Origin of the sequence: Paracoccus isoporae (genome assembly GCF_900101865.1) — a bacterium.
GTDB classification, from domain to species: Bacteria; Pseudomonadota; Alphaproteobacteria; order Rhodobacterales; family Rhodobacteraceae; genus Paracoccus; species Paracoccus isoporae.
This window is the reverse complement of record NZ_FNAH01000001.1, coordinates 336797-450058: the sequence shown is the minus strand read 5'-3', so window position 1 is coordinate 450058 and position 113262 is coordinate 336797. Positions and strand designations below refer to the sequence as shown.

Here is a 113262-nt window from a genome sequence, read left to right as displayed (position 1 = left end):
CGGGCTTCGCGCCGGTTGGCCATGACGCCTACGAGACCATCATCGAGGTCCGCAAGGCGCAGGAAGCCGCCGGAAGCTGATCCAGACCGACTGGCGCGGTGCTGGCTTGGGCCATGCACCGCGCCTTTTCATTTTCGCGGTGCCCTTGATGACCGATATTGCCCAGATCTCTGCCGACTACCGGGGTATTGCCGGGCGAAAGCGGCTGTATTCCTTTCTGCTCTGGGGCATCTTCGCGGCCCTGATGATCTCCGGTTTGCGGCTGGCGAATGACCGCAACGCGGGCGGATTCTGGGACGGGCTGCCGCAGATCTTCGCCTTTCCGTCCGAACTGATCGGCGAAGCAATCGAAAAGGCCGGGGCGCTGCCCGGCCATATGCTCAGCTACCTGCCCGCGCTGATCGAGACGCTGAACATTGCCGCGGTGGCGACGCTGATCGGGGTGATCGGCGGCGGGTTCATGGCGCTGCTGGCGACGCCGGGCCTGGCGCCCTGGCCGCGTCTGGTGCCGCTGTTTCGGCGGATGCTCGACATTGCCCGCGCGATCCCGGAGCTGGTGATTGCGCTCGTTTTCATCTTCGTGCTGGGCGGCGGACCGGTGCCGGCAACGCTTGCGATTGCGTTTCACGCCATCGGCGCCTTGGGAAAGCTGTTCTCGGAAGTCGCGGAGAACGCCAGCCCGAAACCGGTCGAGGGGCTTGAATCCGTCGGTGCGAACTGGATCCAGCGGATGTGGTTCGGCGTGCTGCAGCAGGTCGGTCCGAACTGGATCAGCTATGCCATGCTGCGCTTCGAGATCAATATCCGCGCCAGTGCCATCCTGGGCTTCGTCGGCGCAGGTGGCATCGGCTATGCGCTGCGCAACGCGATTAGCTGGGGGCAGGGCCGCTACGACGCGGCCGCCGCCATCTTCATCCTGCTGTTCCTGACCATCGTCACCTTTGACCAGCTGTCCAGCATGGCGCGGGAACGGCTGGTGCGGGGCAATGCCGGAGGCCGGATCTGATGGCGATGGCAGAGATCAACCAGGCGGTCCATGCCGGGTTCAGCCGCAAACGGGCCTTCTCGCTGGCGGTGCCGGCGGCGGTTCTGGCCTATCTCATCTACGTGGCGATCGCGTTCGACCTGGCCGGGCTGGCCGCCCGCGCAAGATGGGATAACGGCGCGCTGCTGCTTCAGGATTTCTGGTCCTACAAGACCCATGTCACCCGCTAAAACCGGCGCGGCGACGGCGAGATCGTGACCGCGATCGAGGGAATGCGAAATGCCACCTATCCCGCCGGCGAAGAGCCCGGCTGGGTGCGGAGCCTGCCCGATGGCGGGGCCGAGATCGCGCTGCCAGGAGAGGCGTCCGTGACCATCGCCGCGGATGGGCGTGTCACGCTCTCCGCCAAAGGCGAGCTGATCGAGGTCATGCCCGAGGCTGATGGCATCCGCACAGACATCACCGATCCGCCGGGCTGGATCAGCCTGTCCGACAAGCGCTTCATGGCCAATCTGCCGGAGGGCGGGCGGCTGACCGTCACCCGGTCGCGCACCGAGGTCTTCCGCCGTTCGGCAGGGTGGGAGCTGTTCTTCTTCGACCTGGACAGCCCGTTCCACGGCAAGACGGCCGGTCAGCTTCTGGCGCTTGCGGTCAGCGGCGAGCGGCTGGACCCGGCGCGCAGCAACCTGGCCGCGATGGGGCGCGATTTCTGGTTTAACAGCGTCTGGCACCACGGCGATGTGGCCTGGGCGATTTTCGAGACGCTGCTGATGGCGTTTCTGGGCACGTTCGGCGCCGGGCTGATCTCCCTGCCGATCGCCTTCATGGCCGCTTCGAACTTCACGCCCGCCCGCATTGTGCGCCAGGTTTTCCGTCGCGGCTTCGATTTCCTGCGCGGCGTGGATGCGCTGATCTGGACCATCGTGCTGTCGCGCGCCTACGGGCCCGGCCCGCTGACCGGAACGCTCGCCATTCTGCTGACCGAGACAGGGACATTCGGCAAGCTGTTCTCGGAGGCGCTGGAAAATATCGACGAGAAACCGGTGGAGGGGCTGCGCTCGACCGGCGCGGGCGCGGCGCCGCGCATTCGCTGGGGGGTGATCCCGCAGGTTGCGCCGGTGATCCTGTCGCAACTCCTCTATTACTTCGAGTCCAACACCCGAAGCGCCACGATCATTGGTGCGATCACCGGCGGCGGGATCGGCCTGTTGCTGGTGCAGGCGATTCAGACCCAGAAGGACTGGGAGCATGTGACCTATTACATCGTGCTGATCGTGCTGCTGATCATTGCGATGGACTGGCTGTCCGGCCGCATCAGGGCGCGGCTGATCCGCGGCGCGGCGGCCTGACCGCCGCCGCGGCCGGTCCATGGCCGCGGGTGGTTCAGTCCCCGTGATCCAGGGCAAGGGTGACGCGCTCGCTCGCCCACCACACAATGCCACGCTCGATTGGCCGTCCGTCGCTGACATCGATCGACTCGCTGCGGATCAGTGGACCGCCCGGCTCGATCTGCAGACGGACAGCCTGCGATTCATCCGCGACCGCCGCCTTGATGAGGGTGCGCGCGCGGATGAAATCGGCGATCCCGCACGCGGCGAGGGCGCGGGTGATCGAGCCTTGCCCGGCCAGGGCGCCTGGCAGGTCAGGCAGCAACCGCGCATTGAAGACCGAGCGGAACAGCGCCACCGGACGATGGTCCACCGTGGCCACCCCGTCCACCGCATGCACCGGATCCCCCGGCGCGATGTTGAGCGCCTTGGCCTCCGCCGCATCGCAGGCGCGGGTGGCAACGCTGTCGATGCTGCGACCCGGAACCCGACCGGCGAGTTCGATATTGCGATGAAACCGCACCCGCTCGCCCAGCCGATACTCGACCGGCTGGGCCGCAACGAAAACGCCCGCGCCGCGACGGGAATAGAGCAGCCCCTCATCCGCAAGGGCGCGGGTGGCGTGGCGCAGCGTATGCCGGTTGACGCCGAACCGCGCCGCAAGCGCGGCCTCGGGCGGAAGGCGATGCCCCGGCCGCCAGAGACCGCGGGCGATTTCGGCGCGCAGCGTGTCTGCGATGTTCTGCCATAGACTCATTTGTCACCAAATATTCACGGTTCCGCCGATTGCCAAACCAGCCCTGCGGCGCTAGAAGATGTCTAGTTGTATAGGACAGGCTAAGTCCCATGTCATCTGAAAACGCACAGGAATTTCGCCGGGCGGCGCTGGGTCTTCTGGCCCGCGCGCCCGCGGCGCGGTTGGCCGAATTGCTGGACGCGCTTCCGGCGCATGAGCTGCTGCGCGCGCCGGAAATCGGGACGGTGATGCTGCGCGGGCGTGCCGGCGGCACCGGTGCCGCATTCAACCTGGGCGAGATGACGGTGACCCGCGCATCGATCCGACTGGACAGCGGCGCGGTCGGACATGGCTATGTCCAGGGCCGGGACCGGACCCATGCGCTGCGCGCGGCGCTGATCGATGCCATGGGGCAGGACGACCCTGCCGGCGTCGAACAGCGCATCCTCGCCCCGCTTCGCGCCGAAGAGGCCGCCCGCCGCGCCGAGACGGCCCGCGACGCGGCAAAGACGCGGGTCGAGTTCTTCACACTGGTCCGGGGAGAGGATGAATGAACGATCTGTCCGGCGGTTTCACCGATCCCCCCGCGCAATCGGCCAATGCGTTTCGCGCTATCCTTGATGCCATGGCCCGGCCGGGCCGGATCGTGACGCTGGACGGGTTGGGGCGCGGCCCCGCGCCGATCTCGGCGGCGGCCGCCACCGTTCTGCTCACGCTGGCCGACCGCACCACGAAGCTGCATCTGGCATCCTCGCATGACCATGTTCCGCTGCGCGACTGGATTGCCTTTCATCTCGGCGCGCCGCTGGTTGCGGCCGAGGAGGCCAGTTTCGCCCTGGGAAGTTGGGCCGCGCTCGCCCCGCTCGACCGCTTTGCCATCGGCACGCCGGAATATCCTGACCGCGCGGCTACGTTGCTGGTGGACGGCCATGATTTCGATGCCGAGCCGGTGAAACTGTGCGGGCCCGGCATCCGCGACACGGCCGAGCTGGCCCTGCCCGAGCGCGAGGCATTCCACCGGAACCACGCGCGGTTCCCGCTTGGCTGGGACGCCATCTTCTGCGGTGGCGACCGTCTGGCGGCGCTTCCCCGATCAACGGAGATTGCCTGATGTATGTCGCCGTGAAGGGGGGCGAACGCGCCATCGACGCCGCGCATGACTGGCTGGACCGCGCCCGGCGCGGGCCGGCAGCGCAGGCGGTGCTGGACACGGATCAGATCCGCGACCAGCTTGCCATCGGCGTGGCACGCGTCATGGCCGAGGGCTCGCTCTATGACCCCGATCTCGCCGCGCTGGCGATCAAGCAGGCGCGCGGCGATCTGATCGAGGCGATCTTCCTGATCCGCGCCTACCGCACGACCCTGCCGCGCTTTGGTGCCGCGTTGCCCGTCGAGACCGAGGCGATGCGGGTCAAGCGTCGTGTCAGCGCCACCTTCAAGGACGCGCCGGGCGGACAGATCCTCGGGCCGACTTTCGACTACACCCACAGGCTGTTGGACTTCCGCCTGATGGCGGATGGCGAGCTGGACCGTGATGACACGGATGGCACACCGCCCGACCCCGGCGCGATGCCCTGCGTGGACGCCCCGGCGAAGCCCGCGCTGCCGCATATCCTCGACTTTCTGAACCGGGACGATCTGATCGAGGCCGCGGCGCCGGATGAGGCCGTGCCGGGCGACCTGACGCGCGAGCCGATGGAACTGCCCGCCGAGCGCCCGCTGCGCCTGCAGGCGCTCGCCCGAGGTGACGAAGGATTCCTGCTGGGTCTCGCCTATTCCACGCAGCGCGGCTATGCCCGCAACCACGCCTTTGTGGGCGAATTGCGCATCGGCACGGTCGCGGTCGAGATGGACATTCCCGAGCTGGGCTTCGCCATCGAGATCGGCGAGGTCGAGCTGACCGAATGCGAGACGGTGAACCAGTTCAAGGGCAGCCGGACCGAGCCCGCGCAATTCACTCGCGGCTACGGGCTGACCTTCGGTCAGACCGAGCGCAAGGCGATCTCCATGGCGCTTGTCGATCGGGCCCTTCGCTGGGCGGAGCTGGGCGAGGACGATCAGGGCGCGCCGGCGCAGGACCAGGAATTCGTCCTGTCCCATTGCGACAACATCCAGGCCACGGGATTTCTGGAGCATATCAAGCTGCCCCATTATGTCGATTTTCAGGCCGAGTTGGAGCTGGTCCGCCGCCTGCGCGCCAGCGTGGAAGACCCCGCGCAGGAGGGTGCGGAATGAAGGCGGTGGTGTTCGATATCGGCAATGTGCTGGTTAGATGGGATCCGGTGGCGGCCTTTGAGGATGATCTGGGCGGTCGGCAGCAGGCCGAGGCATTCCTGCGCCGAATCGACTTCGATGCACGCAATCTGCGCGCCGATGCCGGCAGCTCCTTCGCCGATCTCGCGCAGGAACTCGATGACGCGGGCGACCACGCCCTGCTCGCGGCCTATCCCGCGCGGTTCGGCCGGACGATAGCCGAGACCATCGACGGAAGCTGGGCGCTGCTCGACCGGCTTGCGGGCGCCGGGCTGGAGATCCACGCCATCACCAACTGGTCGGCGGAAACCTGGCCCGAAGGCGCAGCCGTCCACCCACGGCTTGGCACGGCCTTCGGCACGGTGATCGTCTCGGGTGAGCTGGGCATGGTCAAACCCGACCCGGCGATCTTCGAGTTCTTCTGCCAGCATACGGGGCTGGCGCCGCAGGACTGCCTGTTCATCGACGACAAGGAAGAGAATTGCGCCGCCGCCATGCGCGTCGGAATGCAGGCCGAGATCTTTACCGCACCGGACGCGCTGGAAGCGGCGTTGCAACGCAGGGGGCTTCTGTGACCGATCAGGCCTATAATTTCGCCTATCTGGACGAGGACACCAAGCGGATGATCCGCCGCGCCATCCTCAAGGCGATCGCGGTGCCGGGCTACCAGGTGCCGTTCGCCAGCCGCGAGATGCCCATGCCCTACGGGTGGGGGACGGGCGGTGTCCAGGTGACAGCCGCGACGCTGCTGCCCACGGATCGGCTCAAGGTGATCGACCAGGGCGCGGATGACACCACCAACGCGGTCAGCATCCGCAAGTTTTTCCAGCGCACGGCCGGCGTCGCCACTACCGAGCGCACGGCCGAGGCGACGCTGATCCAGACCCGTCACCGCATCCCCGAAACCCCTCTGACCGAGGAGCAGATCCTCGTCTACCAGGTGCCGATCCCCGAGCCGATGCGCTTTCTGGAACCGCGTGAGACGGAGACGCGCCGCATCCATGCGCTTGCCGATTACGGGCTGATGCAGGTGCGGCTGTACGAGGATATCGCGCGGCACGGCGAGATCGCCACCAGCTATGCCTATCCGGTGGAGGTCGCTTGTCGCTACGTGATGGATCCGTCGCCCATCCCGAAATTCGACAATCCGAAGATGAATGACTGTCCCGCGATCCAGCTTTTCGGCGCCGGTCGGGAACAACGCATCTATGCCGTGCCGCCCTACACGCGCGTGGTCAGCCTCGATTTCGACGACCATCCGTTCCGCGCCAGCAAGGCCAGCCATGACTGCGCCATCTGCGGCGCCTCGGACAGCTATCTCGACGAGGTCATTACCGATGATGCGGGCGGGCGGATGTTCGTGTGCTCGGACACGGATTACTGCGCCGCGCGCGCGGAGCGAGGTGAATGATGGCGATGCTTGCCGAGGCCGGACCGGGTATTTCCGGTGAAGAAGAAGGGCCGATTTCTTCTTCATCCAAATACCCTGGCCCCGACGCGCCATTGCTGCGCGTGCGCCAGATCACAAAGCGCTACGGCGCGCGGATCGGCTGCGCGGATGTGTCCTTCGATCTCTGGCCCGGCGAGGTGATGGGCATCGTCGGCGAAAGCGGATCGGGCAAATCTACCTTGCTGGGCTGCCTGTCGGGCCAGTTGCGCCCCGATCAGGGCGAGGTCGTGTTCCGCACCCGCACCGGCCCGGTCGACACGGTCCGCATGTCCGAGCCCGATCGCCGCCTTCTGGCGCGCACCGACTGGGCCTTCGTGCATCAGAACCCGCGTGACGGGCTGCGCATGGGGGTCAGCGCCGGCGGCAATGTGGGCGAGCGGCTGATGGCCACCGGCGCGCGGCATTACGGGCGGATCCGGGGCAGCGCGGGCGAGTGGCTGGAGCGGGTCGAGATCGACCGCGGCCGGATCGATGACCGCCCGTCGCAATTCTCCGGCGGGATGCAGCAGCGGCTGCAGATCGCGCGGAACCTGGTGAGCGGCCCGAAGCTGGCCTTCATGGACGAGCCGACGGGCGGGCTCGATGTCAGCGTGCAGGCCCGTCTGCTGGACCTGCTGCGCGGGCTGGTCCGCGACATGGGGCTGTCGGCGGTTCTGGTGACGCATGATCTGGCCGTGGTCCGGCTGCTGGCCGACCGGCTGATGGTGATGAAAGATGGCCACGTCATCGAGACCGGGCTGACCGACCAGGTTCTCGACGATCCCCAGCATGGCTATACGCAGCTTCTGGTCTCCTCGGTGTTGCAGGTGTGACGATGATCGAAGCGAAGGACGTGGCAAAGGACTTCATCCTCCACAACCAAGGCGGCACGGTGCTGCGGGTGATGGAGGGCGCGTCGCTGGCGGTGGCGCCCGGTGAATGCGTGGCGCTGACCGGAGCATCCGGCGCCGGAAAATCGACGCTAATGCGGATGATCTGGGGGAATTACCGCACCGATCACGGGATGATCCGGGTCGGCGACACCGAGGTGTCGGGGGCCGAGCCGCGCCAGATCATCGCGCTGCGGCGCGGGACGCTGGGCTATGTCAGCCAGTTCCTGCGCGTCGTGCCGCGCGTGCCGACGCTGAGCGTGGTGGCGGAGCCGATTCTGGCGCTTGGTGTGGCGCAGCAAGAGGCCGAGGCAAGGGCGGGGGATCTGCTGCGCCGTCTCAACATTCCCGAGCGGCTCTGGACCCTGTCGCCGACGACGTTTTCGGGCGGGGAACAGCAGCGGGTCAATATCGCCCGCGGCTTCGTGCATCCCTATCCCGCCCTTCTGCTCGATGAGCCGACGGCCAGTCTGGATGCCGCCAATCGCGAGACCGTGCTGTCGCTGATCGAGGAGGCGAAGCGGCGCGGTGCGGCCATCCTGGGAATCTTCCACGACCAGGATGCCAGAAAGCGGGTCTGCGACCGGGTGGTGGATGTCACCTTGTTCACGCCCGGACGCGCGGCATGAGCCTGTCCCATATCGCCGTGGTCGGGCCGTCGGGCGCAGGCAAGGACACGCTGATGCGCCAGGCTGCGTCCGCGCTGCCGGATGTCACGCTAGTCCGCCGGGCGATCACCCGCCCGGCCGATCGCGGCAGCGAGGATTTCGAGCCGGTGACGGAGGCCGAGTTTCTGCGGCGGCGGGAGGCCGGCGAGCTGATCCTCGATTGGCAGGCGCATGGGTTGCGCTATGGCATTCCGCGGCCACATGGGGCGCAGGGGCACGCGATCCGGCTGGTCAACCTGTCGCGCGGGGTGCTGAGAGAGGCGGCTTCGGTCTTGCCGGATCTGTCGGTGATCCACGTTACCGCCGATCCGGAGACGCTGGCGGCGCGGCTGGTTGCGCGTGGACGCGAAGCACCTGACGAGATTGCCCTGCGCGTGGCGCGGGACGCCCGGCTTGACGCGGCGGGTCTGCGCGTCATCACCATCGACAATTCCGGCGCGCTCGCGCAGGCCTGTGCTGCCTTCAATGCCGCCGTCAGGGAGCTTTCCGAATGATCCTCGCCAATGCCAATATCGTCTTGCCCGACCGCGTCATCCGTGGCGCGCTCCGGATCGAGGGGGACCGCATCGCGGCAGTCACCGAGGGGGCCGAGATCCCGGATGGCGCCGTTGACTGCGCAGGCGATCTGCTGACGCCTGGTCTGATCGAGCTGCACACCGACAATCTGGAACGCCATATCCGGCCGCGCCCCGGCGTGGACTGGCCGCATGAGACGGCGATCCTGGCCCATGACGGGGAACTGGCCTCGGCCGGGATCACCACGGTGTTCGACGCGCTGCGCGTCGGATCGATCTACGGGGCGAGCGCGGGGTATGCGCCCTATGCGCTGGCGCTGGTGAACGAGATCAACGGGCTGAACGCGCGGCAGGCGACCCGGATCAGCCATTTCATCCACCTGCGGGCGGAGATCTGTTCCGAGACCCTGATCGAGGAGATGGAGGCCTTCGGCCCGGATCACCGGATCCGGCTGGTCAGCCTGATGGACCACACGCCCGGTCAGCGCCAGTTTCGTGACCTGAGCAAGCTGGAGGAATACGAGAAGGGCAAGCACGGGATGAGCGACGCGCAGTTCACCGCCCATGTCGCGAAGTTGCAGGAGCTGCGTGCGAGGCTCGGCGACGGGCATGAGCGCGCGGCGGTGCAGATCGCGCGCGGCCTCGGCGCGACGCTGGCCAGCCATGACGACACGACCTCCGACCAGGTCGGGGTCAGCGCGGCGCATGGTGTCAGGCTGGCGGAGTTTCCGACCACGGTGGAGGCGGCGCGCGCCAGCCACGCGGCGGGGATCAGGGTCATCATGGGCGCGCCGAACCTGATTCGCGGCGGCAGCCATTCCGGAAATGTCGCGGCGCAGGAACTGGCGCAGGACGGGCTGCTGGACATCTTGTCGTCGGACTACATCCCGTCCAGCCTTCTGATGGCGGCCTGCCGGCTGGGGCGGTTGTGGGAGGATCTGCCCCGTGCCTTCGCGACGGTCACCTCGACGCCGGCATCTGCCACCGGGCTGACGGATCGCGGGCGGCTGGTTCCCGGATTGCGCGCCGATGTGATCCGCATCGCCGATTCCGATGCGACGCCACGCCTGCGCGGGGTCTGGTGTCGCGGCCGGCAGGTGGGGTGAGCCGCGCCTGCCGTCGGTGCGGAAGGCCGATCCGGGCGGGCCTGTAGTCAGTCGCGGCCCGTCTTGGCATTCAGCAGATCGACCATGCGCGGCATCATCTCCTGCCCGTGCCCGTCGGCATCCAGCCGGTCGATGAGCGCGGCGACAGATGACGCGATGGCATGCTCGGCCCCCAGGGCCTCGGCCATGCGCTCGTAATACCCCAGATCCTTCTGGGCATTGGCGACGGAGAACCGCATCTGGTCAGTGCGTCCCTCGGTCAGATAGGGCGCGATCCGCTCAAGGGCCGCGCCATGCCCGCCGCCACGGCGCAGGCAGTCGATCAGCACCGCATCATCCATGCCCGACGCGCGGGCGCAGGCCGAGGCCTCGGCAATCAGCGCAGCACTGCCGAGCGAGACGAAGTTGTGCAGCAGCTTCAGGCGGTGCCCGGCCCCTGGCGGCCCGGCATGAAACCGGTTCTCGGAGAAGGTTTCGAGCAGGGGCATGATCCGGTCCACCGCCTCGGCCCTGCCACCGATGAGAAGGTTCAGCCGCCCCGCGGCCGCTTCGGCGGGGGTGCGGGTCATGGCGGCGTCCACCAGGTCGGCCCCGCGCGCCTCGACCTGGCGGGCAAGGTCTTCGGTCGATTCCGGGATTGCCGTGGAGCAATCGATCACGACGCTGCCCGGACGCAGCGCGCTCAGCACCTGTCCCGACCCGGTCAGCACGTCCTCCACCTGCGGCGTGCCGGTGACGCAGAGAATCAGCAGATCGCATTGCTCGGCAAGTGAGCGGGCGGTCTCATGGCCGACGGCCCCTGCGGCATCCAGATCCTCTGTCGGCTGGTTTCCCGGATGGGACAGGTAACGCAATCTCCACCCGCTGCGCAGGATATTGCGCGCGATGCCGTGGCCCATCATGCCAACCCCGATCAGCCCGACCTCGCTCGTGTCCATCATGCCCGTGCCCCCGTCTGCCGATCAGATCACGTTCCATGAAACCCGCCCGGCGCAGCCAGTGCAAGCGGATGGCGTCGGAACCTGTCCGGCGTTAGCATGAGCCGACGGGTGGCAATGGGACAGCGAGGGGTCATGCAGCTACGGGAAACGCTCTGGTTCGATCCGACCATGATGTTCGTGGGCGGACACTGGCAGAAGCCCGGCTGCGACGGGCTGATCCCGGTCGAGGACCCTTCGACCGGCGAGCAGGTCGGCGCAATCGGACGGGCGAGCGGGCAGGATGTCGATCTGGCCGTGCAGGCGGCCGAAACTGCGCGCGCCGGGGATTGGGGCCGGATGGCTGCGGCGGAACGCGGGCGGGTGCTGGCGCGGATGTCGCAGATCGTGCTGGCGCGCGCCGAGGATCTGGCCCTGATCGAATCCGGCGATGTCGGCAAGCCGATGAACCAGGCGCGCAACGATGCGGTGGCTCTGGCGCGATACCTGGAATTCTATGCCGGTGCGGCAGACAAGCTGCATGGCACGACGATTCCCTATCAGCCGGGCTTCACGGTCTACACGCTGCGCGAGCCGCATGGCGTGACCGGACATATCATACCCTGGAACTACCCGATGCAGATCCTGGGCCGTTCGGTCGGTGCGGCACTGGCGATGGGGAATGCCTGTGTGCTGAAACCGGCGGAGGATGCCTCGCTGTCTTCGCTGGCCTTCGCCGCCATCGCGGAAGAGGCCGGGCTGCCCGCCGGCGCGCTGAATGTGGTCACGGGTTACGGGGCCGAGGTGGGCGCGGCACTGTCCGTGCATCCGGGTGTGCACCATCTGTCGTTCACCGGCTCGGTCGCCACAGGCCGCCGTATCCAGGCGGCTGCGGCGGGCAACGTCGTGCCCGTGACGCTGGAACTGGGCGGCAAGTCGCCGCATATCGTCTTCGACGATGTCGATCTGGAGCCGGCCCTGCCGGTCCTGGTCGGTGCCTGCATGCAGGCGGCGGGGCAGACCTGCTCGGCGGCGTCGCGGGTTCTGGTTCAGCGCGGCATCTACAGCGACGTGCGCGACCGCATGGCCGATATCTATGCGCGGCTCGAGGTCGGTCCGGCTGCCGAGAATTGCGACCTGGGACCGCTCGTGTCGGCAAAGCAAAAGCGGATCGTCGCGGAATATATCGAGCTGGGCAGGCGCGAGCTTGCCGTGGCGGCAGAGGGGCGGATCCGCGACGACGCGCCGGCGGGCGGACATTACGTCGCCCCGATCCTGTTTGCCGATGTGCCCCCCGATCACCGGCTGGCGCAGGAGGAGATCTTTGGCCCGGTCCAGGTGCTGATCCCCTTTGACGATGAAGAGGACGCGATCCGCATTGCCAACGGAACCGAATACGGCCTTGTCGCCGGGGTCTGGACGCGGGATGGCGGGCGGCAGATGCGGATGGCCCGCCGGCTGGATGCGGGTCAGGTCTTCATCAATAATTACGGCGCCGGTGGCGGTGTCGAACTGCCATTTGGCGGGGTCGGACGCTCCGGCCACGGGCGCGAGAAGGGGTTCGAGGCTCTTTACGGTTTCTCGCGCCTCAAAACGGTCACCGCGCTGCACGGCTAGACGCTCCTGCACGGGCGCAATCTCTGACCAGGGGACGGAATCGGTCGTCGGGGCATTTCTGACCACAACCGGTTTTCCGAGATTACTGCGAACGGCAGCGTCTATTCGCGGAGCAATTTATCGGGATCTCAGTTCACCAAACCCGGCGCCGTCGCATCGTCGGACCCCTTCTGAACCCGGAGCAGGTCGGCCGCGTTCTGATGGCAACCGGCGCGATCCGCGCCCTTAGTCAGGAACGAAACATGCCCAGCATCCTTGGTCTATCCGGCAGCCTACGCGAAGCCTCCTACAATTCCGGCCTGCTCCGCGCGGCGGCGGATGCCGCCCCCGATGGCACGACGATCCAGATCGGCAGCATCCGCGACGTGCCGCTCTATGATGGCGATCTGGAAAAGGCCGAGGGGCTGCCTGCGGCCGTCAGACGGTTGCAGGACCAGCTCGATTCGGCCGATGCGCTGCTTCTGGTTACGCCGGAATACAACAAGAGCATTCCGGGTGTGTTCAAGAACGCGATCGACTGGATGTCGCGCGGGGACGGGCTGAAGATCTTCACCGGCAAGCAGGTCGCGCTGATGGGCGCGTCGATCAGCGGGTTCGGCACGGTGCTGTCGCAGAATGCCTGGCTGCCGGTGCTGCGCGGGTTGAAGATGCAGGTCTGGGCCGGCGGGCAGTTGACCGTCTCGCGCGCGGCGGAAAAATTCAGCGATGACGGGAGTCTGACCGACGACGACACGCGCGAGCAGCTTCGCAAATTCGTCGCCGACTTTTCCGACAGCCTGTAGGGGGCGAAGCTTACGCAGGCGGAGGATCGACGCGCGTCATCCAGGCTGAGACGGCGTCGATATCGGCCTGCGCCAACTCATGTCCGGCCTCGATCAGCCGCGCATCGAGCGCGGCGCCCGCCGCATTCAGCGCCTCCTCAAGCGGGGGTGCCATGCGGGCGAAGGGATCGCGCGTCCCGGTCAGCATCAGCACCTGCGTGCCGGCCAGATCCGGCTGCGGCGGCGTGTCGAGGGCTTGCACCGCGCGCAGCAGCACGGCCCTGCGGATCACGCCCGGCTGCAACTGCATGATCGCGGCCATCAGATTCGCGCCGTTGGAATAGCCCAGGAAGCTGATCCGGTCAGCCGAAAGACCGTAGGCGCGGGATGCCTCATCGACGAAAGCGGCAAAGGCCTCGGCCTCGGCGGCAATGTCCTCCTGATCGTAGGTCACGGCGTCGTAGCGGCGAAACCAGCGATTGATGCCTTCCTCCGTCGAGCGTCCGCGAACACCCAGCAGTGTTGCGCCCGGCCGAGCCTTCGCAGCCAGCGGCATCAGGTCGGCCTCGTTGCCGCCCGTGCCGTGCAACAGGAAGATCACGCTGCCATCGGGATCATCGGGCGTGTGGATCCGGTGAATGAAGCTCAGCTCGCGCATAGGTATCCTTTCCTCGCCCGGCCGGGCGAATTGCGGCAACATCAGTCTCAGATCCTCGGCCCGGCCCTGATCGCCGGGCGGGATCATCAGCGTGGTGCCAAGACTGTCCAGCGGCTCATCCACCGTCATGCCGGGGCCGTCCGTGGCATATTCGTAAAGCGTGCCCGCCGGTTCGCGGACATAGAGGGACAGGAAATATTTCCGGTCGTGGACCTTCGTGATCCCATCGGCGTCGCGCAGCGAGACGCGCATCCGGCGCAGCGCATCCTCGTCGGCGGCGCGGAAAGCGACGTGATCGATGATCGAGGCGCCGGGAATACCGGGAAAATAGCCGCGTGCATCGCGGATATCGACACTGTCGCGATCCGAGGTCATCCGCTGCGTATTGCCCTCTGACCGGCCCGGCCGATAGCCGAAGCGCGCGGTGAACCCGGCCGTCGCGTCCGGCTGGTCGGTGAGCACCGTCACACCGCGGATCCGCCCCGGCGCGATCGGATCGGACAGCGGCGCCACTGCCGCCATGTCGGCGCCGACCAGCTTGATGATGATGCCGTCCGGATCCTTCAGCCGCAGCAGCGTCTCGCCGAACTCGCGCAGCGGACCTTCAACGGGGATCCGCGCCTCCATCGCGCGCTGCAGCCAGTCCGAGATCGCGACGGGGGGGATGGCGAGTGCGATTTCCGTGACCTGGCCCAGCCCGGTCCGCCCGGCCGCGCCGGCCTCCCACACAAGGAAGGTGACCAGGCTGCCCGGACTTCCGGCGGCGTCGCCATAGATCAGGTGCAATTGCTCGGCATCCTCGTACCCGCCGGTCTGCTTGACGAGGCGGAGACCGAGGAAGCCGGCATAGAAATCCACGTTCCGCTGCACGTTGCGGGTGATCGCGGTGACGTGGTGGATGCCGCTTGTCATCTGGTGAAATCTCTCCCCTGATCCGCGCTGTTCCGGGTGATCGCGTGTGCTGTCCACCGAGGCAACCCGCAGGCACGGCGATGGTTTCAGCATCGCTCGCCAGAGCCGCCCGATCCATGCGACATCAGCGCCGGTTTCGACGTCTCGGGCGCTGTGGTGTCGTGGAGCTGGGAGGCTTCGGGTTGTCGGGTCCGGGCGGCACCGCGTGTCCCCGTGCAGCAGGCCGGGCTTGAGGGCGGCCCCGGTTGTCACGCACGGCCCGTGCCGGATTGGTCATTATTGACAGTAACCGTTATCACACGTCACGATCGGATCGGGGGATTGCGAGATGACCAAGCAGGTGGATCACACGCCGCCGGGCACCGACCCGGACCGCCCGGTCGATCGCATCGTGCATCGGCTGGTCGGCTATAAGCTGAAGATCAGTTACCTTACCGTCCGCCACGCGGCGCAGCAGGCGTTGGAGCCGCTCGGGCTGAGGATCGTGTCAATGACGGCGCTGTCGCTGATCGTGGACAATCCCGGCATCGCCCCGTCGCGGATTGCGGACGACTTGCAGATGGAGCGGTCTAATATCGTCGGGATCATCGATGAGTTGGAGGCGCAGAAGCTGATCAGCCGGAGCAGGTCGCGGCAGGATCTCCGCCGCTTTGCGCTGACCGCGACGGTGCGGGGGCGCAGACTGCGCGACCGGGCCGTTGCAGAAGTGGAAAAGGCGGAGGACATCGCATTGCACGCGCTGAGCAGCGACGAGAAATCCGTTCTGCTGGAGCTTTTGAGCCGGATCCAGAAGACACCAGGCTGAGGCGGTGCGGCCTGGCCTTTTCGACTTGAATGGCGGCGAAACCTGACGCCATCATCGGATCCGCCGGACCCTGTTGCGATTGCCGGCTGGGAACCGCGCCCGACCGCGTCGCGCGCGGCCCGTCCATTCAGCCTGCGGTTTCCGGGAGCGTCGCGGCCATGTCCTGATCCTCGCCTCCCTTGCCGGTGCCGGTCAGCTTTTGCATCAGGCGCATGAACTCCGCCCGTTCCTCGCGCGTGAGCGGCGCTAGCATATCGGTCTGCGCCGCGCGCACCGCCGGCTGAATGGTCTGAAGCACCGACTTACCACGCTCGGTGAGCGTCAGCAGCCGCGCGCGGCGGTCCTCTTCGCTGACATGTCGGGCCAGATAGCCGCGGCTTTCCAACCTGCCGACGACGCCGCCGATGGTGACCCGGTCATAAGCGACAAGGGCGGCCAACGTGGCCTGATCGATGCCCGGCCGCTGTGCGAGCGTGGCCAGCGACCCGTATTGCACCGGCGTCAGGTCGAACCCGGCGGCTTTCGCGCGCGTGACAAAGGCGCTGACCGCCATTTGCTGAAGCCGGCGGATCAGGTAGCCGGGCAGGTCGTGCAGTTTATCCATGACGTCACAATTCCCGTTAATATCAGAAAACACAACAAATCTATTGATACGTATACATGCGATATGCATACATATCAATATTGCGATTCGGGAGGGCGCTGTGAACACGGAAAACGCGATGCAGCCAGAGGATACGCCGGAGCTGCGGCGGCTCTATCAGGGGTTCAGCGAGCACCATCTCAACCCGCTCTGGACACAGATCGGCGATCTGATGCCGGTGCATCCGCGGCCCAAGGCCGTGGCCCATGTCTGGAAATGGTCCGAACTCTATCCGCTGGCGCAAGCCTCCGGTGATCTCGTGCCCGTCGGTCGCGGGGGGGAGCGTCGCGCCATCGGGCTGGCCAATCCCGGTCTCGGCGGGGCGGCCTATATCTCGCCGACGCTCTGGTGTGCGATCCAGTATCTCGGCCCGCGCGAGACCGCGCCGGAGCATCGTCACGCCCAGAACGCGTTTCGTTTCGTCGTCGAGGGCGAGGGTGTTTGGACGGTGGTCAACGGCGATCCGGTGCGGATGAGCCGGGGCGATCTGTTGCTGACGCCCGGCTGGTGTTTCCACGGCCACCACAATGACAGCGACCGGCCGATGGCCTGGATCGACGGTCTGGATATTCCGTTCAGCTACCAGAATGATGTCGGCTTCTTCGAGTTCGGCGCGGACCGGGTCACCGATGACGCGACGCCGCGCTATTCGCGGGGCGAACGGCTGTGGTGCCATCCGGGCCTGCGCCCGCTGTCGCAGCTTCAGGACAGCGTGGCGAGCCCCATCGGCGCCTATCGCTGGGAGTTCACCGATGCCGCCCTGACCCAGCAGCTTCTGCTTGAGGATGAAGGCCAGCCCGCCACGGTCGAGCAGGGTCATGCGGCGGTCAGATATGTCAATCCGACCAATGGCGGCGACGTGATGCCCACGATCCGCGCCGAATTTCACCGGCTGCGTGCGGGAACGGAGACACCGGCGCGACGCGAGGTCGGCTCCTGCGTGTTCCAGGTGTTCGACGGGCAGGGAGCGGTGCGCCTCGACGGTGCGCGCAAGACGCTGGAAAAGGGAGACATCTTCGTCGTCCCGTCCTGGGTGTCCTGGTCGCTGGAGGCCGAAACCCAGTTCGACCTGTTCCGCTTCTCTGACGCGCCGATCATCGAGCGGCTGAATTTCCAGCGCAGCATGGTGGATGGCCGGGAATGAGCGATCTGTCGCTGGCCCGCGCGGAGCTGCGCGCACGGCAGGGAAAAGGCGCGCGCTACGACGCGCCCCACGCACCGGCCGAGGCGCTGCATTTGGCGCGGCGCGGCGTGGCGTATCTGGCGCGCATCGTGAACGGGCTGGATGACCTTGGGCTGAACGTGACTTCGCCCCGGACCGGCTGGTCGCGGCGCCGCGTCATTGCCGGCACCGCGTTGCAGGCCCGCCGGATCGCGCAGGCCATCGAGGATGCCACCGGGCGGCAGGGCGATCGGGCGCCGACCGATCTGGCTGCGCTCGATCTGGCCGAAACGCTGCCGCCCCGCGCGCTGCGTCACCTGACATATCACAGCGCCATTCATCTGGACGTGGTGTGGCGGGATCTGTCGGATGCGGAATGGGATCTGCCAGTCGCGCTGCCCGACATGGCAGCCCGCATCAGGGAAACAGCCGAGGCGCGGGCACGGCAGCTCTGGCAGGCGGCGCTCGATCTGGATGCGGGCGGGCGTCTGCGCGACGTTCCCGATGCCATCCGTGCCGATCTCGCGCAGGCGCGACAAAGCGTCTCCGCTTCACCCGCGCGCGGCCTATACTCGCAGCCGTGACAAGACCATCGAAGAAGGACCGACCGACATGACCCACACCGTGTTTCCCGCCCCCGACTGGCCGAGCGTGACGATCAAGGGCGAGGGCGCGACATTCCCGGTGCGCCGCGTGTTCTGCGTCGGTCGCAACTATGCCGACCACGCCAAGGAGATGGGGGTCGAGGTCGATCGCGAGGCGCCGTTCTATTTCACGAAATCCCCGCTGACCATCCTGCCGAGCGGTGAGGAATTTCCCTATCCACCCGGAACGGAAAATTTCCACTATGAGATGGAATTCGTCATCGCCATCGGCGCACCGGCCTTCCGCATCGGCACGAAAGACGCGTTGCGCGCGGTCTATGGCTATGCCAGCGGGCTCGACATGACCCGCCGCGACCTGCAGCTTGCCGCGCGTGCCAAGCAGCGTCCCTGGGATCTCGGCAAGGATGTGGAGGGAAGCTCGGTCATCTCGCCCATCACCAGGGCGGCGGCGTTCGGGCAGGTGGCGGATCAGCGCATCAGCCTGAGCGTCGATGGCGAGATGAAGCAGGACGCCAAGCTCTCCGATCTGGTCTGGTCGGTGGAGGAGCTGGTGTCGGATCTGTCCAAGTTCTACCATCTTGCGCCGGGCGATCTCATCTATACCGGGACGCCTGCCGGGGTGGGTGCGGTGGAACCGGGCGCGAAGATTCGTGGCACGATCGACAGGCTGGAGCCGGTCGAGCTGACCGTGGGGGCGCCGGAATGATGCGGTTCTTCGGTTATTTCCGGTCTTCTTCCGCCTATCGCTGCCGGATCGCGTTCAACCTCAAGGGCGTGGCGACAGAGTTTGTGCCGGTGAACCTGCGCGACGGTGCGCAGAAACAGCACGACTTCCGCGACCTCAATCCGCAAGGGCTGGTGCCGGCGCTGGATACAGGTGAGGCGGTGCTGACCCAGTCGCTTGCCATCATCGAGTGGCTCGAAGAGACTCGACCTGACCCGGCCCTCTTGCCAGGCGATCCGCTGGCGCGCGCCCATGTCCGTGCCTTTGCCCAGGTCATCGCCTGCGAGATCCATCCGCTGCAGAACCTGCGGGTGCTGAACTTCATCAAGTCGCAGCACGGTCAGGATCAGGACGGTGCCGATGCCTGGTGTCGCCACTGGATCGGCGAGGGGCTGGCCGCCTGCGAGGCGATTGCCGCGTCGCAGACACATGGCGGGGCCTTCACCTTTGGCGATACACCGGGGCTGGCCGATATCTGCCTGGTCCCGCAGATTTTCTCGGCCGACCGGTTCGGTCTGGACACCGCGCCCTTCGGGCGGCTGCGCGAGATCCGCGCGGCCTGCGAAGCGCTGCCGGAATTTGCCCAAGCACACCCGGCCAGGCAGCCGGACGCCGTCTGAGACGCATCGACACACATGGAGGATACGCATGTCGATCACCAAACTGACCCGCAGCGCCATCATCGGCGCGGCTCTGTCTGTAACGGCGCTGTTCTCGGCCGGGATCGCGCAGGATGCGGCGGCGCGGGAATTGCGGATGGGGCTGATTACCCCGCCCACCCATGTCTGGACCAAGGTGGCGCAGCGCATGGCCGAGAAGCTGCCGGCCGCCACGGGTGGCGAGCTGAGCATCGCGATCTTTCCCGGCGGGCAGTTGGGCGTGGAGCAGGAGATGTTCCAGCAAATGTCCAGCGGGCTTCTGGATAGCGGGCTGATGACCGCCGCGATCACCAGCCTGCGCGCCCCCGCGATGCAGGGCTGGTTCACGCCATATCTGTTCGCGGACGTGTCCGCCGCGGCGGCGGCCGCCGATACGAACGGCGCACGGCATATGCTGGCGCAACTGGACCAGGCCGGGCTGATCGGGCTGGGCTTCACCTTCGCCGGGCAGCGCCACATCCTGATGAAGGGCGCAGCGGCCGCCGGTCCGGGGGATCTTTCCCGCAAGAAGATGCGGATCGTTCCTTTCCCGGCGATGAAGACGTGGTGGGAGGCCATCGGCGCGGTCCCGACCCCGGTCAATCTGACCGAGGTCTATCAGGGGCTTCAAAGCGGTCTGCTCGACGGGATCGATATTGACCTCGATGCCCTGGTCGGGCTGAAATTCGACGAGGTTGCGGATGGTCTGACGATTACCAACCACATGCCCTTCCCGGCGGTTCTGGTGGTCAACCGGACGACCTGGGAATCGCTGTCGGACGAAAACCAGACCGCTTACCTGGACGTCGCACGCGAGGCGCTCGCCTGGGGCACCGAGCAGCAGATCGCGGCCGAGCGGTTCAATCTGGCGGCGCTGCAGGGCAAGCTGGACATCGTGACCATAGACGACGGCGCGGATCTTTTTGCCGAGGCCAACCAGGCGGTGCGCGACAGCTTCGCGGGCGATCCGATCATCCAGACCTTCCTGGCTGAAGTCGAGGGAGAATGAGCCGGCTCATGGTGATCTCCGACGGGTTGGTCCGCGTGGAACGCTGGGCCAGCCGGCTGCTCGTGACGGCTTTCGTGACGCTGATCGTCGCGAATGTCGCAATGCGCTATGTGTTGACCCGGCCCATCGTTTTCGCCGAGGAACTGGCCGCCATACTGCTGGTCTGGCTGGCCTTCACCGCCACGTCGATCACAATTCACGACCGCAGCCAGATCGGCGTCACGCTGTTGACGGGTCACCTGCCGCGGCCGTTCCGGCACAGCATCGATCTGGCGGTCCGCGTCATCGTGGCGGCAATTCTGGCTGTGCTGCTGTGGACCTCGCTCACCTGGGTGCGCTCGCCCGCCGTTTCGTTCGAACAGATCATCACCACCGGCTGGCCGAAAGCGCCGTTCTTCTGGATCGTGCCGATCTTTGCCGCAACCGCACTGATTCATGTGCTGGCCCAGCTTGCGCAAATGGTCGCGGAGGGTTCCGCAGACGAGGCGGCCGGCCCGCGGAAGGCGGAGATATGACCGGGCTGTCCTTTCTGACCTTCATGCTGGCCGGGATGCCGATTGCCTTCGTGCTGCTGGCGGCGACCTTCGTCTTCGTGCTGACCACCGGCAACCTCCAGATCCTCAACTCGGTGCCGCAGATTCTCTTCGGATCGGTCGAGAGCTTCGATCTTCTGGCGATCCCGCTGTTCATCCTGCTGGGCGAGATCATGAACGAAAGCGGGCTGACCCGCCGGATCATCATCGCCGCGCGTCTCTGGCTCAGGTCGCTACCGCATAACCTGGTCATCGTGAACCTGATCTCGAACCTAGCGCTTGCCGCGATCATGGGGTCTGCCACGGCGCAGATGGCCGTCATGTCGCGGGTCGTCGTGCCGGAGATGGAGAAGGACGGCTATGATCGCGGCTATGCCGCGTCGATCACCGCGAGTGCCGGGTTGCTGGGGCCGATCATTCCGCCTTCCATGGTGTTCATCATCTATGGCGTGCTGGCGCAGGTCTCGATTGCCGACATGTTCATGGCCGGGATCGTGCCGGGTGTGCTGCTTTTCGCGCTGATCCTTTGCATCGCGCTCTGGCAGGCTGCCCGGCACCGCACCGGCAATGCCGCGCCGCAACCCGAGCAGCATACGTCGCGCCTGAAGGCGAGCCTGCCGGGGCTGGCGACCCTGCTGATCCCGCTGACGATCATCGGCGGCATCAGCCTCGGGATTTTCACGCCGACGGAAAGCGCCGCCGTGGCCATCGTCGTGGCGCTGATCTTCGGCGTGGCGGTGTTCCGCGAGATGAGGTTCAGCCAAATTCCGCGCATCATCGACCGCACGGTGACGAATACGGCCATCGTGCTGTTCCTCATCATGGCCGCCAAGGTGTTCGGCTGGGTGCTCACCTTCAACCAGATCCCTCAGGCGGTCGCCGCCTTCATCGTCTCGCTGACGGCTGATCCGACCATCTTCATGCTGCTCATCATGCTCGCGCTGATGGTGGTCGGCATGTTTCTGGACGGAATTGCGGCGCTGATCATCCTGACGCCGATCCTGCTGCCGGTGGCGATGTCGAATTACGGCATCGATCCGGTCCAGTTCGGCGTGATGATGTCGATGACACTGGTGCTCGGGTTGCTGACCCCGCCGGTGGGAACCGGTCTGTATATCTGCGCGGCGCTGAGCGAGATCCCGATCACCCGGCTGTCGCGGCTGCTGGCGCCCTATATCCTGGCGGCGATCCTCGTGATCCTGATGGTGATCCTGCTGCCCTGGACGGTGCGGCCGTTCTGAGCGAACGGCGCCGGGTCAGCCGAGTCCCAGCCGCCGGACCGCGTCCTCTGCCGCGCGGGCGAGGAGACGCATCTCCGCCGTGTCGCGATCCGCGGAGCGCCGCATCAGACCGACCGGCCCCTCGGTGCCTTGCGCGGAAAATGGCAGGGCCACCAGACGGCCATCAGCGATCTCATTGCTGACCACGCCGGATGAGATCACCCAGATGGCATCGCTGCGCGCGGTGTGCACACGGCCGAACGCCCCGGACACGGTCTCGATCCGGCGCAGCGGCAAGGGCACGCCCTGGGCAATCAGCAGACGCTCCACGAAGAGGCGGATGGCGGCCCAGGGCGGGGGGAAGATCACGCTGAACTCTCGGGCCAGCCGGTGGATCGAGGGATCGTGCAGGATCGGATGACCGGGCCGGACGACGAAGGCGACATGCTCGACATAAAGCTGGGTGAAGCTGAGCCCGCGCATCGTCTCCGGCGCGCCGAGCCGTCCCAGCACCAGGTCAACCACACCCGCGCGAAGCTGGCCGGTCAGATGTTCGTGCGAGCCATCGGCGATGGTCAGCAGCAGATCCGGCGCGATCTCCTCCAGAATGGCGACGATCTCGGGCAGCAGCCGCGCCGCGACCGAGGGCAGGGCGGCGATGCGCAGACGGGGGACGTTCTGGCGCAGCCCTGCCGAAGCGCCGTCGATGCCGCGCTCCAACGCGCCCAGACCGGTCTGTGCGAAGTCGAACAGCACCGCGCCCTGTGCCGTCAGTTCGACCCCGCCCCGGCCGCGATTGAGCAGGCGGGTGCCGGTGATCTGTTCCAGTTCAGCCAATGTGCGCGAGATCGCCGGCTGGGTCAGGTTCAGCCGCTCCGCGGCCCGTTTCAGGCTGCGCTGACGGGTGATTTCAACGAAGGCCTCGATATGGCGCAGCTTGATGCGTCGGTCCATTGCTTACCGGAATTGGTAATCAGTGAGGGCATAATCTCATTTTTCATGTCGATTTCCATATGTAATCCTTCTCAACAGGAGGAAATCGGCATGCGCACCCAAGTGGTCATTATCGGCGGCGGCCCGTCCGGCCTGCTTCTGGGTCAGCTTCTGCACCGGCAGGGGATCGAGGCGGTGGTGCTGGAACGCAAGACCCGCGACTATGTGTTGGGCCGGATCCGAGCGGGCGTGCTGGAAACCGGGCTGGTCAAGCTGATGGAGGAGGCGGGCGTGGCCGAACGGCTGCACCGCGAGGGCTTCGTCCATGACGGCACGGAGATCGCCTGCGACGGAGAGATGTTTCATGTCGATTTCAGAAAGCTGACCGGAACGCCGGTCATCGTCTACGGCCAGACCGAGGTGACGCGCGACCTGTATGATGCGCGCGCGGATGCCGGCGCGCAGACCGAGTTCGAGGTGGATCACGTCGTCATCCATGACGCCGATTCCGATCATCCCTATGTGACCTTCGACCAGAACGGGACGGCGCGGCGCATCGATTGCGATTTCATCGCCGGCTGTGACGGGTTCCACGGTGTCAGCCGGCAGAGCATCCCGCTGAGCGTCCGGCGTGAGTACGAGAAGACCTATCCGTTCGGCTGGCTGGGCGTGCTGTCCGAGACGCCGCCGGTCCATGACGAGCTGATCTATGCCAATTCGCCCCGCGGCTTCGCGCTGTCCTCGATGCGCAACGCCCATCTGTCGCGCTACTATATCCAGTGTGCGCTGTCCGATCACCCCGAGGACTGGACCGACAAGGCCTTCTGGCAGGAGTTGAAACGCCGCATCCCCGATGAGATCGCGGAGCGGCTGGAGACCGGACCGACGATCGAGAAATCGATTGCACCGCTGCGCAGCTTCGTGACCGAGCCGATGCGCTGGGGGCGCCTGTTTTTATGCGGTGACGCCGCCCATATCGTCCCGCCAACAGGGGCCAAGGGGCTGAACACGGCGGCCAGCGACGTGCATTATCTCTACCACGCCCTTGTCCAGCACTACCGGGACAAGGATGATGAAGGGATTGATCGCTACTCCGAACGTGCGCTCTTGCGGGTGTGGAAGGCGGAACGGTTCAGCTGGTGGTTCAGCGGCCTTCTGCACCGCTACCCGGATCAGAGCCCGTTCGACCTGAAGATGCAGCAGGCCGATCTGTCGTTCCTGCGCGACAACGAGGCGCAGCAGCGGGCCTTCGCCGAGAACTATGTGGGGTTGCCCTATTGATGAGGATCATCGACGCAAACGGGATCGGGCTGCATGTCGCCGATCAGGGGCCGCAGGACGCGTCGGCCGTCGTCTTCGCCAATTCGCTGGGGACGGATCTCCGACTGTGGGATGCGCTGCTGCCGCATCTGCCCGATGGTCTGCGGCTGGTGCGCTATGATAAGCGGGGACACGGGCTGAGCGAAGCGCCGCCCGGGCCCTACAGCATCGGGCAGTTGGCGGATGACGCCACCGGTCTGATCGAGACGCTGGGTCTGCGCCAACCCGTCTTTGTCGGTCTGTCCATCGGCGGGCTGATCGGGCAGGAGCTGGCGGCGCGGCGGCCGGAATTGTTGCGCGCGCTCGTGATCTCCAACAGCGCGGCCAAGATCGGCACGGCCACGATGTGGAGAGAGCGGATCGCGGGCATCCGAAAGGGCGGTCTGGACGTGATGGCCGCGCCAACGATGGAACGCTGGTTTTCGCCCGCATTCCGCGCCACGGCTGAGCTGGCCATGTGGCAGCGCATGCTGGAACGGCAACCGGCAGCGGGGTATATCGCCTGCTGCGAGGCCATCGCCGCCGCCGATCTGCGCGAGCAGACCGCGGCGCTGAGCCTGCCGGTGCAGGTGATCGCGGGCAGCCTGGACGGCTCCACCCCGCCGGAACTGGTGCGGGCCACCGCCGACATGATCCCCGATGCGCGATATGACGAAATCGCCGGGGCGGGCCATCTGCCCTGCGTGGAGGCTGCCGCCGACTACGCCGCCATCCTGACCCGCTTCCTGAAGGAGATCGGCCATGTCTGATCGCCACGACACCGGCATGAAGACCCGCCGCGAGGTGCTGGGCGACGCGCATGTGGACCGCGCCGAGGCCGCGGCTTCGGAGTTCGATCAGCCCTTCCAGGATCTCATCACCCAATCCGCCTGGGGCACGGTCTGGGCGGGCGACGGGATTTCGCGCCGCGAACGCTCCATGCTGACGCTGGCCTTGCTGGCGGCGACCGGAAATTTCGACGAGATCCCGATGCATATCCGCGCCACCGCCCGCACCGGGGCCTCCAAGCGCGATGTGCTGGAGGCCTTTCTGCACGTGGCGATCTATGCCGGCGTGCCGCGTGCCAATCACGCGCTGAAGCTGGCCAAGCAGACCTATGAGGAGATGGAGGAAAGCCAATGAAGCCCGCTGAATATTATCAGCGCGACCGCAGCCGCCATCCGCCGGCGCTGACGCCCGGCTACAAGACCTCGGTGGCGCGTTCGCCGCGCTACAGCCTGATCGCGCTGCAACAATCGCTCTCCGAAATCACCGGGCCGGTCTTCGGGCATGACGATATCGACCCGATCGACAATGACCTGATCCAGAATTACGCCAAGGAAGCCGACCCGGTGGGCGAGCGCATCATCATCCACGGCCGGGTGCTGGACGAGAACGCGCAGCCGGTGCCGGACACGCTGGTCGAGATCTGGCAGGCGAATGCCTCCGGCCGTTACCGCCACAAGAAGGACACGTATCTTGGCGCGCTCGACCCGAATTTCGGCGGATGCGGACGCACGCTGAGCGATGAGAGCGGATATTATGTCTTCCGCACCATCAAGCCCGGTGCCTATCCCTGGCGGAACACGATCAATAGCTGGCGGCCCGCGCATATCCATCTGTCGGTGTTCGGCCGCAGCTTCAGCCAGCGGCTCATCACCCAGCTTTATTTCGAGGGCGATCCGCTGATCCCGCTTTGTCCGATCGTGAACACGATTCCCGACCCCGATGCCATCGACCGGCTGATCGCGCGACTGGACATGAACGCCACCGTGCCGCTCGACAGCATCGCCTATCGGTTCGACATCGTGCTGCGCGGACGCCGCTCGACCCTGTTCGAGAACCGGCTGGAGGGAAACTGACATGACCGGACCGCTCGACTATCTCAAGGAGACCGCGTCACAAACCGCCGGACCCTATGTCCATATCGGCCTGGCACCCGGCGCGGCAGGGTTCGACATCTACCGCGAGGAGCTGGGCTGGGACATTGCCGGACCCGACCCGAAGGGCCAGAGGATCCGGGTCGAAGGTCTGGTGATCGACGGCATGGGCAGCCCGGTCAAGGATGTGCTGCTGGAGGCGTGGCAGGCCAATGCCGACGGCATCTATGCGCATCCCGAAGGCGGCGGCGCGGTCGAGGACGGGTTTCGCGGCTGGGGCCGGGTCATCACCGATTTCGACACCGGCGAATGGGGCTTCGACACCGTCAAGCCCGGACCGGTGCGGTCGCGCGTCAAGCTGGCCTCTGGCGTGTCCGAGCGGGTCAGCGCGGCTGATCCTGACTGGCAGGGCCGCATGGAAAGCCATGCGCCGATGGCGCCGCATATCAACCTGTGGATCGTCGCGCGCGGGATCAATCTCGGGCTCAATACCCGGATGTATTTCGACGACGAGGCCGAGGCGAATGCAGCCGACCCGGTGCTGAACCTGATCGAATGGAAGCAGCGCCGCGCGACGCTGATCGCGCGACGTGACGGCGACCGCGACGGCGTGCCGGTCTATCGCTTCGATATCCGCCTGCAGGGCGACGCGGAAACGGTGTTCTTCGATGTCTGACAACAAGCCTTGCATCATCTGCGTCGCCATCACCGGTTCGCTGCCGACCAAGCAGAACAATCCCGCCGTGCCGATCACCGTGGCCGAGCAGATCGAATCCACGCAGGAGGCGTTCGAGGCGGGTGCGACCATCGCGCATTGCCATGTGCGCGACGATGCGGGCAAGCCGACCTCGGACCCGGAGCGTTTCGCGGCGCTCAAGGAAGGGCTGGAGACACACTGCCCCGGCATGATCGTCCAGTTGTCTACCGGCGGCCGCTCCGGCGCGGGGCGGGAGCGCGGCGGGATGCTGTCGCTCAGACCGGACATGGCCTCGCTGTCGGTCGGATCGAACAATTTCCCCAGCCGCGTCTATGAGAACCCGCCTGATCTGGTGGACTGGCTGGCGTCCGAGATGTTGAGATATGACGTGAAGCCGGAGATCGAGGCGTTCGACCTGTCCCATATCCTGCAGGCGCGGCGCATGGCCGATGACGGTCGTCTGGCGGGCACGCCCTATGTGCAGTTCGTGATGGGGGTGAAAAATGCCATGCCCGCCGACCGCGACGTGTTCGATTACTACATTCACACGGTAAAGCGTCTGTTTGGCGAGGATGTGCCCTGGTGCGCGGCGGGGATCGGCCCGAACCAGATCGTGCTGAACGAATGGGCGATCTCGTCCGGCGGACATGCGCGCACGGGGCTGGAGGACAATGTCAGGCTGGAACGCGACCGGCTGGCACCGTCGAATGCCGCGCTCGTGCGTCGCGCGGTGGCGCTGTGCGAGAAATACGAACGTCCCGTGGCCGATCTCCGAACGGCGCGGACGATTCTGGGACTTCGGGCGGCCTGATGGTGACGGCGCTGCTCAGCAAGCTTCTCGGAGATGCCGAGATGGCGGAGATCATGGGGGATGCCTCCGCGATCTCGGCCATGCTGCGCGTGGAGGTGACGCTTGCGCGTGGACAGGCCAGGCTGGGGATGATCCCGGAGGAGGCGGCGCAGGGCATCGCCGCCGCGGCTGACACCCTGCGCCCCGACCCGGCGGCGCTTGCCGAGGGCGTGGCGCAGGCGGGAATCGCGGCGCAGCCGGTCATCGCCGCCCTCAAAGCGGCGGCGGGGGATAACGCCGGCTGGGTGCATTTCGGCGCCACCTCGCAGGACATCGTGGATACGGCGCTTGCGCTTCAGCTTCAGCAGGCCACGGCACTGCTCGACGCCAGGCTCGACGCGCTGTGCGACAGCCTCGCCGCGCAGGCGGAGGCCCATGCAGAGCAGGTGATCCCCGCCCATACGCGCTTTCAGATTGCCGCCCCCACCACACTGGGCGCGAAGATCGCTGTCTGGCACGCGCCACTGGCGCGGCAGCGGCAGCGGCTGGCCGAGTTGCGGCCCCGGCTTCTCCGCCTCTCGCTGTTCGGCGCGGCAGGAACCTCGGCAGCGCTTGGGCCGAAAGCGTCCGAGCTGCGCGAGGCGATGGCCGAAGAGCTGGGCCTCGCGGCCACCGAGACCCCCTGGCATGCGACGCGCGACACAATTGCGGAGCTTGGGAGCTGGCTTTCGCTGCTGACGGGCGCGCTCGGCAAGATCGGCGCGGATCTGGTGCTGCTGACCCAATCCGAGGTGGCGTCGGTCGCGGCGGGCACGGGTGGCGGATCGTCCACTATGCCGCAGAAATCGAACCCGGTCGCGGCCGAGACTTTGGTGACGCTGGCGCGGCTGAATGCCGGGTCCGTGTCCGCATTGCATCAATCGCTGATCCACGCCCATGAGCGAGACGGATCGGCGCTGGAAATCGAATGGGCCGTGCTGCCCGACATGCTGGAACGCGCGGCGGCGGCGCTGTGCATCGCCGGCGGCCTTGTCGGGACATTGCGGCCGGACCCTGCGCGCATCGCCGCGGGCCTCGCGGCGGATCGCGGCATGATGATGGCCGAGGCGGCAGGGTTTCTTCTGTCGCGCGACATGCCGCGTCCCGAGGCGCTCACGATCGTGGGCGCCGCGTTGCAGGCCATGCAACGCGAACCGGCGCTGACGCTGGCCGACGCGCTGACCTTATCCGTGCCGGACCGGGATTGGGCCCGTTTGCTGGCGCCGGAGAACCATCTCGGCGATGCTGTGCGCATTGCCCGGAGCATCACCATTCAAGGGAGGAAAGAAAGATGAGAAGAATTCTGCTGACCGCCACCGTATTCGCCGCATCTGCCGCGCCCGGTTTCACGCAGGAGGTGACGCTGCGCGTGCATCATTTCCTGTCGGCTGACGCGCCGATGCATGCCGACGTGCTGGCACCCTGGGAACAGATGGTCGAGGAGGAGTCGGACGGGCGCATCGACGTGCAGCTCTACCCCTCGATGCAGCTTGGCGGCAAGCCGCCGCAGCTCTTCGATCAGGCGCGCGACGGCGTGGTGGATATTGCCTGGACGCTGCTGGGTTACACGCCCGGCCGCTTCCCGATAGCCGAGGTGTTCGAACTGCCTTTCATGTCCACCACGGCCACCGCCACGACGCTGGCATTGCAGGATTACCAGGCCAAATATCTGGGCGAGGAGCTGGGTGACGTGAAGCCGCTGCTGATCCACGCGCCGTCGGCCTATAAATTTCACATGGCCGATGCCCAGGTCGCCTCGCTTGAGGATCTGTCGGGCATGAAGATCCGCGCGCCCTCGCGCGCGATGACGGACGGGCTCAACGCGCTTGGCGCGACGGCGGTCGGGATGCCGGTGCCCGAGGTCGCGCAATCGCTGACCACCGGCGTGATCGACGGGGCGGTGATTCCGTGGGAGGTCGTGGGGTCGCTGCGCATCGAGGATGTGACCGATGGCCATACCGAACTCGGCACCGAGAATGGCGGGATCGCCAACTCCGTCATGGCCCTGGTGATGAACCAGGCGAAATATGACGGGCTGCCCGACGATCTGAAGCAGGTGATCGACGAGAATTCCGGTGCCGCCCTGGCCGAACTGGCCGGCGCGGCCTTCGACGCCGCCGAAGAGGCGGAGCGTCAGAAATATGTCGATGCCGGGGCCGCGATCACCGTGATCCCGGAGGAGGATCTGGGACCGTGGAGGGAGGCGACGCAGCCGGTCGTCGATGCCTGGGTTCAGGCGATGGACGATGCCGGCCATGACGGTCAGGCCATGCTGGACGACGCGCGCGCCATGCTGGAGGCGGCGAATGCCGAAAGCGAAGCGGCCGCGGCGGAGTGATCCGCGTCGGCGGTTCAGGGTGAGGTAAAAGGAGAAGGGGGCGACGATGGCCGATGCCGATCTGCAGACCGAACAGGCCCATGAGGTCGAGGTTCCGGGCTGGCTGGTGGCGATGTGCCGCTGGCTTGCCGGGATCGGCGGGCTGGTGCTGATGGCGATGATGCTGATGACCGTCATCAGCGTCACCCGGCGCAGCCTGTTCGGCGCCCCCATCCCCGGCGATTTTGAATTGGTCGAGCTGGGTTCGGCCATCCTCATCGCCTGCTTCCTGCCCTGGTGCCAGATCAGCGGCGGCAATGTGCTGGTGGATTTCTTCACCATGCGGGCCGGGCCGCGGCTGAACCACATGCTGGAGGCGGTGGGCGATCTTCTTTATCTGCTGATCGGCGTTCTGCTGACCTGGCGCATGTGGCACGGCGTCACCGAATTCTATGGCTATGGCGAGCAATCCATGGTGCTGCGCCTGCCGGTCTGGATCAGCGCGGCGCTGATGCTGCCGGCCTTCGCGCTTCTGATCCTGGCGACGTTCTACACCATGATCGGCCATGTCCGGGCGGCCCGCGCATGACCGGGATCGCCGCCGGGCTGACGGGTTTCGCGGTGCTTCTGGCGCTGATGGCGGTGCGCGTGCCGATTGCGGTCGCGATGCTGAGCACCGGGATCGGGGGGTATTGGCTGGTCAACGGCACGGTGCCGCTTCTGGCCTATTTGAAGACCAACACCTTCTACCAGTTCTCCAGCTATTCGCTGTCGGTCATCCCGCTTTTCGTGCTGATGGGCGAATTCGCCACCCATGCCGGGATGAGCCGGGCGCTGTATCGCGCGGCGGCAGCGTTTCTGGGCCGGCTGCGGGGCGGGCTGGCCATGGCGACGATCGGCGGCAGTGCGGCCTTCGGGGCGATCTGCGGATCGTCGCTGGCGACGGCGGCGACGATGGGGCAGGTGGCCCTGCCGGAGATGCGGCGCTACGGCTATTCCGGGGCGCTGTCCACCGGCTCTGTCGCGGCGGGCGGGACGCTGGGCATCCTGATCCCGCCTTCGGTCATTCTGGTCCTCTACGCGCTGATGACCGAGCAGAGCATCGGCAAGATGTTCGTCGCGGCGATGGTGCCGGGCATTCTGGCCGCGCTCGGTTACATGCTGGCGATCGCCTGGTTCGTGCGCCGCAACCCGGAGGCCGGGCCGGCGGCAGAACCCGCCACGCGGGCCGAGAAATTCCAGGCCATCCGCGAAACCTGGTCCATCGCGCTGATTTTCCTGCTGGTAATCGTCGGCATGTATCGGGGCTGGTTCACGCCCACAGAGGGCGCGGCCATCGGCGCGTTCGGCACCTTCGTTCTGGCGGTGCTGCATGGCGGGCTTCGCCTGCGCGGTCTGCTCGACTGCCTTCAGGGCACGGCCAAGACAACGGCGATGATCTTCCTGATCATGCTGGGGGCGGAGATGTTCAACGCCTTCCTGTCAGCCACCCAGACGCCGATGCTGGCCGCCCAGGCCATCGTGGACAGCGGGCTGTCGCCCATGCTGATCCTGCTGGCGATCCTGCTTCTGTATCTGCTGATGGGCTGCGTGATGGATTCGATGTCCATGCTGCTGCTGACCGTGCCGATCTTTTATCCGATCATCGCCGGGCTCGATTTCGGCATGGGGCGCGAGGATACGCTGATCTGGTTCGGCATCCTTGCCGTGGTGGTGGTCGAGGTCGGGCTGATTACGCCGCCCGTCGGGATGAATGTCTTCGTCATCAACGGCATGGCCCGCGACGTGCCGATGATCGAGAGCTTCCGCGGCGTGTTGCCGTTCCTGATCAGCGACTTCATCCGCATCGCGGCATTGGTGATGGTGCCGGGTATTTCGCTGATGCTGGTGCGGCTGCTCGGATAGCGCTGCGGGTCGGACAAGACGCGGGCAGAGTTTCCCGTGACGGCCCATGACCGGCACCGTTGCGGGGCCGGACGGTCGGTCGTGATCCGATCTTTGCCTCCGCCAAGCCCTGTGCCATGCTGTTGACAGAATTGATCTCGTATCAAGTCGATGGGTTGGATCGTGAAGATTCTGTCGTTCAAGTCCGGGACAGGCGGGGCACTCGCCGCCATCGACGCAGCACGGCGCGAGCTGCTGTTCTCCTACGAGGCAGAGAAGGACAGTTTTCCAAAAAACACCTCGGCCACCGCCGACACCTTCATCGCGGGGGCGGAATGGTTCGGAGATCTGCCCGATGTCCTGGCGCAGAGCGGGACGGCCAAGACCGGGCTCGAATATGCCACGGCGGCGGGGGCGGGGTATTTCGGCGTCTCAAGCGATGCCGTCACGATCCGCAAGAAGGGCTTTTTCGGCCGGACTCTGGACTACTTCTCCTCCTCGCATGAGCGCGCCCATATCTGGACGGCTTATGGGCTGTCGCCCTTCCCGCAGGGTCAGCCCTGCTATGTGCTGGTCTGGGATGACGTGCTGGGCGATTTCTACGAGGTCGATGAGTCGCTCTCCATCCGCCATCTGGGCCGCGTGATGGACCGGCCTTGCAGCAGGCTGACCGCCGCCCATGCGCTGGCGGTGTCCGATGGGCAGGCCGGCAATCCCATGCGCAAGGGCGGTTTCGGCCGCATTCTGGCGGCGGCGTCCTGCGGCAATGCCGGGGCCGTCGATGCCAAGGGGCGGCGGCTGATCGCGCAGCTCATCTCCGCGGATGACGCGTCGGTGCCGATCGAGACGTGCTATCGCGGAATCGGCGCGCAGGACCCGCGGTTCCGAGATATGGCGGCCGGTCTGTCCGACGAAATCTTCGCGGCATTTGCCGGTTTTGCCCGCGCCAATCTGACGGCCGGTCATCCGCTGCTGATCGCGGGAGAGGGCGGGCTGCACGCAGGCTGGACGGCGCGGTGGCAGGACACCGGCCTGTTCCCGGACGTGTTCGTGCCACCCCCGGCGGGCGATGTCGGCTGCGCCATCGGGACGGCCATCGATGCGATGCGGCATTTCACCGGGCAGGCAAAGATCGGCTGGTCGGTCTATGCCGGTCAGCCCTTCCATGATGACGCGGCGGCGAATGCCGGGCTGAAGGGCAGCGAGATCGACCCGGATCAGATCGCGGCCGCGCTGGCTGCGGGCGACGTGATCGGCTGGGCCGCGGGAAATTGCGAGATCGGGCCGCGCGCGCTCGGCAACCGGTCGATCTTCGCGGCGCCCTTCGATGCCGCCATGCGCAGGCGGCTGAACGCCATGAAGGACCGGCCGGCCGACTCTCCGATCTCGCCTGTCTGTCTGGAGGAGGATGCGGCGTTGCATTTCGCGGGGCATCTGCCCTCGCCCCATATGCTGTATCGTCAGCACGTGACCGATGGTCGGTTGGCTGCGGTGAGCCATGCCGACGGCACGGCGCGGGTCCAGACCGTGTCGAAAAATCAGCATCCGATGCTTCACGCCCTGCTGCTGGCCTTCAAGAAGCGCAGCGGCGTCGGCGTGCTTTGCAACACATCGTTGAATTTTGCCGGCGCTGGCTTCATCAACAAGACCTCCGACCTGCACCATTTCGCAACCGCAGCACGGCTGGACGGCTTCGTCGCAGGGATCAGATATTACCGGATCTGATCGGCCGCGCGCGGTTGTTCCGGGGGACGGATCCGCGTCGTGGCGCGGCACAACCGGGCGGTGAATTTACGTCTGTATCGGTCGGCGCGGAGACGGATATTTCCTTTTGTTAGCGTTCTTTGCTACGATTGGACGTGGTTTTTGTAAGCGGTGATTCTTGATGAGTGACCACCGATCCAACGTCGATGTGCAGATGGGCACCGAGCGTAATTTCGGGCTTGTCTTTGCTGTCGTGTTCGCCCTGATCGCATTGCTGCCCCTGTTCGGCGGGCAGGCGCCGCGATCGGTGGTTCTTGCAATTGCAGCGATCTTTGCCGCGCTCGCCTTTATGGCGCCGCAGGTTTTGCGCACCCCGAACAGGCTGTGGTTTAAGCTGGGCATGTTGCTCGGCGCGATCGTGGCGCCCATCGTGATGGGGCTGATCTATCTTCTGGCCTTCGTGCCGATGGGGGTGATCCTGCGACTCATGGGCAAGGATCTGCTGGACCAGAACATGGAGCCGGACCGGGACAGCTACTGGATTGCACGCAACGAGCCACCCAAGCCGATGAAGTTGCAGTACTGACCGGCGCGTTCGCCGGAAGGAGTAAAGAGTGTCGCTTATTGCAGAAATGTTCAGCTTCCTGCGTGATCGCAAGAAGTTCTGGCTGTTCCCGATTGTCATCATCCTGGCGATTTTCGGCGCGCTGATCGTGCTGAGCCAAGGTTCGGCCGTCGCACCGTTCATCTACACGCTGTTCTGATCCGTGACCGCGATACTGGGCATTTCTGCACTGTATCACGACAGCGCGGCGGCGCTGCTCGTGGACGGAGAGATCGTCGCGGCCGCGCAGGAGGAGCGTTTCACCCGGCGCAAACACGACCCGCGCTTTCCGGCCAGGGCCATAGCCTATGTGCTGGAAGAGGCCGGGATCGGATTGGACGCGGTGGACCATGTGGTGTTCTACGACAAGCCGTTCCTGAAATTCGAGCGGCTGCTGGAAACCTATCTGGCCGTCGCGCCGCGCGGCTTCAATTCCTTCCGCATGGCGATGCCGGTCTGGCTGCGCGAGAAGCTGTTTCTGAAGGATCTGCTGAAGAAGGAGTTGCGGAAATTCGACCGTGGCTTTCAGGAGGCGCGGCTGATGTTCGCCGAACATCACATCAGCCATGCTGCAAGCGCGTTCTTTCCGTCCCCGTTCGAGGAGGCGGTGGTGCTGACCATCGACGGGGTCGGGGAATGGGCGACGACCACGGTGGGGATTGGCCGCGGACATGATCTGGAGATCAGGAAGGAACTGCATTTCCCGCACTCGCTGGGCCTGCTCTACTCCGCTTTCACCTATTATACCGGGTTCAAGGTCAATTCCGGCGAATACAAGGTCATGGGGCTGGCCCCCTACGGCACGCCGCGCTTCAAGGCGTTGATCCTCGACAAGGTGGTCGAGGTGAAAGAGGACGGCTCGTTCCGACTGAACCAGAAATATTTCAACTATGCCTCCGGCCTGACCATGACCAGCAAGGCGATGGAGGAGCTGTTCGGCGCGCCCGTCCGACAGCCCGAAAGCGAAGAGCTGACCCAGTTTCACATGGACATCGCGGCGTCGGTCCAGGCGGTGACGGAAGAGATCATGCTGCGGCTGACCCGTGCGTTGGCCCGCGAATACCAGATCGACTCGCTCTGCCTTGCAGGTGGTGTGGCGCTGAACTGTGTCGCGAATGGCAAGATCCTGCGCGACGGCGCGTTCAAGAATATCTGGATCCAGCCCGCGGCTGGCGATGCCGGCGGCGCGCTCGGGGCGGCGCAGGCGGCGTGGCATATGGAGTTGGGCCAGCCGCGCAAGATCAACGGCGCGGATTCGATGCGCGGTGGCTATCTGGGGCCCGGCTACAGCGATGACCAGATCGCCGAAGAACTGACCCGCGCGGGCGCGGTGTTCGAGCGGCTCGACGAGGCGGCGATGATCGACGCGACGGCGCAGGCGCTTGCTGGCGGCAAGGCGATAGGCTGGTTCCAGGGCCGGATGGAGTTCGGGCCGCGCGCGCTTGGAGGACGCTCGATCCTGGGCGATCCGCGCTCCGAGGTGATGCAGAAGCTGCTGAACCTGAAGGTGAAATACCGCGAAAGCTTCCGTCCCTTCGCGCCGTCCGTGCTGCGCGAGCATGTCGGTGACTGGTTCGAGCTGGACGGCGACAGTCCCTACATGCTGATCGTCGCGGATGTGCAGAAAGACATCCGCCGCGACATGACGGCGGCGGAGCAGGCGCTGTTCGGCATCGACAAGCTGAACGTCAAGCGTTCCGAGATCCCGGCGGTGACGCATGTGGATTACTCGGCGCGGGTCCAGACCGTTCATCGCGAGACCAATCCGAAATATCACGCGCTGATCTCGCGCTTCAACGAACTGACGGGCTGCCCGCTGGTGGTCAACACCTCGTTCAATGTGCGGGGCGAGCCGATCGTCTGCACTCCGGAAGATGCATTCCGCTGTTTCATGGGCACGGAGATCGAACTGCTCGTGGCCGGAAACCATGTGCTGCGCAAGGAAGCGCAGGATCCGGCGCTGCGGGAGAATTATGAAGAAAAATATGAGCTCGACTAAGGTCCGCGCCGCGCGGCAGGCCATCCTCAAGGGAGAGGCGACGTGACGAAATCGCGAGGACAGCGCAGGATCGCTGTCATTCTGTGCCTGATACCGGCGGCCTATTTCCTTCTGACGGCGGTTTATGCGCTGTTGAATTACGGCGATTTCGCATCCGATATGCCGCGGCTGATGCGCTATGTGATTGGGCCGCTCGCAATCGTCGCGATCCTTGCGCTCTGCGCTTTCGCGCTCTCGGCCGATACATCGCTGATGATCGGGATCACCGCCACCTCCATCCTGATCGGGCTGTTCGTGTTCGAGGGCTATATGCGGCTGCAATTGCTGCCGCAGCAGATCGGGCTGGCCGGGGTGGTCGATGACGATGTCGATCTAGGGCGGTTCGGCAACGCCATGCCTCCGGCCTATACGATCAAGTCGATGAATTTTCAGCTCAACACCGAGAGGCTCAGCGACGCGGTCCTGTCCGGCGTCCCGGACGAAGAGATCATGCTGTGCAGCCGGATGGGCGAACCGGTCGTCTCCCGCAGCGACGAAAACGGCTTTCGCAACCCGCTGCCCCTGCCGGAGGCGCCTGTCGACCTGATGGTGATCGGGGATTCCTTCGCCGAGGGGATCTGCTTGCCCGACGGCGCCCATTTCGTGGATCAGCTGCGCGAGGGGGATTTCTCTGTCATGAACACCGCTAGCCGCGGCTCCGGCCCGCTGTTCGAGTTGGCGGTTCTGGGGCGTTATGGTCCGATCTACCAGCCGGACACGACGCTGATGGCGTTTTTCGAGGGCAATGACTGGGAGAACCTGGCCAACGAGGCGGTGGTGCCCTGGATGGCCGAGGCGCTCGAACCCGGTGCGGATTTCGGCGCGGCCGAATGGACCGATCTGCGGCGCGGGCAGATTTCGGAGGTGATCAGCGACTGGTGGAGCGGATCGGCCGCCTCGATCAACGAATATCTGCGCCGGCGGTCCTTTCTGCGAAATCTGCTGGCGCTGCAGAACACGGCCAATATCCTCGGCCTGCACTACCCCAAGGCCATGGACGAAAATCCGGATTACGAGCGCGTGCTGCGACGCGGGCGGGAGATCGCGGGCGAATGGGGTGGCAAGCTGGTGGTGGTCTATATTCCGTCGCTGGACCGGTTTGGCGGGCTGTTTCCGCATGAATTCGTGCAGGATCCGCTGCGCGGCATGGTCCTCGGCGCGGCGGATCGCGCCGGGGTCGAGGTGATCGACCTGACCCCGGTCTTCCGCGAGGCGGAGGAGGCCGGATCGCTCTACGCGCCGGATTCGCATTTCAACGCGCGGGGCGCGACACTGGCGGCGGAGACGATCCTGAACCATCCCGCCATCCTGTCCGATTGACCGACCGCACCCCGCCGCGCATGCGCCGAGGTCGGGAGGCGGAAATGCACGGTAGGGAACATCCCGGTCTCCCCCACGTTCCGCTTTTGCCCGGTTGTCGGGCATGACCGGAGCATTGGCCATGGAAGCAAAATCGAAAGCCCAGCAGAAAGCAGCGGGCGCCGCATTATCCGCCAAGCGCGGAGAGACGAAGAAATCCGATCTCGTCGGCGCGTCGCTGGAGATGTATGAATCGATGACCGAGGCGGAGCTGGAAGAGATGGCCAGCACCAGCCACGAGGGCAAGCCCGAGCACAAAGACGACTGACCGGGCTTGACTGACCGGCGGCCTGCACGGCCCGGTTGACCGCGCTTGGAAACTCGGTTTCACGCGCAGCGCCTCATGCGATTGTCATTTTCTCCATCCCGCCGGATGGGTAGAACGCGGTCATGGACATCGTCGTCATCACGACCATCATCGCATCGCTGTTTCTGGTGATTGGTCTGGCAGAGCCCGTTGCCATTAGGCTGCGCCTGCCGTTCAGCGTCGTACTGGCGCTGATCGGCGTCATCATTGCGACGGGGGCCGGGTTCCTGCTGCGCACGGAGCTGACGGATGCGTTCAATCAGCAGGCGGCGGCGATCCTGACCTTCCCGATCCGGTCCAATGTCTTCCTGTATCTCTTCCTGCCGACGCTGATCTTTCAGGCCGTGATCGAGATGAACCTGCGCCGCATGGCGGATGACTGGGTGCCGATCCTGGTGCTGGCCGTGGTGGCGGTGCTGGTGGCGACATTCTTCGTCGGCACGGCGCTGAGCTGGACCGGCGGGGTGCCGGTTGCAGCGGCGTTCCTGATCGGCGCCATCGTCTCGACCACCGATCCCTCGGCCGTTGTCGCGATCTTCCGGTCGCTGGCCGCGCCGCGCCGGCTCGCCCGGATCATCGAGGGCGAGAGCCTGCTGAACGACGCCGCCGCGATTGCCCTGTTTTCGCTGTTCATGGGGCTGGTGATGGACGGCGTGCCCGACCCCACGGTCGGCCGGGCGCTGATGCAGTTGCCGGTGCTGATGCTGGGGGGCGCGATCGTCGGCTGGCTCGCCGCGCGGCTGGCGGTTGCGGTGATCGCGATGGTGGCGGAACATGAGCTGGCGGTGATCTCGATCTCCATCGCCTTGCCCTATCTGGCCTTCATCGCGGCCGAGCAGAGCGGTTTTGCCTCAGGCGTGATTGCCGTGGTCGTGTCGGCCATGACGCTGAATTTCCTCGGGCCGGGGCGCATGTCGCCCGAGATCTGGGCAAATCTGCGTCAGATCTGGTCCACGCTGGCGCATTGGGCCGGGGCGCTGATCTTCATTCTGGCCGCCCTGCTGATCCCGCGCCTGTTGGGGGATGCGGGGCTTTACGATCTGGCACTGATCGTCGTGGTGATCCTGGCCGCCTTTCTGGCCCGCGCCGTGATCCTTTGGGGGGTGCTGCCCGTGCTCAGCCTGCTGCGCCTGTCGCCGCCGGTGCAGCGCCCATACCGCGTGGCGATCCTGTGGGGCGGGTTGCGCGGCGCGGTGACGCTGGCCCTCGCTTTGGCTGTGACCGAGAGTTTCCGGGTGCCGCCCGACATCAAGCGGCAGGTCGGCATCCTCGCGACCGGATTTACGCTGTTCACGCTGTTCGTGCAGGGCACCACGCTGCGCCGGGTGATCTCGCGGCTGGGTCTCAGCAAGCTGTCGCCGCTGGATACGGCGCTGTCCAACCAGGTCATCGCGGTGGCGTTGCAGCAGGTGCGCGAGGATCTGGCGCAAACGGCAGAGACCTATCGCCTGACCCGCGAGACCGTTCGGTCCGAGGCCAAGCGCTTCGGGCGGCGGCTGGATGAGGCAGTCAGCAAGGCCGAGGAGTCCGAGGCGATCCTGGATCGCGACCGGGTCACGCTGGGGCTGATCGCGCTTGCCGGGTATGAGCGCGAACTGGTGCTGAAGGCGTTTCACGAGCGCGAGATCTCTGCGCGGAATTTCGAGACGGTTCTGGCCGAGGCGGACCGGGTCATGGAGGGCGCGCGCAGCGGCGGCCGCGTGGGCTATGCCCGCGCCGCCCGGCGCATTCTTCAGCCCGGGCTGCGTCTGCGCCTTGCGCTGATGCTGCATAACCGGCTGGGCCTGTCGCGCAGGCTGGAACAGTTGACCGCCGATCGGTTCGAGGTGCTGGTGTCGCTGCGCCAGATCATCACCGGTCTGCATGGTTTCATCGACCGGCGCATTCGCCGGATCCACGGCCGGCGGGTGTCCGATTTGCTGCACGACATGCTGGCCCGGCGGCTGGAGGAGGTGGAGCAGGCCCTGGAGGGGATGCGGCTTCAGTTCCCGGATTTCGCCGAGGATATCGAGCGGCGCATGATCCGCCGCACCGCGCTGCGACTGGAGGAGCGCGAATACGACGCCTTCTTCGAGGAAGGGCTGATCGGGGACGAGCTGTATCTGTCGCTAAACCAGGCCATCGATTCCCGTCGCAGCAACTCGGAATCGCGGCCGCATCTGGACATGGCGATACAGAAGCTGGAACTGGTCCGCCGCCTGCCCGCATTTGCCGGGCTGGATGACCGGACGCTGCGGCCGCTGTCGCGCGCGCTCGTGACCCGGTATGTCGCGCAGGGCCAGGTCATCCTGAGCAAGGATGCGCCGGAACGCGCGGTCTATTTCATCTCCTCCGGCGCGGTCGAGGGCGAGACGGCGGGCGTCAGGTTCCGCCTTGGACGCGGCGAGATGTTCGGCCAGATCCAGCTTCTGATGCGCAATCCGCTGCGGACAGAGCTGCGCGCCATCGCGCCGTCGACGCTGCTCAAGCTGGACGAGGCGCGGTTCCGCCGATTGCTGGCCCGCAGCCCGGCGCTGCGGCAGGTGGTGCGCGACAGCGCGATCAAGCGCGGCGTGGACCCGGACCGGCTGGAGACAGGGGGCTGAACTGGCTGTGGCGTCGGCATTGTCAAATTCTGCCAATGATTGCTTCAGCCGCGACATACCGGGAATCCCATTGGCAAGGCGCGGCCCCCCCTGTTTCATGGAACTGACTTGACCAAGGGGCAGACCATGACAGATCGCAGCTATTACGCACCGACCGGCGGGCTTCCGCCCCAGACCCAGCTTCTGACCGACCGCGCGACGTTCACCGAAGCCTACGCGGTGATCCCGAAAGGCACGTTCAGCGATATTGTCACCTCCTTCCTGCCATTCTGGGAGAATGCCCGTTTCTGGGTGATCGCCAGGCCCCTGTCCGGCTTCGCAGAGACGTTCTCGCAATATATCGGAGAGATCGCGCAGGGCGGCGGCAGTGACCGTCCCGAGACGGATCCCGCGGCGGAGGCCGTGCTGTTCGTGGTCGAGGGCTCGCTGACGTTGACGCTGGCCGGGCAGGATCACAGCCTCGCAGAAGGCGGCTACGCCTATATCCCGCCGGGCAGCGAGTGGCGGCTGCGCAACCGGGGCGACGCGACCGCGCGCTTTCACTGGTTCCGAAAGGCCTATCAGCGGGTCGAGGGGCTGGATGCGCCCGATCCGCTGATCCTGAACGAGCGCGACATTGCGCCGACGCCGATGCCGGAAACTAACGGGGCCTGGGCCACGACGCGCTTCGTCGATCCCGCGGATCTGCGCCACGACATGCATGTCACCATCGTCACCTTCCAGCCCGGCGGGGTGATCCCCTTTGCTGAAACCCATGTGATGGAGCACGGGCTCTACGTACTGGAGGGCAAGGCGGTCTATCGGCTGAACCAGGACTGGGTGGAGGTCGAGGCGGGCGATTTCATGTGGCTGCGCGCCTTCTGCCCGCAGGCCTGCTATGCCGGCGGACCGGGGCCGTTCCGCTATCTGCTTTACAAGGACGTGAACCGGCATATGCCGCTTCGGCCGGGAGTGTGATTCCGATTATATTCGGGAAAGACGAAGCAGTTTTGCCTTTGCGTAGATAATGCGGAAATGGCTGAGTTCCGACAATTTACGGATTTAATTAACAAATTACAGATTCCCCCCGGTCAGGGCGCGGTCGTGAATAAGCCGGGATTTCGCCCGCCGGACCGCTAAACTGGTCGGCATGCTCCGCCTCAGCCGCGACACGCGGTCACCTGACAGCGGAGCCCACGTGGAGGAGCGTGACGACCGGCGGGCATAGGGCCCGCCCAAGATCAATAAAACTACCAGATATTCAGCCAGGGAGTTTACATATGGCGACTGACATGACCGCCGATTCTGTCAATGAGGTCATCCCGCCCGCAAAGCTTTTCACGCTCGGCCTGCAGCATGTGCTGGTGATGTATGCCGGCGCGATTGCCGTGCCGCTGATCGTCGGCCGCGCGCTCGGGCTCGAACCCGAACAGGTGGCGTTCCTGATCTCGGCGGACCTGTTCGTCTGCGGGGTGGTCACGATCATCCAGTCCTACGGCATGACGCCCTATTTCGGGGTGAAGCTGCCGGTGATGATGGGCGTGACCTTCGCCTCGGTCGGGCCGATGGTGTCGATCGCACTTGCCAATCCGGGGGTCGAGGGGGCACGGTTGCTCTTCGGTGCGATCATGGCGGCCGGTTTGATCAGCATGATCATCGCACCGGCCGTGTCGCGGCTGGTGCGGTTCTTTCCGCCCGTCGTGACCGGCTCGATCATCCTTGTGATCGGGGTCAGCCTGATGAGGGTGGGCATCAACTGGATCTTCGGCAATCCGGTGGGTCCGACCGCGCCGCGCACCGTCAACCCGGAGTCGCAATCCTGGGTCGAAGCGGTGCAGGCGCTGCCTGGCGCGCCGGCCATGCCGGAGGGCTTCGCGCTGGCGCCGACGCTGGACAATCCCGCCTACGCCCCGGCCCAGAACTTCATCATCGCCGCCATCGTGCTGCTGACCATCATCCTGGTGATGAAATATGCGCGCGGCTTTCTGGCCAATATCGCGGTTCTGGCGGGGATTGTCGTGGGTGCGGTTGTCGTCGCGGTGCTGGGGCTGATGCATTTCGACCGCGTGGCCACCGCCCCGTGGTTCGAGGTGATCCTGCCCTTCCGCTTCGGCATGCCGCTGTTCGATCCGATCATGATCCTGACCATGACGCTGGTGATGATCGTGGTGATGATCGAATCGATGGGCATGTTCCTGGCCCTTGGCGAGATGTGCGGCAGGCGCCCGACGCCGGAGAAACTGGCCGCGGGGCTGCGCACCGATGGGCTGGGCACGTTCATCGGCGGCGCCTTCAACACCTTCCCCTATACGTCCTTCAGCCAGAATGTGGGGCTGGTCGGCGTGACCGGCGTGCGCTCCCGCTTTGTCTGCGTGATGGGCGGCGCGATCATGATCGTGCTCGGTCTGGTCCCGAAGATGGGCGCATTGGTCGAATCCCTGCCGACCGTGGTGCTGGGCGGTGCGGGGCTGGTGATGTTCGGCATGGTCGGCGCGACGGGCATTCGCATCCTCGGCGCGGTGGATTTCAAGGACAACCGGTCGAACGCGCTGATCGTCGCGATTTCGCTGGGGATGGGTATGATCCCGCTGGTCGCCCCGGACTTCAAGATGCACATCCCCCATGCGATCCACCCGCTGATCGATTCCGGGATCCTGCTGGCCTCGATGTCGGCCCTGCTGCTGAACATGCTGTTCAACGGGGCCGAGCCGATGTCCGATGAGGAGATGCGGCAGGCGGCGATGCAGTCTGACGGCGGCCACTGATCCACCCGCAAAGAGAGAAAACCGGCTGGCCCCGCTGCGTCATCACGCGGCGGGGCTTGCCCATTCTGCGCTTTCTTGCCACTTGAACTTCACAATTCCGGCGGGCAATTTTGCCCCCGACGAAAAAAAGCCGAAGAAGCGCAGGTGCGGATGAAGCCATCTGCCCCCGAACAGCGAGGAAAGCCGATATGGGATATGTTGAGAAATCCGGCCTGCAGGTCGCAGAGGAACTGGTGGATTTCACGGAGCAGCGGCTCCTGCCCGGAACCGGCATCGCGGCACAGTCCTTCTGGGCGGGGCTCTCGGATCTGGCGGACCGTTTCGCCGGACGCAACGAGGATGCGCTGAAGAAGCGCGAGGAGTTGCAGGAGGCGATTGACCGTTTCCATGTCGCCCATCGCAGCAATCCGGCCAATGCGGCGGAGTATCGTGCGTTTCTGGACCAGATCGGCTATCTGGTCGAGGAAGGGCCGGATTTCCAGATCGAGACCCAGAATGTCGACCCCGAAATTGCCCTGGTCTCCGGCCCGCAGCTTGTCGTGCCGGTGATGAATGCGCGCTTCGCGCTCAACGCCGCCAATGCCCGCTGGGGCAGCCTGTATGATGCGCTCTACGGCTCGGACGCGCTCGGCAGCCTGCCGGAGGGCAAGGGCTACGATCCGGCGCGGGGACAGCAGGTGATCGACTGGGCCAAGAATTTCCTCGACCAGTCGGTGCCGCTGGATGGGGCGAGCCATGCCGACGTCACCGGATATACCGTGACGGATGGCGCACTGGTTGCACAGACGGACAGGGGGCAGGCGCGCCTGGCCGATCCGGCCGCTTTCACGGGCTATATCGGTAATGCGGATGCGCCGGCTGGGATCGTTCTGGTCAATCACGGGCTGCACATCATCATCGACGTCGATCGCGACCATGCGATCGGCAAGACCGACAAGGCCGGGGTGGCCGATCTGCGCCTCGAATCGGCGCTCTCCGCGATCATGGATTGCGAGGATTCGGTCGCCGCGGTGGATGCGACGGACAAGGTGCTGGCCTATGGCAACTGGCTGGGGCTGATGGACGGCACGCTGGAGGAAAGCTTCGAGAAGGGCGGCAAGCAGATGACTCGCCGCCTGGCCGGTGACATCGATTACACGACCGCTGACGGGCAGGCCGCCACGCTGAAGGGTCGGGCGCTGATGTTCGTGCGCAATGTCGGGCATCTGATGACCAACCCCGCGGTGCTGCTGTCCGACGGCAAGGAGATCCCGGAGGGGTTGCTGGACGCGCTCTATACCGTGACCGCTGGGGTGCATGACCTTAAGGGCAAGCAGCTCAACTCTGAAAGCTCGGTCTATGTCGTGAAGCCGAAGATGCACGGCCCGGAAGAGGTCGCCCTGACCGACGAGATTTTCGGCGCGGTCGAAGACATTCTCGGCCTGCCGCGATACACCGTGAAGCTCGGCATCATGGATGAGGAGCGCCGCACCTCGGCCAATCTGAAGGAATGCATCCGTGCCGGGCGGCATCGCGTGGCCTTCGTCAATACCGGCTTCCTCGACCGGACCGGCGACGAGATCCACACCTCGATGGAAGCGGGTGTGATGAAGCGCAAGGCGCAGATGAAGGACGAGAACTGGCTATCGGCCTATGAGGATCGCAATGTCGATATTGCGCTTGCCTGCGGTTTCCAGGGCAAGGGCCAGATCGGCAAGGGCATGTGGGCCATGCCCGACCGCATGGAGGCGATGCTGGAGGCCAAGATCGGCCATCCGAAATCGGGCGCCAACTGCGCCTGGGTGCCGTCGCCGACCGCCGCGACCCTGCACGCCACCCATTACCATCAGGTCAGCGTCAAGGACCGGCAGGACCAGATCCTGGCACAAGTGCCCCGCCGCAGCCTGAGCGAGTTGCTGGAAATCCCGCTGGCGCCGTCGAATATCTATCCGGATGAGGAGATCGACGCGGAAATCCTGAACAATGCGCAGGGCATCCTGGGCTATGTCGTCCGCTGGGTCGATCAGGGCGTCGGCTGCTCCAAGGTGCCGGACATCAACGATGTCGGCCAGATGGAGGATCGCGCCACCTGCCGCATCAGCTCGCAAATGCTGGCCAACTGGCTGCATCACGGCGTCATCAGCGAGGACCGGGTCATGGAGGCAATGAAGAAGGCGGCCGCCATCGTGGACCGTCAGAACGCCGGCGATCCGAATTACCTGCCCATGGCCGAGGGCGCGGACTCGCTGGCCTTCCAGGCTGCGTGCGATCTGGTCTTCAAGGGGCGCGAGCAACCTTCGGGCTATACCGAGCCGCTGCTGCACAGCTATCGGCTGAAGTTCAAGGACAAGCACGGCGTCGCCTGAGTGGTGCCACGCGCTATCCCGAACGCCGCGCCGCCCTGGCGCGGCGTTTGGCTTTATGCGAAAGGCTTTGCCCGGCTTCAAATAAAGCCGTAGATTGCGGCCATGGCATATCTTGACAATATCCGCACCTTTGCACGGGTTTACGAGCTGGGCTCGATGTCCGCGGCGGCGCGGGATCTGCGGATTTCCGCGGCGGTGGCCTCGTCCCGGATTTCGCAGCTCGAGGAACATCTGGGCGTCAGGCTGTTCCAGCGGACGACGCGGATGCTGAACCCGACCGAGCAGGGGCAGATCTTCTACCCCGGTGCGCTTAAGATCCTTGAAGCGGTGGACGATGCCGAGGCCGAGATCAGCGATGTGACGGAGAACCCGCGCGGCACGCTTTATGTTGCGGCCCCGCTGGGTGTCGGGCAGCGTCTGATCGCGCCCGCCGTGCCGCAATTCCGCAAGTCCTATCCGCAGATCAACATCCGGCTGCGCCTGTCGGACCGGCGGCTGGACATCACCGCCGAGGGTCTGGATGCGGCCTTCTTCCTGGGACAGCCGGAGGATTCATCGCTGCGCATCCGCAAGATCGCGGACTGCCCGCGGATCCTGTGCGCCTCTCCGGATTACATCGCCCGGCGCGGCCAGCCCCGCAGCAGCGCCGATCTCGTGGCCGACCGCCATGACTGCCTGAACCTGCGCTTCCCCGGCGCGCCGGAATTCCAGTGGCCGCTGGAAACCCCTGACGGGATCAAGCGCATCCCCGTCGTCGGGCCGCTGGAATGCGACCATGGCGAGGTGCTCACCGGCTGGGCGCTGGCAGGTCTGGGCATCGTGCTCAAGCCGGTCTTCGAGGTGGTCGAGCATCTCAGGGCCAAGCGTCTGATCCCGGTCCTGCCGAAAGAGCCGCCGATTCCGGTTCAGATGGCGTGTCTTTACACCCACCGCAGGCGTCAGGATCCGAAGACGCGGCTGTTCATCGATTTCATGGTCAGCCACATCCAGCGTGCCGTCGAGGACGCCGCTTAGCTGCCGCGATAGGTGGAGTAGCCGTAGGGCGACAGAAGCAGCGGGACGTGATAATGGCTGTCCTCTGCCATGGTGAAGCGCAGCGGGATCACGTCCAGGAAATCGCGCGTCTTCAGATAGTCGCCCGCATGGAACACCATCTCGTAAGTGCCAAGGGCGAACTCGGCCTCGGGCAGGATCTGCTCATCGGTGCGGCCGTCATCATTGGTGGTCAGCGTCTTGAGCAGGCTGCGCCCGCCATCCTCGATCCGGTAAAGTTCGATCTTCAACCCTTCGGCGGGACGGCCCGACGCCGTATCCAGCACATGCGTTGTCAGATAGCCTGCCATGGTCTTTTCCCTCATCTGGTCCGGCACCAGTCTGGACGTATTTGCGCTTACCGCACAGATGAGAGCGACGATAAGCTTTTTCTGGAATAATGCGAAAGTGCGCGACGGCCTGCCGGGTTAGAAGCGGGTCAGCAGATCGGAGAAGTGAAGATGAATCGTTACCCTCGTGACATGCGCGGCTATGGTGCCAATCCCCCGGATCCGAAATGGCCCGGCGGAGCGAAACTCGCCGTGCAGTTCGTGCTGAATTACGAAGAAGGCGGCGAGAATTCGATCCTGCATGGCGACGCGGCCTCCGAGGCGTTTCTGTCGGATATTGCGGGCGCGGCGATGTGGCCGGGTCAACGCCACTGGAACATGGAATCGATCTATGAATACGGCGCGCGGGCCGGGTTCTGGCGGCTGCATCGCCTGTTTACCGGGGCGGGCATTCCGGTCACGATCTACGGCGTGGCCACAGCACTTGCGCGCAGCCCCGAACAGGTGGCGGCGATGAAGCAGGCGGGCTGGGAAATCGCCAGCCACGGCCTGAAATGGGTCGAACACAAGGATATGCCGGAGGCCGATGAGCGCGCCTCCATCACGGAGGCGATCCGGCTGCATACCGAGGTGGTCGGCACCCCGCCCGAGGGGTGGTATACCGGGCGTTGCAGTTGCAACACCGTGGCGCTGACCGCGCAGACCGGGCAGTTCGCCTATATCTCGGACACGTATGACGACGATCTGCCCTACTGGACCCGGATCGGCGGGCGCGACCAGTTGGTCATTCCCTATACGCTGGAAGCCAATGACATGCGCTTCGCGACCGCGCCCGGCTATATTACCGGGGAACAGTTCTTCCAGTATCTCAAGGACGCGTTCGACACGCTTTATGCAGAAGGCGAGGCCGGCGCGCCGAAGATGATGAGCGTCGGGCTGCATTGCCGGCTGATCGGCCGGCCCGGCAAGCTGGCCGGGCTGAAGCGTTTCATCGATTACATCCAGGGCTTCGACGGGGTCTGGACGCCGCGCCGGATCGACATCGCCCGGCATTGGGCCGAACATCACCCGCCCGAACGGTTCGATCGGCCCAGCGAGATGGAGCGCGAGGAATTCGTCACCCGCTATGGCGGTATCTTCGAGCATTCCTCCTGGATCGCGGAGCGGGCCTGGGGGCTGGAGCTTGGCCCCGCCCATGATAGCGCGGCGGGGCTGCACAACGCGCTGTGCCGCGTCTTCCGGTCAGCATCGGAGGAGGAACGGCTGGGGGTGCTGACCGCGCACCCGGATCTGGCGGGCAAGCTGGCGCTGGCGAAACGGCTGACGGCGGAATCGACGGCCGAGCAGGCCAGTGCCGGGCTGGATGCGCTGACCGACGAGGAGCGGGCCGAGTTCACCCGGCTGAACGATGAATATGTCGAGAAGCACGGCTTCCCCTTCATCATCGCCGTGCGAGATCACGACAAGGCGGGGATCCTCGATGCGTTCAAGCGCCGCGTTGCGCATGACCGCGCCACAGAGTTCGCAGATGCCTGCCGCCAGGTCGAACGCATTGCCGAGTTGCGCCTGAAGGAGATCCTGCCATGACCAGCACGATCACTGCCCAAGACCTGACGCCAGAGGCCTTCGCGCCCTTCGGAGAGGTGCTGGATGCCAGCGGCACGGCCGAGAAGTTCATCAATCAGGGCCGCTGCGCCCGTCATCACGACCGCGCCAAGCTGGATTTCACGGACGGTCAGGCGGGCATCAGCCTGTTCAAGTCCGAACTGGCCGAGATGCCCTATCGCCTTGAACTGCTGGAGCGGCATCCGCTCGGCTCTCAGGCCTTCATCCCGATGTCGCAAAGCCGTTTCCTGGTCACGGTCGCCCCCGATGCGGGCGGGGTGCCCGGAGCGGTGCAGGCCTTCATCGCCCGCGCCGGACAGGGGGTGAACCTGCACCGCAATGTCTGGCACGGCGTGCTGTGCCCGCTGGACGGTGCCGGGCTCTATGCCGTGGTCGATCGGATCGGTGCGGGCAGCAACCTCGAAGAGCACTGGTTCGACGCGCCCATGACTGTGACCGACTGACCATCAGCATCGTTAGACGTCGCAAGCGGTGGGGGCTGCGCAAGCTGAACCGCAAACGTCAGTAGTGATGCAGCACGAGCGGCCGCCCTTCATGCTGCGTCACCGCGACCGGTGTGTCGTATAGCATACTCAGCGTGCCATCCTTCAGCACATCGCGCGGCGCGCCCTCGGCCACGATCCGGCCCTGCTTCATCGCCACGATGTGATCCGCCCATGCGGCGGCGTAATTCACCTCGTGCACGACCACCAGAACGCTCTTGCCAGCCCGGCGCACCAGATCGCTCAGCCGCGCCATCAGGCCGCGGGCATGGGACATGTCCAGATTGTTCAGCGGCTCGTCCAGCAAAAGCCAGTCCGTGTCCTGCGCGAAGGTCATCGCCAGATAGGCGCGCTGCGCCTGCCCGCCCGAGACCTCGTCCAGGAACCGGTCGGCAAGCGGCGACAGGCCGAAGACCTGCAAGGCGGTCTCGACGGCGGCTCGGTCGATGTCGCGCGGCCTGCCGTGATGATGCGGCCAGCGTCCGAATCCCACCAGCTCCGACAGGCGCAGGCGGCTGGAAATCGCGGTCTGCTGGCCCAGTACCGCCATGCGCCGGGCCAGGGTGGCGCTCGGCGTTTGCGCCACATCCAGCCCGTCGATCTCGATCCGGCCGCGCTGCACGGATTCCAGCCGGCCGATCAGGCGCAGCAGCGTGGACTTGCCTGCGCCGTTCGGGCCGATCAGCGCGGTCAGATGCCCGCGCGGGATCTCGGCGCTGATGTCGCTCAGGATCCGCGTGCTGCCGATGTCGTGACACACCCCATCCAGCTCGATCATCGGATACGCCCTTTCAGCAGCAGGAACAGAAAGAAGAGACCGCCCGCAAATTCGATCACGACGCCCATCGCGGTTTGCTGCCCCAGAATCCGCTCGAAGATCATCTGCCCAAGCACCAGGATATTCGCCGCGATCAGCGCCGCCACCGGCAGCAGCACGGCATGACGATAGCTGCGCGCCAGCCCATGCGCGATGCCTGCGACGATCAGCCCGAAAAACGCGGCCGGACCAAACAGCGACATCGGGCCGACAAGCGCGGTAGAGACCGACACCAGCACCGCCACCAGGCCAAGCGTGGCGATGACCAGGCGCCGAAACCGCAGGCCGAGATTGATCGCGCCGTCCCGGCCAAGCGCCAGCACGTCCAGCCGGGGCGCCATCACCATCGCCAGGGCGACGCAGATCGCGCAGAGCGTCGCCGCCAGCGGCAGAAGCGAGGCATCGGTGCGCGCGAAGTTCACCACCGTTGCGGCTTGCACGACGGCAAATTCATTCGGGTCGATGAGCCGGCTCAGCAGATCTCTCGCAGAGCGGAACATCACCCCGAAAATGATCCCGGTGAGGATGGTGCGGCCAATATCGCGGCTGCCCCGGCCCAGGAGCGTGCCGAACAACACGGTGGCCAGCAGGCACATGATGCCGACCTCGGCCAGGAATTTCGGCAGGGAGGCGATGCCGGCGAACCCCGCCGCGCCGAGGCTGGCGACCATCGCGGTCTGCAGCAACGCATAAAGCGAGTCGAACCCCATGATCGACGGCGTCAGCACCCGGTTGCCCGCCACCGTCTGGAACAGGATGGTGGATACGCCCACCGCCGCCGCCACGGTCATCATCCCGCCCAGCTTGATCGCGCGCAGCGCCAGGATGAATCCGCGATTGCCCTCGCCCAACCCCTGAAACAGCCACAGCGCGGAGGAGACCAGCAACAGCGCGGCAAGCGGGGCCACGATCCCCGCCGCGCCGCGGCGGGCCGGGGCAAATGGCGCTGCCATCTCAGCCATGGGCCGGCCGACGATACAGCAGGTACAGGAAGATGCCCGACCCGACAAAGCCCATCACCGTGCCGACCGGGATCTCGAACGGGTGGCGCATCAGCCGTCCCAGCAGATCGCATCCTAGCAGAAGCGCCGCACCGGCCGCAGCCACCATGGGCAGCGCGCGGCGCAGATTGTCGCCCATGATCCGCGACACGATATTGGGCACGATGAGACCCAGGAACGGGATCATGCCGACCGTCGTCACGACCATCGCCGAAACCAGCGCCACGACCGCCAGCCCGAACCGCATCACGGATGTCGCGCTCAGCCCCAGACCCGTCGCGACTCCGTCACCCAGGGCCAGGATCGCGAAACGATCCGCGGCCAGCCAGGCCAGCCCTGCCGCCGCCGCCGCGATCCACAGCATCTCATAGCGCCCGGCGATCACGCCGGAGAACTCGCCGACCATCAGCCAGGTGGTGATGTACTGCATCAGATCCGCCTGCCAGGCGATATAGACCACGACAGAACCGATCACCCCCGACAGCACGATCCCGGTGATCGGAACCAGCATGATCTCTCGCGGGGGCAGGCGTCGGATCAGCGCCACGAACAGCGCCGTGCCCAGCATGGCCGACAGGCTGGAGACGAGGATCTTGCCCCATATCGGCATCGCCGGGGCAAAGAGCGTCACCACAAGCAGGCCGAGCGCCGCGCTCTCCGCCGTGCCGACGGTGTCGGGGCCCACGAAGCGGTTGCGCACGATGGCCTGCAACAGCATCCCCGCAACCGAAAGCGCCGCGCCCGTCAGCAGCACCGCGAGCGTGCGCGGCAGGCGCGATTCCATCAGCACCAGCATGGCGCGCGGATCGCTCAGCGCGGCGAAGATATCGACACTGGCTGCCCCGGTCATCAGGCTGGCCAGCGTCAGCGGCGCAAGCGCCGCCAGCGTCATGCCGAGCGGCCTGTTCACGCGCCGAATGCTTCGGTCAGCGCGTCGATCACGGTCACAAGCGAGCTGTATCCGCCCCCGCCGATATACAGCTCGGCCGCCGGCAGATAGACCACCTGGTCATTCTGCCAGGCCGTGGTCCCCTCGATCAGCGGCGATGCGAGGGTTTGTGCCGCGCTCTGCCCGTCCTCGCCAATGGCCGCGCCGCGGTCCAGCACGAACAGCCAGTCGGGATCGGCCTCCGCAATCGCTTCATGGGTCAGCACATTGCCGTGGTTTTCAGTCGCTGCCAGCTCGGGGATAGCCGGGGGCATCTTCGTCACATCGTGCAGCCAGCCGAATCGCGAGCCTGGACCATAGGCGGCCATCTTGGTGCCATTGGTCATCAGGATCAGCGCAGTGCCGCTGTCGGCGGCGGCATCGCCCAATGCCGCGATCTTGTCATCCAGCGTCGCGGTCAGCGCCTCTGCCTGCTGCTGCCTGTCGAAAATGGTCCCGAACGCCGCGATCCGGGCCTTGGCATCTTCCAGCAGTTCACTGCCGATGGTCATGTCGATCGCCGGTGCGAGCTGCGACACCGCATTCAGCGCGGGCGCGGAGCGCGCGCCCACCACGACCAGATCGGGGCCAATACCGGCCAGCTTCTCCAGATCTGGCTCGAACAGCGTGCCGACGGTCTCCGCCCCATCGGCAGAAAGAGAGGGGATATAGAGATTGTCCGGTACACCGGCCAGTTCGACCCCCAGCGATTGCAGCGTGTCGATGGCCGCCACATCGTAGGCCACGACGATCTCGGGCGAGGCAGGGACGGTCGCCTCGCCCTGCGCGGTGGCGATGGTGACATCCTGAGCCCCGGCGGCGGTCGCAAGGCTGGCTGCGGCAAGAACGAGAGCGGAGATCCGGCGCATGAACTGATCCTTTCGCGAGATGCGTGTGGCTGTTCGCTGGCTGCACGCGACGCGCCGTGTCTAGTCGGCTGCCGAAGCAGGGTCCAGTGCCCGAGTAAAATTCTCTGTTAATCGGCGGCTGACTGACGGGGACCCCGCGCCGATCAGGAAACCCTGCGGGGCGAACTGACATTCCGCAATTCGGCGGCAGACCCGACGGCGATCGCGGCGATCCTGCATGGGAATTTGCGGTGCGCGTCCGGGGAGTTGCGCCGATCCGCGGATTTCCGGGCTTTTTGGGGTTGATCCCGGGACGAAAAGAGAACGCAATGGAGAAAAGCGATCCAACAGGAGCACCGAGTATGAAACGCTTTACCAAACTGGCCGCCGCAGCCGTGTTCGGGCTGATGGGCAGCGCAGTCAGCGCACAGCAGATTGTCGTGTCGTCGAAGATCGACACTGAGGGCGGGCTGTTGGGCAACATGATCTATCAGGCGCTGGAAAATGCCGGGCTGCCGGTCCAGAACAAGCTGCAACTCGGCGGCACGCCGATCCTGCGCGACGCGCTGACCTCCGGCCAGATCGACATCTACCCGGAATACACCGGCAATGCCGCCTTCTTCCATAACGAAGCGGACAGCGAGATCTGGAAGAACGCCGAGGAAGGCTATGCCCGCGCGGCAGAGCTGGATGCGGAGGACGGGATCGTCTGGCTTCAGCCCTCGCCCGCGAACAACACCTGGGCCATCGCGCTGCGTCAGGATCTTGCGGAGGAAAACGATCTGGCCAACATGTCGGATTTCGGCGCTTACGTGGCCGGGGGCGGGGATGTGAAGCTGGCCGCCTCCACCGAATTCGTGACCTCTCCTGCCGCCTTGCCGGCATTTCAGGAGACCTACGGGTTCGAGCTGAGCCCGGATCAGCTCGTGCAGCTTTCCGGCGGCGATACCGCCGCGACCATCGCGGCGGCCGCCCAGCAGACATCGGGCGTGAATGCGGCGATGGTCTATGGCACTGACGGCGGCATTGCGCCGGCCGGGCTGGTGGTGATGGAGGACGACAAGGAAGTCGAGCCGGTCTACCAGCCGACCCCGCTGGTGCGCGAGGAGATCCTCGACGCGCATCCGCAGATCGCCGAAGTGCTGAACCCGATCTTCGAGGGGCTGACGCTGGAAGTCCTGCAGGAGCTGAATGGTCGCATCCAGATTGGCGGCGAGCCGGCCGAGGCGGTCGCGACCGACTACCTGACGCAGCAGGGCGTGCTGCAGTAACGCCCCGGCAGCCGGCGCCCGGCGCGCCGCTGCCTGCTGCGCTCCGACGAGGCCGAGATGACCGAGATCCCGATCACCGCCGACAGCCCGACCGGAGTGGCGATCAGCAGAACGGGCCTGCTTTTCGCGGGGCTGGGGCTGGTGGCACTTGCGCTGCCGCTGGTCCAGTTCAAGCCCAACCGGATCGTTTTGGGCGAGGGGATTTCGCTGACCGCGGCGCTTGGCCCGCCGGGCTGGGTGGTGCTGCTGGGTCTTGCCGTCGCGCTGCTGATCGGGGTCACGGACCGGGCGTCATTGCCCATTCGGCTGGCCATCGGCGTCGCGGGCGTCGCGGCTGCCTTCCTGATCCTCGGCGCGGCGGTGCGCAACCTGACCCCGCCCGACAACAACCTCGCGCGGGTCTCGCCCGCCGCCGGGTTCTGGCTGCTGTTGCTGGCATTCGCGCTGATGATGGCGGACGCGCTGTCGCGGATGCGCCTGTCGCTGCGCCTGCGCTGGCTCATGCTGGCGGCGGTCCTTGCGATGCTGGCGGCGATCCTGTGGTCGGGCTGGCTCGATGGCGTCTCGGTGATGCGGGAATACGCGGCCCGGCAGGATCTGTTTCACCGCGAATCGCTGCGGCACCTGATCCTGGCCTTCGGCTCGCTCGGGGCGGCGATCCTGGTGGGGCTGCCGCTGGGTATCCTGATCTACCAGGTGCCGCGGCTGAAACGCGCGGTGCTGGGGGTGCTGAACATCCTGCAGACCATCCCGTCACTGGCGATGTTCGGCCTGATGATCCCGCTATTCGGCTGGGTCGCCGCAACCGTGCCCGGCGCGGCGTCGATCGGCGTGGCCGGGATTGGTATCTTTCCGGCGCTCGTCGCGCTCTTCCTCTATTCGCTGCTTCCGGTGGTCTCGAACACGGTGGTCGGGCTGAACGGCGTGTCGCCAGCCACGAAAGAGGCCGCCTACGGGCTTGGCATGACGGACGCGCAGGTTCTGGGGCAGGTGCTGATCCCGCTGGCGCTGCCGGTGCTTCTGGCCGCGGTGCGCATCGTCCTGGTGCAGAATATCGGCCTTGCGGTCATTGCCGGGCTGATCGGCGGGGGGGGCTATGGCACTTTCGTGTTTCAGGGATTGAACCAGACCGCGATGGATCTTGTTCTTCTGGGCGCACTGCCGACCATCGCCCTGGCCCTGACCGCCGGGATCGCGCTGGATCTGCTGGTAGAGGCGCTCGACCACCGCAAGCGCAGGAGAGACGCGCCATGATCGAGATCCAGAACCTCACCAAGATTTACGGCGACACCACCGTGGTCGACCAGGTCAGCATGACCGTCGAGACCGGACAGATAGCGGCGCTTGTGGGCACATCCGGGTCGGGCAAGACGACGTTGTTGCGGATGATCAACCGCCTGGTCGAGCCGTCATCCGGCAAGGTGCTGATCGACGGCGAAGACACGTCACGTATTCCTGCCCACGCCCTGCGGCGTCGCATCGGCTATGCGATCCAGGGCCACGGACTTTTTCCGCACCGGAGCGTCGCGCAGAACATCGCAACCGTGCCGGCGCTGCTGAAATGGTCCGAGGCGGATATCCGGGCGCGCGTCGACGAGCTGCTGGAACTGTTCCAGATGAGCCCCGCGCAATTCCGCGACCGGATGCCTTACGAGCTGTCCGGCGGTCAGCAACAGCGCGTGGGCGTGGCCCGCGCCCTTGCCGCGCGGCCGGAACTGCTGCTGATGGACGAACCCTTCGGCGCGCTCGACCCGGTGATCCGCGCAAAGGCGCAGCAGGATCTGCGCGACATCCAGCGTCGGCTTGGCACGACGCTGGTGATCGTGACCCACGACATGGAGGAGGCTGTGGCCCTTGGCGACCGGATCGCGGTGATGGACAAGGGCGAATTGCTGCAATACGGCCCACCCAGCGAGGTGCTGACCCAGCCGGCCGCCCCCTTCGTGCGGGAGCTGATCGGCGAGGGGGAGCGTCCGTTCCGGCTGCTGTCGCTGACCCGCGTGGGCGACATCGCCAAGACCGGCGAGGCCGGGGGCGAGACGATCCCGGCGGGTGCGAGCCTGCGTGACGCGCTGGCGGAATGCCTGTGGTCGGGGCGCTCTGCCCTGCCGGTGGAAGGCGGCGGCGTGGTGACGCTGGACCAGCTCGAGTCCCGCGCCGCGCAAGCGTCTGTCGCGTGATGGCGCGACTGCTCCTCGCGGCGGCGGCGCTGTTTCTCGTGCTGTTCCTGGCCAGCCCCGAAAGCTTCGCCGGGCTGTTCCGGCCGTTCGTGACCAACAACGCCCCGGCGATCTATACCCAGACCGGGCTGCTCAGCCTGACCCTGTCGCATCTGGGTCTGGTGGGCGTGGCGGTGCTGGCCTCGACGGTCGTGGCGGTGGGGCTGGGGATCCTTGTCACCCGACCGGCGGGGCGCGAATTCCTGCCGCTGGCGCGGACGGTCACATCGATCGGGCAGACCTTTCCGCCCGTCGCGGTGCTGGCGCTCGCCGTGCCGATCCTTGGCTTCGGGGCATGGCCGACGCTGGTGGCGCTGTTTCTGTACGGGTTGCTGCCGATTTTCGAGAACACGCTGACCGGGCTGACCAATCTGCCGCCAGAGGTATCGGAAGCCGCGCGGGGCATGGGGCTGACCCGGCGCCAGCGGCTTGTGCAGGTCGAGCTGCCGCTGGCCATGCCGCTGATCCTGGCCGGGATCCGGCTGTCGGCGGTAATCTCGCTCGCCACGGCGACAATCGGGTCGACCGTTGCGGCCAAGACCCTGGGCGAGGTCATCATTGCCGGGCTTCTGTCGTCGAACACGGCCTATGTCGTGCAGGGCGGTCTGGTGGTGGGGTTGCTGGCAATCCTGATCTACGAGGCGTTTCAGGCGCTGGAAACCCGCACCGCGCGACGGATCGGGCTGGCGCGGCGATGACACGGTCCCCTGTCGGATTGCAGGCTGAAGATCCGTTGAGCGAAGGCTGAACCGCTTCAACCGGCAGCAAGCACCCTGTCGGCGATCATGTCGCCGATCGGCAGGGCAGAGGTCGCGGCGGGCGAGGGAGCGTTGCAGACATGCAGCATGCGCGGCGTGTCGAGAAACAGGAAATCATGCTGCATCGTGCCGTCGGCCATCACTGCCTGCGCCCTTATTCCGCATTCCATCGGCTCCAGATCATCCAGCACCATCTCAGGGCAATAGCGCTGACACTCGGCCAGATAGCGCCGCTTGAAGAGGGAGTTGCGCAGCTCGTTCAGGCCGGGGCGGATGAAGGAGAAGATGGATTTCCAGAATCCGGGGAAGGCCGCCATCTCCGCCATGTCGCGCAGATTGACCGACAGTTTCGGATAGCCCTCGCGCGAGAAGCCGAGCATGGCATTGGGTCCGACCGTCACCGATCCGTCAATCATCGGGGTCAGATGGGTTCCGAGAAATGGCAGACCCGGCTCCGGCACCGGATAGATCATCGCGTTGACGATCCCGTTCCGCGCCGGCCGCAGCCGGTAATACTCGCCCCGAAACGGCACGATGCGGTGATGGATCGACAGCCCGGCCATGCGGGCCAGCCGGTCCGACTGCAACCCGGCGCAGACAACCAGCCGGCGGGCTGCGATCTGGCCGGTGTCACAATCCAGATCGACCTGCCCGGCGGATTCCCGGATGGCGCGCGGCCGGGTCGCAAACCGGATCTCTGAACCGTTGTCTCGCAACTCCTCCGCCATGGCCTGCAGGATGGCGGTGTAATCCACGATGGCCGCCGCGGGCACCCAGATCGCCTTCAGCCCGGCAATGGCAGGTTCGCGCCGCCGGATCTCGGCGGCGTCGATCAGCTCCGTGGTGATGCCGTTTTCCAGGGCGCGGGCGTTCAGCGCATCGAGCCGCGGGATTTCTTCCCTCCGGGTTGCCACGATCAGCTTGCCGCGATCTTCAAAAGGGATGTCGTGCTGGGCGCAGAACTCCTTTGTGCGCGACGCGCCCTCCCGGCACAGCCGGGCTTTCAGCGACCCAGGCGCGTAATAGATGCCGGAATGAATGACGCCCGAATTATGCCCGGTCTGGTGCCGGCCGAGACGATCCTCCTTTTCGATCAGGATCAGCGACGCGCCCGGCTGGCGCTGCAGCAGGGCGCGGGCCGCCGCCAGACCGACGATTCCCCCGCCGATGACCGCGAAATCATGGATCATGCCTGCGCCTCCTTCGGGCCGAGACCGATTCAGCCCGCACCGAACCTGCATCGCGGCGTGACGGCCTGGCAAGGGAGGATGCCCAAATCGCAATCCGACCATATCCGGTGCGGCCTGCCACGCAACCACGCGCTCTCTGCCGGCGCGAGCTATGCGTCCGCCGTCGGCTGTCCAAGGTCGGTCACGATGCCGGCGATCTGCTCAAACCGGTCGGCGAGCGGGTTCGACCGGCGCCAGACCATGCCGATGGTGCGCGTCGGGCGCGGCGCGCTGAGCCGGGCGACGGAGACATTGGCGCTGCGCGTCTCCAGATCGATTGCCATTTCGGGGATCAGGGTCACGCCGATTCCGGCCCCGACCATCTGAACCAGCGTGGACAGCGAACTGCCCTCCATCAGCCCGCGCGGCGCTTGCGCCATTTTGCAGAACGACAACGCCTGGTCGCGGAAGCAATGCCCCTCTTCCAGAAGAAGCAAACGCTCCTCCTGAAGATGTTCGGGCAGCGGGACCGGCCTGTCCCGTTCGCTGGCCGGCCGGACCAACACGAATTCCTCGTCGAAAAGCGGGGTTTCCTGAAGCGTCGGCTCGGACACGGGCAGGGCCACGATGGCGATGTCGATCCGGGCCTCGGCCAGATCGCGAATCAGGCGCGGTGTGACGGTTTCGCGCGGCTGGGGATCGAGGGCGGGAAACTGGCGGTGAAGCGCAGCGATCAGGCGCGGCAAAAGATAAGGCGCGACCGTCGGAATGACACCGATGCGCAGCGGGCCGGACAGGCTGTCGCCATCGGCCCGCACCAGATCGCCAAGCTCATCGACCGAGCGCAGGATCTCGCGCGCCCGCGCGGCGAATTGCTGGCCGAGCGCCGTCAGCCTGACCCGCCGCGTGCCCCGCTCGACCAGAGGTGCACCGACGAGCAGTTCCAGATCCTTGATCTGCATCGACAGGGCAGGCTGGGTGATCGCGCAATCATCTGCGGCCAGCCCGAACTGCCCTGTCCGTGCCAGGGCCTCAAAATATCGGAGCTGCTTGAGCGTCAAGGATTGCATCAGAATAACTTATCTCAACCGTAAGAATTTGCAATTACTAATTATCTCAATGGCTTGATATTCTCCGGGCGAACACCCGGTGCCGCGGCGCCAGACTTGCCGGATTGCATGGGCGGGCCAGCCAGCTAGGAGAATGGACATGGACGGAAACGATCTTTCGCCGGGCAAATGCCCGGTCATGCATGGCGGCAACACCGCCAGCGGCGCGTCGGTGACGGGCTGGTGGCCGGCAGCGCTGAACCTGAACATCCTGCATCAGCATGACAGCAAGACGAACCCGCTCGGCCCGGACTTCGACTATCGCGAAGAGCTGAAGAAGCTGGATGTCGAGGCGCTGAAGGCCGATCTGCGGGCGCTGATGACCGACAGCCAGGACTGGTGGCCGGCCGATTGGGGCAGCTATGTCGGCATGTTCGCCCGCGTGGCGTGGCACGCGGCGGGCTCCTATCGTCTGGCCGACGGCCGTGGCGGCGGTGGCACCGGGAACCAGCGCTTCGCGCCGCTGAACTCCTGGCCGGACAACACCAACACCGACAAGGGCCGCCGCCTGCTTTGGCCGATCAAGAAGAAATACGGCAACCGCATCTCCTGGGCGGACCTGATCATCCTGTCCGGCACCATCGCCTATGAGGTCGCCGGGCTGAAGACCTTCGGCTTCGCCTTCGGGCGCGAGGATATCTGGCATCCCGAGCAGGACATCTACTGGGGCGCGGAGAAGGAATGGCTGGCGCCGAGCGACGGGCGTTACGACAGCGTTGATTCGCCCGAGACGATGGAAAACCCGCTGGCCGCCGTGCAGATGGGGCTGATCTACGTGAACCCGGAAGGGGTGAACGGCAATCCCGACCCGCTCAGGACCGCGGCCCATATGCGCGAGACCTTCGCCCGCATGGCGATGAATGACGAGGAGACCGTGGCGCTGACCATCGGCGGCCACACCATCGGCAAGAGCCACGGCAACGGGAACGCCGCCGACCTGAGCGCGGCGCCCGAGGGCGGCGAGGTCGAGGCGCAGGGGCTGGGCTGGATGAACACCAAGGGGCGCGGCATCGGCCGTGACCAGGTGGTCAGCGGCATCGAGGGCGCCTGGACAACCAACCCGACGAAATGGGATGACGGCTATCTGAAGATGCTGCTGGAGCATGAGTGGGAGCTGCGCAAGAGCCCCGCCGGTGCGCATCAGTGGGAGCCGGTCGAGATCGCCGACGAAGACCGCCCGGTCGATGTCGAGGACCCGTCCATCCGGCTGAACCCGATCATGACCGACGCCGACATGGCCATCAAGATGGACCCGGTCTATCGCGAGATCGCCGAGCGTTTCTATCGCGATCCCTCGGCGCTCGACGACGCCTTCGCGCGGGCCTGGTTCAAGCTGACCCATCGCGACATGGGGCCGAAAGACCGCTATTTCGGACCGGACGTGCCGCAGGAGGATCTGATCTGGCAGGATCCGGTGCCCGCCGGGAACCGCGACTACGACGTGGCGGCGGTCAAGGCGCGGATCGCGCAGAGTGGCCTGTCGGTCTCGGACATGGTTGCGACGGCCTGGGACAGCGCCCGGACCTATCGCGGCTCGGACATGCGCGGCGGCGCGAACGGGGCACGCATCCGGCTGGCCCCGCAGAAGGACTGGCAGGCGAACGAGCCGGAGCGGCTGGCGCGTGTCCTGTCGGTGCTGGAGCCGATCGCGGCCGAGACCGGGGCGAGCATCGCCGATGTCATCGTGCTGGCCGGCAATCTGGGGATCGAGCAGGCGGCACAGGCCGCGGGTCACGACATCTCGGTGCCCTTCGCGCCCGGCCGGGGCGACGCGACCGATGCGCAGACCGATGCGGCATCCTTCGACGCGATGGAACCGCTGGCCGATGGCTACCGGAACTTCGCGAAGCAGGACTATGCCGTCGCGCCGGAGGAGCTGTTGCTGGACCGCACCCAGCTTCTGGGCCTGACCGCGCCGGAGATGACGGCGCTGATCGGCGGAATGCGGGTGATCGGCACCAATTACGGCGACAGCGCGCATGGCGTGTTCACCGAGCGCAAGGGCCAGTTGACGACCGACTTCTTCGTCACGCTGACGGATATGCGCTATAGCTGGGTTCCCGCCGGCGGCGGGATCTACGAGATCCGCGACCGCAACACCGGCGAGACCCGCTTCACCGCGACCCGCGCCGATCTGGTGTTCGGCTCGAACTCGATCCTGCGCGCCTATGCCGAGCTCTACGCCCAGGACGACAATGAGCGGAAATTCGTCGAGGATTTCGTCGCGGCATGGACGAAGGTGATGAACGCAGGCCGGTTCGACCTCGACGCCGACTGACGGCTGCGCCCCGGCCGGGGTGTCAGCGCAACACGCGGAGGGGCTGGAAGACCGGCCCCTCCGCCGTCATTTCCAGATGCGCCTCGATCCCGAAGATCCGGGCGAGTCGTTCGGGCGACAAGGCGTCCTGGGGCGGACCGTCGAACGCGATGCGCCCCCGATCCATCAGCACCAGCCTGGTGCAGTGCCGCGCCGCCAGTCCCAGATCATGCAGCGATGCCATGACGGCGCGCCCGTCTTGAGCAAGCCCGCGAAACAGCGCCATCGTCGCAATCTGGTATGCCGGGTCCAGCCCGGCGATCGGCTCATCCGCCAGCAGAACCGGCGTGTCCTGCGCAAGGGCGCGCGCGATCAGCACGCGGGCGCGTTCACCGCCGGACAGCGTATTGACCGGCCGTTGGCGGAGATCGGTCAGCCCCATCCGGGACAGGGCGCGCTCGACCTGCGCGTGATCCGCGTCCGGCCGGCGATGCGGGATGCGACCGAGACGGACCAATGCCTCGACCGAGATCGGCCAGGCCGCCTCGCGCTCCTGCGGGAGCCACGCGGCGATATGCGCGCGGCGCGCGGCGGGAAGCTGCGCCAAGGAGGAATGTCCGCTGGCCGCAACCAGCCCAAGCATGGCGCGCATGAGCGTTGTCTTTCCTGCGCCGTTCGGGCCGATCAGCCCGACAAGCTCTCCCGGCGCAAGGCTGAGCGATGCGCCATCCAGCGTGACCCTCCCGCCGCGGCGCACAGTCAAACTCTCGGCGGAGATGCGCATCAGCCGCCCCGCCTCTGCTGCCAGATGAGATGCAGAAAGACAGGGGCACCGATCAGCGCCATCACCACACCCAGCTTCAGATCCCGGCCCGGCAGGACCAGCCTGACCGCGATATCGGCGGCCAGCACCATCGCCGCCCCGCCAAGCGCCGCCGCCGGCAGCAGTGCGCCGGGGCGCCCGCCGACCCGGCCGCGCAGCAGATGCGGCACGACCAGCCCGACAAAGCCGATCGCCCCGGCCACCGATGTCGCCGCCCCGACCATGGCCGCCACCCCCAGCACGATCCGCAGGCGCAGACCCGGCAGCCCGATCCCAATGGAGGCCGCGGCATCCTCGCCCAGTGTCAACGCATCGAGACCGCGGCCGATGCCCCACATCATCGCCGCCCCGACAGCCATGACCGGCGCGGCGATGACCACATGCAGCCAGGACCGGTCGGCCAGTGAACCCATCATCCAGAACACGAACTCGCTTGCCGCGAACGGGTTTGGAGAGAGGTTGAGCACCAGCGACGTCAGCGCGCCCGCGAAGGCTGACACCGCCACCCCGGCGAGGATCAGCGCCAGCGATCCGCCGCCCGGCCCCGCCATGAAAAGGATCAGGAGCACAGCCAGCAGCGCCGCCGCCAGGGCAGACAGGGGCAGGGCAAGCGCGAACGCGGCCGCGAAGCCGGTCTGGATTGCGATGACGGCGCCAAGCGCGGCGGCGGCGGACACGCCGATCAGACCCGGCTCGGCCAGCGGGTTGCGCAGATAGCCTTGCATCGCCGCACCCGACAGCCCCAGGCAGCCGCCGATCAGGGCGGCCAGCACTGCCCGCGGCAGGCGGATCTCGCGCATCACCAGCCCGGCCGCGCCGTCACCCGCCAGCAAGCCGCGAAACGACTCCGCGATACCGATCTGCGCCGGCCCGATCATCAGCGCCGCGACGAACAGACCCGCGCAAAGCGCGCCGAGGGCGGCGAGCAGCCTCACCGGACCAGGCTGCGGATTGTCCCGGTCAGGGCCGGCAAGCCGCAGATCCAGCCACGATCCGCCACGCTCAGCCGCTCGGCTTGCAGGGCGGACAGGGCAGGGTGATCGAGCACCGCCTCGGCGCGGGACGGCGTCGCATAGCGCGACCCTGTCACCACCAGTTCCGGGCCGGCCATCACCAATTCTTCCAGCGCCATCTTCCCGCCGGAATGCCCGATCCGGTCTGCCAGCAGGAACAGCCCGGCCCGGCGCATGGCCTCGGCCGAAAGCGTATCTCGTCCATTCGCCAACCCGTTCGCCGCATAGGTCGTGGCGAGCAAGGGCCGGCCCTCGGGCAGCGCAGCCAGATCCGCATCGAAGGCCGACAGGATCTCTTCCGCGCGCGCCTCCCGGCCCAACGCGTCGCCCATCAGCGTGATGTTGCGGCGAATATCCGCGATGGTATTGGCCGCCGGGATCGTCCGAACCTGCACACCCAACCGGGTCAGCATCTCGACCGTCGCGTGCGCCGCATAGGGCCCGGCCAGCACCAGATCCGGCCGCATCAGATAGATCTCCTCCGCGCCGCCATGATTGACGCCGATCTGCCCCGCCTCCTCGGCCATCAGCGAAAGCGCCGGATCAGCCGCCAGCCAGGAGACGGAGACAAGCTGGCCGGGCCCTGCCACCAGCATCGCCAACTGGTCGGTGCACAGATTGATCGACACCACCCGTGACGGGCCAGCCGATGCCGCGCCGGCAAGGCAGAGCGCCAACGCGGCGATCAGCCTTACCACCGGGCTTCCAGCCCCAGATAGGCCGTGCGGCCCTGCGTGGCGTATCCGAAGACCTCGGTATAGTCGGCATCAAACAGGTTCTTCACCCGCCCGGTCAGCCGCACCCGCTCGGTCAGATCATATCCGCCTGCGACATTCACCAGCGTGTAGTCGTCCAGCTCCTCGGTGGCGAAGCTTCCGAAGAACTGCGTGTCGTAATTCCCGGCGACATGCAGCAACTCTCCCGAAACGCTGCCGCGTCCTTCGGCGAACAGGTAGGCGGCGGTCAGCCCCAGCGTGTGACGCGGGCGGCGGGTCTCCACCTGCCCGTCAGGCGCCTTTGCATCCAGATAGGTATAGCTCGCCCCGAAGGAGAGCCGGTCACTCGCCTGAAGTTGCGCCGCCATCTCGACCCCGCGCCGCGTGCTGGTGCCGGAGAGGTTGAGGTAATTGGTGCCGTCAGGCAGCGGCAGACCGTTGAAGCTGATCTCGTTCTCCAGTTTCTCGTGGAAATAGGTCACGTCGATCAGACCCCTGCCGCCGAGAAACTCCGTTTCGACGCCGATGTCGAACCCGCGATTCTCCTCGGGTTTCAGGTCGGGATTGCCGATATAGCCGAACCCGCCGAACTGTTCGGAATAGGTCGGGTTGACCACGCCCGTCCCTGCCGATGCGTGGATGCGGACCGGCGCATTGGGCAGCGCATAGGACAGGCCGAGCGACCAGGTGGTGGCGTCCTTGAAGATCTCGTTATCATCGTGGCGCAGCCCGAGCTGGAGGTCGAGCGCATCGGCGAAACTGCCGCGATATTCGATGATGGCGGAGTTTGACCGGCGGTTCTGCGAAGTGGTGATGCTGTTCTCGTCCCGGCGCCGCTCTGCGCCGATGGACAGGGTCTGGCGCGCCGTGTCGTAGGCGCCATCCAGCCCGAAAATGCCGCGATATTTCCAGATATCGGTCCGGGCCTCGGTCCGGGTGCCGTTCGACTGGCTCAGCGCGAAATCGGTGCGATCATAGGACAGCCGATGCGACAGCCGTCCGCCGGGCTGGCCGATCTCCAGCCAGACCTGCCCGGCCGTTTCATCGCGATCCGCCTGTCCGGCCGCGTCAACGACATATTCCCCGGCGGTGCTCGCCGTCCAGGATTCGTCGTCATAGTCGTATTCCTCATCGGCCCTGCGCAGCATGACTCCGGCCGTCAGCGCCTCGGTCAGCCGGTGATCGAAGCTCAGCGACACGGCTTTGCGCCGGATCCCGTCCGCCTCGCCGCCCGGCGTGCCGGAATGGTCATAGCCCTTGTCGTCGCGCGCCGAGAGATTCAGCGCAACCCCGCCCCGGTCACCCCGCGTCGAGGCGTAGGCGGAGGCGGCCCAGCCATTCCCGATCTCGACCGCGCCACCGGCCTCGCTGCCCGTGGCGGGCTGGCGGGTGATGATATTGACCACACCGGCCGAGGCATCGGCACCGAAGAACACCGATTGCGGCCCGCGCAGCACCTCGATCCGGTCGATATTCGCGATGTCGAGACCGGACAGGAAATATTCGCTGTCTCCGGCCGCGGCCCGGACGCCGTCGATCAGTATCAGCGTGTGATTGCCTTCCGCGCCCCGGATCCGAAGCTGCGTGTTCGACGCGCCGGAGCTGCTGACGGCCAGCCCCGGCACGGCGCGCAGCGCGTCCTGCACATTGCGCACGCCCTTGCTGCTGATCTCTTCGGCGGTCAGCACGGTGTTGGCGCGCCCGTAGGCCTGCACCTCGATCGGCGAGAGGCCGGCATCGAGCGTGATGGTTTCGAGAATGATCGGGACATCCTGCGCCGTCGCGGCGGCAGGCAGAAGGGTCGAGAGAAGAAGGGCGTGAATCCGCATTGGCAAGTCTTTCCTGGCGGGGGCTGGCCCCGCGGGTGATCATGTTGGCTGCCGGGGGATGCCGGAAGCCGTGGCGTCACCGCTGCGGAAAGGCCGCTTCCCCGATGCGCCCCGCATCGCGAAAAGGGTGATCGCCCGGGCAGGTCTCCTGGCTCGCGGATCGTCGCTTCGCCGACCTTCCCGGGGACGGTCCCAGTGGCATACCGGCGTCGCTCTCCGCTCACAGTTGCGGGGGCAGCCACGGCTGCGGCGACCTGCCGTTCCGTGTTCCCTTTTCACCGGCGCGGTCGGCACCGGAACCTGAGCGCGGCCTGAATGACGCCATCTCTGCCGCAGGTCAAGTGCCGTCGCGCGGGTCAAGTCCTTGCCTGTGGGCGAAAATCAGAGCCACGGCGCGCCCGCGAACGCCTCTGGTCCTGCGCGGCGGCCGGTCTCAGCCGTCATCACCCCACGGCCCGTGCGGCGCGTCCTTGCCGTCGAGCCGGTCGAATCCGTGCGCGCCGAAGAAATCGCGCTGCGCCTGGATCATGTTGGCGGGGGTGCGCGGCGTGCGCATCGTGTCGAACCATGACAGCCCGGATGCGAGCGCAGGCACCGCAATGCCCGCGGAGATCGCGGTCGTGACCGTCTTGCGCAGGGCGTCGCTGTTCCGCGTCAGAAGGTCAGAGAAGGGCGGGGCGAAGATCAGGTTGTCGCCGGGCATCGCCTCAAGCGCCGAGGCCATGTCGTTGAGCATCTCCGAGCGGATGATGCAGCCCGCCCGCCAGATCCGGGCAATCCCGGCCATGGGCAGATCCCAGCCGAATTCCGACGCGGCCTTCGCCAGCATGTCGAAGCCCTGCGCATAACACAGGATCTTTCCCGCGATCAGCGCCTGTTCCAGCAGCTCGGTCCCGATGGCTGCGCCTTGCATCTCGCGCGGCATTGCGCCGAACGCATCCGCCCCCCTCTGGCGCGCCTCGATCCGGGCGGAGAGGTTGCGCGCGGCGACGGCCGCCTCGATCACCGGGACCGGCACGGCGAGATGCTGGGCTTCGACGGCGGTCCAGCGACCGGTGCCCTTCTGGCCGGCCGTGTCGCGGATCGCGTCCAGCATGGGGCCGCCCGCGATGGGGTCGGTGGCGCGGGCGACCTTGCCGGAAATCTCGATCAGATACGACGCAAGGGGGCCGTCATTCCACGCCTCGAACACATCAGCAATCGCGCCCGCCTCCATGCCGAGCCCGTCGCGCATGATGGCGTAGCATTCGGCGATCATCTGCATGTCGGCATATTCGATGCCGTTATGGACCATCTTGACGAAATGCCCGGCCCCGCCCGGCCCCATTAGCGCCGCGCAGGGTGCGCCGTCATATCTGGCCGAGATCGCTTCCAGCATCCCGCCGACCCGCTCCCATTGCGCCTGCGTGCCGCCCGCCATGCTCGACGGCCCATGCCGCGCGCCCTCTTCGCCGCCCGAGACGCCGATCCCCATGTAATCGTATGGTTTGCCATCGCTGTCGCGCACCCGGCGTTCGGTATCGGCGTAGTTCGCATTGCCGGCATCGATGATCAGGTCACCCTCCTCCAACATCGGCGCCAGCGCCTCGATCTGCTGATCGACGACCTGACCGGCCGGCACCATGAGGATGATGGTCCGCGGCGCCGAGATCGCGGCCAGAAGCTCTTCCAGCGATTTCGTCGGGGTGAGCCGCGGCCGAAGCGCGCCGGCATTTTCGATGAAGTCGTCGGTGACCGCTGCGGTGCGGTTGAACACCGCGATCGGATAACCGCTTTCGGCGATGTTCAGCGCCAGTGCCGCGCCCATCGTTCCCAGCCCGATGAGGCCGAAATTTACCGTCTCGTCCATGCGTCCGCCCCTGTCCCAATCTGCGCAGGCGGATCCCGGCCCTATGCCGCAGGCCGGGTCCGCCTCTGCTTGCTGCTTATGCTTACAGCATCGCATGTGGGAGGATACAAGGCGCATCGGCGCGAGAGCCGTGGCCCGCCCGCGCCGTCACGCAAGCCGCGGAAGGTCAGGCGGCGGCGCGCGGCTCCGCCGATCTGGACGATTCGATCAACGCGCCGTGCAGCACCGCGATGGCACGGTCCAGATCGTCCCGGCTGAGCAGATATTGCACATCCACCGCGCGGGTCGGCTTCTGCGCGGCCTGAACCTCGATCCCGGCCTCATCGAGCGCCTGCAGGCCGCGCAGCATCACCCGCTGTCCCTTCAAATCGCGACCGATGGCAGACGCGATGGCCGCGGAACGCGCGGTCACATTGGCGGAGGGGAAATGCTCGGACAGTTCCGATTCGATCCGCCGGGCGCGTTTCAGCGTGGTGGCAAGGAAATGGGTAATGGTGTTTGCATTCGAGTTCTTCGAGACGATGAAAGCATTGTGCCGCGCCAGCACCTCCAGGATCTTGGCGTCGTAGCCTTTCACACCCACCATGTCCTGCTCGAACAGCTCCAGCACTACGACCGGCAGGCCGGTGACGATTTCTGCGCCCGTTGCCTCGGCCGGCGCGTCGTCGATCAGCGTGCCGGGATCGTTCGGCTCGAACGCATTGGTGACGCGCAGCGGGATCTGGCGCTGCCGCAGGGTCTTGGCGGCTTTCGGATGGATGGCCTCCATGCCGAGATTGGCCAGTTGGTCGGCCACGTCGTAATTCGTGTGTCCCAGTTTCCGCACCGCATCCGCGCCCACCAGACCCGGATCGGCCGAGGACAGGTGGAATTCCTTGTGGATGATCGCCTCGTCCGCGCCGGTCAGCGCGGCCAGACGCGAGAAGGTCACCTCGGAATAGCCGCGGTCGAACTCGGCCATCAGCCCTTCGGTGCACTGCGCATAGCCGGTGACGATGGGCAGCTCATTGGCAAGATCGACCCCTTCCAGACCGGCATGAAGCCGTTCGTCCAGGCTGAATTCGCGCTCATCACGCCAGCCGGTCAGATCGACATAGCGGGCCGAGACTCCGGCGCGATTCATCAGCAGCGTGGCGACAAAGGCGGAATGCGCCTCGCCCAGGCCGGACAGCAATTCCCGGAACACCATCATATGGGTGGACAGGCGGAAATGGCCGTAGCTGCACAGCCGTTGCAGGTCGATCAGGCAGGAACGCGCGCCCTCGATCCGGTCGCGGACAAATTCATCGGCCATGTTGCGGTCCGCGGCGTGGTCGAGAATGTCCTCATTCGCCTCGCGCATCGCGTCGGAGACACGGTTCAGCGCGCTTTGCCAGCTTCCCTGGTCGTCGGCGGCATTGGCGAAGCTGGCATAGACGCCCGGCTCGCCGGTCTTCTTGTGTTCCAGCAGCAGGTTCGTGATGCCCCCGAAAGCAGAGACAACGAAGATCCGGTGATACAGATCGGCACCCTTGCGATCGCCGATCAGCAGCGTGTCCCGCAACTCCTTCAGGCGGCTCATCGACGTGCCACCGATCTTTTCTACGGTATGCTTGGGAAAAATGAGTTCGGTCAATCCGCTTCCCCGGCCCTGTTGTCGGGCCGGGCCTCTGATTGCGTGTCGGGGTTGCGTGCGAAGGCGGCGCTTATGCGTCCTGCGTTGCCGGCGCGGCGTAGGAGCCGTCGGCCTGATGCACCTCAGTCCCGGTGACGGGAGGGTTGAAGCAGCAGGCCATGACCAGTTCTTCCTCGGCGCGCAGCGTGTGCTTGTCGTGCAGATTTAGTGCATACATGACGCCGGGCGTGATCTCATGGGTCTCGCCGGTGCCCAGATCGGTGATCGAGCCCTTGCCGGACATGCAATAGACGCTCTCGAAATGGTTCTTGTAATGGAAGGTGTGCTCCGAGCCCGCTTCCAGCGTGGTGATGTGGAACGAGAACCCCATCTTGTCGTCGGCCAGCAACATGCGGACCGAGGACCACTGCGCGTCCTTCACATCGCGGTCGGTATTCTTCAGCTTGTTGAAATCACGTACGATCATGTCAATTACTCCGCTGCGATCTGGTTGTTGCCGATGGCGTCGCGCAGGGCAGCCTCCAGGATGTCCAGACCCTTGGTGAAGATCTCGTCCGGCGTGGTCAGCGCGGCCAGAACCTTGACCACCTCGTCATGCGCACCCGAGGTCTCGATGATCAGCCCGTTCTCGAAGCATTTGGCGCAGATCTCACCCGCCAGCTCGCCGCTGCCGACATCGATGCCGCGCATCATGCCACGGCCTTTCAGCGTGGCATCCGGGATCAGATCGGCCATCGCCTGCAGCCGCTCGCGCAGATACTCGCCCTTGCGCTGCACTTCTTTCGAGAAGGCGTCGTCGGCCCAGAACTTCTCCAACGCGACCCGCGCGGTCACGAAGGCATGGGTGTTGCCGCGGAAGGTGCCGTTATGTTCGGCCGGCTTCCAGATGTCATGTTCCGGCTTGATGAGCAGCGCCGCGAAGGGCAGGCCCATCCCGCTGAAGGATTTGGCCTGGGTGATCATGTCAGGGTCCAGCCCGTATTCCTCGGTCGAAAAATAGGTGCCGGTCCGGCCGATCCCGGCCTGGATGTCGTCGATGATGAACAGCGCGCCATGCTTGCGGGCAATGCGCTGAATGCCTTGCAGCCATTCCTTGCTGGCCGCGTTCAGCCCGCCTTCGCCCTGCACCGGCTCGACGATGAAGGCCGCCGGGGCATCAATGCCGCTGGACGGGTTGTCGAGCGCCCATTCGATATATTCCAGCGTGTCATTCTCGCCCATCGCGTTCTCGAACGGCATATGGGTCACATCGGCCAGACTGCCGCCGCCCGCGCCTTCTCGCTTGCCCGAATTGCCGGTCAGCGCGAGGCTGCCCATGGTCATGCCGTGGAAGGCGTTGGTGAATGCGATCACGTTGCGGCGTTCGGTGACCTTGCGGGCCAGCTTGATCGCAGCCTCGACCGCATTGGTGCCGGTCGGGCCGGTCATCATCACCTTGTAGTCCATGCCGCGCGGCTTCAGGATCAGACGCTCGAACGTCTCCAGGAAGGCGGCCTTCTGGGTGGTGAACATGTCCAGCCCATGGGCGATGCCGTCATTGCTGACATGCTCGATCAGCGCGGCCTTCATGTCGGGATCGTTATGGCCATAGTTCAGCGACGAACAGCCGGCAAGGAAGTCGATATACTCGCGGCCATCCTCGGCGGTCATGATCGAGCCGTTCGCCTTGGTGAACACCGTCGGGAAGCTGCGGCAATAGGAGCGCGCCTCGGATTCGCGGCGATTGAAAACAGTGGTATCGGCCGGTTTCTCGGTCGGCATGGGAGTACCTCGGATGTAATGAAAAGATGTGGGCGGTGGCGGTCGGCCGTCAGGCGACCATCGCCACCGGCGCCGGAAAGCGGATCGTGACCATGTATTCGGTGGCGTGTTCGCCGTCGAAATGGTCGTCCTTCTTGAAATGCGGCTCGTCGGTCAGCACGCCGTCATGCCGCTCGGCAAGGCTGCGGAACAGGCCCCAGCTCGCCTCGTTGTCACGGGTGATGGTGGTCTTTAGCTTCAGCACGTCCTTCATGTCGTCGCGCGACAGGAGCTTGTCGAGCATCCGCCCGCCAAGCCCGAGCCCGCGCGCCTCTTCGGAGACGGCGACCTGCCACACAAACAGCGTGTCGGTGGCGTCGGGCAGGATATAGCCGGAGATCCAGCCGACCGGCACACCGTCGCGCTCTGCCAGGATGCAGGTATCGGCAAAATGATCGCACTGGATGAGGTTGCAATACATGCTGTTCTCGTCCAGCGGCTTGCAGGACTTGATGAGTTCCCAGACATCGCTACCATCCTCCGGCTCCGGCTTGCGGAAGGTCAGTTCGGTCTGGGGCTTGTTCTCGATCATGTCTTTCATGCCGCAATCCTCAATTTATTTCGAGACACTAAATAACACATCCTGAGCATTTTGCAAGTGCAGCATGGCGTTTCACGCGCTCATAGCGCCATTTCAGCCTCGATGTTGCCGTTCTGGTCAAGCTATATTGGGTCTTTCGGGCATCGAAAAATTCGTGAAACAAATTGTCCTTTGTTAAGGAATTGACCGTTACCCGCGAATCCCGAATATAGACTGATCGGAAATTCGCTTTGGGGGCGCATTTGGATCGGATCGATGTCTGCCTGATCGCGCTCAGGCGAATCCTTCGCGCGGCAGAGCTTCACGGCAAGGAGCTGGCGCAGTCGGCCGGCATGACCCCCGTGCAGCTCCGCGTGATCCAGATCATCGCCGAAACCGGCAGCAGCACCGGAACCACCATCGCAAAGCGGATGCATGTCGCACCTGCGACCGTGACGGCGATGATCGACAAGCTGGAACGGGCGGGACATGTCCGCCGCCAGTCAAATCCGGTCGATCGCCGTCAAACGCTCATTACCTTGACCGATCAGGGCGTCTCCGCGCTCAGCCGCGCGCCCGATGCGCTTCAGCAGCGCTTCGCCACCGATTTCGAGCGCCTGCCGGATTGGGAGCAGGCGATGATGGTCTCGGTGCTGGAACGCGTGGCCTCGATGCTCGACGCCGCGGAGGCCGAGACGGATCGCGGCGCGGTGCTGTTTCCGGGCGAACTCTAGGCCGATCCGCGTCGCGTCGGCCGACTGGCCACGCGGCCCGGCAAGGCTCGCCCGGATGTCCTCTGCCACATAGCGGTTGACCGAGGGGCCATTCCCGGCTGGACTGACGCCATGTCATTCATTGGGGAGGTTACTATGCGGACGCTGATTTCATTTTCATGGCAGCCCTTGGCGCTTGCGCTGGCGGGCGTGGCTGCGGTTCCGGCGCATGCGCAGGAGGCGGCGATCTACTCCGGCATGGACCGGACCCATCCGGTCTGGGCCGAGAACGGCATGGTCTCCGCGCAGGAGCGTGTGGCCGCAGAAATCGGCCGCGACATTCTGGAACAGGGCGGCAACGCTGTCGATGCCGGGGTTGCGGTGGCATTTGCCCTGGCCGTGACCCTGCCTCGCGCCGGCAATCTGGGCGGCGGCGGCTTCATGCTGGTCCATGATGCCGAGACCGGAGAGACCCATGCCTTCGACTATCGCGAAATGGCTCCCGCCGCGGCGACGCGCGACATGTTTCTCGACGCGGAGGGCAATGCCGACAGCGACGTGTCGCGGTTTAGCGGCGCAGCCTCCGGCGTGCCGGGCACGGTCGCCGGGATGAAGCTGGTGCTGGACGAATATGGCAGCATGGAATGGGCGGATGTGATCGCGCCGGCGATCCGGCTGGCGGAGGAAGGGATCACCGTCACCCCCGACCTGGCCGACAGTCTGGAATCGCTCAAGGACCGGCTGACCCGCTATCCATCGGCGGCGGCGATCTTCTACAAGGAGGATGGCGCGCTTTACCGGCCGGGAGACACGCTGGTGCAGGCCGATCTGGCCGAGACGCTGAAGAAGATCGCCGAGCAGGGACCGGAGGGCTTCTATTCCGGCGAGGTGGCGCAGGCCATCGCGGATTCGGTGACCGCCGCAGGCGGCTTCATCACCGTCGAGGACATGGCGAATTACCAGGCCGTGCAGCGAGAGCCGATCCGGGGGGATTATCGCGGCTATGAAATCGTGTCCATGCCGCCGCCCTCTTCTGGCGGGATCCACCTGATCCAGATCCTGAACGCGCTGGAAGCCTATCCGATCGGCGCGCTTGGCGCGAATTCGGCCGAAACCATCCATCTCATGGCCGAGGCGATGAAGCTCGCCTATGCAGATCGCTCTGAATATCTCGGCGACACGGATTTCGTCGACGTGCCGATGGAGACGCTGACCAGCAAGGACTACGCCGAAGACATGCGCGACAAGATCAGCGCCACCTATGCCGCCTCGGCCGAGCAGATCGGACCGGCGGATCTGACGCCTTACGAATCGAACGAGACAACGCATTTCTCGATCATCGACAAGGACGGGAACGCGGTTTCCAACACCTACACGATCAACTTCTCCTACGGCTCGGGGCTGGTGGCGGATGGCACCGGCGTGCTGATGAACAACGAGATGGACGATTTCTCGGCCAAGCCGGGCGTGCCGAATGCCTACGGGTTGATCGGCGGCGATGCGAACGCGGTGGAGCCGGGCAAGCGGCCGCTCTCCTCCATGACGCCGACCATCGTGAACAAGGATGGCGAGGTCTGGCTCGTGACCGGATCGCCCGGCGGGGCGCGGATCATCACAACGGTTCTGCAGGTCATCATGAACATGATCGACCACGGCATGAATGTGGCCGAAGCCAGCGCCGCGCCGCGTATCCATCACCAGTGGCTGCCGGACGAGCTGAGGATCGAGGACGGGATCAGCATCGACACCCAGCGTGCGCTGCAGGCGAAAGGCCATACCGTTTCGCTGCAGGAGGTGATGGGCTCCACCCAGTCGGTGATGCGCGACCCGGAATCGAGCTTCCTTCTGGGGGCCTCCGACCCGCGCCGCGCAGGGGCGGCGACGGTCGGCTACTGATCGCGGGCCAGGCGCGGGGGCGGCAGGCAAGCTGCTCCCGCGTCCGGTGCTGCCCGTGCCGGATCGGCGTGGCAGGCGGAAGCAGGACAAATCCAGTATATCGAAGGCATGGCAGGTGGCATGGGCCGAAAATCGAGTAAATCCGAAAAGCAGAACGCCAAGGGCAAGACGGCAAAGCCCGAACAGTCGGAAAAGGAGGCCGCGCCGCCCGCCCTCGCACCGGTGGCCGAGGGCCATGTGGTCTGCGACGAGGCGGATCAGGCCGTCATGCAGGCTGCAAAGCAGGTCTATGACCACCTCATCGCGCGGGTGAAGGCGTTCCAGGAATCGCTGCCGGAGAAATACGAGCTTGGCATACAACTGGCGAATTTCGGCGGTGAACGCGCGGTGCATGTGCGCGGCATGGGCTATCGCAACCCGAATATCATCGAGTTCTATGGCCTGCTGGAGGGACAGACCCAGGTCGCCGTGGTCCAGCACGTCTCGCAGCTTAATTTCATGCTGGTGGCCGTGCCGCCCGTCGCAGAGCAGGAGCCTTATCGTATCGGTTTCGGAGCCGATATCTGACGCCGACACCCTTGGGCGCGTGACCGACCCGAGGCCCGCGCGAGGATGACAAGCCGCCTCGTGCTGACTATTCTCCAACCCGCCGGAGATGCCGCCATATGTCAGTCAGAGGGTTCAGATGACCAACACCACCACGCTCACCGCCTATGCGACGGCATTTCTTGCTTCGATGAGCCTGTTCGGGTTGGTCGATGCCGTGCATGCACAGGACGGAACGGCCAGCACCACGGTCTCGCAAGCTTTCCTGTTGCCGGTGCTTGGCATCGCGGCGGCTACGTTTCTGGCCGTGACGCTGATGGCGCTGTCGCGCGGGCATCTGCGCCGACCGCATCGCTGGAATGACGAGCAGACCGAGCGACGGGTACTGGAATTCGGCCTGGCCGTGTCCTGCTATTTCGGGCTGCTGGCACTGGTCGGCTATCTGCTGGCGCTGCTGTCGCCGGGTTGGATGGACGGCGCGGCCCCGGTGATGGCGCGCAACTGGGCGTGGTTCCTGGCCATCCCATGCCTGGTGCTGGGCGGGCTGGCCAGGCGCAACAAGCCGGCATGGCTGGGCGCCGGTGCGGTCTTCGCCACGCTGGCGCTGTTCACTGGCTGAGTCTGGACCGGTCCTGAAATCACCGCCGCACGGGTCCATGTTTCGAGGCCCGGCGAACCGGCCTTCGGCGTGACCTGCGCCGGGAAATCCGCCCCGCGCTGCTGATGCGGGCGGGCTCATCTTTGCGTCACCCTCGACAAAGCCGTCCTCCCGCGCTTATCAATTGCGCAAAGAAGGAGGGAAAGTGTTGGAAACTATAAATAATTTCGTGTCCGGGCTGAACGGGATCGTCTGGGGCGTACCGATGATCGTGCTGATCCTGGGCACCGGGCTGTTCCTGCAGCTTCGGCTGGGATTCATGCCAATCCGAAAGATCGGTTACGGCTTCCGCATGATCGGGAAAAGCCGCAGGCCGGACGATGCGGCGGACGGGGAAATCACCCCGTTCGCGGCGCTGATGACGGCGCTGTCGGCCACGATCGGGACCGGGAACATCGCCGGCGTCGCCACGGCCATCGCGCTTGGCGGGCCGGGCGCGGTGTTCTGGATGTGGATGACCGCGTTCGTCGGCATGGCCACGAAATATGCCGAGGTGGTCGTCGCGGTGAAATACCGCGAGGTTGATGACCAGGGCGAACATGCCGGTGGCCCGATGTATGCGATCAAGAACGGGCTCGGCAAGGGCTGGGGCTGGCTGGCGGTGGCCTTCGCCGTGTTCGGCGGGCTGGCCGGGTTCGGGATCGGCAACATGGTGCAGTCGAACTCGATCTCCGAGGCGATGGGCACCGCGTTCGGCCTGCCGACCTGGGTGAGCGGCGTGGTGCTGGCGGTGCTGACCGGCGCGGTGATCCTGGGCGGGATCAGGCGGATCGGCGCGGTCGCCGAAAAGCTGATCCCGGCCATGGCGGTCATCTATGTGATCGCGGTGGGCATCATCCTGCTGCTGAACCTGACGGCGCTTCCGGGGGCGCTGATGACGATCATCACCTCGGCCTTCTCGCCGACATCGGCGGTTGGCGGCTTCGCGGGCGCGGCGGTGATGCACGGCATCCGCTTCGGCGTGGCGCGCGGCATCTTCTCGAACGAGGCGGGTCTCGGCACCGCCGGTATCGCGCAGGCGGCCGGTGCGACCCGCGATCCGGTCTATTCGGGCATGATCGGCATGATGGGCACCTTCATCGACACGATCATCATCTGCACGATGACCGCGCTCGCCATCATGGTCACCGGTGTCTGGACGACCGGCGAATCCGGCGCGGCGCTGTCGGCCGCGGCGTTCGAGGCGGCGCTGCCGGGCTTCGGCTCGGAGCTTCTGGCGCTGTTGCTTTCGGTATTCGCGTTCACCACCATCCTCGGCTGGGCCTTCTATGGCGAGAAATGCTGGGAGTTCCTGTTCGGCGCCAAGGCCGAGTTGCCGTTCCGGGTGCTCTGGACCGTCTCGGTCTTCGTCGGCACGGTGGTGACGCTGGACTTCGCCTGGCTGGTGGCGGACACGCTGAACGCGCTGATGGCGATTCCGAACCTGATTTCGCTGATCGCGCTGTCGCCGGTCGTGGTCATGCTGACCCGCGAATATCTGGACCGGAACGACCGCTGAGCCGCATTTGCCGCAAGCGCGGGGTTGACGCCCCGGCCTGCGGATTGTTGAAGGCATGAAACCGACGCTCGCCCCGACGGGGCGAGCGCCTCTCATTCAAGGTGCGCCATGAAATTCACCCTGTCCTGGCTGAAAGACCATCTGGAGACCGATGCCTCGGTGGAGGAGATCGGGCGGGTTCTGACCGATCTGGGGCTGGAGATCGAGGAGATCGTCGATCCCGCCGCGCGGCTGTCGGGCTTTACGATTGCCAAGGTCATCGCGGCCGAACAGCATCCCGATGCAGACCGGCTGCGGGTGCTGCTGGTCGAGACGGATGAGGGCGAGAAACAGATCGTCTGCGGCGCGCCGAACGCCAAGACCGGCTTGATCGGGGTTCTGGCCAAGCCGGGCGATTACGTGCCAGGCATCGACACCACGCTGAGCGTCGGCAAGATCCGCGGCGTCGAGAGCCATGGCATGATGGCGTCCGAACGCGAGCTGGAACTCTCGGACGAACATGACGGCATCATCGAACTCCCCTCGGGCGAGGTCGGGCAGCGTTTCACCGATTGGCTGGCGGAACATGCCCCCGACAAGATCGATCCAATTTTCGACATCGCCATCACGCCCAACCGCCCCGACGCGCTCGGCGTGCGCGGCATTGCCCGCGACCTGGCGGCGCGCGGGCTGGGCACACTGAAACCGCTTGCCGAGGCGAATATCGAGGGCAGCTTTGCCAGCCCGGTCAATGTCAGCATCGACCCGGCGATCGCGGCCAAGGCGCCCTATTTCACCGGCCGCGTGGTGCGGGGCGTCACGAACGGCCCCTCGCCGGACTGGATGCAGAAGCGCCTGCGTGCCATCGGCTTGCGGCCGATCAACTCGCTGGTCGATATCACCAATTATTTCACCCACGACCTGAACCGGCCGCTGCATGTGTTCGACATTGCCAAGATGCCGGGCGATCTGCATCTGCGCGCCGCACGGCACGGGGAGAAACTGCTGGCGCTGGATGACAGGGAATACCGACTGCCCGAGGGGGCGGTGGTGATCTGCGACGAAACTGGACTGGAATCCATCGCAGGCGTGATGGGTGGTGCAGCCACCGGCGCGGATGAGACGACGACCGACGTGTTCATCGAGGCGGCGTATTTCGACCCGATCAGCACCGCCGCCACCGGACGCGCGCTGAAGATCAACTCCGACGCGCGGTATCGGTTCGAGCGCGGCGTGGACCCGGACTTCACCCTTCCCGGCCTCAACCTGGCCACGCAGATGGTGATGGATCTCTGCGGCGGCGAAGCCTCCGGGCCGGTCATTGCCGGAGAGGCGCCCGATCATGCCCGCGCCTATCGGCTGGATACCGGGCGCGTCGTCAGCCTGGTCGGCATGGAGATCGACGAGACCGTGCAGCGCCAGACGCTGGAGGCGTTGGGCTTTCGCATGGACGGTGACATGGCCCATGTCCCGAGCTGGCGCCCCGATGTGCAGGGCGAGGCCGACCTGATCGAAGAGGTCGCGCGCGTGGCCAGCCTGACCCGGCTGGTCGGCAGGCCGATGCCGCGCCCGCAAGCGGGTGTGCCCCAGCCGGTGCTGACCCCGCTGCAGCGGCGCGAGCGTGCGGCGCGGCGCATGGCGGCCGGGCTTGGATACAACGAATGCGTCACCTACAGCTTCATCGACGCGAAGGCGGCGGCGCTGTTCGGCGGCGGCGATGACGCTGTGCGGCTGGAAAACCCGATCAGCTCCGAAATGACGCATCTGCGGCCGGATCTGCTGCCCGGTCTTCTGGCGGCGGCGGCGCGCAATCAGGCGCGCGGCTTTGGTGATCTGGCGCTGTTTGAATGCGGCCCGGTTTTCTCGGGCGGTGAACCGGGGGAGCAGGCGTTGCAGCTCAGCGGTTTGCTTGTTGGCTCGACCGCGCCGCGCGACGCCTATGGCTCGCGCCGATCCGTGGACATCTATTACGCCAAGGCAGATGCCGAAGCCATCCTGTCGGAGATAGGTGCCCCGGCGAAGTTCCAGATCGACCGCAAGCTTGATGGCTGGTGGCATCCTGGCCGGTCGGGCAATATCCAGCTTGGGCCGAACCGGTTGGCAAGCTTTGGCGAGGTTCATCCGAAGATCCTGCGCGAAATGGATGTGAAGGGCCCGGCGGTCGCCTTCACCATCCATATCCCGAATATCCCGCTGCCGAAATCCCGCACCACCACGCGCCCCGCGCTCGACGCCTCGGCATTGCAGTCGGTCGAACGCGATTTCGCCTTTGTCGTCGATCACGATGTCGAGGCGCTGAAGCTGGTCAATGCAGCGGCCGGTGCCGATAAGGCGCTGATCGACAGCGTGCGGGTGTTCGACCAGTTCGCGGGCGAGAAGGCCGAGGCGCAGATGGGTCCGGGCAAGAAATCCGTGGCGATCACGGCCAGGCTGCAACCGCGCGACAAGACCCTGACCGATGCCGAGATCGAAGCGGTTTCTGCAAAGATCGTGGAGAAGGTTGCGAAGGCGACGGGCGGCGTGTTGCGAAGCTGACGGCTGGCGAGACGACACCGCCGGAGCGGTCAGCCGGGCGGGTGCAGCTTGAGCCGCGGATCGCGCTGACGCAGGCGGTTCACCCAGTCGGCCTCTCCGGTGAAATCATGCGGCACCTGCTCGGCCGACCGACTGCCCGACAGCGATTTCGAGGCGAAGAAGTCGAAGCCGTAGAGATCCAGCCGCGCCAGCTCGGAGCGCAGCAGCAGCTCGATCAGCATCGCCCCCGTCGTGGGTTGCGCGCCAAGCGTGTCGCGCAGCGCGTCGTAATCAGCGCGCGGGTGAAGATAGAACCCGTCCGTATGCGCGCTGCGATGATCGAGCCGCTTGCGCTTATGCGACATCCACAGGATGCGCGCGGGGTCGATCCGTGCCCGTTCGGAGCGGGGCAGGCGGGTCGCCAGACCCAGCCAGTCGGTCCGGCGGCCATGGCTCTCCGGGGATGGCATGGGCGCGAGGTTGATCCGCACCACCCGGTCATGGTCGTCGATCTCCGCCCCCTGCGTGCCGCCTGACAGAGCGCGGGCATTGCCTACAAGCGCGACCGACTTGCCGCGAAGTGTCCCGAGAAGCTCGTCCCGCGGGACCGACAGGCTCGAGAGCATGTCGTCATTGCCCATCAGCCTGGCAATATAAAAGCGCAGCGGAGTCACGACAGCAGCCTGCGATAGACGTCGACGATGGCCCGCGCCTCGCCTTCGATGGCATGGTTCTCGGTGACATGCCGCCGGGCCGCCAGCCCCGCCGCCTGCCGCCCTGCTTCGTCCTCCAGCCAGTGCCGCAATGCCGCGGTCAGCGCATCCAGATCGTCCGCCGGAACCAGGCTGCCGGTCACGCCGTCCCGGATCAGCGTCTCGTAAGCCCCGACACGGGCGGCCACGGTGGGCACCCCGCAGGCCATCGCCTCCAGCGGGGTCAGGCCGAACCCTTCCCACCTGGCAGGCGCTGCAAACAGGTCAAGCGCCTGGTAATGCCGGACCACCTCGTCCCAGGGCAATTCGCCCAGAAAGCTGATCCTGTCCCGCAATCCGGCGGCCTCTGCCTCGGCCAGCAGCGCCTCCGCGAATGCTTCGTTCTCCTTGGTGATCCGGCCGGTGAAGATCAGTCGCGCTTTGGGATGATCCGGGAACAGCCGCAGCGCCGCACGGACCAGAAGATCCACGCCCTTCTGCGCCCGGACGCGCCCGAAACAGCCGATCAGTACCGCATCGGGATCGAGGCCGAGTTCGCGGCGCAGCGCCGATCTGTCCTCCGCCGGCCGGAAGATCCCGGTATCGACGCCGTGCAGGATCACCGTCGCCTCGCGCTCCAGATAGGAGGCCGCCTGGGGCGAGGTGGCGATCAGCGCGTCCTGCTGACGGATCAGCCAGCGTGTGAAGCCGGTATGATGACGCTGCGCGGCCGAGGTGAACAGCAGCCGATAGCGCCGCCGCAGCAGGCGCCGGAAGATCAGCCCGAGCGCCATCTCCGTATTGCGCCGTGCATGCCAAACCCGCCAACGTGAGCGGGGCAGGCTTGCAGCTCGGGACAGCGAAATATGCGGCAGATCGCCGGGCAGTCCCGGCCCTGTCGCCACGATGCCGATCATCTTCGATTGAACCGGGAGCAGCCGCACCACCGTCGCCGTCACGCCGGACAGGCGGCGCTTGAGGTTCGGGGCGACGACCTCGATCTGGCTCGGCTCAGTCATGCGGTGCCTCCTGCGTCCGGACATAAAGGAACAGCCCGACCACCAGCGGAATGGTAAAGAACAGGAACAGCGTTGAATAGGCCGCAGCCGGATCGCCGCCCTCCGACGCCCAGCGATAGACCGGGCGGGAGGCGAATTGCAGCGCGCCGGTTCCGCCGATGGAGAACATGTTCAGGAAGGTGACACCGCGCCCCACCAGATGGTTGGGCAGAAAGGCGCGGCCATGCGCGATCAGCAGCACATAGGACGCGCCGGAGAACCCGACCAGCGTCAGCAGTGCGATGGACAGCACGATACTGTTGGCGGTGAACAGCCACAGGGCTGCGATGACGACGATGGTGCCGGTGGTCCCGATCAGGATCGTGCGGCGCACCGACCCCACAATCCGGGTGATCGGCCCGGCGATGGAATTGCCGGCGATCATGGCGAGGCCCATCAGCAGCGTCGCTATGCCGATCATGTCACCGCTGGCGCCGAACACCTCCTCCAGATAAGGGCCGGCCCACAGCCCGCGAATGGCGGCGGAGGCCGCGTAGTTCACCGAAAACAGCGGCAGGATGAACCAAAGCGCGCGCAGCCGCAGGATATCGGCAAGCCGGCCGATGGGGTGGCGGTGATCGAGCTTCGCGGGATCGCGGACGACCATGTATTCCGCCACCGCCACGCCGAGTGTCACGGCCATCATCACCCACATCGCCGCGCGCCACCCGATGGCCTGCGCAAAGGCTTCGAGCGGTGCCGCCGAAAGAATATTGCCGAGCGCACCCACGGCCACGAACATCCCGGCCAGCGTGCCGAACTCGCGCGGCGAATACTCCCGCGCGAAGATGAAATAGGCTGCCATCAGCGCCGGAGAGCAGCCGATGCCGATCAGCGCCATCGACAGATGCAGATGCCACGCGCTCTGCGCCATCGCAAACACCGCCGCCCCCGCCGCAGCAACCAGCATCAGCCCCGCCGCGGTCCGCCGCGGACCGAACCGGTCGAGCCAGCCGCCGACGGGGATCTGCATGGCCGCGAAGGCGAAGAACCAGACACCGGATGAGACCGCCAGATCGCCGGGGCCCGCGCCCAGCTCCTGCCGCAGAACCGGGCTCAGCACCGCCATGAAGGCACGGTAGAACTGGCTGAGCGTATAGCCCAGAACCAGCACCCAGATCCCGGCGGTAAAGCGTTTCATCACACGGGCTGGAATTTTCCGTTGCTGCCATCGAGCTGGAACAGCGTGCCGTCCCCGATGTCATGGATCAGGCCATGCAGGGTCAGCCGCCCCGCCTCGACCGCCTCGCGCACGAAGGGAAAGCCCATCAGGTTCTCCAGCGAGATCATCACCGCCTCGCGCTCCAGTGCGGGCACCTGTTCGGGCGCGGGCAGATCCGCCACCCGGTCATAGCCGGGGCGCAAGATGTCCATCCAGCGACCCACGAAGCTCGAATCCTCCTCCAGATCCGGCGCCTGGCCCGAGCACATGGCGTGACACCCGGCCACGCCGCCGCACTTGGTGTGGCCCATGATGATGAGATGGGACACTTTGAGCGCATTCACGGCATATTCCACCGCCGCCGACGTGCCGTGCTGCTTGCCGTCCGGCGTATAGGGCGGGACGAGATTGGCGATGTTGCGGTGAATGAAGAACTCGCCCGTATCCGCCCCGAAGATCGATGTCACATGCACCCGCGAATCGCAGCAGGAAATCACCATCGCGCGCGGCCGCTGCCCGTCTTCGGCAAGGCGCGTATACCACGCCTGGTTCTCGGCGAAGGTGGTAGCGCGCCAGCCGGTGTAGCGGCTGACGAGATACTGCGGCAATAGCTTGGCGTTTTGCATCGGGCATCCCTCTGGTGTCGGCTCCCTGATAGGACGGGACCGGCCATAATTCGAGCAATTTTTGATCCGCCGTTTAAGGATTTGATAACTCTCGCGTGCCAGATTGCCGCTGCGTGTGGGGACACGAGTGTGGAGTGATGTGATGGGTGAACTGGCAGCCCTCGGCATGGCCGAGCGGGTGCGCGTCGATACCGGACGTGTGCAGAATATCGTGGATGAGCTGGGCGAGATCGCGGCGAAGGGTCTGATCCAGATGGCGCTGGAACAGATGGCGCTGGCGGTGCGGACGTTGCAGCGCGTGGCGCGCGAAGGCGACAGCGCGCGCACGGTGGCAAAGGCGCGGCGCCTGTCGCGTCTGGCCTGCCAGGTGGGTCTGGTTTCGCTGTCGCGGGTGGCTGATGATGTGGCGCATTGTGCCGATCGTCAGGACGCGGTCGCGCTGGACGCGACGCTGGCCCGCACGGTCAGGGTCGCCAACCGCTCCCTGTCGGAGATCTGGGACGGCGTCTGACATCGCCTTGCGGGTCATGCGCCGTGGTGACATTCTGCCGGCCGACACAGCGCCGGGGACGCCATGACCGCAGAATTCGCAGCCTCAGATGCCGATGCCAAGCCACTCTGGCTGGTGCGGGACGAATTGCCGGGTGCGCTTGATGGCGCGGCGCGCGGCTGGGCCGAGGCGTGCGGGTTCGACGGATCTGCAGGCCAGCTTTGCCTGCTGTCGGACGGCTCGGGCGGTCTCGCCGGGGCGCTGTTCGGCATGGGCAAGCCGGATGGCAAGGCCGGGCGAGAGCGCTTCTTCCTCGCCAAGGCCGCCGTGGCCCTGCCCGAAGGCGCATGGCGCATCGAGACATGGCCGGACGGCGTCGACCGCAGCGAGGCGGCGCTCGCCTGGCTGCTCGCGCAATATGCGTTCGGCCGGTACCGCAAGGCCGACGGCGCGAAGGCGCGGCTGGTGCCGCCCGAGGGGGTGGATGCCCCACGGCTGATCGCCATGGCCGAGGCGGAGTTCCTGACCCGCGACCTCATCAACACTCCGGCCAGCGACATGGGGCCGGACGCGCTCGAAGAGGCGGCGCGGGCCCTGGCGGGGCGGCATGGCTTCGCGGTGGAGGTGATCGCGGGCGACGATCTGCTGGACCGGAATTTCCCGATGATCCACGCGGTGGGCCGGGCCTCTGCGCAGGCACCCAGGCTGATCGAGCTGCGCCGGGGCGAGTCGGGGCCGGCGCTCACGCTGGTGGGCAAGGGGGTCTGTTTCGATACGGGCGGGCTGGACATCAAACCTGCCGCTGGCATGAAGCTGATGAAAAAGGATATGGGCGGCGCGGCAACCGTGCTCGGGCTTGCGCAGATGCTGGTCGCGACCGGGGCGGCGGAGGGGATGCGCCTGCGGGTGCTGATCCCCGCCGTCGAGAATGCGATCAGCGGCGCGGCCTTCCGGCCCGGCGATATCCTGACAAGCCGCAAAGGGCTGACGGTCGAGGTCAACAACACCGATGCAGAGGGCCGGTTGGTTCTGGCCGACGCGATGGCCTATGGAGCAGAGGCGGAGCCGGACTGGCTCGTGACCATGGCGACGCTGACCGGCGCGGCGCGCGTGGCGCTCGGTCCCGATCTGCCGCCTTTCTACTGCGATGACGATGCCGCGGCCGCGGCCATCCAGGCGGCCGGGCTGGCGCAATGTGACCCGGTCTGGCGGATGCCGTTCTGGGCGCCCTATGAGGCGATGATCGAGCCCGGCATCGCGGATCTCGACAACGCCCCCGCTGGCGGCATGGCGGGATCGGTGACGGCCGCGCTGTTCCTGCGCCGATTCGCGGCAGGCGCGGCGCATTACGCGCATTTCGACATTTACGGCTGGCAGCCATCGGCCGCGCCGGGGCGGACGCAGGGCGGTGTCCAGCAGGGCGCGCGGGCGCTGCTCGCTGCCTTGCCGGAGCTGCTCGCGCGATGAGCGACCGGCGCATCACCCCGGCCACGGATCGGGTGGCGCTGTCCTCGCTGCGTGGCACGCTCGACCGGCCCGCCTTCACCGATGGCACCCCGGCGCGCATCACTGCGCCGCTGGCCGAGTTGCTTGTGGCGCCGGGCGGCGCGCGGGACCGGCAACTGAATTTCGGTGCCGATGTGACGGTGATCGAGCGGCGCGGGGGCTGGGCCTTCGTGCAGGCCGCACGGGACGGCTATTGCGGCTGGATCGAAGAGACGGCGCTGTCGGCCCAACGCCCCGCCATCACGCATCGCGTCAGCGTGCCGGCCACGCATCTCTATCCCGCGCCCGACATGAAACAGCGCGAGTCCGGGGCATTGTCACTGAATGCCCGGCTGTCGGTGGTCGAGATGCGCGATGGATTTGCGCGGCTGGGGACTGGCGGCTGGGTGCCGCAGCAAGCCATCTCTGACGAATTCGCGACCGATCCGGTCGCGCTGGCGGAATCGCTCATCGGCACGCCCTATCTGTGGGGCGGAAATTCGCGCGGCGGGATCGATTGCTCCGGGCTGATGCAGGCGGCGCTGCATGGCTGCGGGATCGCCTGTCCCGGCGACGCGGATCTGCAGGAGGCGGCGTTCCAGCCGGTGGAGGAGGCGCTGCGCGGCGACCTGCTGTTCTGGCCGGGTCACGTGGCCATGGCCTGCGGTGACGGGCGGATGATCCACGCAACCGCCTGGCAGATGCGGGTGATCCACGAGGAGATCGGCCAGGCCATCGCGCGGATCGACGCGGCGGGTCACGGCCCCTATCGCGGGGCCAGGCGTGCCGGGGATGGATCGGTCGCATTCTGAGATGCTGGCGGTGGGGTGCCAGCTTTCGGCAAATCAGCCGAATGCGGAATGGAAGGCGACCTCTCCCGCCGGCACATCGCCACCAAAGGGCAGCGCCACGAAATAGTCCGGCGGCATGTTCGGCAGGACCAGACCCGGCTGGGGCCGAAAGCCGAAGCGCTGATAATATCGCGGATCGCCGAGCAGGACGCATCCCTTTCGACCGGCGGCGCGCATTCTGTTCAACCCCTCGCGGATCAGGGCAGAGCCGATGCCGGCGCGCTGCCGTTCCGGCGCGACAGAGACGGGGCCGAGGCCGATCCAGCCACGATCCTCGCCGTCGATCGTGACGGGTGAAAACGCGACATGGCCGACGATCCTGCCCTGCGTGACCGCGACGAGCGAAAGCAGCAGCGCATCCGCATCCCGCAGTCGAGCGATGATCGCCGCCTCGGTGCCGCTGCTGTGTTCGGCCTGTGCAAAGGCCGTGGTCGTCAGCGTGGCGATATCCGCCGCATCGCCGGGGCGTTCGGGACGTATCTGCATCGCCGCGCTCACAGGTTGAACACGCGGTCCGGCTGCACCTCGCCGCCCAGATAGCGGCCGATGCAGATGGCGCGGCCCGTGTGGCTGACCCAGACCATTTCGCCATATTGCGCCATTCCCAGCACCTGGCCGGGATTGCCGTTGCGAATGCGTAGCGCACCCTGTTCGGTCGCCTGCATCTCCGGCAGGCCGGTCAGGGCCGAGTGGATCGGCAGCAGGCGGGATTCGAGCGCCGCCTGGCTGCCCCGGTCGATCAGGTCGAAGGGCACGGCGTCGGTGGCATCGAACGGGCCGGACCACACCCGCCGCAGGCGCGCGACATGGCCGAGGCAGCCCAGCTCGCGCCCCAGATCGCGGGCAATGGCGCGGACATAGCCGCCCTTGCCGCAGACCATGTGCAGATCGGCATCATCGGCGCGCGCCTCGATCAGCGACAATTCGTCGACATAGAGCGGCCTCGCCGCCAGTTCCGGCGCGGCGCCGTCACGGGCGAGGTCGTAAGCGCGCTCTCCGCTGACCTTCACGGCCGAGAATGCCGGCGGCACCTGCATGATGTCGCCGGTAAAGCCGGGCAGAGCCTTGCGGATCGCCGCAGGATCGGGTCGGCTGTCGGCGCGGCGCAGCACCTCGCCCGTGGCGTCGTCAGTCGCGGTCTCTGCCCCCCAGGTGACGGTGAAATCATAGGCTTTCAGCGCCTCGGTCAGCAGCGGCACGGTCTTGGTCGCCTCGCCGAGCGCGATGGCCAGCACTCCCGTCGCGTCGGGATCCAGCGTGCCCGCATGGCCCGCCTTCTTCGCATCCAGCGCCCATCTGACCTTGCCCACCACATCGGTGGAGCCAATGCCCGCGGGTTTGTCGACGATCAGCCAGCCGGAAATCGCGCGGCCCTTCTTGCGTGCCATCATGTCCCTCGCTCAGAAGGCTGCGCGGATAGCGCCCGTCTCAGCCGCCGTCAACCAGCCCGATGATCGGGCCCATCGGCCAGCCGAAATCCGAGCGGTTCAGCGATGGCGCGTGGAGGCGTGAGATCGAGCCGTCGAAATAAAGCGCGTTCCGCGCCCCCAGCCCGTCGCGATAGAACCTGCCGAATTCGTGGAATGTCACAGGCCGGTCGGAAATCGCGAACCACGCGGTGTCGCCTTCTGCCGACACGCCCACGCCGTTCCGGATATAGCGGCTGTCGGAATCGACCAGGAAGCGGGGATGCAATTCGCCCTCGATCACCAGCATCGGGCCGGATTGCGTGGCCAGGCGACATTGTGGCTGCGCCGCGGCAAACGCCCCGGTTTCATAGACCCGGAACGGGCTGGCGCCGCCTGCGCAGAACACCCCGTTCGGCAACAACCCGAAATTTCCGCCGCCCCCGCCCGTGACCAGCCGGCCGCGCAGGTCATCGCCGGATTTATACAGCCCCACCGGCTCGTAATCGCGGTGGAACATCCCGGCATTCATCGCGAAGACCAGTGATTGCCCGTCGGGCAATGCGCTGCGCAGGCTGCTGAACCCGCCCAGCTTGCGGCCCCTGGCGTCGTCGATCCACAGACCGAGACGCGGCTCCTCCGCCGCCGAAACCGTGCAGACCGAATAGCCCTGACCGGCATGGGTGATCCGGCTGCACTCGGCGCCGCGCGCGGGCAGGCTCAGGGCCAGGACCGCGCCTGCCAGCATGCCCAGCCGGCTGACCGCCCTAGTCCAGATCGTCGTCATCCAGCCCCGACTCGACATCACGGCGCACACGCTCATCGGCGAAGATGCGGCGCGTGTCGTCCATGCGATCGTAGGTTTCGTCCAACTGGAACCGCAGTTCGGGCGCGTATTTCAGGTTCAGACCCTTGGCGACCAGATGGCGCAGTTCGCGGGAATTGCGGCGCAGCGCGTCAAGGGCGACGTCGGCCTCGTTCCCGCCAAGCGGCATCACGAAGGCGGTCGCAACCTTCAGGTCCGGCGAAGCGCGCACCTCGCCCACGGTGATCGAATGCCGGTTCAGATCGGGATCATGCACCTCCGCCCGCAGCAGCAATTCGGACAGGCGGTGGCGGATCAGCTCGCCCACGCGAAGCTGGCGCTGCGAGGGGCCGGGGCCGGTATGGAAGCGGTTCTGTGCCATGCCCGCAGATGTAGGGGGTTGGGCCGCGCCCCGCAATGGACTAAGCGAAACGGGAGAGCTGTAGGAGGCAGAGATGGAAAAGCCGGGCATCGTCATCACGGGCGTCTCGGGACGCATGGGCCAGATGCTGGTGCGCGTGGTCAGCGCATCGGACGAGGTCCGGCTGGTCGGCGCGATCGAGCGGCCGGGCAGCGACTGGCTGGGCCGGGATCTGGGCGAGGCGATGGGCGGTCAGGCCAGCGGTGTGCTGGTCAGCGACGACGCGGTGACGGCTGTTGCGCGGGCGCAGGCGGTGATCGACTTCACCACGCCGGAGGCCACGGTCGCGTTTGCCGAACTGGCCGCGCAGGCCCGCGCGGTGCATGTGATCGGCACGACCGGGCTGTCGCCGGAAGATCTGGGCGCAATCTCGCGCGCCGCACGCCACGCGCCGATCATCCGGGCAGGGAATATGAGCCTTGGGGTCAACCTGCTGATGGGGCTGACCCGCAAGGTCGCCGCGGCACTTGGCGAGGATTGGGATATCGAGGTGGTCGAGGCGCATCACCGTCACAAGGTCGATGCCCCCTCCGGCACCGCGCTGATGCTGGGCGAGGCCGCGGCCGTGGGGCGCGGCGCCAGCCTCGATGCGCTGCGCAGCCCCGCGCGCGAAGGGATGACGGGCGAGCGGCAGCCGGGCAGCATCGGCTTTTCCGCCATTCGCGGAGGCGATGTGGTGGGCGAGCACGACGTGATTTTCGCGGGGCAGGGAGAGCGGCTGGTGCTGCGCCATCTGGCGACCGACCGGGCGATCTTTGCCCGCGGCGCGCTGCGCGCGGCGATCTGGGGGCAGGATCAGGGGCCGGGCGAGTACGACATGATGGATGTGCTGGGGCTGGGTTGATCCGAAAGTCCGGTGTAGTTCCGGGTCGGACATCGCCGCGCCTTGGAGCGGTCAACCGGCCCGGGACAAGGTGCGCAACACCGCCGGGCCAGCGTCCGACCACCCGCGAGGGCGGACGCTTCGTCACCCATCCGCGCTGAACAGCCTTTCTGAGGGGATGCACCATAAAGCGCATCGTGGAAATGCAGGCAGTGTCAGCCCGCGGTCGGATGCTGGCCCTCTGTTGGGCGAGGCATCCAGTCGGAGGCTCAACGTTTTTTGGGCAGTTGGATCGGCGGTTGGGCAATGAACCCCGCCCCGTCTGACGCGGCGATCATCCGGGTAAGGGTGAAAACATCGCCCTCTATGTCCAGCAAGGCGAATTCGTTCGGCGGATCCTCGGGGCGGTCGCACAGCACCGATCCGGCGTGGATCTGGGTCATGCCCGATACAGACCCTGCGATGTTGAACTGATGCAGATGCCCGGTCAGCACCAGCGATACACCGGCGGCGTCATAGGCGGCGCGCGCAGCCTCGGCGTTCAGCATCAGCTCCTTCGTCTCGCCGGGAAGCAGGCTGATCGGGTGATGCTGCACCACCATGACCGGCCCGCTGCGCGACAGGTGGCGCACCCGGTCGATCTGGCGCTGCGTGATACGCCCGTTGCGCCAGCGATAGGGAAAGGTCGAGTTCACGCCGATGATCTTCAGCCCCGGCAGTTCCAGCAGCGGCTCGCGCGGGCCCTGCACGGCGCGCTGATAGGCGCGGAAAGGCGAGAGCAGCCGTCCTGGCAGATCCAGCAGGGGAATGTCGTGATTGCCCGGCACGCAGAGCCATGGCACGCCGGTCCGGTCGAGCAGCGCCTGCGCCTCCGCGAACAACCCGCGCCGCGCTCTCTGCACCAGATCACCGGCGATGACGAGATTGTCGGGTCTTGCCGTGGCGATGGCATCCAGCAGCGGCTGGACCAGATGCGCGCGATGCATCCCGATATGCAGATCGGCCAAGAGGGCGAGTCGCATCACGCCGGATCTCCCTCGGCGGCCGGGTTGGCCGCGCGGGCGGGCACGAGAACGCGAAGCGCATCCTTGCGGATGCTCAGTTTCAGCGGCGCGGGGACGCGCGAGCGTTCGCCGTCATGGGCGACATGGCGCGTCGGCCGGTCCGTGTCGATGATGAAGTGATCCGATACGATCAGCTCGAAATCCTCGCCGCGCGACATCCGCCCCAATGCCAGCCGCAGCGCCGCGCCGACGAGCGGCAGGGCCCGCTCTGCCTTGGCGATGAAGAGCGGCAGCCGGTCGCGCCGCACCTCGTCGGCCGCTTCCAGCCCGAAGCTTTCCAACTGGGTCTCGCTTTGGGCCACGAAGGCCAGGGCGGTGCGGAAGCGGCGCTCCTCGCCATCCACCGTGGCGGTCAGCAGCAGCGGGTGACGCAGATCCATCAGGCTGCGCAGCGTGGCCCAATAGGCGAGCACGCGTCTGCGGCCCCAGCGCTTGTAGAAGTTTTCCCGCCGTTCAAGGATCTCGGGATAGGCGCCGAGGCTGATATTGTTCAGGAACACCTTGCCGTTCATATCCCCGACCGAGACCCGCTCGACCCGCGCATTCAACAGCGTCTCGATGGCCTCGTCCGGGGTTTCGCCCACATTCAGATCGCGTGCGAAGTAATTGAACGTGCCGCCCGGGATGACGCCCATCACCGCCGGCAGCTCTGCATCGGCCAGGGCCTGGGCCACTGCCGCCTGCGTGCCGTCGCCGCCTGCCGCGATGATCAGGTCGTGATCGGTGTTCAGGTCGGTCGCCAGGCGGATCAGATCCTGCCCCTTTTCGACCCGGACTGCACGAAAGCTGGCGCAGCGCGGCGCGAGGCGGTCCTGGAGCTGCTGCCCCAGCCCGTCGCCGTTGCCGCGGCCGGATTTCAGGTTCAGGATCGCGGCGACGCGGGCGCGGGCGAGGTCGAATGTCTCGGTCATCTGGGTCCGGCTGAATGCTCGCGGGCCAACACGCTCGCCACGGCATCGGTTCCCGGTCTTGGCCTTGCCGCGCGAACGGGCTAGGACAACCGGCAAAGATCAGGGGATCACGATGAGCATGGACAAGACATTCGATGCCGCCAGTGCCGAGGCCCGCATCAGCGCCGAATGGGACAGGATCAACGCCTTCGCCGCCGGTGCCAATGCCAAGCCGGGGGCAGAGACGTTCTCGGTGCTGATGCCGCCCCCCAACGTGACCGGCAGCCTTCATATCGGTCACGCGCTCGACAATACGCTGCCCGACATCCTTGTCCGCTGGCACCGGATGCGCGGCTTCGACGTGCTGTGGCAGCCGGGGCAGGACCATGCCGGGATCGCCACGCAGATGGTCGTCGAACGCCGGATGGCCGAACGGCAGGAGCCGGGCCGGCGTGAAATCGGTCGCGACGCCTTCGTCGAGAAGGTCTGGCAGTGGAAGCAGGAATCCGGCGACACGATCGTCAACCAGCTTCGCCGGCTGGGGACATCCTGTGACTGGTCGCGCAATGCCTTCACCATGTCCGGCGCACCGGGCGCGCCAGAGGGGCAGGGCGGGAATTTCCACGATGCCGTGCTGCGCGTGTTCGTCGATCTCTACAACAAGGCCATCATCTATCGCGGCAAGCGGCTGGTGAACTGGGATCCGCATTTCGAGACCGCGATTTCGGATCTGGAGGTCGAGAACCGCGAGGTTCCCGGCCATATGTGGCATTTCAAGTATCCGCTCGCCGGTGGCGAGACCTATGAATATGTCGAGCGCGACGCAGACGGCAATATCACCCTGCGCGAGACCCGCGACTATATCTCCATCGCCACGACCCGGCCCGAGACGATGCTGGGCGATGGTGCGGTGGCCGTGCACCCTGACGATGCGCGCTATGCCCCCATTGTCGGCAAGCTCTGCGAAATCCCGGTCGGGCCGAAGGAACATCGCCGCCTGATCCCGATCATCACCGACGACTACCCCGACCCGGATTTCGGCTCGGGCGCGGTGAAGATCACCGGGGCGCATGATTTCAACGATTACGGCGTCGCGACCCGCAACAACATCCCGCTTTATGCACTGATGGACACCAAGGGCGCGATGCGTGAAGACGGGTTGTCATATGCGGAGAGCGCCGCAATTGCCAGCCGCGCCGCGCAAGGCGAGGATGTGGGCGATGTATCCAATGTGAACCTCGTTCCCGATCATCTGCGCGGGCTGGATCGGTTCGAGGCCCGCACGCAGGTGATCGCGGACATCACCGGGGAAGGCCTCGCCGTCACCGATGCCGAGGGCGCGCCGGTCGTCGAGAACAAGAAGATCATGCAGCCCTTCGGCGACCGCTCCGGCGTGGTGATCGAGCCGATGCTGACCAATCAGTGGTTCGTCGATACGGCGCGGATCGTCGGCCCGGCGCTCGACGCCGTGCGCGATGGCCGGACCCAGATCCTGCCCGATCAGCATCGCAAGGTCTATGAACACTGGCTGGAGAATATCGAGCCCTGGACGATCTCGCGCCAGCTCTGGTGGGGGCACCAGATCCCGGTCTGGTACGGGCTGGATCTGGAGAGCCGCGGCTTCACCGATGATGAAGGCGACGGTGCGCTCGATGAGGTCGAGCTGTTCGCGCTGCTGTCCGACGGGCTCGTGCAACGGGGTGATTACCATCACGCAGCGGCCAGTTTCGACGAGGTGGCAGAACGCTTCCGCGACGACATCGCCGGGCTGCCGCAGCCGCTGGAGATCGCCCGCGTGATCGAGGTGGCCGATCGCGACGCGGCGATCGAGGCGTTCAGCCGCGGTCTGGCGGATTACAACCTCTCGCAGGATCCCACCAAGCTGGTCTACCCGGTCTGGCGCGACCCTGATGTGCTGGACACATGGTTCTCCTCCGGCCTCTGGCCCATCGGCACGCTCGGCTGGCCGGACGCCACGGCGGAGATGCGGAAATATTTCCCGACCGACGTGCTCGTGACCGGGTTCGACATAATTTTCTTCTGGGTTGCCCGGATGATGATGATGCAGCTTGAGGTGGTGGGCGACGTGCCCTTCCACACCGTCTATGTCCACGGGTTGGTGCGCGACGAAAAAGGCGCGAAGATGTCCAAATCCAAGGGCAATGTCATCGATCCGCTGACGCTGGTGGACGAATACGGTGCGGACGCGCTGCGCTTTACCCTGACCAGCATGGCGGCGATGGGGCGTGACCCGAAGCTGGGGCCCAAGCATGTCGAGGCCAACCGGAATTTCGTCACCAAGATCTGGAACGCCACCCGCTTTGCCGAGATGAACGGGGTGCGCGGCGGCGGCGACCGCCCCAACCCGCGTCACACCGTCAATCGCTGGATCATCGGTGAGGTGGCGCGGGCCACCGCCGCCACCGATGAGGCCTTGCAGGGGTTCCGGTTCAACGAGGCGGCCTCCGGGCTTTACGCCTTCGTCTGGGGCAAGGTCTGCGACTGGTATGTCGAATTCGCCAAGCCGCTTTTCGACAGCGAGCACGCCGAGGAGACGCGCGCCACGATGGGCTGGGTGCTCGATCAGTGCTATACGCTGCTGCATCCGATCATGCCCTTCGTGACCGAGGAGCTGTGGTCGCTGACCGGCGATCGGGACAGCATGCTGATCCATGCCGACTGGCCCGAATTCGGCCGCGACGTGATCGACGAGGATGCCGACCGGCAGATGAACTGGGTCATCCAGCTTATCGAGAATATCCGCTCGGCCCGCGCGCAGATGGGGGTTCCCGCTGGCGCGCGGCTCGACCTCATCGTGACCGAGGCGGATGCGCCGGCCCGCGCGGCCCTTGCCGCCAACGCGCCGCTGATCGAGCGGCTGGCGCGGGTCAACCCGCCGCAGGAGGGCAAAGGCGGCAATGGCATGCTCGCGGTGTCGGCTGGAGGGGCGTCCTTCGCGCTGCCGATTGGTGACGTGATCGACGTGGCGGCCGAGACGGCGCGGCTGGAAAAGAACGCGGCCAAGACCAGCAAGGATGCGGACGGGTTGCGCAAGCGGCTCGACAACCCCAGATTTGTCGAGAACGCCGATTTCGAGGTGATCGAGGAAACCCGCCAGAAGCTTGCCGATCTGGACCAGGACCTGGCCCGGATCCATGCCGCTCTGGCCCAGTTGAAAGCCATGTAGTGCACTGGTTTGAACGCATCGCCCAACGCCGGATCGACGAAGCCGAGGCCAGGGGCGAATTGCGCGGGCTGGCCGGAGAGGGCAGGCCCTTGGACCGGGCGAGGCTGCGCGAAAAGTCCGATGACGTGATGCATCGGATCATGGCGGATACCGGCTTCCTGCCGGAGGAGTTCCGCCTGCGCAAGGAGGTCGAGGCCAAGCGCGCGGTGCTCGAGCAGATCGAGGACGAGGCGGAGCGTGACGCGCTGCGGCGTCATATCGCGCTGCTCGAACTGCGCGCCAATATCGCCACCGACGCCCGCCGCTCGGCCGCGCGAAGCGGCTAGGCGCCGGATCAGTCGGGCAGCAGCATGTATCCCGCCCCGCGCACCGTCTGCAGATAGCGCGGCTCCTTCGGATCGCGTTCGATCTTGCGGCGCAGCCGGGTGATCTGCACGTCTATCGCCCGGTCCGAGCTTTCGCCGTCATCGGACGGGGTGCGGCCCAGATCCAGCGTCAGATCGGTGCGGCTGACCGGCTCTCCCGGCGTTTCGGCCAGCCGGCGCAGCAGCGCGGCTTCGGTCCCGGTCAGGTGGATATGGGCGTCACCATCGAAAAGCTGTCCGCGCTCGGTGTCATAGCGCAGCAGCCCCATCGTCATGTATTTCGGCCCGGCCGGCTGGGCTTGCGGAACCCGGCGCAGAATGGCGGCGATGCGCAGCAGCAACTCGCGCGGCTCGAAGGGTTTTGGCAGGTAGTCATCCGCCCCCGCCTCCAGCCCCGCGATCCGCTCGCTGGTGTCGCCAAGCGCGGTCAGCAGCAGGATCGGCGTGGCAAGACGCTTGCGCAGATCCCGCGTCAGCCCGACACCGTCCTCGCCCGGCATCATCACATCCAGCACGATCAGGTCGAACTCCAGCCCCCGCAGGATCTTGCGCGCATGGCTGGCATCATGCGCGGTGGAGACGAGATAGCCGTTCTTGACCAGGAACCTGCGCAACAGGCTGCGGATCCGTTCGTCATCATCAACGACCAGGATATGCGCCGCCTCGCTCATTCCGCGGCATCCTGGCGGCGCATCTCGCGGAACCGGCGCGCCCCGGCCTCGTCCATCATCGCCTCGAGCACTTGCCGGAACCCGGCCACGGCTTGCGGACCCGCCGCACGATAGGCCGCACGGACGCGGGCGCGCTGCGCCTCGGACAGCCGCTTTTCCAGCGCAGCGCCGGTTTCGGACAGAAACAATTGCCGTTCGCGCCGGTCGCGTTGACCCACGCGGGATTCGACCAGCCCGTCTTTCAGAAGCGTGCGCAGCACCCGGTTCAGCGACTGCTTCGTCACGCCCAGAATATCCAGCAGATCGGACACGGTCAGGCCGGGCTTGCGGGCGATGAAATGCATGGCGCGGTGATGGGCACGACCGTAATCCATCCCCTCCAGGATTTCGTCGGGATCGGAGGTGAAGGCACGATAGGCAAAGAAGAACGCCTCGATCCCGCCCCGGATCTGCTCATCGGTGAGGAACAGCAGGTTTTCCGCCCCCTGGCCGATCACCGGATTTGCCGTTGGGTTCTTCATCCCGTGCCCCCCGCTCGTTCAGCCCATATTTTAAGTCAGCCTTGTTGACTTTCCAAGAATGAATTGCTAGAAAATCGCCATAGTTGCGCAAGAATAAAACTCCATTTTGCATCTTGTCGCAATTTTCCGAAAGGCAAGCAGTGGGGATGCGCATGGAAGGTGCCTATGACGACCGCGACGGCAAGATCTGGATGAATGGCGAGTTGGTGGAGTGGCGTGATGCCACGATCCACGTGCTCACCCATGCGCTGCATTACGCCTCCTCCGTGTTCGAGGGGGAGCGCTGCTATGACGGCAAGATCTTCAAGAGCCACGACCATTCGCTGCGGCTGATCGAATCGGGGCGGCTGCTGGACATGCCGGTGCCCTATTCCGCAGAAGAACTGGACGCGGCGAAAGAGGCCGTGCTGAAGGCGAACGGGCTGACCAACGCCTATCTCCGCGCGGTGGCGTTCAGGGCCTCCGGGCCGGATATGGGCGTCTCGGCGCGGCGCAACCCGATCAGCGTGGCGGTCACGGCCTGGGAATGGGGCAGCTATTACGGCGATGCGAAATGGCAGGGGGCGAAGCTGGACATCAGCAAGTGGAAACGCCCCGACCCAGAGACCATCCCGACCGCCGCCAAGGCCGCCGGGCTCTACATGATCTGCACCATGTCCAAACATGCGGCCGAGGCGAAAGGCTGTTCTGACGCGCTGTTCTATGACTGGGAAGGCTACGTGGCCGAGGCGACGGGGGCGAATATCTTCTTCATCAAGGATGGCGAGGTGCACACGCCGATGGCCGACCGCTTCCTGAACGGCATCACCCGCCAGACGGTGATCGGCATGCTGAAGAAGATGGGCTACACCGTGCATGAACGCCGGATTCGGCCCGAGGAGCTGGACGAGTTCAGCGAATGCTGGCTGACCGGTTCCGCGGCCGAAATCACGCCGGTGGGCCAGATCGGTGATCACCATTACCAGGTCGGGCAGATCACCCGAGAGGTCTCGGACGCCTATGACGCGCTTGTGCGGGCCTGATCCGGGCGGGCGCGGCCGCAGCGCCGTGATCCGCCCTTGCCGCGCTTCCGCGAAAGCGATCGCTTCGCTATAGGATGGGGCATGGACCCGGATTTTCGCCACGCGCTGCCCTTCTGGATGTCGCTCGGCCTCGTGCCGCTGGCGGTGCTGGCCGCCGCGATGGGGGGCTGGTGGTGGGGGTTGATGCCAGCATATGCGTGGTATCTGGTGACCGGGCTGGATCTGGTGCTGGGGCTGGATCAGTCAAACCCCGACACCGAGACCGGGGTGGAGGCGCTGTTCTGGTATCGCGCCGTCACGGTGGTCTGGTTTCCGGTGCAGTTCTGCCTGATCTTCGGCCTGATCTATTACGCCACCCGGTCCGGCCTGTCAGGCTGGGAACAGCTTGGCCTGTTCTTCGGGCTGGGCGTCGCCAGCGGCACGATCGGCATGGTCTATGCCCACGAGCTGCTCCATCAGCGGCCGGGCTGGGAGCGCTGGCTGGGCGATCTGCTCCTCGCCTCTACGCTGTATTCGCATTTCCGCACCGAGCATCTGCTGGTCCATCATTCCTGGGTGGCGACACCGCGCGACGCCGTCTCGGCCCGCTACAATGAAGGCTTTTACCGCTTCTTCTGGCGGGTTCTTTCAGAGGGGCCGGCAAGTGCGTGGCGCGCCGAGCGCAACCGGCTAGCCCGCGCCGGACGGCCGGTCACCGACCGGCGCAACCCGTTCTGGCGCTATGGCGCATTGCAGGCGGGGATGCTGGGCCTCGCCTTGCTGCTTGGCGGCTGGCAGGGGGTGCTGCTGTTCGTCTGGCAGGCCTTCGTCGCGATCTGGCAGCTTGAGCTGACGAATTATGTCGAACATTACGGTCTGACCCGGCGCCATCTGGGCAATGGGAAATACGAGCATGTCCTGCCCCGGCATAGCTGGAACGCGGCGCACAAGGCGACGAACTGGCTGCTCATCAATCTTCAGCGGCATTCGGACCACCACTACAAGCCCGACCGGCGTTTCCCGCTTCTCCAGACCTATTCCGTGGATGAGGCGCCGCAACTGCCGATGGGCTATCCGGCGATGACGTTCCTGGCGATGATCCCGCCCTTGTGGCGGCGGCGCATGAATCCCCGCGTGCGGGCATGGCGGCGGCAATTTTATCCCGATATCGCGGATTGGAAGCCCTATAATCGCGGCGACCTGCCGATGCCGCGCGGCGCGATCTGACCGCGCCGCCGCATCACGCGAATGGATCGGTCGCGTAGCCCACGCCGGTCAGGGACAGACCCTGCGGCGGGCAGACCGGCCCGCAAGCCGCGCGGTCCCGTGCGTCGAGCGCGTCGCGCACCCGCTCGGGCGCCCAGGCCCCCGCACCGACCCGTTCCAGCGTGCCCACGATGCTGCGCACCTGATTGTGCAGAAAGCTGCGCGCGCGAAGCTGGAACCGGATCTCCTGCCCGGCGGGATAGGGCAGTTCGTCGATGACGATCTCGTCCAGCGTCTTTACCGGCGATTTCGCCTGGCACATCGTGCTGCGGAAGGTGGTGAAATCATGCTGGCCGAGAAGATGCCGCGCGGCGTCGCGCATCGCATCGGCATCGAGCGGCCGCAGCACCTGCCACACCTGCCCGCGATCCGCGACCACCGGCGCGCGGCGTGCCACGAGCCGAAAGGCATAGCGCCGTTCGAGCGCGGAGAAGCGGGCATGAAAATCGTCACCGACCTCCGCGACCGCGGTGATGGCGACCGGATCCGGCTTCAGATGCCAGTTCAGCGCCTCTCCCAGGCGGAAGGGCGGCCAGTCTCGCGCCAGATCGGCGTGAAAGACCTGGCCCGTGGCGTGAACGCCCGCATCCGTCCGCCCGGCTGCCGCGATTCGCGCACCCTCGGCGAAGCCCGCATCCAGCCGGCCAAGCGCCGCCTCGATCGCGGCCTGCACGCTCGGCTGACCCGCCTGCGCCTGCCAGCCGGCGAAGGGCGCGCCGTCATATTCGACCCGGAAGGCGTAGCGCGGCATCAGTCCCGCTTGCGCCCCGCCTTGACGGTGTCCCGGATCAGATCGGTCAGATCATGGCCGCGACGGTCCTCCAGGGCCGGGGATGCCGGTTCCCGCGTGCGGACGCCTTCCCGTGCCAGCCGGTCGCGCAAGACCTGCATCTCGATATCGAAATCTGCCCGGCCGCCTTCGATCAGCGAGCGGGTCCGGGCGGCGAAATTCCCTTCCAGATCGCTCAGCAGCTTCTCGTAATCGTCGCGGGCCGAGGCATCCTTGGTATGGGCGTAGAGATCCGCGAACTTCACCGTCGCATCGCGCGCGCCCATCAGATAGACGCCCAGATAGCGCCGCGCGGCGGTCAGATCACCGGGATCCTCCTCGACCCGGCGGAACAGCTCGCGCGCGGTCTCGGCGAAGACCTGCACCCGCGCCTCCAGCCGCCGATCGCCCGTGCGGCGGATCGCGTCGAGCATCCCGGCCAGGTAGTCCTCGCCCTCGGCCACGACGCGCGCTACCCGGTCCTGCTGGAACGGATCGATCCCTTCCATGCCCTTGTCGCGCATCGGGTCGCCGCCGAAGGACAGGTAATGCAGCACTGCCCCCGCGACGCCGATCAGCCCGGCACCGGCAAAGGCAGATGGTTCGGCTGCCCCGACCGCCAGACCAAGCCCGGTCGCGACCCCGCCGAACAGCTTGCGCGGCCAGGCCGGACGGCGCGCGACGCGCCGCGCGTCATAGGACGCCTCGGCCTGCAACCCCTCGCGGGTCAGCAGCCCGCCAATGGCGACGATGCCGAATCCGGCCAGGTTCGTGACCAGCCCGAACGGGTCCTGCCAGAAGGCGGTCATCAGGAACGGAGAGGCGGAGATCGTGATCCATTTCACCCGCGACTCCAGCGGATGGACCGGCTCCCCCTTGGGCTGGGGCATATCCGGCTGACCGGGCGAGAAACGTCCACCGAAACGCTTGGCCATGTCGCCGCCTATGCCGCGCCTGCCAGCGACGCATACAGCGTCAGCAGGACCAACAGGTAGAAGGACAGCCTTTTCGTGGCTTTGCTGGACATCGATCTCTCCGGTTGCGGTCATGGAACAGATGGGCCGAGCGTCGCGCGATTGCAACCGTGATCGGGCCCCGTTCCCCAAGGATGTGCCACCATCCTGCCCGCTTTACCTGCGCCGGGACGGGCGCTAAGCCGATCCGGGCAACTGAATGGCAGAGCGTCGGGGTGGCATTGACAGACATGGAGGAGCCGGAGGGTGCGGATGCACGCGCCACCAAGCGCAATGCCACGCTGCTTTTGTGCCTCACGGTGATCTGCGGCATGTCGCCCTGGTTCGCCACCGGTGCGGCGATCCTCGACATCGCCCGCGAACGCCAGATCGGGCCGGTGATGCAGGCCATGCTGTCCTCGGCGGTGCAGGCGGGGTTCGTTGCCGGTGCGCTTGGCGTGGCCGTCACCGGCATCGCGGACCGCATCGACCCGAGGCGGGTGCTGGCCGTCTCGGCGCTGCTGAACGCGGCGCTTACGCTGACGCTTCTGGTCCTGCCGCCGGGCAGCCCGGCCTCCGTCCTGCTGCGCTTTCTGGCCGGAATGGGGTTCGCGGGCATCTATCCGGTCGGGATGAAGATCATGGTCGGCTGGGGGCTGCGCGACCGGGGCTATCTGGTGGGGCTGCTGGTCGGGGCCCTGACGATGGGTTCGGCCCTGCCGCATCTCGTCAGCTATCTGGGCGGCACGGATTGGCGCGTGGTGATCGCTGCCACCGGCATCGCGTCGCTGCTGGCGGCGCTGATGGCGCTGTTCCTGCGCCTCGGCCCGCATCACGCCCGCGCGCGCGGCTTCGATATCCGCGCCATCCGCCTGATCTGGACCGACCGCAATATCCGCGCCGCGACGGGCGGCTATCTGGGCCATATGTGGGAGCTTTACGCCTTCTGGTCCTGGATCGGGGCCTTCGCTGCCGCCAGCTATGCCAAGCGATTGCCAGACGCGGAGGCGGCGGCGCTTGCCGCGCTGACGGCGTTCTGCGCAATCGCGCTCGGGGCGCTGTGTTGTGTGCCCGCCGGGCGCATGGCCGACCGCTGGGGCAAGTCCCGCATTGCGGCCACGGCGCTGATCCTGTCCGGGACGGCCGGGCTGCTCAGCGCCGCGTCGTTTGGCGGCGAGGTCTGGCTGGTTGCCGGGCTGCTGCTGTTATGGGGCGCTGCGATCATCCCGGACAGCGCCCAGTTCTCGGCGCTGATCGCGGATCACGCGCCGCCGCATCTGGCGGGCAGCCTGATGGCCTTGCAGACGGCGCTCGGATTCGCGCTGACCATCCTTACGGTGCAGATCACCCCGGTTGTCGCCGCGGCAATCGGCTGGCAAGCGACTTTCCTGCTGCTGGTGCTCGGCCCGGGTTTCGGGATCGCCGCGCTGCGCACCGCCCGTTCAGGCGGCGCGGATCAATAGCTGCGGGTGCGGCGGTCGAACACCTTCTGCCCCATCATCGAGCCGACCAGATCGACCATCAGCTTCGCGGTCCGGCCGCGATCATCGAGGAACGGGTTCAGCTCGACCAGGTCGAGCGAGGTCACGCGCCCCGATTCATGCAGCATCTCGCAGACCAGATGCGCCTCGCGAAATGTCGTGCCGCCCGGCACGGTGGTGCCGACGGCCGGCGCGATGGATGGGTCGAGGAAATCCACGTCGAGCGAGACATGCAGCATCCCGTCCGCCGCCTGCACCTGGTCCAGGAACTCCTTCAGCGGGGCTGCAATCCCGCGCTCGTCCAGAACCCGCATGTCGTTCACGGTGATCTCGGTCTCCTCCAGCATCGCGTGTTCGGCCGGATCGACGCTGCGGATGCCGAACATGCAGATATTCTCGCCCGGCACCGGGGCCGGAAAATCGGGGAAGGGCGCGAAACCCGCGCGGCCCGCGGCATAGGCCATCGGCGTGCCATGCAGATTGCCGGAGGTAGTGGTGGCGGGTGTGTGGAAGTCGCTATGCGCGTCCAGCCAGATCACGAAAAGCGGGCGGCCCACGGCCTTCGCATGGGCGGCGACCCCGGACAGGGTGCCAAGCGCCAGCGCATGATCCCCGCCCAGAAAGATCGGCATGCCGCGCGGCATGGCATCGCGCGCGGCGGCCGCCAGCGCATTGGTCCAGCCGATCACCTCGGGCAAGTGATGAATGGCCTCGTTCGCATGGGTCTCTTCGCCTAGGGCGGCAGGTGTCGCGTCGCCCTGATCCTCGACCGTGTGGCCAAGCGCGCGCAGCACTTCGGCCAGCCCGGCCACGCGATAGGCGGCCGGACCCATCAGGCAGCCCGCGCGGCGCTGCCCCTCATCCATCGGGGCGCCGATCAATATGCAGTTCGTCATCCGGGACTCCCTTGTCGTTCTCGGGCAAAAGGATAGGCGGGATGAGGGGGTTAGGCCAGCCTGCCGATGGCGGAGACGATCAGCGACGTCCCCGACAGAAACAGCAGGATGAGGGCGAATTTGCGGATCGTGGCGGTCTCGAACGGCGAGGAAAGCGCCGCGCGACCCAGGTGCCGAACAGCACCGCCGGGGCCGCGCCCGCCGCACTGATGAGCAGCGCAGTGTCGAATCCACCGGTGGAGATGACAAGCAGGCTGCGCAGGATCTGGGTGGCGAAGAACAGCAGCAGCAGCGTCGCACGCAGCGCCGCAAGCGGCATGGGCTGGCGATAGAGATGCCAGATCACCGGCGGGCCGGTGGTCGAGAACAGCCCGCCCATCACCCCGCCCGCCAGGCCGGACAGGAAAAATGTCACCGGCGCGGAGCGGGTCGCGCGCTGCGTCGGGCGCATGGCGAGCTGGACCGCAGCACCCGCGATCACCAGCCCCAGCAGAAGCTGCAACAGCCCGATCGCCGTCCCGGCCAGCCAGCCCAGCAGGAAAAACCCCGCGATCAGGCTGGGACAGGCGCCCAGCAGGACCAGCATCAGCGCCGGGCGATCAGCCTCGCGCAGGCTGCGGCGCAGCACGAAACTGCCATGCAGGATGACCAGCATCGAGGTAATCGCCGCCGCCTGTGGCACCGGCATCAGGCCGAGCGCCCCGGTCACACCCATCAGGATCAGCCCGAGCGCAAATCCGGTGGTGGTCTGGATCCAGGCTCCCATCGCTGCGACCACCCAGAAGATGATCAGGCCCGGATCCGGCACCGCTCAGCCTCGCACGCCGCTGAACCGTTCTGACCATTCGTCGCGCTGATCGTCGGTGATCTTCGCAAACAGATTGTCCGGCACGGTGAATGCATGCCCCGGCGGCAGCGCGGTCAGCGCCGCGTCCACGTCATCGGGCCAGGCGGCGCTGCTGTTCATCGCCTCGCGCAGCCGCGCGGCGGTGAAGGGAAGGAACGGGGCCGACAGCACCGCGTAAAGCCCGATCAGGTTCAGCCCCAGCCGGACCTGCATCGCCGCCCGGTCGGGATCTTCCTTGAAGGTCGCCCAGGGTGCCGCCGCCTGCAGATATTCATTGCCAAGCACCCAGATCGCGCGCAGTTCCGCCGCCGCCTTGCGGATCTCCATGCGGTCCATCTGCGCCTCATAGGCGCGGACGCGCCGCGTGATCGCGCTTGCCAACTCGCGCTCGGCATCGCCCCATGCCGCGCCGTCGGGCACGGCTTCGCCGAATTTCGATCGGCAGAACTTGGTGACCCGGCTGACGAAATTGCCCAGAACATCGGCCAGATCCTTGTTCACCGATTGCTGGAAATTCTCCCAGGTGAACTCGCTGTCGCCGGATTCGGGGGCATGGGACAGGAGCCACCACCGCCAGTAATCGGCCGGCAGCAGGTCGAGCGCGTCATCCATGAACACGCCGCGCCCCTGCGAGGTGCTGAACTGCCCGCCATCATAGGTCAGATAATTGAACGACTTGATGTAATCGACCAGCTTCCACGGCTCGCCCGAGCCCATGATCGTGACCGGGAAACCCAGCGTGTGGAAGGGCACGTTGTCCTTGCCCATGAACTGGGTATAGGTCACGTCCTCCGCGCCCTTGTCGGTGCGCCACCAGCGTTCCCAGTCGCCGCCCTGCGCCTCGGCCCACTCGGCAGTGGCGCCGATATATTCGATGGGCGCGTCGAACCAGACATAGAAGACCTTGCCTTCCATCCCTGGCCAGGCCTGATCGCCCTTCTGCACCGGCACGCCCCAGTCCAGATCGCGGGTGATGCCGCGATCCTGCAACCCGTCCCCGTCGAACAGCCATTTCTTCGCGATGGAGGTGGTCAGCACCGGCCAATCGGTCTTGCTGTCGATCCATTCGGCGATCCGGTCACGCATCGCGGACTGGCGCAGAAAGAGATGCTTGGTCTCGCGCACCTCAAGGTCGGTCGAGCCGGAAATTGCGCTGCGCGGGTCGATCAGGTCGGTCGGGTCGAGCTGCTTGGTGCAGTTCTCGCATTGATCGCCGCGGGCCTTCTCATAACCGCAATTCGGGCAGGTGCCCTCGATATAGCGGTCGGGCAGGAAGCGGCCATCTTCGTTGGAATAGACCTGCTTTTCACTGACCTCGCGGATCAGCCCCGCCGCGTCCAGCCGGCCCGCGAAATGCTGGGTCAGGCGGTGGTTCTGCGGGCTGGAGGAGCGGCCATAGTGATCGAAGCTGAGGCCGAACCCCTCGGCCAGCTTGGACTGCTCTGCATGCATCCGGCGGCAATATTCGGCAACGGGCTCGCCGGTCTTGGCCGCGGCCAGCTCGGCCGGGGTGCCATGCTCGTCGGTGGCGCAGATGAACATGACCTCATGGCCGCGCCCGCGCAGATAGCGGGCATAGAGATCCGCCGGCAATTGCGAGCCGACGAGATTGCCCAGATGCTTGATGCCGTTGATATAGGGCAGGGCCGAGGTGATGAGATGGCGTGCCATGTGCGCTCCCGCAAGGATCGCGCGGTATGTAACGCTTGCCGCAGGGGTTTGGAAGGGCAAGCGGTGATCGGCGGCTGATGCGCGCCGCCTGATCTATCGGACAGATGGACGCATTCCCGCCAAGCTGTTATAATCATATGTTAAAATGTTAACGGGGTTATACATGCAGGCCGCTATTCTGGGCGTGACAAGCCTTTGCCTCGCCGGTACCGCGCAGGCGCAATTTTCTGAAGAGCGCGTGCGCGAGCAGCTCTTTGCCCAGGGTTATGAGCATATCGAGATCTCGGAAGACGGCGGCACGATTCATGTCGGGGCCGAGCGCGGCAAGATTCGGCTGCATTCGACCTATGACAAGGTTACCGGCGAACATCTTGCTGACAGGTTCAGCCAGCGCGGAAAGGACGGGGCGTCGGACGAGCCGCTTCGCTGACGCGGGCCCGCCGCTGGCACTGCGGCCCGCCATCGCGGACCCCGGCTGGACTTGAACGCGCCGCAAGATCATCATGCGGAACATGCGTTTGTCGAACATGCTGACGGCTGCTAGAAGCATGGCCTGATTTCGCAGCAGGTGACCACGTGGCCGAACTTCCTCTCTCCCCCGCATTCCAGCAGATCCGCGAGCTGGCGCGTACGCGCATCCTGATCCTGGATGGCGCGATGGGCACGCAGATCCAGAAGCTCGGCCTGTCGGAGGATGATTTCACCGGCCATGGCGCGGGCTGTGCCTGCCATATCCACAGCGATCACCCGCAAAAGGGCAATAACGACCTGCTCAACCTGACCCGCCCCGACGCGATCGAGGAGATCCATTATCTCTACGCCAAGGCAGGGGCCGATATCGTCGAAACCAACACGTTTTCCTCCACCACCATCGCGCAGGCGGATTACGCGTTGCAGGACAAGGTGCGGGATCTGAATTTCGAGGGCGCAAGGCTGGCCCGCAAGGCGATGGACCGCGCCACGGCCGAGGATGGGCGGCCGCGTTTTGTGGCCGGCGCGCTTGGCCCGACGAACCGGACCGCCTCGATCAGCCCGGATGTGAACAATCCCGGCTACCGCGCCGTGACCTTCGATCAACTGGCCGAGGCGTATGCCGAACAGACCCGCGCCCTGATCGAGGGCGGGGCCGATCTGATCCTGATCGAGACGATTTTCGACACGCTGAACGCCAAGGCCGCGATCTTTGCGTGTGAACAGGTGTTCGCGGAAAACAAGCTGCGCCTGCCGGTGATGATCTCTGGCACGATCACCGATCTGTCGGGCCGGACGCTGTCCGGGCAGACGCCCACCGCGTTCTGGCACTCCATCCGCCATGCGCAGCCGCTGACCGTGGGGTTGAACTGTGCGCTTGGGGCCGAGGCGATGCGCCCGCATCTGGCCGAAATCTCGGACGCGGCGGATACGCTGGTTTGCGCTTATCCCAATGCCGGTCTGCCCAACGAGATGGGCGAATATGACGAGACGCCCGAACAGATGGCCGCGCAGGTGGCCGAATTCGCGCGTGAGGGGCTGGTCAACGTGGTTGGCGGCTGCTGCGGCTCGACCTACGACCATATCCGCGCCATCGCCGAGGCCGTCCGCGATGCGACCCCGCGCGAAATCCCGGAAAAGGAACCGCTGCTGCGCCTGTCTGGTCTGGAGCCCTTCACCAAGACCGATGACATCCCCTTCGTGAATGTGGGCGAGCGCACGAACGTCACCGGCTCTGCCCGGTTCCGCAAGCTGATCACCAATGGCGATTACGCCACCGCGCTCGACGTGGCGCGCGATCAGGTGGAAAACGGCGCGCAGATCATCGATGTGAACATGGATGAGGGGCTGATCGACAGCGAAAAGGCGATGGTCGACTACCTGAACCTGATTGCTTCGGAGCCCGATATCGCCCGCGTCCCGATCATGGTCGACAGCTCCAAATGGGAGGTGATCGAGGCCGGGCTGAAATGCATTCAGGGCAAGCCGGTGGTGAACTCCATCAGCCTGAAGGAGGGGGAGGAGCAGTTCCTGCACCATGCCCGCCTCTGCCGTGCCTACGGGGCGGCGGTGATCGTGATGGCCTTCGATGAAACCGGGCAGGCCGACACCGAAAACCGCAAGGTCGAGATCTGCACCCGCGCCTATGAATTGCTGACGCAGGAAGTCGGCTTCCCGCCCGAGGACATCATCTTCGACCCGAATATCTTCGCCGTCGCGACCGGGATCGAGGAACACGACAATTACGGCGTCGATTTCATCAACGCCACGCGCCGCATCACTCAGACCCTGCCGCATGTGCATATCTCGGGCGGGGTGTCGAACCTGTCCTTCAGCTTCCGCGGCAACGAACCGGTGCGCGAGGCGATGCATGCGGTGTTTCTCTATCATGCCATCCAGGCCGGGATGGATATGGGCATCGTCAATGCCGGGCAGCTGGCGGTCTATGACCAGATCGACCCCGAATTGCGCGAGGCCTGCGAGGATGTGGTCCAGAACCGCCGCCCGGACGCAACCGAGCGGATGCTGGAGATTGCCGAGAAATATCGCGGCGAAGGCGGGGCCAAGACCCGCGAAAAAGACCTGTCATGGCGGGAATGGTCGGTCGAGAAGCGGCTGGAACATGCGCTCGTCAACGGCATCACCGAATATATCGACGACGACACGGAAGAGGCGCGGCTGAATGCCGCCCGGCCCTTGCATGTGATCGAAGGCCCGCTGATGGCCGGAATGAATGTGGTGGGGGACCTGTTCGGGGCGGGCAAGATGTTCCTGCCTCAGGTGGTCAAATCCGCCCGCGTGATGAAACAGGCCGTGGCCCATCTGCTGCCGTATATGGAGGCCGAAAAAGCCGCATCGGGCGAGGAGAGCAGCAACGGCAAGATCCTCATGGCCACCGTGAAGGGCGATGTGCACGATATCGGCAAGAACATCGTCGGCGTCGTGCTGGCCTGCAACAATTACGAGATCATCGATCTCGGCGTCATGGTGCCCGCGACAAAGATCCTTGAGACCGCGAAGGCCGAGAAGGTAGATATCATCGGCCTGTCCGGCCTGATCACGCCCTCGCTCGATGAAATGGTCCATGTCGCCGCCGAGATGGAGCGGGAAGGCTTCGACACCCCCCTGCTGATCGGCGGCGCGACCACGAGCCGCGTGCACACGGCGGTCAAGATCAATCCGCGCTATCACAAGGGACAGGCGATCTATGTCACCGATGCCAGCCGGGCCGTCGGTGTCGTGTCGCAGCTTCTGTCGGATCAGTGGGCGGATTACACGGCGAATATCAACGCCGAATACGAGGAGGCGGCGGCGAAGTATAATCGCGGCGACAAGACCAAGACGCGGCTGGCGCTTGCCGATGCGCGGGCCAATCCCGTGCCGGTGGATTTCAGCGACTGGCAGGCGACGGTGCCGAAATTTTTCGGGCCGCGCGTGATCGAGGATTTCGATCTGGCCGAGATTGCGGAGTTCATCGACTGGACGCCGTTTTTCCAGACCTGGGAGATGAAGGGGGTCTATCCCCGCATTCTCGACGATGAGAAACAAGGCGAGGCGGCGCGGGCGCTGTTTGCCGATGCGCAGGCCATGCTGAAGCAGATCATTGCCGAGAAATGGTTCACCCCGCGCGCTGTGATCGGCTTCTGGCCGGCGAACCGGGTGGGCGACGATATCCGCCTGTTCACCGACGAGACGCGCGCCGAGGAACTCGCAACATTCTACACGCTGCGCCAGCAGGTCTCGAAACGCGAGGGGCGGCCCAACGCGGCGCTTGCCGATTTCGTGGCGCCGGAGGGGCAGGCGGATTATGTCGGCGGTTTCGTGGTGACGTCCGGCCCGCAGGATCACGAGCTGGCGAATGGCTTCAAGGAAAAGGGCGACGATTATTCCGCGATCATGGTGCAGGCCCTGTCGGACCGCTTTGCCGAGGCGATGGCCGAGATGATGCATCAGCGCGTGCGCCGACAGCACTGGGGTTACGCGCCCGATGAGACGCTGAGCAATGCCGAGTTGATTGCCGAAGGCTATGGCGGCATCCGCCCCGCCCCCGGCTATCCCGCCCAGCCCGATCACACGGAAAAGCTGACGCTGTTCCGCCTGCTCGACGCGACGCAGGCCACCGGGGTCGAGCTGACCGAGTCGATGGCGATGTGGCCGGGCTCATCCGTGTCCGGGATCTATATCGGCCATCCCGTCGCCTATTATTTCGGCGTCGCCAAGGTCGAGGCCGATCAGGTGGCCGATTATGCCGCCCGTAAGGGCATGGCGCTGGCAGAGGTCGAACGCTGGCTGGCGCCGATCCTCAACTACGTGCCGTCGGCCGCGACCGCGGCGGAATAACGGCGTTCTTACCGTTCAAAGATGAGCGGGCCGCGCGATCGTCACGCGGCCCGCAGGATCTCACCCGTCTCCCGGTCGCAGCCGGGTCAGGCCGGGTTGCCCGCGGTCGGCGCATAGACCGGCTCGCCACCTTCCAAGATCCGCACACCCTCGTTCCGGCAATAGGTATCGCCGGTCTTGATGCTCATTCCGACGGGCATGTCGATGGCACGGTCCCAGGCGGTCTGGCCGGTGGTGTAGAGCTGGCAGGTCACCGGCCCCATCGGCGTATCGGCGATCACCGGCGCGGATTCGAAGTCTTCGGGGTTGATGCAGGCGGACAGCGCGCCGACAGCGGCGATGGCGAGGGCAGTTCTCAGATACATGACTTCGATCCTATCGGTCAGAGGAATGACGGCACAAAAATTCGCGCGACAGGCGAATGATAGGGCCTTAACTCACTCTTGCAATTGCCAAAAAAGGCAGTTCGTTAATGACGGGTCAACCGGTGAAGCCGTCGGTCCGAAGTCCCGCCTCGCGCATCAGCGCGTCGCTGCGGGTCTCGATCACCTCGCGCAGCCGTGCGATGAAGGCATCGCGGCTCTCGCCCGGCTCGGCCTGCATGGGCGGCAGGAACTCGATGATCGCGCGGCCCCCGGACACCGGCGTGCCGCGCTTGGGCCAGAACATCCCGCAATTCACCGCGACCGGATGCACCGGCAATCCGGTCTCCAGATGGATCGTGCCGATGCCGTGCTTGTAGGGGCGATGCTCGCCCGGCCTCGTGCGGGTGCCCTCGGGATAGACGATCAGGTGACCGACCCCGTCCGGCGTCGCCATGCGCTCGCGGATCCGGCCGACGATCTGGCCCATCGCGTCGCGGCCGCGGGTGCGGTCGATCGGAATGCAGCCCACCTCGCGCGCATACCAGCCCATGATCGGCACGCGCAGCACCTCGCGCTTCATCACGAAGGCGCGCCGCTGCGCCGCGCAGGCAATGGCCAGGATGTCCAGAAAGCTCTGGTGCTTGGATGCGATCAGCGCGTCCTCGCCCCGCAGCGGCGGCGTCCCGCGCAGCTCCACCGCGACGCCCATATGCCAGCGGGCCGCGCGCAGCATGTAGCCGATCCAGATCGTGGCGACCCGGTTGGCGCCCTTGCGACCCTGGCGAAGCTGGGTGATCCCCCAGAGCCCCAGCACCAGCGTCGCCAGCGCGACATGCAGGTAATAGCTCAGCGTGCGCAGATGGCTGAACAGGCCGGTCTGGCGCGGCACCGGCGACAGCCGCGCGCCCTCGGTACCGGTCAGCAGCGCGCCGCTCATGGCACCGCCCGCAGCATGCGCAGCGCCGCCCATCTGGTGGCGAAGAAGCCGACACAGGCGGCCAGCGGCGGGATCAGAAGCGGCCACAGCCAGCCCCAGCCGCGAAACCCCAGCCCGGTCAGGAAGCCGCCCGCCTCGTCCATCCCCGGCAGAAAGGCGATGGCCAGCATCCCCAGCACGGTGCCGCCCGCAGCCCCGAGCGCCGCCCGGCGGGTAAAGCGCCGCACAAAGGCCTGCGCGATGGTCACGTCCCGCGCCCCGATCAGCCGCAGCACCCGGATCACCTGCCCGTTCGCCGCCAGCGAGGATTGCGCGGCAAGCGCCATCATCGCCGCGCCGGCCGCAGCGATCAGCCCCAGCGAGACAACGCCCAGCACGCGCAGCCGCCGCGCCGCCGAGACCAGCGGTTCGCGCCAGCGTGTGTGGTCGTCCAGCACCGCGCCCGGCACCTCCGCCTCCAGCCGCAACCGCAGACCTTCCGCGTCGAACGCGTCCCCGCCCTCGCGGATCTCGATCAGCTTCGGCACCGGCAGCGCCTCGACCGGCACGTCCGGGCCGAACCACGGGGTCAGCAGGTCCGCGACCTCGTCCGAGGGCAGCATCCGCGCCTCTGCGATGCCCGGCGTCTGATCGAGAATGCCCATGACACGGCCCGTCTGCGCCTCGATCTCGTCGGCGGGGGCCGAGACCCGCACCGTGACCGTCTGCGCCAGCGAGGCCGACCAGCGTTCCGCCAGCCGCCCGGTCGCAAAGCTCAGCGCCAGCGCGAACACCGCCAGGAAAGCCATCGCGCCTGCGGTCAACAGCGTCAGCTGCGCGGTGACGCCGGTGGGCGGCACGATGCGACCGGTGCCGGCATTGTCGCGCCCGATCAGCCCGCGCCACAGGCTGCGCCAATCGACATTCCGCAGATCCGCCCTCATAGATCGGCCCCCGCAAGTTGCACCTTCCGCCCCGAGATCCTGAGCGACCGCGCCTGCACATCCATCTGCCGCGCCGCGCGGATCAGGTCCATGTCATGGGTCGCGATCAGCACCGTCTTGCCCGAGCGGTTCAGCTCGACCAGCAATTGCAGCAGCCGCAGCGACATGTCCCAGTCCAGATTGCCGGTCGGCTCATCGGCCAGCACGAAATCCGGCGACATGATGACCGCGCGTGCCAGCGCCGCCCGCTGCCGCTCTCCGCCCGACAGCGACGGCGGCAAGGCGCGGGCATGGCCGCTCATCCCGACCCATCCGAGCAGCTCTTTCAGCGCCTGCATATCGACCGGCTGGCTGGCCACGGTCAGCGGCAGCGCCACGTTCTCCGCCACCGGCAGGTGATCGAGGAATTGCGCGTCCTGATGCAGCACCCCCACCTTCCGGCGCAGCATGGCGATCCCGTCGCGCGACAGGCCGGACACGTCATGGCCAAAGGCGGTCAAGCTGCCGCTGCTCGGCAAAAGATCGGCATAGCACAGCCGCAGGAAGGTGGTCTTGCCCGACCCGGACGGCCCGGTCAGGAAATGAAACGACCCGGCGGGCAGGGTTAGGTTCATCTCCGACAGCAAGTCTCCGCCTTCGCGATAGCCGAAGGACACGTCCTGCATTTCGATCAAGGCTGCCTCCTTGGCGTACTTGTCATGCCGCGGCGCTTGGAAGCCGGGCGTTGCGTTGATAGAACAGCGCGTGGCGGAATGCCAGAAACGGCGCGGCTTTTGACAGGACGACTGATGCGGCTGATTTGCCCGGAATGCAACGCGCAGTATGAGCTGCCCGAGGACGCCATCCCGCCGGAGGGGCGGGAGGTCGAATGCGCGGCGTGCGGCACGATCTGGCATCAGGACCAGGCGAACAAGGCTCCGGCCCGGTCAGCCGAGCCGCCCGCAGGGTCGCGCGCCCCGCACTCTGTGCCGAATGCGGATCAGCCGGCTCATGCGGAGCAGCCGCCCGCACCCGACATGGAGACAAGACCGTCGCGCGGGTTGTCCGACGATCTGCGCGCCGCCGCGCAGTCTGGTGACGGTCAGGTCCGGGACGGCGCGGATCCGGATCTGGGCGATGCGCCGGTGCTGCGCCGGCCCTTGCCCGACGATGTGCTGTCAATTCTGCGCGAGGAAACCGCCCGCGAGCTGCGCGCCCGCCGCGGCATCCAGCCCGGCGCGGCGCAGCAAGACACGGCACAGCCACCGAAACGGCCCGAAACGGCTGCCCCAAACAGAGCCGGGGCGGAGGAGGCCGGGCCTCACTCGCCTCCGCCGCGCACCGACGCCGTGGAGCCCGCGCCGGCCGCGCCCGCGCGCGACGCCGTGGCGCGAGAGCCCGATCCCGCGGACGATGCGCCACGGCTCGATGCCGTGCAGAACGCGCCCGATCTCGACTGGCCTGCGACCACGGTCACGGCACCCGACGATTCCGAACCGCGCGTGGTGGCGCGCGGCGCGGCCCGTCCGCATCGGGCAGGGCAGGATGGCTCTGCTATCCTGACCACCGCCGCCCCGACCGATCCCGCGCCGGTGCCGCGCCGCAACCTGCCGCCCGAGGATGTCGAGCCGGTGGCGACGCTGCCGGACGCCGAGATCATCGCGGCGACGTTGCAGCCCGGCCGTGCCGCCACTGATGCCCGCCCACCGCACGAAGCGGATCGCGCACGGCACGGATATGGTGCGGGCATGACGCGCGCGCTGATCGCCGTCGCGGCACTCCTCATCCTCTATCTGCTCGCCGCGCTCTGGGTCCGCAGCGGCGACGCGCCCGCCCCCATAGCCGGGTTCGTCGGCGGGGTGGAGACGGCGCGGGCGGCGCTACAATCGCTTATCGGATCGGGATTGCGCTGATGTGGTTTGCCCCGATCC

At 66.2% G+C, this 113262-nt stretch carries 110 protein-coding genes, 1 pseudogene and 1 riboswitch (2 of these 112 only partly in view); of the genes and pseudogenes, 69 read left to right on the top strand and 42 right to left on the bottom strand.

Annotation, left to right across the window (positions count from 1 at the left end):
- The 3 genes and pseudogenes from phnD to phnE (BLT73_RS02195) form a co-directional block, all read left to right on the top strand.
- Window positions 1-80, top strand: partial view of a phosphonate ABC transporter substrate-binding protein gene (gene phnD / locus BLT73_RS02205; RefSeq protein ID WP_090520438.1) — the 3' portion only. Its footprint begins 829 nt before the window's first position; only the last 80 of its 909 coding nucleotides appear in the window; the start codon falls outside the window, past its left edge; its stop codon occupies window positions 78-80.
- A 68-nt stretch (window positions 81-148) separates the two neighbouring features.
- Window positions 149-1006 carry a phosphonate ABC transporter, permease protein PhnE gene (gene phnE, locus BLT73_RS02200; protein ID WP_090520436.1) on the top strand — a complete coding sequence of 286 codons (858 nt, stop codon included), beginning with the start codon at window positions 149-151 and terminating at the stop codon, window positions 1004-1006.
- Window positions 1006-2334: pseudogene (gene phnE / locus BLT73_RS02195) on the top strand (phosphonate ABC transporter, permease protein PhnE). Before phnE (BLT73_RS02200) ends, phnE (BLT73_RS02195) begins: the two are co-directional and overlap by 1 nt.
- Before the next feature lie 34 nt (window positions 2335-2368).
- Here the strand turns inward: phnE (BLT73_RS02195) and phnF are convergent.
- Window positions 2369-3070: a phosphonate metabolism transcriptional regulator PhnF gene (gene phnF / locus BLT73_RS02190; protein ID WP_090520434.1), complete on the bottom strand. Its 702-nt coding sequence runs from the start codon at window positions 3068-3070 to the stop codon at window positions 2369-2371.
- Window positions 3071-3159: 89 nt separating this feature from the next.
- On the opposite strand from phnF, the gene phnG reads away from it, so the two are divergent.
- From phnG to BLT73_RS02145, 9 genes are read left to right on the top strand one after another with little or no spacing between them, the layout of a single operon-like run.
- On the top strand, window positions 3160-3603 hold the full coding sequence (gene phnG, locus BLT73_RS02185) for a phosphonate C-P lyase system protein PhnG (RefSeq protein ID WP_090520432.1): 444 nt from the start codon (window positions 3160-3162) through the stop codon (window positions 3601-3603).
- Window positions 3600-4160 (top strand): phosphonate C-P lyase system protein PhnH, encoded by a 561-nt coding sequence (gene phnH / locus BLT73_RS02180; protein ID WP_090520431.1) that lies wholly within the window; start codon window positions 3600-3602, stop codon window positions 4158-4160. Before phnG ends, phnH begins: the two co-directional genes overlap by 4 nt.
- Window positions 4160-5284, top strand: a complete 1125-nt coding sequence (locus BLT73_RS02175; protein ID WP_090520430.1) for a carbon-phosphorus lyase complex subunit — start codon at window positions 4160-4162, stop codon at window positions 5282-5284. Before phnH ends, BLT73_RS02175 begins: the two co-directional genes overlap by 1 nt.
- A complete protein-coding gene (locus tag BLT73_RS02170; protein WP_090520429.1) occupies window positions 5281-5877 on the top strand; it encodes an HAD family hydrolase in 597 nt (198 codons plus the stop codon). Before BLT73_RS02175 ends, BLT73_RS02170 begins: the two co-directional genes overlap by 4 nt.
- The gene (locus BLT73_RS02165) at window positions 5874-6713 is read left to right on the top strand and encodes an alpha-D-ribose 1-methylphosphonate 5-phosphate C-P-lyase PhnJ (protein WP_090520427.1); all 840 of its coding nucleotides are present in this window, start codon (window positions 5874-5876) and stop codon (window positions 6711-6713) included. The genes BLT73_RS02170 and BLT73_RS02165 overlap by 4 nt, the downstream gene beginning before the upstream one ends.
- On the top strand, window positions 6710-7564 hold the full coding sequence (phnK, locus tag BLT73_RS02160) for a phosphonate C-P lyase system protein PhnK (protein WP_245726931.1): 855 nt from the start codon (window positions 6710-6712) through the stop codon (window positions 7562-7564). The genes BLT73_RS02165 and phnK overlap by 4 nt, the downstream gene beginning before the upstream one ends.
- A 2-nt stretch (window positions 7565-7566) precedes the next feature.
- Window positions 7567-8250: a phosphonate C-P lyase system protein PhnL gene (phnL, locus tag BLT73_RS02155; RefSeq protein WP_090520425.1), complete on the top strand. Its 684-nt coding sequence runs from the start codon at window positions 7567-7569 to the stop codon at window positions 8248-8250.
- A complete protein-coding gene (locus tag BLT73_RS02150; RefSeq protein WP_090520423.1) occupies window positions 8247-8783 on the top strand; it encodes an AAA family ATPase in 537 nt (178 codons plus the stop codon). The genes phnL and BLT73_RS02150 overlap by 4 nt, the downstream gene beginning before the upstream one ends.
- Entirely contained in the window at window positions 8780-9910 is a 1131-nt protein-coding gene (locus tag BLT73_RS02145; RefSeq protein WP_090520422.1) for an alpha-D-ribose 1-methylphosphonate 5-triphosphate diphosphatase, read from the top strand. The genes BLT73_RS02150 and BLT73_RS02145 overlap by 4 nt, the downstream gene beginning before the upstream one ends.
- Window positions 9911-9957: 47 nt before the next feature.
- Here the strand turns inward: BLT73_RS02145 and BLT73_RS02140 are convergent, their stop codons facing one another.
- The gene (locus BLT73_RS02140) at window positions 9958-10851 is read right to left on the bottom strand and encodes an NAD(P)-dependent oxidoreductase (RefSeq protein WP_245726930.1); all 894 of its coding nucleotides are present in this window, start codon (window positions 10849-10851) and stop codon (window positions 9958-9960) included.
- Window positions 10852-10983: 132 nt separating this feature from the next.
- Here BLT73_RS02140 and BLT73_RS02135 point away from each other — a divergent pair, with 132 nt between their 5' ends.
- Together BLT73_RS02135 and BLT73_RS02130 are read left to right on the top strand one after the other, a co-directional pair.
- On the top strand, window positions 10984-12444 hold the full coding sequence (locus BLT73_RS02135; RefSeq protein WP_090520421.1) for an aldehyde dehydrogenase family protein: 1461 nt from the start codon (window positions 10984-10986) through the stop codon (window positions 12442-12444).
- Between the two features lie 242 nt (window positions 12445-12686).
- Window positions 12687-13226, top strand: coding sequence for an NADPH-dependent FMN reductase (locus BLT73_RS02130; RefSeq protein ID WP_090520419.1), 540 nt, complete (start codon window positions 12687-12689; stop codon window positions 13224-13226).
- Window positions 13227-13236: 10 nt separating this feature from the next.
- On the opposite strand, the gene BLT73_RS02125 is transcribed toward BLT73_RS02130, so the two are convergent.
- Window positions 13237-14775: a VOC family protein gene (locus tag BLT73_RS02125; RefSeq protein WP_090520418.1), complete on the bottom strand. Its 1539-nt coding sequence runs from the start codon at window positions 14773-14775 to the stop codon at window positions 13237-13239.
- A gap of 328 nt (window positions 14776-15103) precedes the next feature.
- Here BLT73_RS02125 and BLT73_RS02120 point away from each other — a divergent pair, with 328 nt between their 5' ends.
- Window positions 15104-15580 (top strand): MarR family winged helix-turn-helix transcriptional regulator, encoded by a 477-nt coding sequence (locus BLT73_RS02120; RefSeq protein WP_090520416.1) that lies wholly within the window; start codon window positions 15104-15106, stop codon window positions 15578-15580.
- Window positions 15581-15707: 127 nt separating this feature from the next.
- Here the strand turns inward: BLT73_RS02120 and BLT73_RS02115 are convergent, their stop codons facing one another.
- Window positions 15708-16253, bottom strand: a complete 546-nt coding sequence (locus BLT73_RS02115; RefSeq protein ID WP_245726928.1) for a MarR family winged helix-turn-helix transcriptional regulator — start codon at window positions 16251-16253, stop codon at window positions 15708-15710.
- 31 nt (window positions 16254-16284) lie between these two features.
- On the opposite strand from BLT73_RS02115, the gene BLT73_RS02110 reads away from it, so the two are divergent.
- The 7 genes from BLT73_RS02110 to BLT73_RS02080 are packed head-to-tail and all read left to right on the top strand — an operon-like array spanning window position 16285 to window position 22135.
- Complete coding sequence (locus BLT73_RS02110; protein ID WP_245726915.1) at window positions 16285-17367, top strand: cupin domain-containing protein; 1083 nt, start codon at window positions 16285-16287, stop codon at window positions 17365-17367.
- Window positions 17364-17969, top strand: a complete 606-nt coding sequence (locus BLT73_RS02105) for a maleylpyruvate isomerase N-terminal domain-containing protein (RefSeq protein ID WP_090520413.1) — start codon at window positions 17364-17366, stop codon at window positions 17967-17969. The genes BLT73_RS02110 and BLT73_RS02105 overlap by 4 nt, the downstream gene beginning before the upstream one ends.
- 28 nt (window positions 17970-17997) lie before the next feature.
- Entirely contained in the window at window positions 17998-18696 is a 699-nt protein-coding gene (locus tag BLT73_RS02100; RefSeq protein WP_090520411.1) for a fumarylacetoacetate hydrolase family protein, read from the top strand.
- A complete protein-coding gene (gene maiA / locus BLT73_RS02095; protein WP_218132493.1) occupies window positions 18693-19334 on the top strand; it encodes a maleylacetoacetate isomerase in 642 nt (213 codons plus the stop codon). The genes BLT73_RS02100 and maiA overlap by 4 nt, the downstream gene beginning before the upstream one ends.
- 28 nt (window positions 19335-19362) lie before the next feature.
- Complete coding sequence (locus BLT73_RS02090; protein WP_090520409.1) at window positions 19363-20361, top strand: TRAP transporter substrate-binding protein; 999 nt, start codon at window positions 19363-19365, stop codon at window positions 20359-20361.
- Window positions 20358-20876, top strand: coding sequence for a TRAP transporter small permease (locus tag BLT73_RS02085; RefSeq protein WP_090520407.1), 519 nt, complete (start codon window positions 20358-20360; stop codon window positions 20874-20876). Before BLT73_RS02090 ends, BLT73_RS02085 begins: the two co-directional genes overlap by 4 nt.
- Window positions 20873-22135 (top strand): TRAP transporter large permease, encoded by a 1263-nt coding sequence (locus tag BLT73_RS02080; RefSeq protein WP_090520405.1) that lies wholly within the window; start codon window positions 20873-20875, stop codon window positions 22133-22135. Before BLT73_RS02085 ends, BLT73_RS02080 begins: the two co-directional genes overlap by 4 nt.
- A gap of 15 nt (window positions 22136-22150) precedes the next feature.
- On the opposite strand, the gene pcaQ is transcribed toward BLT73_RS02080, so the two are convergent.
- Window positions 22151-23068 carry a pca operon transcription factor PcaQ gene (gene pcaQ, locus BLT73_RS02075; protein WP_090520403.1) on the bottom strand — a complete coding sequence of 306 codons (918 nt, stop codon included), beginning with the start codon at window positions 23066-23068 and terminating at the stop codon, window positions 22151-22153.
- A gap of 90 nt (window positions 23069-23158) precedes the next feature.
- Here pcaQ and pobA point away from each other — a divergent pair, with 90 nt between their 5' ends.
- The 21 genes from pobA to BLT73_RS01970 all read left to right on the top strand — a co-directional run bounded on the left by pobA (window position 23159) and on the right by BLT73_RS01970 (window position 46653).
- Window positions 23159-24328 (top strand): 4-hydroxybenzoate 3-monooxygenase, encoded by a 1170-nt coding sequence (pobA, locus tag BLT73_RS02070; protein ID WP_090520402.1) that lies wholly within the window; start codon window positions 23159-23161, stop codon window positions 24326-24328.
- Entirely contained in the window at window positions 24328-25116 is a 789-nt protein-coding gene (gene pcaD / locus BLT73_RS02065; protein WP_090520400.1) for a 3-oxoadipate enol-lactonase, read from the top strand. Before pobA ends, pcaD begins: the two co-directional genes overlap by 1 nt.
- Window positions 25109-25489, top strand: a complete 381-nt coding sequence (pcaC, locus tag BLT73_RS02060; protein WP_090520398.1) for a 4-carboxymuconolactone decarboxylase — start codon at window positions 25109-25111, stop codon at window positions 25487-25489. The genes pcaD and pcaC overlap by 8 nt, the downstream gene beginning before the upstream one ends.
- Window positions 25486-26208, top strand: coding sequence for a protocatechuate 3,4-dioxygenase subunit beta (gene pcaH / locus BLT73_RS02055; RefSeq protein WP_090520397.1), 723 nt, complete (start codon window positions 25486-25488; stop codon window positions 26206-26208). Before pcaC ends, pcaH begins: the two co-directional genes overlap by 4 nt.
- A gap of 1 nt (window position 26209) precedes the next feature.
- Window positions 26210-26902: a protocatechuate 3,4-dioxygenase subunit alpha gene (locus BLT73_RS02050; protein WP_090520395.1), complete on the top strand. Its 693-nt coding sequence runs from the start codon at window positions 26210-26212 to the stop codon at window positions 26900-26902.
- On the top strand, window positions 26895-27734 hold the full coding sequence (locus tag BLT73_RS02045) for a 3-oxoadipate:acetyl-CoA acetyltransferase (RefSeq protein WP_090520394.1): 840 nt from the start codon (window positions 26895-26897) through the stop codon (window positions 27732-27734). Before BLT73_RS02050 ends, BLT73_RS02045 begins: the two co-directional genes overlap by 8 nt.
- Window positions 27734-29047, top strand: coding sequence for a lyase family protein (locus tag BLT73_RS02040; protein ID WP_090520393.1), 1314 nt, complete (start codon window positions 27734-27736; stop codon window positions 29045-29047). The genes BLT73_RS02045 and BLT73_RS02040 overlap by 1 nt, the downstream gene beginning before the upstream one ends.
- Complete coding sequence (locus tag BLT73_RS02035; protein ID WP_090520391.1) at window positions 29044-30090, top strand: TRAP transporter substrate-binding protein; 1047 nt, start codon at window positions 29044-29046, stop codon at window positions 30088-30090. Before BLT73_RS02040 ends, BLT73_RS02035 begins: the two co-directional genes overlap by 4 nt.
- A 46-nt stretch (window positions 30091-30136) precedes the next feature.
- On the top strand, window positions 30137-30658 hold the full coding sequence (locus BLT73_RS02030) for a TRAP transporter small permease (RefSeq protein ID WP_090520390.1): 522 nt from the start codon (window positions 30137-30139) through the stop codon (window positions 30656-30658).
- The gene (locus BLT73_RS02025) at window positions 30655-31974 is read left to right on the top strand and encodes a TRAP transporter large permease (protein ID WP_090520388.1); all 1320 of its coding nucleotides are present in this window, start codon (window positions 30655-30657) and stop codon (window positions 31972-31974) included. The genes BLT73_RS02030 and BLT73_RS02025 overlap by 4 nt, the downstream gene beginning before the upstream one ends.
- A 162-nt stretch (window positions 31975-32136) precedes the next feature.
- Window positions 32137-33678: a carbamoyltransferase C-terminal domain-containing protein gene (locus BLT73_RS02020; RefSeq protein WP_176804846.1), complete on the top strand. Its 1542-nt coding sequence runs from the start codon at window positions 32137-32139 to the stop codon at window positions 33676-33678.
- A gap of 160 nt (window positions 33679-33838) precedes the next feature.
- On the top strand, window positions 33839-34243 hold the full coding sequence (locus tag BLT73_RS02015; protein WP_090520384.1) for an SxtJ family membrane protein: 405 nt from the start codon (window positions 33839-33841) through the stop codon (window positions 34241-34243).
- Window positions 34244-34271: 28 nt separating this feature from the next.
- The gene (locus BLT73_RS17200) at window positions 34272-34421 is read left to right on the top strand and encodes a DUF5989 family protein (protein WP_090520382.1); all 150 of its coding nucleotides are present in this window, start codon (window positions 34272-34274) and stop codon (window positions 34419-34421) included.
- Window positions 34422-34424: 3 nt separating this feature from the next.
- Window positions 34425-36260, top strand: a complete 1836-nt coding sequence (locus BLT73_RS02005) for a carbamoyltransferase family protein (protein WP_090520380.1) — start codon at window positions 34425-34427, stop codon at window positions 36258-36260.
- Window positions 36261-36302: 42 nt separating this feature from the next.
- Entirely contained in the window at window positions 36303-37619 is a 1317-nt protein-coding gene (locus BLT73_RS02000) for an alginate O-acetyltransferase AlgX-related protein (protein ID WP_090520378.1), read from the top strand.
- 121 nt (window positions 37620-37740) lie between these two features.
- A complete protein-coding gene (locus BLT73_RS01995; RefSeq protein ID WP_090520376.1) occupies window positions 37741-37926 on the top strand; it encodes a DUF3008 family protein in 186 nt (61 codons plus the stop codon).
- 122 nt (window positions 37927-38048) lie between these two features.
- Window positions 38049-40550: a cation:proton antiporter gene (locus tag BLT73_RS01990; RefSeq protein ID WP_090520374.1), complete on the top strand. Its 2502-nt coding sequence runs from the start codon at window positions 38049-38051 to the stop codon at window positions 40548-40550.
- A 126-nt stretch (window positions 40551-40676) separates the two neighbouring features.
- Window positions 40677-41507: a bifunctional allantoicase/(S)-ureidoglycine aminohydrolase gene (locus BLT73_RS01985; protein WP_090520936.1), complete on the top strand. Its 831-nt coding sequence runs from the start codon at window positions 40677-40679 to the stop codon at window positions 41505-41507.
- Between the two features lie 314 nt (window positions 41508-41821).
- On the top strand, window positions 41822-43294 hold the full coding sequence (locus BLT73_RS01980; RefSeq protein ID WP_090520373.1) for a nucleobase:cation symporter-2 family protein: 1473 nt from the start codon (window positions 41822-41824) through the stop codon (window positions 43292-43294).
- Between the two features lie 188 nt (window positions 43295-43482).
- Window positions 43483-45639: a malate synthase G gene (locus tag BLT73_RS01975; RefSeq protein ID WP_090520372.1), complete on the top strand. Its 2157-nt coding sequence runs from the start codon at window positions 43483-43485 to the stop codon at window positions 45637-45639.
- 102 nt (window positions 45640-45741) lie between these two features.
- Window positions 45742-46653: a LysR family transcriptional regulator gene (locus BLT73_RS01970; RefSeq protein ID WP_090520370.1), complete on the top strand. Its 912-nt coding sequence runs from the start codon at window positions 45742-45744 to the stop codon at window positions 46651-46653.
- On the opposite strand, the gene uraH is transcribed toward BLT73_RS01970, so the two are convergent.
- Window positions 46650-46982, bottom strand: a complete 333-nt coding sequence (gene uraH / locus BLT73_RS01965) for a hydroxyisourate hydrolase (protein ID WP_090520369.1) — start codon at window positions 46980-46982, stop codon at window positions 46650-46652. The genes BLT73_RS01970 and uraH overlap by 4 nt on opposite strands.
- A gap of 150 nt (window positions 46983-47132) precedes the next feature.
- On the opposite strand from uraH, the gene puuE reads away from it, so the two are divergent.
- Both puuE and BLT73_RS01955 read left to right on the top strand, forming a co-directional pair.
- Complete coding sequence (gene puuE / locus BLT73_RS01960; RefSeq protein WP_090520367.1) at window positions 47133-48548, top strand: allantoinase PuuE; 1416 nt, start codon at window positions 47133-47135, stop codon at window positions 48546-48548.
- Entirely contained in the window at window positions 48545-49030 is a 486-nt protein-coding gene (locus BLT73_RS01955) for an ureidoglycolate lyase (RefSeq protein WP_090520365.1), read from the top strand. The genes puuE and BLT73_RS01955 overlap by 4 nt, the downstream gene beginning before the upstream one ends.
- Window positions 49031-49088: 58 nt before the next feature.
- On the opposite strand, the gene BLT73_RS01950 is transcribed toward BLT73_RS01955, so the two are convergent.
- From BLT73_RS01950 to BLT73_RS01935, 4 genes are read right to left on the bottom strand one after another with little or no spacing between them, the layout of a single operon-like run.
- Window positions 49089-49847: an iron ABC transporter ATP-binding protein gene (locus BLT73_RS01950; protein ID WP_090520363.1), complete on the bottom strand. Its 759-nt coding sequence runs from the start codon at window positions 49845-49847 to the stop codon at window positions 49089-49091.
- Window positions 49844-50848: an iron chelate uptake ABC transporter family permease subunit gene (locus BLT73_RS01945; protein ID WP_245726911.1), complete on the bottom strand. Its 1005-nt coding sequence runs from the start codon at window positions 50846-50848 to the stop codon at window positions 49844-49846. The genes BLT73_RS01950 and BLT73_RS01945 overlap by 4 nt, the downstream gene beginning before the upstream one ends.
- Window positions 50841-51779, bottom strand: coding sequence for an ABC transporter permease (locus BLT73_RS01940; RefSeq protein ID WP_090520360.1), 939 nt, complete (start codon window positions 51777-51779; stop codon window positions 50841-50843). Before BLT73_RS01940 ends, BLT73_RS01945 begins: the two co-directional genes overlap by 8 nt.
- 14 nt (window positions 51780-51793) lie before the next feature.
- Window positions 51794-52684 (bottom strand): siderophore ABC transporter substrate-binding protein, encoded by an 891-nt coding sequence (locus BLT73_RS01935; protein ID WP_090520358.1) that lies wholly within the window; start codon window positions 52682-52684, stop codon window positions 51794-51796.
- Window positions 52685-53025: 341 nt separating this feature from the next.
- Here BLT73_RS01935 and osmF point away from each other — a divergent pair, with 341 nt between their 5' ends.
- Genes osmF through BLT73_RS01915 form a run of 4 tightly spaced genes read left to right on the top strand, consistent with a single transcriptional unit; the run spans window position 53026 to window position 56851 of the window.
- A complete protein-coding gene (gene osmF, locus BLT73_RS01930; protein ID WP_090520356.1) occupies window positions 53026-53934 on the top strand; it encodes a glycine betaine ABC transporter substrate-binding protein OsmF in 909 nt (302 codons plus the stop codon).
- Window positions 53935-53991: 57 nt separating this feature from the next.
- The gene (locus tag BLT73_RS01925) at window positions 53992-55188 is read left to right on the top strand and encodes an ABC transporter permease (protein ID WP_090520354.1); all 1197 of its coding nucleotides are present in this window, start codon (window positions 53992-53994) and stop codon (window positions 55186-55188) included.
- A complete protein-coding gene (locus tag BLT73_RS01920) occupies window positions 55185-56114 on the top strand; it encodes an ABC transporter ATP-binding protein (RefSeq protein WP_090520352.1) in 930 nt (309 codons plus the stop codon). Before BLT73_RS01925 ends, BLT73_RS01920 begins: the two co-directional genes overlap by 4 nt.
- A complete protein-coding gene (locus BLT73_RS01915; RefSeq protein WP_090520350.1) occupies window positions 56114-56851 on the top strand; it encodes an ABC transporter permease in 738 nt (245 codons plus the stop codon). Before BLT73_RS01920 ends, BLT73_RS01915 begins: the two co-directional genes overlap by 1 nt.
- A 56-nt stretch (window positions 56852-56907) precedes the next feature.
- On the opposite strand, the gene lhgO is transcribed toward BLT73_RS01915, so the two are convergent.
- Window positions 56908-58101 carry an L-2-hydroxyglutarate oxidase gene (gene lhgO / locus BLT73_RS01910; protein WP_090520348.1) on the bottom strand — a complete coding sequence of 398 codons (1194 nt, stop codon included), beginning with the start codon at window positions 58099-58101 and terminating at the stop codon, window positions 56908-56910.
- A 149-nt stretch (window positions 58102-58250) separates the two neighbouring features.
- Window positions 58251-59150 (bottom strand): hydrogen peroxide-inducible genes activator, encoded by a 900-nt coding sequence (locus BLT73_RS01905; protein ID WP_090520346.1) that lies wholly within the window; start codon window positions 59148-59150, stop codon window positions 58251-58253.
- Window positions 59151-59289: 139 nt separating this feature from the next.
- Here BLT73_RS01905 and katG point away from each other — a divergent pair, with 139 nt between their 5' ends.
- A complete protein-coding gene (katG, locus tag BLT73_RS01900; protein ID WP_090520933.1) occupies window positions 59290-61467 on the top strand; it encodes a catalase/peroxidase HPI in 2178 nt (725 codons plus the stop codon).
- 22 nt (window positions 61468-61489) lie between these two features.
- On the opposite strand, the gene BLT73_RS01895 is transcribed toward katG, so the two are convergent.
- From BLT73_RS01895 to ectA, 9 genes are all read right to left on the bottom strand, one after another.
- The gene (locus tag BLT73_RS01895) at window positions 61490-62230 is read right to left on the bottom strand and encodes an ABC transporter ATP-binding protein (RefSeq protein ID WP_090520345.1); all 741 of its coding nucleotides are present in this window, start codon (window positions 62228-62230) and stop codon (window positions 61490-61492) included.
- Entirely contained in the window at window positions 62230-63204 is a 975-nt protein-coding gene (locus tag BLT73_RS01890; protein WP_281246289.1) for a FecCD family ABC transporter permease, read from the bottom strand. The genes BLT73_RS01895 and BLT73_RS01890 overlap by 1 nt, the downstream gene beginning before the upstream one ends.
- The gene (locus BLT73_RS01885; protein ID WP_090520343.1) at window positions 63201-63980 is read right to left on the bottom strand and encodes an ABC transporter substrate-binding protein; all 780 of its coding nucleotides are present in this window, start codon (window positions 63978-63980) and stop codon (window positions 63201-63203) included. The genes BLT73_RS01890 and BLT73_RS01885 overlap by 4 nt, the downstream gene beginning before the upstream one ends.
- Window positions 63974-65827, bottom strand: a complete 1854-nt coding sequence (locus tag BLT73_RS01880; RefSeq protein WP_090520342.1) for a TonB-dependent receptor plug domain-containing protein — start codon at window positions 65825-65827, stop codon at window positions 63974-63976. Before BLT73_RS01880 ends, BLT73_RS01885 begins: the two co-directional genes overlap by 7 nt.
- A gap of 121 nt (window positions 65828-65948) precedes the next feature.
- Window positions 65949-66146: riboswitch (cobalamin riboswitch) on the bottom strand.
- 114 nt (window positions 66147-66260) lie between these two features.
- Entirely contained in the window at window positions 66261-67676 is a 1416-nt protein-coding gene (gene gndA, locus BLT73_RS01875; RefSeq protein WP_090520340.1) for an NADP-dependent phosphogluconate dehydrogenase, read from the bottom strand.
- A 166-nt stretch (window positions 67677-67842) separates the two neighbouring features.
- Complete coding sequence (locus tag BLT73_RS01870; protein WP_281246288.1) at window positions 67843-69291, bottom strand: aspartate kinase; 1449 nt, start codon at window positions 69289-69291, stop codon at window positions 67843-67845.
- 70 nt (window positions 69292-69361) lie between these two features.
- The gene (locus BLT73_RS01865; protein ID WP_090520338.1) at window positions 69362-69757 is read right to left on the bottom strand and encodes an ectoine synthase; all 396 of its coding nucleotides are present in this window, start codon (window positions 69755-69757) and stop codon (window positions 69362-69364) included.
- Window positions 69758-69762: 5 nt separating this feature from the next.
- Window positions 69763-71052, bottom strand: coding sequence for a diaminobutyrate--2-oxoglutarate transaminase (ectB, locus tag BLT73_RS01860; protein ID WP_090520336.1), 1290 nt, complete (start codon window positions 71050-71052; stop codon window positions 69763-69765).
- Window positions 71053-71101: 49 nt separating this feature from the next.
- Window positions 71102-71632, bottom strand: a complete 531-nt coding sequence (gene ectA / locus BLT73_RS01855) for a diaminobutyrate acetyltransferase (protein ID WP_176804845.1) — start codon at window positions 71630-71632, stop codon at window positions 71102-71104.
- Window positions 71633-71874: 242 nt separating this feature from the next.
- Between ectA and BLT73_RS01850 the strand changes: the two genes are divergently transcribed.
- From BLT73_RS01850 to pheT, 6 genes are all read left to right on the top strand, one after another.
- A complete protein-coding gene (locus tag BLT73_RS01850) occupies window positions 71875-72345 on the top strand; it encodes a MarR family winged helix-turn-helix transcriptional regulator (protein ID WP_090520335.1) in 471 nt (156 codons plus the stop codon).
- A 135-nt stretch (window positions 72346-72480) separates the two neighbouring features.
- Window positions 72481-74220, top strand: coding sequence for a gamma-glutamyltransferase (gene ggt / locus BLT73_RS01845; protein ID WP_090520333.1), 1740 nt, complete (start codon window positions 72481-72483; stop codon window positions 74218-74220).
- 120 nt (window positions 74221-74340) lie between these two features.
- Window positions 74341-74787: a DUF6173 family protein gene (locus BLT73_RS01840; protein WP_090520332.1), complete on the top strand. Its 447-nt coding sequence runs from the start codon at window positions 74341-74343 to the stop codon at window positions 74785-74787.
- 118 nt (window positions 74788-74905) lie between these two features.
- The gene (locus BLT73_RS01835) at window positions 74906-75385 is read left to right on the top strand and encodes a hypothetical protein (RefSeq protein WP_090520329.1); all 480 of its coding nucleotides are present in this window, start codon (window positions 74906-74908) and stop codon (window positions 75383-75385) included.
- A gap of 187 nt (window positions 75386-75572) precedes the next feature.
- Window positions 75573-76922: an alanine/glycine:cation symporter family protein gene (locus BLT73_RS01830; RefSeq protein ID WP_090520327.1), complete on the top strand. Its 1350-nt coding sequence runs from the start codon at window positions 75573-75575 to the stop codon at window positions 76920-76922.
- A gap of 108 nt (window positions 76923-77030) precedes the next feature.
- The gene (gene pheT, locus BLT73_RS01825) at window positions 77031-79436 is read left to right on the top strand and encodes a phenylalanine--tRNA ligase subunit beta (RefSeq protein WP_090520325.1); all 2406 of its coding nucleotides are present in this window, start codon (window positions 77031-77033) and stop codon (window positions 79434-79436) included.
- A gap of 29 nt (window positions 79437-79465) precedes the next feature.
- Here pheT and BLT73_RS01820 read toward each other — a convergent pair whose 3' ends face one another.
- The 4 genes from BLT73_RS01820 to BLT73_RS01805 are packed head-to-tail and all read right to left on the bottom strand — an operon-like array spanning window position 79466 to window position 82953.
- Complete coding sequence (locus BLT73_RS01820; protein WP_090520324.1) at window positions 79466-80089, bottom strand: glycosyltransferase family 29 protein; 624 nt, start codon at window positions 80087-80089, stop codon at window positions 79466-79468.
- On the bottom strand, window positions 80086-81126 hold the full coding sequence (locus BLT73_RS01815) for a glycosyltransferase family 4 protein (RefSeq protein ID WP_090520323.1): 1041 nt from the start codon (window positions 81124-81126) through the stop codon (window positions 80086-80088). The genes BLT73_RS01820 and BLT73_RS01815 overlap by 4 nt, the downstream gene beginning before the upstream one ends.
- Window positions 81119-82306 carry an MFS transporter gene (locus BLT73_RS01810; RefSeq protein ID WP_090520321.1) on the bottom strand — a complete coding sequence of 396 codons (1188 nt, stop codon included), beginning with the start codon at window positions 82304-82306 and terminating at the stop codon, window positions 81119-81121. Before BLT73_RS01810 ends, BLT73_RS01815 begins: the two co-directional genes overlap by 8 nt.
- A complete protein-coding gene (locus tag BLT73_RS01805; RefSeq protein WP_090520319.1) occupies window positions 82306-82953 on the bottom strand; it encodes a carbonic anhydrase in 648 nt (215 codons plus the stop codon). Before BLT73_RS01805 ends, BLT73_RS01810 begins: the two co-directional genes overlap by 1 nt.
- A gap of 142 nt (window positions 82954-83095) precedes the next feature.
- Between BLT73_RS01805 and BLT73_RS01800 the strand changes: the two genes are divergently transcribed.
- The 3 genes from BLT73_RS01800 (at window position 83096) to BLT73_RS01790 (ending at window position 85740) form a co-directional block, all read left to right on the top strand.
- On the top strand, window positions 83096-83464 hold the full coding sequence (locus tag BLT73_RS01800; protein ID WP_090520317.1) for a hypothetical protein: 369 nt from the start codon (window positions 83096-83098) through the stop codon (window positions 83462-83464).
- 63 nt (window positions 83465-83527) lie between these two features.
- Window positions 83528-84910 carry a leucyl aminopeptidase family protein gene (locus BLT73_RS01795; protein WP_090520314.1) on the top strand — a complete coding sequence of 461 codons (1383 nt, stop codon included), beginning with the start codon at window positions 83528-83530 and terminating at the stop codon, window positions 84908-84910.
- Window positions 84907-85740 carry a C40 family peptidase gene (locus BLT73_RS01790; RefSeq protein WP_090520312.1) on the top strand — a complete coding sequence of 278 codons (834 nt, stop codon included), beginning with the start codon at window positions 84907-84909 and terminating at the stop codon, window positions 85738-85740. Before BLT73_RS01795 ends, BLT73_RS01790 begins: the two co-directional genes overlap by 4 nt.
- A 33-nt stretch (window positions 85741-85773) precedes the next feature.
- Here the strand turns inward: BLT73_RS01790 and BLT73_RS01785 are convergent, their stop codons facing one another.
- The 4 genes from BLT73_RS01785 to rbfA are packed head-to-tail and all read right to left on the bottom strand — an operon-like array spanning window position 85774 to window position 88372.
- Complete coding sequence (locus BLT73_RS01785; RefSeq protein ID WP_090520310.1) at window positions 85774-86265, bottom strand: GNAT family N-acetyltransferase; 492 nt, start codon at window positions 86263-86265, stop codon at window positions 85774-85776.
- Between the two features lie 8 nt (window positions 86266-86273).
- The gene (gene truB / locus BLT73_RS01780) at window positions 86274-87167 is read right to left on the bottom strand and encodes a tRNA pseudouridine(55) synthase TruB (protein ID WP_090520927.1); all 894 of its coding nucleotides are present in this window, start codon (window positions 87165-87167) and stop codon (window positions 86274-86276) included.
- Window positions 87168-87207: 40 nt separating this feature from the next.
- Window positions 87208-87963 carry a phosphodiester glycosidase family protein gene (locus tag BLT73_RS01775; RefSeq protein ID WP_425438799.1) on the bottom strand — a complete coding sequence of 252 codons (756 nt, stop codon included), beginning with the start codon at window positions 87961-87963 and terminating at the stop codon, window positions 87208-87210.
- Window positions 87953-88372, bottom strand: a complete 420-nt coding sequence (gene rbfA, locus BLT73_RS01770) for a 30S ribosome-binding factor RbfA (RefSeq protein WP_090520305.1) — start codon at window positions 88370-88372, stop codon at window positions 87953-87955. Before rbfA ends, BLT73_RS01775 begins: the two co-directional genes overlap by 11 nt.
- A gap of 73 nt (window positions 88373-88445) precedes the next feature.
- Here rbfA and dapB point away from each other — a divergent pair, with 73 nt between their 5' ends.
- On the top strand, window positions 88446-89255 hold the full coding sequence (gene dapB, locus BLT73_RS01765) for a 4-hydroxy-tetrahydrodipicolinate reductase (protein WP_090520303.1): 810 nt from the start codon (window positions 88446-88448) through the stop codon (window positions 89253-89255).
- A gap of 248 nt (window positions 89256-89503) precedes the next feature.
- On the opposite strand, the gene BLT73_RS01760 is transcribed toward dapB, so the two are convergent.
- Together BLT73_RS01760 and BLT73_RS01755 are read right to left on the bottom strand one after the other, a co-directional pair.
- Window positions 89504-90256, bottom strand: coding sequence for a metallophosphoesterase family protein (locus BLT73_RS01760; protein WP_090520301.1), 753 nt, complete (start codon window positions 90254-90256; stop codon window positions 89504-89506).
- Entirely contained in the window at window positions 90256-91209 is a 954-nt protein-coding gene (locus tag BLT73_RS01755; RefSeq protein ID WP_090520298.1) for a diacylglycerol/lipid kinase family protein, read from the bottom strand. The genes BLT73_RS01760 and BLT73_RS01755 overlap by 1 nt, the downstream gene beginning before the upstream one ends.
- Window positions 91210-91321: 112 nt before the next feature.
- Here BLT73_RS01755 and BLT73_RS01750 point away from each other — a divergent pair, with 112 nt between their 5' ends.
- Both BLT73_RS01750 and BLT73_RS01745 read left to right on the top strand, forming a co-directional pair.
- Window positions 91322-94375, top strand: a complete 3054-nt coding sequence (locus BLT73_RS01750; protein WP_090520297.1) for a valine--tRNA ligase — start codon at window positions 91322-91324, stop codon at window positions 94373-94375.
- Window positions 94375-94701 carry a DnaJ family domain-containing protein gene (locus BLT73_RS01745; protein WP_176804843.1) on the top strand — a complete coding sequence of 109 codons (327 nt, stop codon included), beginning with the start codon at window positions 94375-94377 and terminating at the stop codon, window positions 94699-94701. The genes BLT73_RS01750 and BLT73_RS01745 overlap by 1 nt, the downstream gene beginning before the upstream one ends.
- An 8-nt stretch (window positions 94702-94709) precedes the next feature.
- Here BLT73_RS01745 and BLT73_RS01740 read toward each other — a convergent pair whose 3' ends face one another.
- Both BLT73_RS01740 and BLT73_RS01735 read right to left on the bottom strand, forming a co-directional pair.
- Window positions 94710-95411, bottom strand: coding sequence for a response regulator (locus BLT73_RS01740; RefSeq protein WP_090520293.1), 702 nt, complete (start codon window positions 95409-95411; stop codon window positions 94710-94712).
- Window positions 95408-95932: a MarR family winged helix-turn-helix transcriptional regulator gene (locus BLT73_RS01735; protein ID WP_090520291.1), complete on the bottom strand. Its 525-nt coding sequence runs from the start codon at window positions 95930-95932 to the stop codon at window positions 95408-95410. Before BLT73_RS01735 ends, BLT73_RS01740 begins: the two co-directional genes overlap by 4 nt.
- A gap of 152 nt (window positions 95933-96084) precedes the next feature.
- On the opposite strand from BLT73_RS01735, the gene BLT73_RS01730 reads away from it, so the two are divergent.
- Together BLT73_RS01730 and BLT73_RS01725 are read left to right on the top strand one after the other, a co-directional pair.
- Window positions 96085-96954: a branched-chain amino acid aminotransferase gene (locus BLT73_RS01730; protein WP_090520924.1), complete on the top strand. Its 870-nt coding sequence runs from the start codon at window positions 96085-96087 to the stop codon at window positions 96952-96954.
- A gap of 81 nt (window positions 96955-97035) precedes the next feature.
- The gene (locus tag BLT73_RS01725) at window positions 97036-98160 is read left to right on the top strand and encodes an alkane 1-monooxygenase (protein WP_090520289.1); all 1125 of its coding nucleotides are present in this window, start codon (window positions 97036-97038) and stop codon (window positions 98158-98160) included.
- A 13-nt stretch (window positions 98161-98173) separates the two neighbouring features.
- On the opposite strand, the gene truA is transcribed toward BLT73_RS01725, so the two are convergent.
- Window positions 98174-98950 carry a tRNA pseudouridine(38-40) synthase TruA gene (truA, locus tag BLT73_RS01720; protein WP_090520287.1) on the bottom strand — a complete coding sequence of 259 codons (777 nt, stop codon included), beginning with the start codon at window positions 98948-98950 and terminating at the stop codon, window positions 98174-98176.
- Window positions 98950-99903, bottom strand: coding sequence for a 5-bromo-4-chloroindolyl phosphate hydrolysis family protein (locus BLT73_RS01715; protein WP_090520285.1), 954 nt, complete (start codon window positions 99901-99903; stop codon window positions 98950-98952). Before BLT73_RS01715 ends, truA begins: the two co-directional genes overlap by 1 nt.
- 254 nt (window positions 99904-100157) lie before the next feature.
- Here BLT73_RS01715 and BLT73_RS01710 point away from each other — a divergent pair, with 254 nt between their 5' ends.
- Window positions 100158-101384 (top strand): MFS transporter, encoded by a 1227-nt coding sequence (locus BLT73_RS01710; protein ID WP_245726904.1) that lies wholly within the window; start codon window positions 100158-100160, stop codon window positions 101382-101384.
- Here BLT73_RS01710 and rocF read toward each other — a convergent pair.
- The 3 genes from rocF to metG all read right to left on the bottom strand — a co-directional run bounded on the left by rocF (window position 101378) and on the right by metG (window position 104816).
- On the bottom strand, window positions 101378-102298 hold the full coding sequence (rocF, locus tag BLT73_RS01705; protein WP_090520282.1) for an arginase: 921 nt from the start codon (window positions 102296-102298) through the stop codon (window positions 101378-101380). The genes BLT73_RS01710 and rocF overlap by 7 nt on opposite strands.
- A gap of 79 nt (window positions 102299-102377) precedes the next feature.
- Window positions 102378-103106: a TSUP family transporter gene (locus BLT73_RS01700; protein WP_090520280.1), complete on the bottom strand. Its 729-nt coding sequence runs from the start codon at window positions 103104-103106 to the stop codon at window positions 102378-102380.
- A 3-nt stretch (window positions 103107-103109) separates the two neighbouring features.
- Window positions 103110-104816 carry a methionine--tRNA ligase gene (metG, locus tag BLT73_RS01695; protein WP_090520279.1) on the bottom strand — a complete coding sequence of 569 codons (1707 nt, stop codon included), beginning with the start codon at window positions 104814-104816 and terminating at the stop codon, window positions 103110-103112.
- Between the two features lie 163 nt (window positions 104817-104979).
- Here metG and BLT73_RS01690 point away from each other — a divergent pair, with 163 nt between their 5' ends.
- Window positions 104980-105246, top strand: coding sequence for a hypothetical protein (locus BLT73_RS01690; RefSeq protein ID WP_090520277.1), 267 nt, complete (start codon window positions 104980-104982; stop codon window positions 105244-105246).
- Window positions 105247-105392: 146 nt separating this feature from the next.
- The gene (gene metH / locus BLT73_RS01685) at window positions 105393-109127 is read left to right on the top strand and encodes a methionine synthase (protein ID WP_090520275.1); all 3735 of its coding nucleotides are present in this window, start codon (window positions 105393-105395) and stop codon (window positions 109125-109127) included.
- 86 nt (window positions 109128-109213) lie between these two features.
- On the opposite strand, the gene BLT73_RS01680 is transcribed toward metH, so the two are convergent.
- The 4 genes from BLT73_RS01680 to BLT73_RS01665 form a co-directional block, all read right to left on the bottom strand.
- Entirely contained in the window at window positions 109214-109492 is a 279-nt protein-coding gene (locus tag BLT73_RS01680) for a hypothetical protein (protein WP_090520273.1), read from the bottom strand.
- 115 nt (window positions 109493-109607) lie between these two features.
- Window positions 109608-110429 (bottom strand): lysophospholipid acyltransferase family protein, encoded by an 822-nt coding sequence (locus BLT73_RS01675; protein ID WP_090520921.1) that lies wholly within the window; start codon window positions 110427-110429, stop codon window positions 109608-109610.
- The gene (locus BLT73_RS01670) at window positions 110426-111352 is read right to left on the bottom strand and encodes a cell division protein FtsX (RefSeq protein WP_090520271.1); all 927 of its coding nucleotides are present in this window, start codon (window positions 111350-111352) and stop codon (window positions 110426-110428) included. The genes BLT73_RS01675 and BLT73_RS01670 overlap by 4 nt, the downstream gene beginning before the upstream one ends.
- Window positions 111349-112026, bottom strand: coding sequence for a cell division ATP-binding protein FtsE (locus BLT73_RS01665; RefSeq protein ID WP_090520269.1), 678 nt, complete (start codon window positions 112024-112026; stop codon window positions 111349-111351). Before BLT73_RS01665 ends, BLT73_RS01670 begins: the two co-directional genes overlap by 4 nt.
- Before the next feature lie 114 nt (window positions 112027-112140).
- Between BLT73_RS01665 and BLT73_RS01660 the strand changes: the two genes are divergently transcribed.
- Together BLT73_RS01660 and BLT73_RS01655 are read left to right on the top strand one after the other, a co-directional pair.
- Window positions 112141-113244: a zinc-ribbon domain-containing protein gene (locus tag BLT73_RS01660; RefSeq protein ID WP_090520267.1), complete on the top strand. Its 1104-nt coding sequence runs from the start codon at window positions 112141-112143 to the stop codon at window positions 113242-113244.
- Window positions 113244-113262: the start of a pyridoxal phosphate-dependent aminotransferase gene (locus BLT73_RS01655; protein WP_090520264.1), read on the top strand. 1082 nt of this gene lie beyond the right edge of the window; 19 of the gene's 1101 nt are visible here — the first part of the coding sequence; the start codon lies at window positions 113244-113246; its stop codon lies off the right edge, out of view. The genes BLT73_RS01660 and BLT73_RS01655 overlap by 1 nt, the downstream gene beginning before the upstream one ends.

Bases quoted from the DNA above. Each gene is read 5' to 3' on its own strand.
- BLT73_RS01670 (WP_090520271.1), bottom strand. From the start codon at position 111,352: ATGAGGGCGGATCTGCGGAATGTCGATTGGCGCAGCCTGTGGCGCGGG.
- BLT73_RS02080 (WP_090520405.1), top strand. From the start codon at position 20,873: ATGACCGGGCTGTCCTTTCTGACCTTCATGCTGGCCGGGATGCCGATT.
- metG (WP_090520279.1), bottom strand. From the start codon at position 104,816: ATGGCACGCCATCTCATCACCTCGGCCCTGCCCTATATCAACGGCATC.
- phnL (WP_090520425.1), top strand. From the start codon at position 7,567: ATGATCGAAGCGAAGGACGTGGCAAAGGACTTCATCCTCCACAACCAA.
- BLT73_RS02050 (WP_090520395.1), top strand. From the start codon at position 26,210: ATGACCGGACCGCTCGACTATCTCAAGGAGACCGCGTCACAAACCGCC.
- ggt (WP_090520333.1), top strand. From the start codon at position 72,481: ATGCGGACGCTGATTTCATTTTCATGGCAGCCCTTGGCGCTTGCGCTG.
- BLT73_RS01995 (WP_090520376.1), top strand. From the start codon at position 37,741: ATGGAAGCAAAATCGAAAGCCCAGCAGAAAGCAGCGGGCGCCGCATTA.
- BLT73_RS01755 (WP_090520298.1), bottom strand. From the start codon at position 91,209: ATGACCGAGACATTCGACCTCGCCCGCGCCCGCGTCGCCGCGATCCTG.
- phnG (WP_090520432.1), top strand. From the start codon at position 3,160: ATGTCATCTGAAAACGCACAGGAATTTCGCCGGGCGGCGCTGGGTCTT.
- BLT73_RS02135 (WP_090520421.1), top strand. From the start codon at position 10,984: ATGCAGCTACGGGAAACGCTCTGGTTCGATCCGACCATGATGTTCGTG.
- BLT73_RS01895 (WP_090520345.1), bottom strand. From the start codon at position 62,230: ATGCGCATCTCCGCCGAGAGTTTGACTGTGCGCCGCGGCGGGAGGGTC.
- BLT73_RS01990 (WP_090520374.1), top strand. From the start codon at position 38,049: ATGGACATCGTCGTCATCACGACCATCATCGCATCGCTGTTTCTGGTG.
- BLT73_RS02150 (WP_090520423.1), top strand. From the start codon at position 8,247: ATGAGCCTGTCCCATATCGCCGTGGTCGGGCCGTCGGGCGCAGGCAAG.
- pcaC (WP_090520398.1), top strand. From the start codon at position 25,109: ATGTCTGATCGCCACGACACCGGCATGAAGACCCGCCGCGAGGTGCTG.
- BLT73_RS01880 (WP_090520342.1), bottom strand. From the start codon at position 65,827: ATGCGGATTCACGCCCTTCTTCTCTCGACCCTTCTGCCTGCCGCCGCG.
- BLT73_RS01660 (WP_090520267.1), top strand. From the start codon at position 112,141: ATGCGGCTGATTTGCCCGGAATGCAACGCGCAGTATGAGCTGCCCGAG.
- BLT73_RS02130 (WP_090520419.1), top strand. From the start codon at position 12,687: ATGCCCAGCATCCTTGGTCTATCCGGCAGCCTACGCGAAGCCTCCTAC.
- BLT73_RS01675 (WP_090520921.1), bottom strand. From the start codon at position 110,429: ATGAGCGGCGCGCTGCTGACCGGTACCGAGGGCGCGCGGCTGTCGCCG.
- BLT73_RS02100 (WP_090520411.1), top strand. From the start codon at position 17,998: ATGACCCACACCGTGTTTCCCGCCCCCGACTGGCCGAGCGTGACGATC.
- katG (WP_090520933.1), top strand. From the start codon at position 59,290: ATGGACGGAAACGATCTTTCGCCGGGCAAATGCCCGGTCATGCATGGC.
- BLT73_RS02120 (WP_090520416.1), top strand. From the start codon at position 15,104: ATGACCAAGCAGGTGGATCACACGCCGCCGGGCACCGACCCGGACCGC.
- BLT73_RS02040 (WP_090520393.1), top strand. From the start codon at position 27,734: ATGGTGACGGCGCTGCTCAGCAAGCTTCTCGGAGATGCCGAGATGGCG.
- BLT73_RS02170 (WP_090520429.1), top strand. From the start codon at position 5,281: ATGAAGGCGGTGGTGTTCGATATCGGCAATGTGCTGGTTAGATGGGAT.
- BLT73_RS01785 (WP_090520310.1), bottom strand. From the start codon at position 86,265: ATGCAGATACGTCCCGAACGCCCCGGCGATGCGGCGGATATCGCCACG.
- BLT73_RS01865 (WP_090520338.1), bottom strand. From the start codon at position 69,757: ATGATCGTACGTGATTTCAACAAGCTGAAGAATACCGACCGCGATGTG.
- BLT73_RS01980 (WP_090520373.1), top strand. From the start codon at position 41,822: ATGACCGCCGATTCTGTCAATGAGGTCATCCCGCCCGCAAAGCTTTTC.
- BLT73_RS01840 (WP_090520332.1), top strand. From the start codon at position 74,341: ATGGGCCGAAAATCGAGTAAATCCGAAAAGCAGAACGCCAAGGGCAAG.
- ectB (WP_090520336.1), bottom strand. From the start codon at position 71,052: ATGCCGACCGAGAAACCGGCCGATACCACTGTTTTCAATCGCCGCGAA.
- osmF (WP_090520356.1), top strand. From the start codon at position 53,026: ATGAAACGCTTTACCAAACTGGCCGCCGCAGCCGTGTTCGGGCTGATG.
- pcaQ (WP_090520403.1), bottom strand. From the start codon at position 23,068: ATGGACCGACGCATCAAGCTGCGCCATATCGAGGCCTTCGTTGAAATC.
- BLT73_RS01730 (WP_090520924.1), top strand. From the start codon at position 96,085: ATGGAAGGTGCCTATGACGACCGCGACGGCAAGATCTGGATGAATGGC.
- ectA (WP_176804845.1), bottom strand. From the start codon at position 71,632: ATGAAAGACATGATCGAGAACAAGCCCCAGACCGAACTGACCTTCCGC.
- phnE (WP_090520436.1), top strand. From the start codon at position 149: ATGACCGATATTGCCCAGATCTCTGCCGACTACCGGGGTATTGCCGGG.
- BLT73_RS02045 (WP_090520394.1), top strand. From the start codon at position 26,895: ATGTCTGACAACAAGCCTTGCATCATCTGCGTCGCCATCACCGGTTCG.
- BLT73_RS01915 (WP_090520350.1), top strand. From the start codon at position 56,114: ATGGCGCGACTGCTCCTCGCGGCGGCGGCGCTGTTTCTCGTGCTGTTC.
- BLT73_RS01925 (WP_090520354.1), top strand. From the start codon at position 53,992: ATGACCGAGATCCCGATCACCGCCGACAGCCCGACCGGAGTGGCGATC.
- BLT73_RS01715 (WP_090520285.1), bottom strand. From the start codon at position 99,903: ATGGCCAAGCGTTTCGGTGGACGTTTCTCGCCCGGTCAGCCGGATATG.
- BLT73_RS01815 (WP_090520323.1), bottom strand. From the start codon at position 81,126: ATGACTGAGCCGAGCCAGATCGAGGTCGTCGCCCCGAACCTCAAGCGC.
- BLT73_RS01795 (WP_090520314.1), top strand. From the start codon at position 83,528: ATGACCGCAGAATTCGCAGCCTCAGATGCCGATGCCAAGCCACTCTGG.
- BLT73_RS02035 (WP_090520391.1), top strand. From the start codon at position 29,044: ATGAGAAGAATTCTGCTGACCGCCACCGTATTCGCCGCATCTGCCGCG.
- pheT (WP_090520325.1), top strand. From the start codon at position 77,031: ATGAAATTCACCCTGTCCTGGCTGAAAGACCATCTGGAGACCGATGCC.
- rbfA (WP_090520305.1), bottom strand. From the start codon at position 88,372: ATGGCACAGAACCGCTTCCATACCGGCCCCGGCCCCTCGCAGCGCCAG.
- BLT73_RS01680 (WP_090520273.1), bottom strand. From the start codon at position 109,492: ATGTATCTGAGAACTGCCCTCGCCATCGCCGCTGTCGGCGCGCTGTCC.
- BLT73_RS02105 (WP_090520413.1), top strand. From the start codon at position 17,364: ATGAGCGATCTGTCGCTGGCCCGCGCGGAGCTGCGCGCACGGCAGGGA.
- BLT73_RS01975 (WP_090520372.1), top strand. From the start codon at position 43,483: ATGGGATATGTTGAGAAATCCGGCCTGCAGGTCGCAGAGGAACTGGTG.
- BLT73_RS01735 (WP_090520291.1), bottom strand. From the start codon at position 95,932: ATGAAGAACCCAACGGCAAATCCGGTGATCGGCCAGGGGGCGGAAAAC.
- BLT73_RS01725 (WP_090520289.1), top strand. From the start codon at position 97,036: ATGGACCCGGATTTTCGCCACGCGCTGCCCTTCTGGATGTCGCTCGGC.
- BLT73_RS01920 (WP_090520352.1), top strand. From the start codon at position 55,185: ATGATCGAGATCCAGAACCTCACCAAGATTTACGGCGACACCACCGTG.
- pcaH (WP_090520397.1), top strand. From the start codon at position 25,486: ATGAAGCCCGCTGAATATTATCAGCGCGACCGCAGCCGCCATCCGCCG.
- uraH (WP_090520369.1), bottom strand. From the start codon at position 46,982: ATGGCAGGCTATCTGACAACGCATGTGCTGGATACGGCGTCGGGCCGT.
- lhgO (WP_090520348.1), bottom strand. From the start codon at position 58,101: ATGATCCATGATTTCGCGGTCATCGGCGGGGGAATCGTCGGTCTGGCG.
- phnF (WP_090520434.1), bottom strand. From the start codon at position 3,070: ATGAGTCTATGGCAGAACATCGCAGACACGCTGCGCGCCGAAATCGCC.
- pobA (WP_090520402.1), top strand. From the start codon at position 23,159: ATGCGCACCCAAGTGGTCATTATCGGCGGCGGCCCGTCCGGCCTGCTT.
- puuE (WP_090520367.1), top strand. From the start codon at position 47,133: ATGAATCGTTACCCTCGTGACATGCGCGGCTATGGTGCCAATCCCCCG.
- BLT73_RS02085 (WP_090520407.1), top strand. From the start codon at position 20,358: ATGAGCCGGCTCATGGTGATCTCCGACGGGTTGGTCCGCGTGGAACGC.
- BLT73_RS02090 (WP_090520409.1), top strand. From the start codon at position 19,363: ATGTCGATCACCAAACTGACCCGCAGCGCCATCATCGGCGCGGCTCTG.
- BLT73_RS01955 (WP_090520365.1), top strand. From the start codon at position 48,545: ATGACCAGCACGATCACTGCCCAAGACCTGACGCCAGAGGCCTTCGCG.
- BLT73_RS01950 (WP_090520363.1), bottom strand. From the start codon at position 49,847: ATGATCGAGCTGGATGGGGTGTGTCACGACATCGGCAGCACGCGGATC.
- BLT73_RS01970 (WP_090520370.1), top strand. From the start codon at position 45,742: ATGGCATATCTTGACAATATCCGCACCTTTGCACGGGTTTACGAGCTG.
- truA (WP_090520287.1), bottom strand. From the start codon at position 98,950: ATGCCGCGCTACGCCTTCCGGGTCGAATATGACGGCGCGCCCTTCGCC.
- BLT73_RS01805 (WP_090520319.1), bottom strand. From the start codon at position 82,953: ATGCAAAACGCCAAGCTATTGCCGCAGTATCTCGTCAGCCGCTACACC.
- BLT73_RS01750 (WP_090520297.1), top strand. From the start codon at position 91,322: ATGAGCATGGACAAGACATTCGATGCCGCCAGTGCCGAGGCCCGCATC.
- BLT73_RS01790 (WP_090520312.1), top strand. From the start codon at position 84,907: ATGAGCGACCGGCGCATCACCCCGGCCACGGATCGGGTGGCGCTGTCC.
- BLT73_RS02140 (WP_245726930.1), bottom strand. From the start codon at position 10,851: ATGATGGACACGAGCGAGGTCGGGCTGATCGGGGTTGGCATGATGGGC.
- BLT73_RS01985 (WP_090520936.1), top strand. From the start codon at position 40,677: ATGACAGATCGCAGCTATTACGCACCGACCGGCGGGCTTCCGCCCCAG.
- pcaD (WP_090520400.1), top strand. From the start codon at position 24,328: ATGAGGATCATCGACGCAAACGGGATCGGGCTGCATGTCGCCGATCAG.
- BLT73_RS01690 (WP_090520277.1), top strand. From the start codon at position 104,980: ATGCAGGCCGCTATTCTGGGCGTGACAAGCCTTTGCCTCGCCGGTACC.
- BLT73_RS02175 (WP_090520430.1), top strand. From the start codon at position 4,160: ATGTATGTCGCCGTGAAGGGGGGCGAACGCGCCATCGACGCCGCGCAT.
- BLT73_RS02125 (WP_090520418.1), bottom strand. From the start codon at position 14,775: ATGACAAGCGGCATCCACCACGTCACCGCGATCACCCGCAACGTGCAG.
- phnH (WP_090520431.1), top strand. From the start codon at position 3,600: ATGAACGATCTGTCCGGCGGTTTCACCGATCCCCCCGCGCAATCGGCC.
- BLT73_RS02015 (WP_090520384.1), top strand. From the start codon at position 33,839: ATGAGTGACCACCGATCCAACGTCGATGTGCAGATGGGCACCGAGCGT.
- BLT73_RS01800 (WP_090520317.1), top strand. From the start codon at position 83,096: ATGGGTGAACTGGCAGCCCTCGGCATGGCCGAGCGGGTGCGCGTCGAT.
- BLT73_RS02145 (WP_090520422.1), top strand. From the start codon at position 8,780: ATGATCCTCGCCAATGCCAATATCGTCTTGCCCGACCGCGTCATCCGT.
- BLT73_RS01935 (WP_090520358.1), bottom strand. From the start codon at position 52,684: ATGCGCCGGATCTCCGCTCTCGTTCTTGCCGCAGCCAGCCTTGCGACC.
- BLT73_RS01905 (WP_090520346.1), bottom strand. From the start codon at position 59,150: ATGCAATCCTTGACGCTCAAGCAGCTCCGATATTTTGAGGCCCTGGCA.
- BLT73_RS02025 (WP_090520388.1), top strand. From the start codon at position 30,655: ATGACCGGGATCGCCGCCGGGCTGACGGGTTTCGCGGTGCTTCTGGCG.
- dapB (WP_090520303.1), top strand. From the start codon at position 88,446: ATGGAAAAGCCGGGCATCGTCATCACGGGCGTCTCGGGACGCATGGGC.
- truB (WP_090520927.1), bottom strand. From the start codon at position 87,167: ATGGCACGCAAGAAGGGCCGCGCGATTTCCGGCTGGCTGATCGTCGAC.
- BLT73_RS01835 (WP_090520329.1), top strand. From the start codon at position 74,906: ATGACCAACACCACCACGCTCACCGCCTATGCGACGGCATTTCTTGCT.
- BLT73_RS01740 (WP_090520293.1), bottom strand. From the start codon at position 95,411: ATGAGCGAGGCGGCGCATATCCTGGTCGTTGATGATGACGAACGGATC.
- phnK (WP_245726931.1), top strand. From the start codon at position 6,710: ATGATGGCGATGCTTGCCGAGGCCGGACCGGGTATTTCCGGTGAAGAA.
- BLT73_RS01940 (WP_090520360.1), bottom strand. From the start codon at position 51,779: ATGACGCTGGCGGCGCTTGCGCCGCTGACGCTGGCCAGCCTGATGACC.
- BLT73_RS02030 (WP_090520390.1), top strand. From the start codon at position 30,137: ATGGCCGATGCCGATCTGCAGACCGAACAGGCCCATGAGGTCGAGGTT.
- BLT73_RS01760 (WP_090520301.1), bottom strand. From the start codon at position 90,256: ATGCGACTCGCCCTCTTGGCCGATCTGCATATCGGGATGCATCGCGCG.
- BLT73_RS01945 (WP_245726911.1), bottom strand. From the start codon at position 50,848: ATGGCTGAGATGGCAGCGCCATTTGCCCCGGCCCGCCGCGGCGCGGCG.
- gndA (WP_090520340.1), bottom strand. From the start codon at position 67,676: ATGGACGAGACGGTAAATTTCGGCCTCATCGGGCTGGGAACGATGGGC.
- maiA (WP_218132493.1), top strand. From the start codon at position 18,693: ATGATGCGGTTCTTCGGTTATTTCCGGTCTTCTTCCGCCTATCGCTGC.
- BLT73_RS01810 (WP_090520321.1), bottom strand. From the start codon at position 82,306: ATGAAACGCTTTACCGCCGGGATCTGGGTGCTGGTTCTGGGCTATACG.
- rocF (WP_090520282.1), bottom strand. From the start codon at position 102,298: ATGACGAACTGCATATTGATCGGCGCCCCGATGGATGAGGGGCAGCGC.
- BLT73_RS02115 (WP_245726928.1), bottom strand. From the start codon at position 16,253: ATGCATATCGCATGTATACGTATCAATAGATTTGTTGTGTTTTCTGAT.